The organism is Burkholderia sp. AU6039 (genome assembly GCF_002223365.1).
Classification (GTDB): Bacteria; Pseudomonadota; Gammaproteobacteria; order Burkholderiales; family Burkholderiaceae; genus Burkholderia.
In genome coordinates this window covers 1-113,055 of the sequence record NZ_NKFK01000005.1, presented here as the reverse complement: position 1 = coordinate 113,055, position 113,055 = coordinate 1, and the positions used below count along the sequence as shown (strand labels likewise).

General features: G+C 66.6%; 105 protein-coding genes and 2 pseudogenes (1 of these 107 only partly in view). 57 read left to right on the top strand and 50 right to left on the bottom strand.

Annotated features, from left to right (window positions below; all coding sequences use genetic code 11):
• The 4 genes from CFB39_RS18240 to CFB39_RS18225 form a co-directional block, all read right to left on the bottom strand.
• Nucleotides 1-430, bottom strand: partial view of a porin gene (locus CFB39_RS18240; RefSeq protein WP_089473888.1) — the beginning only. Its footprint begins 629 nt before the window's first position; only the first 430 of its 1,059 coding nucleotides appear in the window; the start codon lies at nt 428-430; the stop codon falls past the left edge of the window.
• Between the two features lie 155 nt (nt 431-585).
• Nucleotides 586-1,932: a PhoPQ-activated protein PqaA family protein gene (locus CFB39_RS18235; RefSeq protein ID WP_089473887.1), complete on the bottom strand. Its 1,347-nt coding sequence runs from the start codon at nt 1,930-1,932 to the stop codon at nt 586-588.
• Nucleotides 1,929-3,275 carry an MFS transporter gene (locus CFB39_RS18230; protein ID WP_089473886.1) on the bottom strand — a complete coding sequence of 449 codons (1,347 nt, stop codon included), beginning with the start codon at nt 3,273-3,275 and terminating at the stop codon, nt 1,929-1,931. Before CFB39_RS18230 ends, CFB39_RS18235 begins: the two co-directional genes overlap by 4 nt.
• Nucleotides 3,272-4,384 carry a CaiB/BaiF CoA-transferase family protein gene (locus CFB39_RS18225; RefSeq protein ID WP_089473885.1) on the bottom strand — a complete coding sequence of 371 codons (1,113 nt, stop codon included), beginning with the start codon at nt 4,382-4,384 and terminating at the stop codon, nt 3,272-3,274. Before CFB39_RS18225 ends, CFB39_RS18230 begins: the two co-directional genes overlap by 4 nt.
• Nucleotides 4,385-4,556: 172 nt before the next feature.
• Between CFB39_RS18225 and CFB39_RS18220 the strand changes: the two genes are divergently transcribed.
• Nucleotides 4,557-5,531 (top strand): LysR substrate-binding domain-containing protein, encoded by a 975-nt coding sequence (locus tag CFB39_RS18220; protein WP_089473884.1) that lies wholly within the window; start codon nt 4,557-4,559, stop codon nt 5,529-5,531.
• Nucleotides 5,532-5,631: 100 nt separating this feature from the next.
• Here the strand turns inward: CFB39_RS18220 and CFB39_RS18215 are convergent, their stop codons facing one another.
• The 6 genes from CFB39_RS18215 to CFB39_RS18190 form a co-directional block, all read right to left on the bottom strand.
• Entirely contained in the window at nt 5,632-6,537 is a 906-nt protein-coding gene (locus tag CFB39_RS18215) for a LysR family transcriptional regulator (protein ID WP_089473883.1), read from the bottom strand.
• Nucleotides 6,538-6,613: 76 nt separating this feature from the next.
• A complete protein-coding gene (locus CFB39_RS18210) occupies nt 6,614-7,858 on the bottom strand; it encodes an acyl-CoA dehydrogenase family protein (protein WP_089473882.1) in 1,245 nt (414 codons plus the stop codon).
• Nucleotides 7,859-7,891: 33 nt separating this feature from the next.
• Nucleotides 7,892-8,650 (bottom strand): SDR family NAD(P)-dependent oxidoreductase, encoded by a 759-nt coding sequence (locus CFB39_RS18205; RefSeq protein ID WP_089473881.1) that lies wholly within the window; start codon nt 8,648-8,650, stop codon nt 7,892-7,894.
• 7 nt (nt 8,651-8,657) lie between these two features.
• Nucleotides 8,658-9,422, bottom strand: a complete 765-nt coding sequence (locus CFB39_RS18200; protein ID WP_089475586.1) for an SDR family oxidoreductase — start codon at nt 9,420-9,422, stop codon at nt 8,658-8,660.
• Nucleotides 9,423-9,480: 58 nt separating this feature from the next.
• Nucleotides 9,481-10,512: a phosphotransferase gene (locus tag CFB39_RS18195; protein ID WP_089473880.1), complete on the bottom strand. Its 1,032-nt coding sequence runs from the start codon at nt 10,510-10,512 to the stop codon at nt 9,481-9,483.
• A gap of 19 nt (nt 10,513-10,531) precedes the next feature.
• Entirely contained in the window at nt 10,532-11,206 is a 675-nt protein-coding gene (locus CFB39_RS18190) for a histidine phosphatase family protein (protein WP_089473879.1), read from the bottom strand.
• A gap of 207 nt (nt 11,207-11,413) precedes the next feature.
• Between CFB39_RS18190 and CFB39_RS18185 the strand changes: the two genes are divergently transcribed.
• Nucleotides 11,414-11,569, top strand: a complete 156-nt coding sequence (locus CFB39_RS18185) for a DUF3309 family protein (RefSeq protein WP_089473878.1) — start codon at nt 11,414-11,416, stop codon at nt 11,567-11,569.
• A 159-nt stretch (nt 11,570-11,728) separates the two neighbouring features.
• Here CFB39_RS18185 and CFB39_RS18180 read toward each other — a convergent pair whose 3' ends face one another.
• The 3 genes from CFB39_RS18180 to CFB39_RS18170 all read right to left on the bottom strand — a co-directional run bounded on the left by CFB39_RS18180 (nt 11,729) and on the right by CFB39_RS18170 (nt 14,433).
• Nucleotides 11,729-12,145, bottom strand: coding sequence for a BON domain-containing protein (locus tag CFB39_RS18180; RefSeq protein ID WP_089473877.1), 417 nt, complete (start codon nt 12,143-12,145; stop codon nt 11,729-11,731).
• 59 nt (nt 12,146-12,204) lie between these two features.
• The gene (locus CFB39_RS18175; RefSeq protein WP_089473876.1) at nt 12,205-13,188 is read right to left on the bottom strand and encodes a LysR family transcriptional regulator; all 984 of its coding nucleotides are present in this window, start codon (nt 13,186-13,188) and stop codon (nt 12,205-12,207) included.
• Nucleotides 13,189-13,419: 231 nt separating this feature from the next.
• Nucleotides 13,420-14,433: an NAD(P)H-quinone oxidoreductase gene (locus CFB39_RS18170; protein ID WP_089475585.1), complete on the bottom strand. Its 1,014-nt coding sequence runs from the start codon at nt 14,431-14,433 to the stop codon at nt 13,420-13,422.
• A gap of 173 nt (nt 14,434-14,606) precedes the next feature.
• Here CFB39_RS18170 and CFB39_RS18165 point away from each other — a divergent pair, with 173 nt between their 5' ends.
• Complete coding sequence (locus CFB39_RS18165) at nt 14,607-15,500, top strand: LysR family transcriptional regulator (protein WP_256991416.1); 894 nt, start codon at nt 14,607-14,609, stop codon at nt 15,498-15,500.
• Between the two features lie 43 nt (nt 15,501-15,543).
• Here CFB39_RS18165 and CFB39_RS18160 read toward each other — a convergent pair whose 3' ends face one another.
• Complete coding sequence (locus CFB39_RS18160; RefSeq protein ID WP_089473874.1) at nt 15,544-18,312, bottom strand: LuxR C-terminal-related transcriptional regulator; 2,769 nt, start codon at nt 18,310-18,312, stop codon at nt 15,544-15,546.
• Between the two features lie 330 nt (nt 18,313-18,642).
• Here CFB39_RS18160 and CFB39_RS18155 point away from each other — a divergent pair, with 330 nt between their 5' ends.
• Nucleotides 18,643-19,062: a nuclear transport factor 2 family protein gene (locus CFB39_RS18155; protein WP_089473873.1), complete on the top strand. Its 420-nt coding sequence runs from the start codon at nt 18,643-18,645 to the stop codon at nt 19,060-19,062.
• Between the two features lie 24 nt (nt 19,063-19,086).
• Here CFB39_RS18155 and CFB39_RS18150 read toward each other — a convergent pair whose 3' ends face one another.
• Nucleotides 19,087-20,763 (bottom strand): fatty acid--CoA ligase, encoded by a 1,677-nt coding sequence (locus CFB39_RS18150; protein WP_089473872.1) that lies wholly within the window; start codon nt 20,761-20,763, stop codon nt 19,087-19,089.
• 446 nt (nt 20,764-21,209) lie between these two features.
• Between CFB39_RS18150 and hchA the strand changes: the two genes are divergently transcribed.
• From hchA to CFB39_RS18135, 3 genes are all read left to right on the top strand, one after another.
• Nucleotides 21,210-22,091: a glyoxalase III HchA gene (gene hchA, locus CFB39_RS18145; RefSeq protein WP_089473871.1), complete on the top strand. Its 882-nt coding sequence runs from the start codon at nt 21,210-21,212 to the stop codon at nt 22,089-22,091.
• Nucleotides 22,092-22,320: 229 nt separating this feature from the next.
• Nucleotides 22,321-23,058 (top strand): response regulator, encoded by a 738-nt coding sequence (locus tag CFB39_RS18140; RefSeq protein WP_089446841.1) that lies wholly within the window; start codon nt 22,321-22,323, stop codon nt 23,056-23,058.
• A gap of 1 nt (nt 23,059) precedes the next feature.
• Nucleotides 23,060-24,145: an ATP-binding protein gene (locus tag CFB39_RS18135; protein ID WP_089473870.1), complete on the top strand. Its 1,086-nt coding sequence runs from the start codon at nt 23,060-23,062 to the stop codon at nt 24,143-24,145.
• Nucleotides 24,146-24,184: 39 nt separating this feature from the next.
• On the opposite strand, the gene CFB39_RS18130 is transcribed toward CFB39_RS18135, so the two are convergent.
• On the bottom strand, nt 24,185-24,871 hold the full coding sequence (locus CFB39_RS18130) for a hypothetical protein (protein WP_089473869.1): 687 nt from the start codon (nt 24,869-24,871) through the stop codon (nt 24,185-24,187).
• Between the two features lie 193 nt (nt 24,872-25,064).
• Between CFB39_RS18130 and CFB39_RS18125 the strand changes: the two genes are divergently transcribed.
• The gene (locus tag CFB39_RS18125; protein WP_089473868.1) at nt 25,065-26,342 is read left to right on the top strand and encodes an MFS transporter; all 1,278 of its coding nucleotides are present in this window, start codon (nt 25,065-25,067) and stop codon (nt 26,340-26,342) included.
• Nucleotides 26,343-26,648: 306 nt separating this feature from the next.
• Here the strand turns inward: CFB39_RS18125 and CFB39_RS18120 are convergent, their stop codons facing one another.
• Nucleotides 26,649-27,596, bottom strand: a complete 948-nt coding sequence (locus tag CFB39_RS18120) for a LysR family transcriptional regulator (protein ID WP_089443634.1) — start codon at nt 27,594-27,596, stop codon at nt 26,649-26,651.
• 115 nt (nt 27,597-27,711) lie between these two features.
• Here CFB39_RS18120 and CFB39_RS18115 point away from each other — a divergent pair, with 115 nt between their 5' ends.
• From CFB39_RS18115 to CFB39_RS18090, 6 genes are all read left to right on the top strand, one after another.
• Nucleotides 27,712-28,767 (top strand): 4-hydroxythreonine-4-phosphate dehydrogenase PdxA, encoded by a 1,056-nt coding sequence (locus tag CFB39_RS18115; protein ID WP_089473867.1) that lies wholly within the window; start codon nt 27,712-27,714, stop codon nt 28,765-28,767.
• A gap of 67 nt (nt 28,768-28,834) precedes the next feature.
• Nucleotides 28,835-30,007 (top strand): L-rhamnonate dehydratase, encoded by a 1,173-nt coding sequence (locus CFB39_RS18110; RefSeq protein WP_069250476.1) that lies wholly within the window; start codon nt 28,835-28,837, stop codon nt 30,005-30,007.
• 8 nt (nt 30,008-30,015) lie between these two features.
• Complete coding sequence (locus CFB39_RS18105) at nt 30,016-30,933, top strand: dihydrodipicolinate synthase family protein (protein WP_089473866.1); 918 nt, start codon at nt 30,016-30,018, stop codon at nt 30,931-30,933.
• 122 nt (nt 30,934-31,055) lie between these two features.
• Entirely contained in the window at nt 31,056-32,348 is a 1,293-nt protein-coding gene (locus tag CFB39_RS18100) for an MFS transporter (RefSeq protein ID WP_039344369.1), read from the top strand.
• Between the two features lie 52 nt (nt 32,349-32,400).
• Nucleotides 32,401-33,348 carry a YncE family protein gene (locus tag CFB39_RS18095; RefSeq protein WP_089473865.1) on the top strand — a complete coding sequence of 316 codons (948 nt, stop codon included), beginning with the start codon at nt 32,401-32,403 and terminating at the stop codon, nt 33,346-33,348.
• 1 nt (nt 33,349) lies between these two features.
• The gene (locus CFB39_RS18090) at nt 33,350-34,309 is read left to right on the top strand and encodes an amidohydrolase (RefSeq protein ID WP_089473864.1); all 960 of its coding nucleotides are present in this window, start codon (nt 33,350-33,352) and stop codon (nt 34,307-34,309) included.
• Nucleotides 34,310-34,438: 129 nt separating this feature from the next.
• Here the strand turns inward: CFB39_RS18090 and CFB39_RS18085 are convergent, their stop codons facing one another.
• Together CFB39_RS18085 and CFB39_RS41265 are read right to left on the bottom strand one after the other, a co-directional pair.
• Nucleotides 34,439-34,804 (bottom strand): DUF1493 family protein, encoded by a 366-nt coding sequence (locus CFB39_RS18085; protein WP_089473863.1) that lies wholly within the window; start codon nt 34,802-34,804, stop codon nt 34,439-34,441.
• 3 nt (nt 34,805-34,807) lie between these two features.
• Nucleotides 34,808-34,906: pseudogene (locus CFB39_RS41265) on the bottom strand (STM2901 family protein); the annotation flags it as partial.
• A gap of 395 nt (nt 34,907-35,301) precedes the next feature.
• On the opposite strand from CFB39_RS41265, the gene CFB39_RS18080 reads away from it, so the two are divergent.
• The 10 genes from CFB39_RS18080 to CFB39_RS18035 all read left to right on the top strand — a co-directional run bounded on the left by CFB39_RS18080 (nt 35,302) and on the right by CFB39_RS18035 (nt 45,909).
• On the top strand, nt 35,302-36,567 hold the full coding sequence (locus CFB39_RS18080; RefSeq protein ID WP_373452745.1) for a sugar ABC transporter substrate-binding protein: 1,266 nt from the start codon (nt 35,302-35,304) through the stop codon (nt 36,565-36,567).
• On the top strand, nt 36,551-37,519 hold the full coding sequence (locus tag CFB39_RS18075) for a carbohydrate ABC transporter permease (protein WP_241025844.1): 969 nt from the start codon (nt 36,551-36,553) through the stop codon (nt 37,517-37,519). Before CFB39_RS18080 ends, CFB39_RS18075 begins: the two co-directional genes overlap by 17 nt.
• Entirely contained in the window at nt 37,507-38,346 is an 840-nt protein-coding gene (locus CFB39_RS18070; RefSeq protein ID WP_089473861.1) for a carbohydrate ABC transporter permease, read from the top strand. Before CFB39_RS18075 ends, CFB39_RS18070 begins: the two co-directional genes overlap by 13 nt.
• Before the next feature lie 10 nt (nt 38,347-38,356).
• Nucleotides 38,357-39,391, top strand: a complete 1,035-nt coding sequence (locus CFB39_RS18065) for an NAD(P)-dependent alcohol dehydrogenase (protein ID WP_089473860.1) — start codon at nt 38,357-38,359, stop codon at nt 39,389-39,391.
• A gap of 3 nt (nt 39,392-39,394) precedes the next feature.
• Entirely contained in the window at nt 39,395-40,588 is a 1,194-nt protein-coding gene (locus CFB39_RS18060; RefSeq protein ID WP_089473859.1) for an ABC transporter ATP-binding protein, read from the top strand.
• Between the two features lie 30 nt (nt 40,589-40,618).
• The gene (locus tag CFB39_RS18055; protein ID WP_089473858.1) at nt 40,619-41,554 is read left to right on the top strand and encodes an AraC family transcriptional regulator; all 936 of its coding nucleotides are present in this window, start codon (nt 40,619-40,621) and stop codon (nt 41,552-41,554) included.
• Nucleotides 41,551-43,017: a xylulokinase gene (gene xylB, locus CFB39_RS18050; protein ID WP_089473857.1), complete on the top strand. Its 1,467-nt coding sequence runs from the start codon at nt 41,551-41,553 to the stop codon at nt 43,015-43,017. Before CFB39_RS18055 ends, xylB begins: the two co-directional genes overlap by 4 nt.
• Before the next feature lie 471 nt (nt 43,018-43,488).
• Nucleotides 43,489-43,791 carry a DUF4031 domain-containing protein gene (locus CFB39_RS18045; RefSeq protein ID WP_089473856.1) on the top strand — a complete coding sequence of 101 codons (303 nt, stop codon included), beginning with the start codon at nt 43,489-43,491 and terminating at the stop codon, nt 43,789-43,791.
• A gap of 76 nt (nt 43,792-43,867) precedes the next feature.
• A complete protein-coding gene (locus CFB39_RS18040; RefSeq protein ID WP_089473855.1) occupies nt 43,868-44,932 on the top strand; it encodes a thymidylate synthase in 1,065 nt (354 codons plus the stop codon).
• Between the two features lie 35 nt (nt 44,933-44,967).
• Complete coding sequence (locus tag CFB39_RS18035) at nt 44,968-45,909, top strand: hypothetical protein (protein ID WP_089473854.1); 942 nt, start codon at nt 44,968-44,970, stop codon at nt 45,907-45,909.
• On the opposite strand, the gene CFB39_RS18030 is transcribed toward CFB39_RS18035, so the two are convergent.
• On the bottom strand, nt 45,906-47,006 hold the full coding sequence (locus CFB39_RS18030) for an ImmA/IrrE family metallo-endopeptidase (protein ID WP_089473853.1): 1,101 nt from the start codon (nt 47,004-47,006) through the stop codon (nt 45,906-45,908). The two genes, CFB39_RS18035 and CFB39_RS18030, sit on opposite strands and share 4 nt — an antisense overlap.
• Complete coding sequence (locus CFB39_RS18025; RefSeq protein WP_089473852.1) at nt 46,996-47,331, bottom strand: hypothetical protein; 336 nt, start codon at nt 47,329-47,331, stop codon at nt 46,996-46,998. The genes CFB39_RS18030 and CFB39_RS18025 overlap by 11 nt, the downstream gene beginning before the upstream one ends.
• Before the next feature lie 401 nt (nt 47,332-47,732).
• Here CFB39_RS18025 and CFB39_RS18020 point away from each other — a divergent pair, with 401 nt between their 5' ends.
• On the top strand, nt 47,733-48,758 hold the full coding sequence (locus CFB39_RS18020) for a MerR family transcriptional regulator (RefSeq protein ID WP_089473851.1): 1,026 nt from the start codon (nt 47,733-47,735) through the stop codon (nt 48,756-48,758).
• 524 nt (nt 48,759-49,282) lie between these two features.
• Here the strand turns inward: CFB39_RS18020 and CFB39_RS18015 are convergent.
• The 3 genes from CFB39_RS18015 to CFB39_RS18005 form a co-directional block, all read right to left on the bottom strand.
• The gene (locus CFB39_RS18015; RefSeq protein WP_089473850.1) at nt 49,283-49,588 is read right to left on the bottom strand and encodes a Txe/YoeB family addiction module toxin; all 306 of its coding nucleotides are present in this window, start codon (nt 49,586-49,588) and stop codon (nt 49,283-49,285) included.
• Nucleotides 49,533-49,835: a type II toxin-antitoxin system Phd/YefM family antitoxin gene (locus CFB39_RS18010; protein ID WP_089475584.1), complete on the bottom strand. Its 303-nt coding sequence runs from the start codon at nt 49,833-49,835 to the stop codon at nt 49,533-49,535. Before CFB39_RS18010 ends, CFB39_RS18015 begins: the two co-directional genes overlap by 56 nt.
• 386 nt (nt 49,836-50,221) lie before the next feature.
• The gene (locus CFB39_RS18005) at nt 50,222-51,634 is read right to left on the bottom strand and encodes a PLP-dependent aminotransferase family protein (protein WP_089473849.1); all 1,413 of its coding nucleotides are present in this window, start codon (nt 51,632-51,634) and stop codon (nt 50,222-50,224) included.
• 84 nt (nt 51,635-51,718) lie between these two features.
• Between CFB39_RS18005 and CFB39_RS18000 the strand changes: the two genes are divergently transcribed.
• On the top strand, nt 51,719-52,168 hold the full coding sequence (locus tag CFB39_RS18000) for a GNAT family N-acetyltransferase (RefSeq protein WP_089473848.1): 450 nt from the start codon (nt 51,719-51,721) through the stop codon (nt 52,166-52,168).
• Nucleotides 52,168-52,788, top strand: coding sequence for an FMN-dependent NADH-azoreductase (locus CFB39_RS17995; RefSeq protein WP_089473847.1), 621 nt, complete (start codon nt 52,168-52,170; stop codon nt 52,786-52,788). Before CFB39_RS18000 ends, CFB39_RS17995 begins: the two co-directional genes overlap by 1 nt.
• Before the next feature lie 85 nt (nt 52,789-52,873).
• Here the strand turns inward: CFB39_RS17995 and CFB39_RS17990 are convergent, their stop codons facing one another.
• The 3 genes from CFB39_RS17990 to CFB39_RS17980 all read right to left on the bottom strand — a co-directional run bounded on the left by CFB39_RS17990 (nt 52,874) and on the right by CFB39_RS17980 (nt 55,848).
• Nucleotides 52,874-53,689 carry a carboxylesterase gene (locus CFB39_RS17990; protein WP_089473846.1) on the bottom strand — a complete coding sequence of 272 codons (816 nt, stop codon included), beginning with the start codon at nt 53,687-53,689 and terminating at the stop codon, nt 52,874-52,876.
• 13 nt (nt 53,690-53,702) lie between these two features.
• Nucleotides 53,703-54,998, bottom strand: a complete 1,296-nt coding sequence (locus CFB39_RS17985) for an MASE1 domain-containing protein (RefSeq protein WP_089473845.1) — start codon at nt 54,996-54,998, stop codon at nt 53,703-53,705.
• 349 nt (nt 54,999-55,347) lie between these two features.
• Complete coding sequence (locus tag CFB39_RS17980; RefSeq protein WP_089473844.1) at nt 55,348-55,848, bottom strand: lipocalin-like domain-containing protein; 501 nt, start codon at nt 55,846-55,848, stop codon at nt 55,348-55,350.
• 163 nt (nt 55,849-56,011) lie between these two features.
• Here CFB39_RS17980 and CFB39_RS17975 point away from each other — a divergent pair, with 163 nt between their 5' ends.
• Nucleotides 56,012-56,917 carry a LysR substrate-binding domain-containing protein gene (locus CFB39_RS17975; RefSeq protein WP_089473843.1) on the top strand — a complete coding sequence of 302 codons (906 nt, stop codon included), beginning with the start codon at nt 56,012-56,014 and terminating at the stop codon, nt 56,915-56,917.
• 129 nt (nt 56,918-57,046) lie between these two features.
• Nucleotides 57,047-57,484, top strand: a complete 438-nt coding sequence (locus tag CFB39_RS17970; protein WP_089473842.1) for an N-acetyltransferase — start codon at nt 57,047-57,049, stop codon at nt 57,482-57,484.
• A gap of 33 nt (nt 57,485-57,517) precedes the next feature.
• Here CFB39_RS17970 and CFB39_RS17965 read toward each other — a convergent pair whose 3' ends face one another.
• The 3 genes from CFB39_RS17965 to CFB39_RS17955 form a co-directional block, all read right to left on the bottom strand.
• Complete coding sequence (locus tag CFB39_RS17965) at nt 57,518-58,366, bottom strand: peptidyl-prolyl cis-trans isomerase (RefSeq protein WP_089473841.1); 849 nt, start codon at nt 58,364-58,366, stop codon at nt 57,518-57,520.
• A 353-nt stretch (nt 58,367-58,719) separates the two neighbouring features.
• Entirely contained in the window at nt 58,720-60,654 is a 1,935-nt protein-coding gene (locus CFB39_RS17960; protein ID WP_089473840.1) for an SMP-30/gluconolactonase/LRE family protein, read from the bottom strand.
• 532 nt (nt 60,655-61,186) lie between these two features.
• Entirely contained in the window at nt 61,187-62,491 is a 1,305-nt protein-coding gene (locus tag CFB39_RS17955) for a dicarboxylate/amino acid:cation symporter (RefSeq protein WP_089428650.1), read from the bottom strand.
• Between the two features lie 607 nt (nt 62,492-63,098).
• Between CFB39_RS17955 and CFB39_RS17950 the strand changes: the two genes are divergently transcribed.
• Genes CFB39_RS17950 through CFB39_RS17940 form a run of 3 tightly spaced genes read left to right on the top strand, consistent with a single transcriptional unit; the run spans nt 63,099 to nt 65,568 of the window.
• Nucleotides 63,099-64,244 (top strand): glycosyltransferase, encoded by a 1,146-nt coding sequence (locus CFB39_RS17950; protein ID WP_089473839.1) that lies wholly within the window; start codon nt 63,099-63,101, stop codon nt 64,242-64,244.
• Nucleotides 64,244-64,810: a hypothetical protein gene (locus CFB39_RS17945; RefSeq protein ID WP_241025846.1), complete on the top strand. Its 567-nt coding sequence runs from the start codon at nt 64,244-64,246 to the stop codon at nt 64,808-64,810. Before CFB39_RS17950 ends, CFB39_RS17945 begins: the two co-directional genes overlap by 1 nt.
• A gap of 23 nt (nt 64,811-64,833) precedes the next feature.
• Complete coding sequence (locus CFB39_RS17940) at nt 64,834-65,568, top strand: polysaccharide deacetylase family protein (protein ID WP_089473838.1); 735 nt, start codon at nt 64,834-64,836, stop codon at nt 65,566-65,568.
• Nucleotides 65,569-65,655: 87 nt separating this feature from the next.
• Here the strand turns inward: CFB39_RS17940 and CFB39_RS17935 are convergent, their stop codons facing one another.
• A complete protein-coding gene (locus tag CFB39_RS17935; RefSeq protein ID WP_089473837.1) occupies nt 65,656-66,738 on the bottom strand; it encodes a porin in 1,083 nt (360 codons plus the stop codon).
• A 32-nt stretch (nt 66,739-66,770) separates the two neighbouring features.
• Here CFB39_RS17935 and CFB39_RS39470 point away from each other — a divergent pair, with 32 nt between their 5' ends.
• The 4 genes from CFB39_RS39470 (at nt 66,771) to CFB39_RS17915 (ending at nt 71,385) form a co-directional block, all read left to right on the top strand.
• Nucleotides 66,771-67,202 carry a hypothetical protein gene (locus CFB39_RS39470; protein WP_144030272.1) on the top strand — a complete coding sequence of 144 codons (432 nt, stop codon included), beginning with the start codon at nt 66,771-66,773 and terminating at the stop codon, nt 67,200-67,202.
• 17 nt (nt 67,203-67,219) lie between these two features.
• A complete protein-coding gene (locus CFB39_RS17930; protein ID WP_144030271.1) occupies nt 67,220-70,291 on the top strand; it encodes a LuxR C-terminal-related transcriptional regulator in 3,072 nt (1,023 codons plus the stop codon).
• Nucleotides 70,292-70,379: 88 nt separating this feature from the next.
• On the top strand, nt 70,380-70,601 hold the full coding sequence (locus CFB39_RS17925; RefSeq protein WP_179257689.1) for a hypothetical protein: 222 nt from the start codon (nt 70,380-70,382) through the stop codon (nt 70,599-70,601).
• 331 nt (nt 70,602-70,932) lie between these two features.
• Nucleotides 70,933-71,385: a glycine zipper domain-containing protein gene (locus tag CFB39_RS17915; RefSeq protein WP_089473834.1), complete on the top strand. Its 453-nt coding sequence runs from the start codon at nt 70,933-70,935 to the stop codon at nt 71,383-71,385.
• A gap of 1,402 nt (nt 71,386-72,787) precedes the next feature.
• On the opposite strand, the gene CFB39_RS17905 is transcribed toward CFB39_RS17915, so the two are convergent.
• On the bottom strand, nt 72,788-73,912 hold the full coding sequence (locus CFB39_RS17905) for a porin (protein WP_089431932.1): 1,125 nt from the start codon (nt 73,910-73,912) through the stop codon (nt 72,788-72,790).
• 590 nt (nt 73,913-74,502) lie between these two features.
• On the opposite strand from CFB39_RS17905, the gene CFB39_RS17900 reads away from it, so the two are divergent.
• On the top strand, nt 74,503-75,117 hold the full coding sequence (locus CFB39_RS17900) for a LysE family translocator (protein ID WP_089473832.1): 615 nt from the start codon (nt 74,503-74,505) through the stop codon (nt 75,115-75,117).
• A gap of 110 nt (nt 75,118-75,227) precedes the next feature.
• Entirely contained in the window at nt 75,228-75,476 is a 249-nt protein-coding gene (locus CFB39_RS17895) for a hypothetical protein (protein ID WP_046548863.1), read from the top strand.
• 60 nt (nt 75,477-75,536) lie between these two features.
• Here the strand turns inward: CFB39_RS17895 and CFB39_RS17890 are convergent, their stop codons facing one another.
• From CFB39_RS17890 to pobA, 7 genes are all read right to left on the bottom strand, one after another.
• Nucleotides 75,537-76,895, bottom strand: a complete 1,359-nt coding sequence (locus CFB39_RS17890; protein ID WP_089428669.1) for an MFS transporter — start codon at nt 76,893-76,895, stop codon at nt 75,537-75,539.
• Between the two features lie 226 nt (nt 76,896-77,121).
• Nucleotides 77,122-77,508, bottom strand: coding sequence for a 4-carboxymuconolactone decarboxylase (gene pcaC / locus CFB39_RS17885; RefSeq protein ID WP_034206288.1), 387 nt, complete (start codon nt 77,506-77,508; stop codon nt 77,122-77,124).
• Between the two features lie 10 nt (nt 77,509-77,518).
• Nucleotides 77,519-78,304 (bottom strand): 3-oxoadipate enol-lactonase, encoded by a 786-nt coding sequence (pcaD, locus tag CFB39_RS17880; RefSeq protein ID WP_039344475.1) that lies wholly within the window; start codon nt 78,302-78,304, stop codon nt 77,519-77,521.
• Entirely contained in the window at nt 78,304-79,677 is a 1,374-nt protein-coding gene (locus CFB39_RS17875) for a 3-carboxy-cis,cis-muconate cycloisomerase (RefSeq protein WP_089473831.1), read from the bottom strand. The genes pcaD and CFB39_RS17875 overlap by 1 nt, the downstream gene beginning before the upstream one ends.
• Nucleotides 79,678-79,765: 88 nt before the next feature.
• Nucleotides 79,766-80,422, bottom strand: a complete 657-nt coding sequence (locus CFB39_RS17870; RefSeq protein ID WP_089431929.1) for a CoA transferase subunit B — start codon at nt 80,420-80,422, stop codon at nt 79,766-79,768.
• A 10-nt stretch (nt 80,423-80,432) separates the two neighbouring features.
• Nucleotides 80,433-81,149 (bottom strand): 3-oxoacid CoA-transferase subunit A, encoded by a 717-nt coding sequence (locus CFB39_RS17865; RefSeq protein ID WP_069250401.1) that lies wholly within the window; start codon nt 81,147-81,149, stop codon nt 80,433-80,435.
• A 142-nt stretch (nt 81,150-81,291) separates the two neighbouring features.
• Nucleotides 81,292-82,524 (bottom strand): 4-hydroxybenzoate 3-monooxygenase, encoded by a 1,233-nt coding sequence (pobA, locus tag CFB39_RS17860; RefSeq protein ID WP_069250400.1) that lies wholly within the window; start codon nt 82,522-82,524, stop codon nt 81,292-81,294.
• Nucleotides 82,525-82,640: 116 nt separating this feature from the next.
• On the opposite strand from pobA, the gene CFB39_RS17855 reads away from it, so the two are divergent.
• The 3 genes from CFB39_RS17855 (at nt 82,641) to CFB39_RS17845 (ending at nt 85,100) form a co-directional block, all read left to right on the top strand.
• Entirely contained in the window at nt 82,641-83,567 is a 927-nt protein-coding gene (locus CFB39_RS17855; protein ID WP_069250399.1) for a LysR family transcriptional regulator, read from the top strand.
• Between the two features lie 97 nt (nt 83,568-83,664).
• A complete protein-coding gene (gene folE / locus CFB39_RS17850) occupies nt 83,665-84,297 on the top strand; it encodes a GTP cyclohydrolase I FolE (protein ID WP_089428673.1) in 633 nt (210 codons plus the stop codon).
• Nucleotides 84,297-85,100, top strand: a complete 804-nt coding sequence (locus CFB39_RS17845) for an SDR family oxidoreductase (protein ID WP_089473830.1) — start codon at nt 84,297-84,299, stop codon at nt 85,098-85,100. The genes folE and CFB39_RS17845 overlap by 1 nt, the downstream gene beginning before the upstream one ends.
• A 45-nt stretch (nt 85,101-85,145) precedes the next feature.
• Here the strand turns inward: CFB39_RS17845 and epsC are convergent, their stop codons facing one another.
• Nucleotides 85,146-86,066: a serine O-acetyltransferase EpsC gene (gene epsC, locus CFB39_RS17840; protein ID WP_046548857.1), complete on the bottom strand. Its 921-nt coding sequence runs from the start codon at nt 86,064-86,066 to the stop codon at nt 85,146-85,148.
• A gap of 137 nt (nt 86,067-86,203) precedes the next feature.
• Nucleotides 86,204-86,437, bottom strand: a complete 234-nt coding sequence (locus CFB39_RS17835; RefSeq protein WP_011356723.1) for a hypothetical protein — start codon at nt 86,435-86,437, stop codon at nt 86,204-86,206.
• 278 nt (nt 86,438-86,715) lie between these two features.
• Here CFB39_RS17835 and CFB39_RS17830 point away from each other — a divergent pair, with 278 nt between their 5' ends.
• From CFB39_RS17830 to fnr, 3 genes are all read left to right on the top strand, one after another.
• Nucleotides 86,716-87,126, top strand: a complete 411-nt coding sequence (locus CFB39_RS17830; protein ID WP_089473829.1) for a DUF3005 domain-containing protein — start codon at nt 86,716-86,718, stop codon at nt 87,124-87,126.
• A gap of 594 nt (nt 87,127-87,720) precedes the next feature.
• The gene (locus tag CFB39_RS17825; RefSeq protein WP_089473828.1) at nt 87,721-88,188 is read left to right on the top strand and encodes a universal stress protein; all 468 of its coding nucleotides are present in this window, start codon (nt 87,721-87,723) and stop codon (nt 88,186-88,188) included.
• Between the two features lie 103 nt (nt 88,189-88,291).
• Nucleotides 88,292-89,038 carry a fumarate/nitrate reduction transcriptional regulator Fnr gene (gene fnr, locus CFB39_RS17820; protein WP_085038217.1) on the top strand — a complete coding sequence of 249 codons (747 nt, stop codon included), beginning with the start codon at nt 88,292-88,294 and terminating at the stop codon, nt 89,036-89,038.
• A 51-nt stretch (nt 89,039-89,089) separates the two neighbouring features.
• Here the strand turns inward: fnr and CFB39_RS17815 are convergent, their stop codons facing one another.
• Nucleotides 89,090-89,983: a LysR family transcriptional regulator ArgP gene (locus CFB39_RS17815; protein WP_089473827.1), complete on the bottom strand. Its 894-nt coding sequence runs from the start codon at nt 89,981-89,983 to the stop codon at nt 89,090-89,092.
• Nucleotides 89,984-90,093: 110 nt separating this feature from the next.
• Here CFB39_RS17815 and CFB39_RS17810 point away from each other — a divergent pair, with 110 nt between their 5' ends.
• Nucleotides 90,094-90,714: a LysE/ArgO family amino acid transporter gene (locus CFB39_RS17810; RefSeq protein ID WP_089473826.1), complete on the top strand. Its 621-nt coding sequence runs from the start codon at nt 90,094-90,096 to the stop codon at nt 90,712-90,714.
• A 384-nt stretch (nt 90,715-91,098) separates the two neighbouring features.
• A complete protein-coding gene (locus tag CFB39_RS17805; RefSeq protein WP_089473825.1) occupies nt 91,099-92,046 on the top strand; it encodes an aldo/keto reductase in 948 nt (315 codons plus the stop codon).
• A gap of 2 nt (nt 92,047-92,048) precedes the next feature.
• Here the strand turns inward: CFB39_RS17805 and CFB39_RS41260 are convergent, their stop codons facing one another.
• Both CFB39_RS41260 and CFB39_RS17795 read right to left on the bottom strand, forming a co-directional pair.
• The gene (locus tag CFB39_RS41260) at nt 92,049-92,399 is read right to left on the bottom strand and encodes a hypothetical protein (protein ID WP_373452751.1); all 351 of its coding nucleotides are present in this window, start codon (nt 92,397-92,399) and stop codon (nt 92,049-92,051) included.
• Nucleotides 92,400-93,380 carry a helix-turn-helix domain-containing protein gene (locus CFB39_RS17795; protein WP_089473824.1) on the bottom strand — a complete coding sequence of 327 codons (981 nt, stop codon included), beginning with the start codon at nt 93,378-93,380 and terminating at the stop codon, nt 92,400-92,402.
• Between the two features lie 178 nt (nt 93,381-93,558).
• On the opposite strand from CFB39_RS17795, the gene CFB39_RS17790 reads away from it, so the two are divergent.
• The 5 genes from CFB39_RS17790 (at nt 93,559) to CFB39_RS17770 (ending at nt 98,504) form a co-directional block, all read left to right on the top strand.
• Nucleotides 93,559-94,092, top strand: coding sequence for a 2,4'-dihydroxyacetophenone dioxygenase family protein (locus tag CFB39_RS17790; RefSeq protein WP_043186175.1), 534 nt, complete (start codon nt 93,559-93,561; stop codon nt 94,090-94,092).
• 18 nt (nt 94,093-94,110) lie between these two features.
• The gene (locus tag CFB39_RS17785) at nt 94,111-95,415 is read left to right on the top strand and encodes an MFS transporter (RefSeq protein ID WP_089473823.1); all 1,305 of its coding nucleotides are present in this window, start codon (nt 94,111-94,113) and stop codon (nt 95,413-95,415) included.
• A 1-nt stretch (nt 95,416) separates the two neighbouring features.
• Nucleotides 95,417-96,538, top strand: a complete 1,122-nt coding sequence (locus CFB39_RS17780) for a 2,3-butanediol dehydrogenase (protein ID WP_089473822.1) — start codon at nt 95,417-95,419, stop codon at nt 96,536-96,538.
• Nucleotides 96,516-97,238, top strand: a complete 723-nt coding sequence (locus CFB39_RS17775; RefSeq protein ID WP_089473821.1) for an SDR family NAD(P)-dependent oxidoreductase — start codon at nt 96,516-96,518, stop codon at nt 97,236-97,238. Before CFB39_RS17780 ends, CFB39_RS17775 begins: the two co-directional genes overlap by 23 nt.
• Nucleotides 97,239-97,412: 174 nt before the next feature.
• Nucleotides 97,413-98,504, top strand: coding sequence for a porin (locus CFB39_RS17770; protein ID WP_089473820.1), 1,092 nt, complete (start codon nt 97,413-97,415; stop codon nt 98,502-98,504).
• 153 nt (nt 98,505-98,657) lie between these two features.
• Here CFB39_RS17770 and CFB39_RS17765 read toward each other — a convergent pair whose 3' ends face one another.
• A complete protein-coding gene (locus tag CFB39_RS17765; protein WP_256991415.1) occupies nt 98,658-99,632 on the bottom strand; it encodes a helix-turn-helix domain-containing protein in 975 nt (324 codons plus the stop codon).
• A gap of 360 nt (nt 99,633-99,992) precedes the next feature.
• On the opposite strand from CFB39_RS17765, the gene CFB39_RS17760 reads away from it, so the two are divergent.
• On the top strand, nt 99,993-100,880 hold the full coding sequence (locus CFB39_RS17760) for a transporter (RefSeq protein WP_089473818.1): 888 nt from the start codon (nt 99,993-99,995) through the stop codon (nt 100,878-100,880).
• Nucleotides 100,881-100,947: 67 nt separating this feature from the next.
• On the opposite strand, the gene CFB39_RS17755 is transcribed toward CFB39_RS17760, so the two are convergent.
• The 4 genes and pseudogenes from CFB39_RS17755 to CFB39_RS17740 all read right to left on the bottom strand — a co-directional run bounded on the left by CFB39_RS17755 (nt 100,948) and on the right by CFB39_RS17740 (nt 108,084).
• Complete coding sequence (locus tag CFB39_RS17755; RefSeq protein WP_089473817.1) at nt 100,948-102,561, bottom strand: GMC family oxidoreductase; 1,614 nt, start codon at nt 102,559-102,561, stop codon at nt 100,948-100,950.
• Nucleotides 102,562-102,638: 77 nt separating this feature from the next.
• Nucleotides 102,639-104,093, bottom strand: a complete 1,455-nt coding sequence (locus CFB39_RS17750; RefSeq protein ID WP_089473816.1) for an aldehyde dehydrogenase — start codon at nt 104,091-104,093, stop codon at nt 102,639-102,641.
• Nucleotides 104,094-104,224: 131 nt separating this feature from the next.
• Nucleotides 104,225-107,086 (bottom strand): annotated as a pseudogene (locus CFB39_RS17745) (TOMM system kinase/cyclase fusion protein); the annotation flags it as partial.
• A complete protein-coding gene (locus CFB39_RS17740; RefSeq protein WP_089473815.1) occupies nt 107,083-108,084 on the bottom strand; it encodes an FHA domain-containing protein in 1,002 nt (333 codons plus the stop codon). The gene CFB39_RS17740 and the pseudogene CFB39_RS17745, both read right to left, overlap by 4 nt.
• 815 nt (nt 108,085-108,899) lie before the next feature.
• On the opposite strand from CFB39_RS17740, the gene CFB39_RS17735 reads away from it, so the two are divergent.
• The 3 genes from CFB39_RS17735 to CFB39_RS17725 all read left to right on the top strand — a co-directional run bounded on the left by CFB39_RS17735 (nt 108,900) and on the right by CFB39_RS17725 (nt 110,867).
• On the top strand, nt 108,900-109,610 hold the full coding sequence (locus CFB39_RS17735) for a PadR family transcriptional regulator (RefSeq protein WP_089473814.1): 711 nt from the start codon (nt 108,900-108,902) through the stop codon (nt 109,608-109,610).
• Nucleotides 109,611-109,648: 38 nt separating this feature from the next.
• Nucleotides 109,649-110,470, top strand: a complete 822-nt coding sequence (locus CFB39_RS17730; RefSeq protein WP_089428704.1) for a siderophore-interacting protein — start codon at nt 109,649-109,651, stop codon at nt 110,468-110,470.
• Nucleotides 110,471-110,642: 172 nt separating this feature from the next.
• Complete coding sequence (locus CFB39_RS17725; protein ID WP_089473813.1) at nt 110,643-110,867, top strand: hypothetical protein; 225 nt, start codon at nt 110,643-110,645, stop codon at nt 110,865-110,867.
• Nucleotides 110,868-110,893: 26 nt separating this feature from the next.
• Here the strand turns inward: CFB39_RS17725 and CFB39_RS17720 are convergent, their stop codons facing one another.
• Entirely contained in the window at nt 110,894-111,475 is a 582-nt protein-coding gene (locus CFB39_RS17720; protein ID WP_089428706.1) for an undecaprenyl-diphosphatase, read from the bottom strand.
• 441 nt (nt 111,476-111,916) lie between these two features.
• Between CFB39_RS17720 and CFB39_RS17715 the strand changes: the two genes are divergently transcribed.
• Nucleotides 111,917-112,657, top strand: a complete 741-nt coding sequence (locus CFB39_RS17715; RefSeq protein ID WP_039344575.1) for an acetoacetate decarboxylase — start codon at nt 111,917-111,919, stop codon at nt 112,655-112,657.
• Nucleotides 112,658-112,709: 52 nt separating this feature from the next.
• On the top strand, nt 112,710-113,055 hold a 346-nt coding region (locus tag CFB39_RS17710), incomplete at its 3' end, for an SDR family NAD(P)-dependent oxidoreductase (protein ID WP_144030270.1).

Here is a 113,055-nt window from a genome sequence, read left to right as displayed (position 1 = left end):
CGCTCCACAGCACCCCGGGCTCGATGGCAAGCGACTGGCCGCGCCCGCCTGCCGGATCCACGACGATCCCGAAGTCGGTCGCCGCGTTGAACTGGCGCCCGAACGTCAGGCGCCCGAAGCCGCCCGTCACGCCCACGTACGCCGCCTGCGAAAACAGCGTGCCGGACGTCTTCAGTGCGCCGGTGCCGCTGCTGAACGAGCCATCGAGCACGAACAGCGCCTTGAACCCGCCGCCCAGGTTCTCCCTTCCCCGGATGCCGAAATCGTTGCCCGCGATCAGGTTGTTGTTGTACCCCACGGCGCTCCCGCCTTGCATGCCGTTGGTCCATCGAATCCCGCCGCCGATCTGCCCGTAGAGGGTCACGCTCGACTGCGCCATGCCGATGCCCGGCAATGCGCCGAGCAATGCCACCCATGCGAATGTTCTCATCCGTCTCCTCCTGCCAGTGCCTGGCTTTATGTGTTCGTCACCGCCTCACTTCATCATTCGCATACCGAAACGATTCACCGACAGCCACCGCGGGTTGCTACCGGTTACTGCCGGGATCGGCGTTCCGCGCGTTCGCCGATCCCCGTCCTCCTGGATTACTCGGCGAGCTGCCCGACGTTCTGCACGAGCGAGCTGACGTATCCCGGCCCGCCCGCGCCGTCGTGCTCGACCTCGACATACCACGCGAGGTTGTAGCCCGCCCGCAGGTTCAGCGCGGCGTGCCACGCGCCGTCGCGCGCCGCCATCGGCGTCGATTGCCACGTGGCGCTGCGCCAGTCCTGCGACACCGGATGAAACGCGTGGAACAGCCTGACACCCGACACCTGCTCCGGCTCGACGCGCGCGGCCACGTCCAGCCTGTCACCGGCAATCTCATGCCGGACCACCGGCGTGCCGGGAACGCGACGGCCGGCAAAGGTGCGGGCGAGCCACATCCGCCACGCCGCCAGATGCTTCGTGGAGACCCACGAATGACGCACGTTGTCGATGGCGAGATAGGCCTTGTCGCCCGCCATGTCGGTCATCATGCTGTTGGGCGCGCCGAGCGCGAAGAACTCGTCGTTCGTGCCGAGCGCGACGAGGTACGCAGCCTTGATCCGGTCACGCCACAGATACGGATCGAAATGCATCAGCATCTGAAAGCCGACCGGATTGTTGAGTGCACGCAGCATCGTCTCCGCCCCCTGGAAGCCAGGCCCGGCACGTGACTCCGACGGCCCGGCGACGTGCGGCCCGAACTCGGCGAACTTCGTCGCAAGGTGATACAGGTTGTTTCCGCCGTGGTAGCCGCACACCATCACGCCTGCCACCCGGTCCGGGTCCGCGCCCGACGCAATGGCCACGCCGACCCCGCGTTTCGAATGGCCGAGCAGGACGGCCCGCTTCGTCCCGATGCCCGCGAGCGAATGCAGCAGCGTGATGGCGCGCAGATATGCCTTGGCGATCGGGTAGTACCCGTTCCAGGTCAGGTCGCCGGTCTCCAGCATCTTCTTCAGCGCATAGCCGGTGAAATCCGATTCGTCGAGGCCGAACGGGCAATCGGCCGGATTCGCGAAGATCATGACCGGCATCCCGAAGTCGAGCGCGGTGCCTTCCGCGTATTCGCCCTCGGTATCGAGCGTCGAGCCGGGAATGACGCGCCGCGCCCATTCCCCGGGCTCGAAGGCCTGGCGTTCCGTGCCGATGATGCCGGCCGCGCCGTCGCCGTCGTAACCGTCGGGCACATAGATGCGGGCGGGATGCCGCCAGACGAGCCCATGCCATTGCTGGCTGGTGAAGGTCAGCTCGATGACGCGAACCCGGCGCCCGGCGCGATGCCGGCTCTCGCGCACGTCATCCGAAACGATCTCGGGCTGCAGCGTCGATTCGTCGAGCAATTCGGCTTGGTCGAAGAAGGGAGCCGGCCCCAGCACCGGCTTCGTGGCCGTGAAGGTCTGATTCATGAGCGTAGTTCCTGGTTGATGAGTGCCGCTTCGACGGCCTTGGGACGGATGACGCAGGCGAACAGCAGCACCACGGCGACGAGCGCGAGCGCGACGAGATAGAGCGCCGGGTCGAGGCTGCCTGCCCGCACGCGAATCGCGCCGAACAGCGCGGAACTCACGCCGGATGCGGCGCCCATGCTCGAGATCAGCGCGACGCCGGCGGCGGCGGCGTCGCGCGGCAACAGGCGTGTCGCGATCGCCCAGAGCACCGGATAGGCGGACGCGATGCCGCAGGTCGCGACGATGGCGCCGGCCATGACGCCGGACAGCGCACCGTGCGAGACGGCCATCGTGCACAGTCCGGCAATGCCCGCGCCGACCGCGACGATGAAATGCACGTGACGCTCGCGGCGCCGGTCCGAACGACGGCCGTACCAGACCATCGCGATCGTGCCGGTCAGGTTCGGGATCACGACATACAGGCCGACGTGCTGCAGGTTCGTGACGCCGGTCGCCTCGATGATGGACGGCAGCCAGAAAATCAGCAGGTTGGTCGCGCACCCGAGCGAGAACGTCGTGAAGCCCAGCAGATAGACGCACGGCTCCCGCAGCGCGGCGCGCAATGGATGGCCGGCGACATGCGGCCCCTCGGGCGCACCCAGTGCCTGCTGCACGATGCGGCGCTCGTCAGGCGACAGCCAGCGTGCCTGTTCGGGGCCTTCGGGCAGCACCCGGTACGCGATCACGCCGAGCACGACGCTCGGCACGCCTTCCAGCAGCATCAGCCATTGCCAGCCGCCGAGGCCGGCCACGCCACCCATCGAGTTCAATACCCAGCCCGATACCGGCCCGGTCACCAGCCCGGCCGCGGCGGCGGCCGTCATGAACAGCGCAATGACCTTCGCGCGGCGCTCGGCTGGAAACCAGAACGTGAGATACACCACGACGCCGGGGAAGAATCCCGCCTCGAACGCGCCGAGCAGGAAGCGCAGCGTGTAGAACTGGGCAGGCGTCCTGACGAACATCGTCGCGGCCGCGACCACGCCCCACAACACCATGATCCGCAGCAGGGTGCGACGCACGCCGACCCGCCGCAGCATCAGGTTGCTCGGCAGTTCGAACAGGAGGATCCCGACGAAGAACGCCGAGGCCGCGACACCGTATACCGCGTCGGTGAATCCGAGCGCGCCCTGCATCTGCAGCTTCGCGAGGCCGATGTTGTTGCGATTGACGAACGCGGCCAGGTAACACAGGAACAACAGCGGCACGAGATGCCTCGTGATGCGCGCGTACACCCGATCCGCCTCACTGCGCGCGGCCATGCCGCCGCCGTCCGTCGAGCATTCCGTTCCGGTGTTCATGCCGATGCCCCTCCGTCAGGACGCGATGCGTGCACGCGGTAGCCCAGGCCCGGCGACAGCACGCTGCAGTCGCCGTCGGACAACATGACGGATTCGAGCGCGTCGTGGTTCATCGCGTCGTCGACGAACTCGACGATCGTGCGCACCTTCGCGCAGGCAACGCCGACGCCGGCGCACGCTTCCTCGAGATCGGCCGCGCGCCATTCCCGGATCGCGGTGGCCAGTGCGGTGCGCAACGCCGCCGGGTCGCTGGCGCGCAGGAACGCGGCCGGCCCGCCGGCATCGAGCGGCGGATCGAAATAGCGGGGATCGCGTGCGATGTCGGCGCGCCCCAGTACGCCGAGCGCGGCAGCCAGTTGCCGTGGTGTGTTGGCGCCCAGCGCGACCCAGCCGTCCCGGGTGGCGAACAGATCCGCCGCCGGACTGCCCGAGTAGCCCTGGTTGCCGACCCGTGGCGGCGCCACGCGGCCCGTGAGCGCCTGGCAGGCGAACGGATACATCAACTGCAACGCGGCGCCGGTCATCGACACGTCGAGATAGCGCCCGAGACCGGTTGTATCCCGCTCGCGCAGTGCGGCCAGGATCGCCATCGCGGCAACGAGCCCCGTGCCGGCATCGACCACCGGAAAGCCCGTCTTGACCGGCGGCTCGCCTTCGCGGCCGGCCATCAACGTCATGCCTGTCGCCGCCTGGACGACGTGGTCGTAGGCGGGCCGGTTCCGCCACGCGCCGGCGTTGCCCCAGCCGCTGATCGCGCAATACACGAGCCCGGGATTCAGCGCGCGCAGCGGGCCATCGCCCAGACCGAAGCGATCGAGCACGCCCGGTCGCAGGCTGTCGACCAGCACGTCGGCTTCGCGTGCGAGTTCGAGCGCCTGGTCGCGGTCGCCTGCGTCGCTCAGGTCCAGTTCGATGGAGCGCTTGCCGGCGTTCAGCGCAACGAAGCCCATCCGGCCATTGCCGCGGCGCATCACGTCGCCGCCGTTGCGGTTCTCGACCTTGACGACCTCGGCGCCGAGTTGTGCCAGATGGAACGTCGCCAGCGGGCCCGCGATGACGTGCGTGAAATCCAGCACGCGAATCCCGGTGAGCGGTTTGAATGCCGTCATGTCCGCGCTCCCGCCGCCCCTTTCGCCCCTTTCGCTGCCGCCCGACGGCTCGGCGACCCGGCCGGCTGCCGTTGCCGGTCCCCTGCTTGCCCCAACCCCTTGCGCATGTCTCTCTCCATTAGGTCGAGTCGCTATTGTGGGCAGGTTGCGCTTTCATGAAAATTGAAGATTCATGAACCAGCCTTCCGAAAACATGAATCCCGACCTGATTTCCGGGCGACGCAATGCGGGCAATTTCCTGCGGCTGCGGCACTTGCGCATGCTTGAGTTGGTCGCAGACGGCGGCTCGCTCGCCGCGGCCGCCCGCACGCTGCACCTGTCCCAGCCGGCGATCACGAAAATGCTGCAGGAGATGGAAGCGGTGTTCGGCACGATGCTCGTGACGCGCGGCGCGCGCGGCGGACGGCTGACCGCCGACGGCGAAGCCGTCCTGCAGCGCCTGCGGATCGCACTCGCGCAGTTCGACGTCGCGCTGGCCGGCGACGGCAACGACGAAGGCCGGCCGCTGCTGCGCATCGGCATGCTGCCCGTGGTCAGCGTCGCGCTGTTGCCGCAGATCATGCGGCACCTGACACGGGACGCTCCGGCGCCCCGGCTCACGGTCATGGAATCGAACGTCTCTGGGCTGCTGGACGCGCTGTCCGCCGGGCGGATCGACTGCATCATCAGTCGCCCCGACGCGGAAGCGTTATCGAAGCTCGACGGGCTCGACGTGACGATCCTGCCCGTGTACGAAGAACCGCTGGCGATCGCGTGCCCGCTCGCGCATCCGTTCGCCGATGCGCGACGCATCTCGACGGAGCAGTTGCAGCGCGAAGCATGGATCATCCCGCATGCCGGCACCGATACGCGCCGCGCCTTCGACGCGCTGTTCGTCGATCACGGCCTGATGCCGCCGCGCCCGCTCGTTGAATCGATGTCGTTTCACACGAACCTGCAGATGGCCGACGCGCTCGGCGCATTGACCGTCGCGCCCCAGTCGGCCGTGCTGCACTACGCGCGCATGGGCGTGATCCGCAAGGTCATCGGTTTTCCGGTCATGCCGGTGGGGGAGATCGCGCTGATCCATCTCGCGACGATGGCCGGCCTGCCCGCGCTGCAGCGATTTCGCGACGCGGTCGAAGCGGCCGCGCAAGCGCGTCGTTGATGCGCGGTTATCGCGGGGCGGCTTGCATCCGCGTCATCGAGAAGGCCACTCGATGTGCAGTCGGCTCACGCCGAAGTTGCCAAGGGTCGCTGCACACGCATCACTGCGCGTCGCCGATCCCGCCCATCAGCGTCATCAGTTGCTCGCGCAGCCACCGGCTGCCCTGGTCCTGATCGGCGCTGCGATGCCAGTAGCAAAAGTATTCGAGGCCCGGCATCTCGAACGGCAGTTCGAGAATCCGCGCCGGATAGCGCTGCAGCAGCCGCAGCGGCGCCGTCAGCGCGAGATCGCCGCGCATCGCGATCAGCGGCGCGACCATGTAGTGCTGCACGCGCATCTGGATCGTGCGGCGCAGCCCGAGGCGCGTCAGCTCCGCGTCGACGTGCCCGCTGCCCTTGCGGCGGCTCGACACGTGGATGTGCCCCATCGCAAGGTAGTCGTCCATGGTGAGCGTGTCGCCCTTGAACGGGTGATCGTCGCGGATCATGCACGCATAGCGGTCGCGCACGAGCAGCGCCTGGTGCAGGTGCGGATCGCCGATCAGCGGCGCGTCGATCGCGAGGTCGACGGAGCCGTTCGCGAGCGCGGTCGCGACTTCGCGGCGGTCCATCGTGTAGCTGCGCACGTGCATGCCGGGCGCATGCGTCTGCAGCAGTTCACCGAGCGCGGGCAGCAGCAGCGCCTCGGTCAGGTCGCTCATGCTCATCCGGAACACGCGCGTCGACGACGCCGGATCGAACACGTCGCCTTCGTGCGCGCTCGAATCGAGCAGCTGCATCGCCTCGCGCACGCGGCCGACGATGTTCTCGGCCAGCGGCGTGGGCATCATCCCGGCCGGCGTGCTGACGAACAGCGGATCGTTCAGGGTCTTGCGCAGCCGTGCCAGCGCGTTGCTGACGGCCGGCTGCGTGAGGTTCAGCACCTCGGCCGCGCGCGTCAGGTTGCGCTTGGTGTAGATCGCGTCGAATACGACGAACAGGTTCAGGTCAATCTTCGAAAGGCGCATCGCCGGATCTCCTTGCCGGCATCTTACGGCGTGCGCCTCTCGTTCGTCCACGGCCCTGCGCATCGTGGCGCGATGCTCAGCCGCGCAGCGGCGGCGTCAGGTACGCGGCCGTCGAACCCGGCTCGCCGTCCTTGATTTCCATTCGCGCGATCGCCTGCAGGTGCACCTCGTCCGGGCCGTCGGCGAAGCGCAGCGCGCGGCCCCAGGTCCAGTGGTCGGCGAGCGGCGTATCGGGGCTCAACCCCGCCGCGCCGAACACCTGCATCGCGCGGTCGCACACGTCCGTATAGACGGTCGGCACCAGCGCCTTGATCATCGAGATTTCCTTGCGGGCAGCCTTCGCACCGACCTTGTCGATCATCCACGCGGCCTTCAGCACCAGCAAACGCGCCTGCTCGATCTCGATGCGCGAGCGCGCGATCCATTCGCCGACCGTGCCGTGCTTGTTCAACGGCTTGCCGAACGCGACGCGCGATTGCGCGCGGTCGACCATCAGCTCCAGCGCAAGCTCGGCCGCGCCGATCGAACGCATGCAGTGGTGGATGCGGCCCGGCCCGAGGCGGGCCTGCGCGAGCGCGAAGCCGCTGCCTTCCTCTCCGAGCAGGTTGCGCGCCGGCACACGCACGTTGTCGAACGTGATCTCGCAGTGCCCTTCCGGCGCGTAGTGATTGACCACCGTGATGTTGCGCACGATCGTCACGCCCGGCGTGTCGCGCGGCACGAGGATCATGCTCTGCTGCTGGTGCGACGCGGCCTCGGGATCGGTCTTGCCCATCACGATGAAGATCTTGCAGTTCGGATGCGCGGCGTTCGTGATGAACCACTTGCGGCCGTTGATCACGTACTCGTCGCCCACGCGCTCGATGCGCGTCGTGATGTTCGTCGCATCCGACGACGCCACGTCGGGCTCCGTCATCGCGAACGCCGAGCGGATCTCGCCGCGCAAGAGCGGCTTCAGCCACTGTTCGCGCTGCTCGGGCGTCGCGAACATGTGCAGCAGCTCCATGTTGCCGGTGTCCGGCGCGTTGCAGTTGAACACTTCCGACGCCCAGCCCACCCGCCCCATGATCTCGGCGAGCGGCGCGTATTCGAGGTTCGTCAGGCCCATGCCGGGCTCGTCGTCCTTCAGGTGCGGCAGGAACAGGTTCCACAGCCCTTCCGTCTTCGCGCGCGCTTTCAGCTCCTCCATGAACGACACGGGATACTGGCCCGCATGCACTTCCTCGTTCCACTGGCGAATGCGCGGCACGATGTGCGCGTCCATGAATGCGCGCACGCGGCTGCGCAGTTCTTCCACTTTCGGGGTGTAGCCAAAATCCATGATCGACTCCTCGATTCCGTTCGTCCGGTTCGGTCAGAAGGCCGAGACACCGCCGTCGACGGCGACGGCCTGCCCGGTCAGATAAGTGTTTTCCTTCGCGCACAGCGTCAGCATCGTCGCGACGATTTCCTCGGGCCGGCCGAGCCGCTTCATCGGCGAGCCCTGCGCGAGAAAATCCTGGCGGTCGCCGATATCGCTGTCGGTGACCATCGGCGTCGTGCTGTAGAACGGGCATACCGCATTCACGCGAATGCCGTGGCGCGCGTATTCGATCGCCGCCGTCTTCGTGAGCCCGACCACCGCATGCTTGGATGCCGCGTAGGCCGCCAGCTTCGGCGCGCCGCCGAGCCCGGCCATCGACGCGACGTTCAGGATCACGCCTGCGCGCTGCGCGAGCATCTGGCGGATCTGGTGCTTCATCCCGAAGAACACGCCCTTCGCGTTCACCGCGAAGCTCAGGTCGAGATCGGCTTCGTCGGTATCGATCAGCGCCTTCATCGGCGGTGCGATGCCCGCGTTGTTGATGCCGACGTCGAGCCGGCCGAACCGCTCGGCTGCCGCCTGCACCAGCGCGGCCACCTCCGCCTCGACGCGCACGTCACAGCGTTGCGCGATCACGTCGGCGCCGGCCGCGCGCAGCGGCGCGGCCACGCGTTCGAGCGCGTCGACGTTCAGGTCGCCGAGCGCGACGCGCGCGCCCATCGCGGCCAGCTCGCTCGCGAGCAACGCGCCGAAGCCGCTCGCGGCGCCGGTGATCATTACGGCTTGCCCGGCATAGCTGTCGATCTTCATCGCGCGCTCAGATCGTCAGGCCGCCGTCGACGACGATGCATTCGCCGTTGGTGTAGCTCGCCGCGTCCGACACGAGATACAGCACCGTGCCGGCCATTTCGCGCGGCTCCGCATGGCGGCGCAGCGGGATCTTCCCCATCCAGGTCTCGTAGATGTCCTTGTCGGCGAACAGCGCGCCCGCGAACTTCGTCTTCGTGAGACCCGGCAGCAACGCGTTCACGCGGATGCCGAGCGGCCCGCATTCCTTCGCGAACGCCTTCGTCATGTTGACGACCGCGGCCTTCGTGATCGAGTAGATGCCCTGCCGGTCGCCCGGCTGCAGCGCGTTCACCGACGCCGTGTTGACGATCGCACCGCCGCCGTGCGTCTTCATCAGCTTGCCGGCCTCGACCGACATGAAGAAGTAGCCGCGAATGTTCACGTCGACCGTCTTCTCGTACGCGGCGAGGTCGGTATCGAGGATGTGCCCGAAATACGGGTTCGCGGCCGCGTTGTTCACGAGGATGTCGAGACGGCCGTGCTTGCCGCGGATGTGCTCGAACGTCGCGGCGATGTCCTCGAGCCGCCCGACGTGGCAGGCCAGCGCCTCGGCGCGGCCGCCTGCCGCGACGATCTCGTCGGCCACGGTCTGGCAGTCGGCGAGCTTGCGGCTCGACACGATCACGTGCGCGCCCTGCTCCGCGAGCAGTTTCGCGATTTCCTCGCCGATGCCGCGGCTCGCGCCCGTCACCAGCGCGATCTTGCCCGTCAGGTCGAACAGATTCGTTGCCATGTTGCTGTGCTCCTCCATTGATGTGGTGTCCTGCCGCTGCCCGGTGAAACCGGCAATTTCAGCGATGCGCGTCGATCACGCCGACGGCCAGCTCGGCGAGCCGCCCGGCCATCGCGCCGACGCGCAGTGCCTGCTCGCTCGACGCATTGCCCTGCAGCGCGCGCGCCTTCACGCCCTGCGCGATCGACGCGAGCCGGAAGAAACTGAACGCGAGATAGAAGTGCCAGTCGCGGATCGGCTCGATGCCGCGCAGTTCGCAATAGCGCGCGACGATCGCCGCTTCGTCCGGCACGCCGAGTTCGGCGCGATCCTGGCCCGCGAGGCCGCGCACCTGCCCGCCGGACGGCAATCGCAGGCACATGCAGAGATACGCGAGATCGGCGAGCGGGTTGCCGAGCGTCGACAGTTCCCAGTCGAGCACGGCCTGCACGCGATAGCTGTCGCGCGCGAACATCAGGTTGTCGATCCGGAAGTCGCCATGCACCAGCGTCGGCCGGCCCGTGTCCTCCGGGCACGCTTTCGGCAGCCAGTCGATCAGCGTTTCCATCGCGTCGAGGCGCTCGGTTTCCGCCGCGCGGTACTGCTTCGTCCACACGCCGATCTGGCGCTCGAAGTAATTGCCGGGGCGGCCGTAGTCGGCAAGGCCCACTGCCTCGACATCGACGTCGTGCAACGCGGCCATCGTCTGCAGCAACGCGTCGTAGCAGGCCGCGCGATCGGCCTTCGGCAGCTCCGGCAATGCGGGATCCCAGAAGATCCGGCCGTCCTCGTAGCTCATCACGTAGAACAGGCTGCCGATCACGTCGCGGTCTTCGCAGAGGTGATACGGATGCGCGACCGGCACCGCGGTGCCCGACAGCGCGCTCAATACGCGGAATTCGCGGTCGACTGCATGGGCGGACTTCAGCAGTTCGCCCGGCGGCTGGCGGCGCAGCACGTAGCGGCCGCTCTTCGCGTGCAGCAGGAAAGTCGGATTCGACTGGCCGCCGGCAAACTTCTCCGTGTCGACCGGGCCTTCGAAGCCCGGCACGTGCGCTTCCAGATAGCGCGTGAGGCGGGCTACGTCGAGTTGCTGGGTAGGGTTCGTCATCGTCGCGATCGTTCGTGGGTCAGCCGTAGGTTCGCAGCGCGTGTCGTTCGGGATCCTCCAGATGCGGGATGCCGTTGAACGACGCGAGGTGGAACGCATCGGCGTTGAAGAAAAACTGCGAAAGGCTGCTGTTGCGGATCTGCAGGTTCAGCGCGATCGCGCTCGACGGCGGCGCGGCCAGCACCTGCTGCACGGTGACCGCGATCGGGCCGCCGGAGCTCACCGCCAGCACGCGCTGGCCGCCGCCGTGGCGGATCGCCGCGCGGGCCTCGGCCACGCGCTGCTGGAAGTGCGCCCAGGTCTCGGGGGCCGACTCGCCGAGCTTGTCTTCCGACCAGAGCTGCAGCACCTGCCGGAGCGCGCGGAAATGCTCCTTCATCGAGCCGGCCGCGAGGCGGGCGATGTCGGGGTAGTCGTGCGCGGCGGCCGCGAACAGGCCATGGAAGTCGTATTCGTTCAGGCCCGGGTGGCGGTCGACCGGCGCGCCTTCGCGGCCCATCCCGCGCAGGATCGCGTCGACCGTCTGCGCGTGGCGGTTCAGCGTGCCGCAGATCACGCGGTCGAATGTGAGCGCTTGCCGCGCGAAGTATTCGCCGAGCCAGACGCCCTGCTGCTCGCCCGCCGCGGACAACCGGTCGTAGTCGTCCGTGCCGAAGGACGCCTGCCCATGCCGTACCAGAAATAGTTCAGCCATCGCATGCCCGCCAGATCAGAAGGATTCAGCATAGGGGGCGGGGACGCATTTTTAAACTTTATTTTCTGAATCCGGGGGTATTCATTTTGTGAATCCGCCCTGCTTCGGACCTTGCCGCTGTTCGGCGCGCGCCGTCGCGGCACGCGCATTGCTCCCCTCTCCTAGGCGGAAGAACCGCGATGTCCAATCCGTTCCAGGAGGGGTGCGATGCTCGGTACGATCCTTATCATCATTCTGATTCTCCTACTCATCGGTGCATTTCCTGCATGGCCCCACAGCCGCAGTTGGGGCTACTGGCCCTCGGGCACCGTCGGGCTGGTCGTCGTCATCGTCGTGATACTGGTGCTGATGGGCCAGATCTGACGCAGCCACGCGCCAGCCGGCCGGGCAGAGGCCCGTTTGAAACAATCGCTGCCGGCCCGGCCGGAACGTGCGCATACCCGCACCGGGAGGGCCGGCAGTCGATTCACGGGCATGACGCGCGAATACCCCGGACGTCGCCGCCCGGGGGGCACGTGCCCGTTACTGCGCGCCTTCCAGACGCAACTGCAACCGGCTTTTCACGGACGTGACACCCGGCACCTGGCGGGCCGCCTCCACCGCGACCTGATCCTGCGACGGGTCCGTGATCTGGCCGGCCAACGTCACGTCGCCCGTCTTCGCCTTCGCAAACACGGTGACATGCGCGTCGCCGATGCCGGGCGCCTTCGCGATCGCCTGGCGGACCTTCTTCGCGAACGCGCGATCGGCCGCGCGATCGGCCTTCTTCGCCGACCGTGCCGCCGCCGCGGGTGACGGCGACGCAACGGCGGACGCGGCCGCCGACGTGGCGACCCGTTGCGGGCCGGACACGTCCGCATTGGGTGCGCCCGACTGCGCATGGCCCAGGATCGGCGACAGCGCAACACAACCTGCAATGACGGCAAGACGAATCTTCATCGAAAAATCTCCTCAAGGAACGATGGATAACTGCGGGGGGAAACGGCGGGGGAAGGCGGTCAGGCCGCCGCACCGGACATCGCACGGCTTAGCGCACGGCCGCGCGGCGCGGCGATCGATTCGAGTGCGTGTTCGTCGGCCGCCAGCGCGGGCGACAGCGTCGCGCGCAGGTGGTCGAGAAAGGTGCGGATCTTCGCGTCCACGAAGCGGCGGGACGCGAACATCGCGTAGACGTCGAGCATCGTCAGCCGGTAATCGGGCAGCACGCGGACGAGCCGTCCGCTGCGCAGATCGTCGATGACCGAATAGATCGCGAGCGAGCCGATGCCCAGCCCCGCACGCAGCGCGATCGACAAAGCTTCCGGCGCATTCGCGTGGAACGGCGCGGCGAGCACGGCATGCGTCGCAACGCAGCCGTCGCCGCCGTGCAACTGCCATTCGCCATTCGCGTCGGCAGGCGTATCGAGGCGCAGGCACGTATGGTCCGCCAGTTCCGCCGGGTTGTGCGGCGTGCCATGCCGCGCGAGATAGGCGGGCGACGCGACCAGCACGCTGTAGCTCCGCCCGCACGAGTGCGCGATGTAGCCGGAATCGGGCAGGCTCGACGCGGTGACGACCGACACGTCGTACCCCTCTTCGACGAGATTCGGCAGCCGCTGCGAGTACGTCATTTCGACGGACACCTCGGGAAAGATCGCCTGATACGCGACAGCCGACGCGGTCACGTGGCTCTGCCCGAGCCCCGGCATCGTATGCACGCGCAGCCGCCCGTACGGACGGACCAGCGCATTGCGCGCTTCGGCGTTGGCCTGGTCGACATCGCCGAGGATCGCCAGCAGGCGCTCGAAATAGCGCCGCCCGCTGTCGGTCAGCGCGATCTTGCGGGTCGTCCGGTTCAGCAGCCGGATCTGCGCGTAGTCCTCCAGGCTGGCGACGGCCCGCGACACCTGCGCGGTGGCCATGTCGCCCTGCCTCGCGACGGCGGTGAAGCTGCCGGCCTGCACGACACGCACGAACGTCCGCATGTTTTCAAGCATGTCCATTTCGATTCATCGTCCATCGCGGCCGGCGCGCCATCCGCCACGCGCGCACGACCGGGCCGTCCCGCGCCCGGCCGCGCACCGCGGCCTCGGTTTCGAACCGCGGCCCGCGAAGCGTCGACGTGCCGCTGGGCCATCGATCGCGTCGCGCGCCGTCATGTTCAGTGGTACCGATTGTCGCCATTCGCCGCGCAGCCTTCAGCCCCCCGTCCGGGGGGCTGAAGCGCGGGCCGATCATGTGGAATGCTTGCCGTCTGCGACGGAAGCCGGCGTGCGCAGCACGATCTTGCCGATGTGGCGGCCGGAATCCATCAGCGCGTGCGCCGCACTCGCGTCGCGAAGGTCGAAGGTCTGGTAGACCTGCGGCTTCACCTTGCCCTGCCGGATCAGCGGCCACACGGCTTCCTCCAGCTCGCGGATGAGCTGCGCCTTCTCCGCGTAGGTGCGCGAGCGCAGCGTCGAGCCGATGTGCGTGAGGCGCTTGGTGAGCATCGGGAACAGGTCGAGCTCCTTCGCGGGCCCGTTGATCACGCCGATCTGGACGATGCGGCCGTTCATCGCGGCCGCCGCGAAATTGCGCGCGACGTAGTCGCCGGCGATGATGTCGACGATCACGTCGACGCCCTTGCCGTCGGTGAAGCGCTTGACCGCGTCGACGAAATCCTCGTTGCGGTATTCGATCGCGAGATCCGCGCCGAGCCGCAGGCTCGCGTCGCGCTGCGCGTCCGAGCCCACCGTCGTGATGAGGGTCGACGCGCCGAACGCCTTCGCCAGCATCGTCGCGGTCGTGCCGATGCCCGACGCGCCGCCGTGAATCAGCACGCTGTCGCCGGCCGCGAAGCCGCCGCGCTGGAACAGGTTCAGCCAGACCGTCATGAAGGTTTCGGGCATCGCCGCCGCTTCCGTCATGTCGAGGCCGTCGGGAATCGCGAGCGTATTGCTTTCGTTTGCCACCGCGTATTCCGCGTAGCCGCCGCCCGGAATCAGCGCGCAGACTTCGTCGCCGAGCGCGAAGCGCGTGACGTCGCGGCCGACCGCGACGACTTCGCCGGCAACCTCGAGACCGGGAATGTCGGACGCGCCGGGCGGCGGATCGTACAGCCCCTTGCGCTGGAACACGTCGGGGCCGTTCACGCCGGCCGCATGAATGCGGATCAGCACTTCGTCGTGGCCCGGCGACGGCACGGGACGCATGGTCGACACGAGCACGTCGGGGCCGCCGGGACGCACGATTTCGATCGCCGTCATGTTGGCGGGCAGGGGTTTCACGTCATCAGTCACGATATGATCCTCAACGTTCGTCGATGCGCGGCCGATTCGCGGATCATCCTCGAATCGCGGCATCGCAATGGGTGTGAAGACAGTCTAGGGACGGTGCCGCGCGCGGGCACGCAGTGAATTGCCGAACGAGGAATGCAAAAATGCATCAGTCAGCACAAGCGATGAACTGGGACGACGCACGCGTGTTCCTCGCGATTCATCGCGAACGCACGTTGCGCCGCGCGGCGCAAACGCTCGGGGTCGACCAGGCGACGGTCGGGCGCCGGCTCGCGCAGCTCGAGCACATGCTCGGCGCCACGCTGTTCCTGCGCTCGTCGAAGGGCTACCTGACCACGCCGGTCGGCGAGCTGGCGCTGCGCGCCGCCGAGGCGATGGAGCAGCATGCGCACGAGCTCGTCCGCGTGACGCAGGGCGTCGACCGGCGGCTCGCCGGCGAGGTCAAGATCACGACGACCGATGCGCTCGCGCTCGAATTCGTGATGCCGTCGATCGCGCGGCTGCACGCGAAGCACCCCGACGTATGCGTGTCGCTGAACACGGCGACGCAAATCCTGAACCTGGCGAAACGGGAAGCCGACATCGCGGTGCGCACCGTGCGGCCCGACAACCCCGATCTCGTCGCGCGCCGCCTCGCCTGCTGGGACATGGGCCTGTTCGCTTCGCACGACTATCTGCAACGGCATGGCGAACCCGTGCGCGGCAGCGCGTTCGCGGGGCACGACCTGGTCGTCTACCAGCCGTATGTCGACGCGAGCCGGAAGCCGGCGATCGCCGGCGAGCCGATCGACGCAGGACGCATCGTCGGGCGGATGAATTCGAGCCTGATGATGCGCGCCGCGCTGCGCGCGGGCCTCGGCATCGGCGAAGTGCCGGTGCATATGGGCGAACGCGACGGCCTCGCCCGCATCTGGCCCGCGCAGACGCGGGACGCGCCGTACGAGGTCTGGCTCGTCACGCATCGCGACCTGCGCCACACCGCGCGCATCCGCGCGACGATCGACGAGATCGTGTCCGCGTTCGACGCGCATCGCTGAGCCCGTCGCACCGTGGCAACGCCACCGCACCGCCCGCCACCGCCTATTCGTCGCCGACGCGCGTGCGGGACGACGCATCGAGCGCCAGCCCGCTGCGCACGGCCTGGATGCGCGACGTGACGTTGAGCTTCTCGAAGATGTTCTTCAGGTGCCACTTGATCGTCTCCGGCGCAACGCGCAGCGCGCGGGCGATCTCCTTGTTCGACAGGCCGCGCGCGACGTAATCGAGGATCTCGACCTCGCGCGCGCTCAGGTTGCCGGCCGTGCCGGGCCGCGCGGCCGGCGCGGCATTCGACGCGCGGTCCGCCTCGAACGCCCGCGCGAGTTCGCGCAGATACCACGTGCCGACCGCCGGAAACCGGTCGGCCCGCTTCAGCACGCGCGCCGTCAGACGCTCGGCCACGGCGCCTTCGTCGACGAACGTGCGCACGAGCCCGTTGCCTTGCCCGTATTCGAGCGCCGGGGCGAGCACGGCCAGGGCGTCGTCTTCCTGCCCGGCCTGTTCGAGCGCGACCGCACGCAGCACGGCGGCCTGCGCGGCGAACCAGTCGAAGCCGCGCGCGGCCAGCACGTCGTGCACCGTGGCCATGATCTGCGCAGCTTCTTCCGCGCGGGCATCGGCAAGCAGCAGCCGCGCCCGCGTGCACTGCGCCATCTGCCACGTCTCGACGTAGCTCGACGCGGCTTCCGGCGCGGCAGCCGGCACCAGCGCCGCCAGCGCCCGCCCGACACGATGGGCCTGGGTCAGCTTCCCCGCGCTCACGTGCAGCCGAACGCCGGTCGCCATGCAGGCGACGCGCAACCGCAGCCATTGCCGGCTGCAGGCGATGTGGTCGACCTCGTCGAGGATCTCGTGCGCACGGGCCTCGTTGCCGGACCGGAACTGCAGCACCGCGGCCGTCTGCATGAACCGCAGCAGCGGCCCGAGCGAGCACGCCTGCATCGCGATGTCGAACCGGTCGCGCTGCGCGTCGCGCACCTTCGGCCAGTCGTTCCATTCGTAGTAGATCGCGGACAGGTAGCCGGCCGACAGCGCCGTTGCCGCCGACAGCCGCCCCGCCGAGTGTTCCGCGCCGCGCAGCGCGGTCTCGAAGGTCTTCGACGCATCGTGCAGGCGGCCCGCGACGAATTCGGCGAGGCCGGACATGTTCTGCCGGTAGACATGCGCGAACAGCGGCTCCTGGCCCGACGCCGCGCGTTCCGCGCGCGCGCGCAGGTCGAGCACGTCGTCGAGACGGCCCGCGTAGCCGAGCCCGAAGATCAGCGTCGTCTGCCCGATCTGCTCGACCCACGAGCCGGCCGGCGGGCCGGCCGCCAGCACGCGCTCGCCGAGCGCGAGCGACTCGACGCTCCGGTCCGACAGCCCCGCGATGAGCGAGCGGACGCCGAGCAGTTCGGTCGCGGTGATCGCGTCCGTGCCGAGCCGCCGTTCGTCGATATCGGCTTCGATCGCCTCCAGCGCGCGGCGCGCGTCGACCATCTGCATCGACAACGCCAATGCCCACACGTGGGCGATCCGCAGCCGCAGGCGGCCCGCCAGCGCCTGCTCCGGCAGGCGGGACACCCAGTCGAGCACGGTGCGGACGTCGCTCGCGGCGATCAGCTTCATCGCGCACGCCTCGACCCAGCCGGCGGCCGCGTCGAAATCGCCGGCGGCGAGCGCATGCCTGACCGCATCAGGCCATTGCCGCTCGGCCGCGTACCACGCGCTCGCGCGGCGATGCAGCGCGCCGACCTCGTCCGGCCGGCGCAACGCCAGCTCCTCGCGCAGGTATTGCAGGAACAGCGCGTGATAGCGGTAGCTCCGGCGGCCGCCGTCGACCGACCGGATGAACAGGTTGTGCGTGCTCAGCCACTCCAGGCACGCGACGGCATCGTCGCGGCCCGTCAGCGCATCGCACAGCGCGGGCGTCATGCGGTCCAGCACGGCCGTGCAGAGCAGGAAGTGACGGATCGCATCCGGCACCTGCGTCATCACGTTCTCGTTCAGGTACGCGGCAATGCCGGCGCGCGCATGGCTGACCTGCTCGGCGACGCGCGCCGCATCGGTGTCGTCGCGCAACGCGAGCGCCGCGAGTTGCAGGCCAGACACCCAGCCTTCGGTGGCCGCGCGCAGCCGCCCGACGTTTTCCGCACTGAGCGGCTTGCCGGCGACGCGCTCGAAGAACGCGCGCGTCTCCGCTTCGTCGAAGCGCAGGTCGTCCTCGTCGACCCGGACGAGCTCGTCGCGCGATTCGAAATAGCTGAGCGGCAACGCGGGCGCCGAGCGGCACGACAGCACCACGTGCAGGGTCGATGGCGCATAGCGCAGCAGCTCGAACATCGCGTCGTGGATGACGGGCGACGCAAGGCGGTCGTAGTCGTCGAGCATCAGGACCAGCTCGACGCCCGCCCCCTCCAGCTCGTTGAGCAGTTCGTCGAACACGATCTTCAGCGGAATCAGCGCGCGGTCGCGCAGCAGCCGCTGCGCGCGGCCGCCGACCCCGCCCGTCGCGTCGACGATCGCCGCCACCACGTACGACGAGAAGATCGACGCGTTGTCGTCGTCCTGGTCGAGGCTCACCCAGGCGACCTTCACGTTCGTCGCGACGAGTGCATGGCGCCACTCCGCCAGCACGGTCGTCTTGCCGTACCCGGCCGGCGCGCACACGAGCGTCAGCCGCCGATCGAGGCCGCGCGCGAGCCGGCCGAACCGCGCGATGCGCGACACGATTCCACGGGCCGATGCCGGTGCGAGCTTGGTGCGCACCAGCACTTCGATCCCGTCGGCGTCCGCAGGCCCTGCTGCTTGTCTGCTGTCGCTGGACGTCATGCTGTTCCTGTTCTCCTTGCGCTGCGCGCGTGCGTCCGCCTGGAAGGCCGGACCGCCGTGCGGCCCGGTGCGCGGCGCGGCGCCGCCCCGCGCCGGAACAGCATAGCGACACGGCGACGGCCGTCAAAAGTAGGTGATATCCGTACCGCGGCGTGCGCCGGTCGAACGGAAGGACTCGCATTGTTCTCGATCGGGCCGGTGCTGTTCAGCCCCCCATTCGGGGGGCTACCGCGCCGGGAAAGTCACTCCATCCTGACCGGAAGGTGTCCTGCACAGCCGGCTCGCGCCGCGCGTCGGGACCGTCGCCCAGCCGTTCCACGAGGAGTCCGCATGAACCGTCGCGACGTCGTCGCCGCCTTTTTCGACCGGTATCGCCAGCATGACGTCGAAGGCATGCTCGCGCTCTTTTCCCCCGCCGCCGTGCTCGACTACGTGCCGGCCGGCGCGGCGGCTCCGGTCGCCACGCACGGCAGGATGACCTGGGGCACGCTGCTCGATGCGTTCCCGGACCTGTCGAACCGGATCGACGCCATTCATGCGGATGGTGCCGGCCGCCACGCCACCGCCGAGGTCACGATCCGCGGCACGCAGGCGCGGGACTTCCTCGGTATCCGGAATCGCGGCCGGTCGTTCACGCTGCGGCACGCGTTCGTGTTCGAGTTCGACGCCGACGGCCGCATCACGCGGCTGGCTGCCTACTGGGACAACGTCCGGCTCTTCGAGGATCTCGGCAAGACGACGCTCGGATGAGCCGGCGCTTGGCCGGCCGCGCCGTCACGCGGGCTGGTAGCGATCCCGCAGCGCCCGCTTGTTGATCTTCCCGACGCTCGTCTTCTCGATCGCGTCGACGATCAGCAGCCGCTCCGGCACCGCGTACCGCGAAATCAGCCCGCGATCGGCGACCTGCTTCACGTGCGCCTGCAACTCGGCCGGACTGACGCGCCCCACCTGGTCGTCGGCCAGCACGACGAGCGCGAGCGGCCGCTCGCCCCAGCGCGCGTCCCTCACGCCGATCACGGCCGATTCGCGCACGGCGGGATGGCGCGACAGGATGTCCTCGAGCTCCAGCGACGACACCCATTCGCCGCCCGTCTTGATCACGTCCTTGATCCGGTCGGTGATCTGCAGCCGGCCGTCCGGATCGATCACGCCGATGTCGTTCGTATGGAGATAGCCGCCGGCCCACAACGACGCCGTTGCCGGCGCGTCGCCGAGATAGCCGGCCGTCGCCCACGGCATGCGAACGACGACCTCGCCGGCCGCACGGCCGTCATGCGGCACGTCGCGAAACTGCGCATCGACGATGCGCAGGTCGACGAGCGGCAGCGGCAGCCCCGCCCTGGTCCGGCGCGCGAGCGCGTCGTCGGCCGTGCCGTTCGCCGTCGGCGACGCATCGACCTGGGCGATCGTCATCAGCGGGCAGGTTTCCGACATCCCGTAACCGGTGTACACGTCGATGCCGCGCGCGAGCGCTGCCCGCGCGAGCCCTTCCGGCAACGGCGAGCCGCCGACCACCACCTTCCACGACGAGAGATCGACCGATGCCGATGCGGGGCAGTCGAGGATCATGCCGAGCAGCGTCGGCACGCAGTGCGAGAACGTCACCGATTCGCGCGCGATCAGCGCCAGCAGCCCGTCGGGCGAGTAGCGCCCCGGATAGACCTGCTTGAGCCCGAGCGCGGTCGCGATGTAGGGCAGCCCCCACGCGTGCACGTGGAACATCGGCGTGATCGGCATGTAGACATCGTCGCGATGCAGGCGCCCGCGCTCGCGCGCGCTCGACAGCGCGGCCATCCCCGCCAGCGTGTGCAGCACGAGCTGGCGGTGGCTGAACGCGACGCCTTTCGGCAGCCCGGTCGTGCCGGTCGTATAGAACGTCGTCGCGCGGGTGTTCTCGTCGAAATCGCCGAACATGAAATCGGGCGAACTGGCCGCGACGAGCCGTTCGTATTCGTCGGCGAAACCGTCGGGCAGCCCGGTCTCGGCGCCGTCCGCGATCAGCACGAAGCGCTGCGCGGCCACGAGCCGGTCACGGATGCCGTCCAGCAACGGCAGGAAATCGCGATGCACCAGCACGACCCGCGCGCCGCAATGGTTCAGCGTGTGGAGGAGCTGATCGGGCGACAGCCTGACGTTCGCGGTCATCAGCACCGCGCCCATCATCGGGATCGCGTAATAACACTCCAGGTAGCGGTGGCTGTCCCAGTCCATCACGGCGACCGTATCGCCCGCGCCGACGCCGAGCGACGTCAGCCCGCTCGCGAGTTGCCCGATGCGATGCCGGAACGTCCAGTAGTCGTGCCGGACCTGGTCGCCGTACACGATCTCCTGCTCGGGCCGCGTCGCGAGCGGCGTGTGAAGCAGCTGCTTGATCAGCAGCGGATACGCATGCGCGGACGGGGCCGGCGCATCGTGCAAATGCGGCTGTGACGGATTCATGAAGGGCTCCATAAGCGACCGGTCAGACACGATGCCGGCCGGGCAAAGCTGCGCGCCCGCGGGCGGCACGGCCCGTGCATCCGCCGGGGCCGGTCTTCGCGAGTGGGGCCACGATACCCGACGCGCCGGCTTGGGCGCCCCCCCCTGTCAGGGGGAGTCGGCGCTGGCGCGCCGGCCCGGCGGACATCCGCGCGTCACGTGCCGGGCGTATCCACGACGAGGGGCGCACGGTGCGCGGTGCGGTGCCACGACCCACCTGATCGGGGGGGCGTGGCGCACCGGGTGCCGAGGTACGATTCATGACGGCGCGCAACCCGTTGTTCGGGACGCGCATCCCCTCGCCCCGGGCATGAACGGAGGCCCACGCCGCCGATTCGCAACCGTGCATGTGCAATGCACGCGTTGTGTGCCGTTTTGCATGCCGAATCCTCAATCCATCCCCCGAGAAAGGAGCAGCCATGACTTCCGAACAGCCGCAGATGGACAGAACGCCCACGCCCGATCCGGCCGAAAACAACGCGTACTTTCCGTCCCCGTATTCGCTGTCGCAGTACACGTCGTCGAAGACCGATTTCACCGGCGCGGATTACCCGAATCCGTACACGGGGGGCAAGTGGAAGGTGCTGATGATCGCGACCGACGAGCGCTACATCCTGATGACGAACGGCAAGATGTTCTCGACCGGCAATCATCCGGTCGAAATGCTGCTGCCGATGCATCACATGGACCACGCCGGCTTCGAGATCGACATCGCGACACTGTCGGGGAACCCCGCGAAACTCGAACTCTGGGCGATGCCGGGCGACGACGAGGCGGTGCAGGGCACGTACCGGAAGTACCTGCCGAAGCTCAAGGCGCCGCTGAAGCTGTCCGATGTGCTCGACGCCAACCTCGGGCCCGAATCGCCGTACATCGCCGTGTTCATCCCGGGTGGCCATGGCGTGCTCGCCGCCATTCCGTACAGCAAGGAGGTGAAGCGCGCGCTGCACTGGGCGCTCGACAACGACCGCCACATCATCACGCTGTGCCACGGGCCCGCGAGCCTGTTGTCCGCTGCCGTGGACGAAGATCCGCGGGACTACCCGTTCAAGGGCTACGAGATGTGCGTGTTCCCGGATGCGCTCGACACCGGCCCGAATCTCGAGATCGGCTACATGCCGGGCCCGCTGCCGTGGCTCGTCGCGCAAAGCCTGGACAAGCTCGGCGCGAAGGTGCTCAACAAGGACATGACCGGCCGCTGCCATCAGGACCGCAAGCTGATCACCGGCGACAGCCCGCTCGCATCGAACGGGATCGGCAAGCTCGCGGCCGCCGCGCTGCTGAAGGAAGTCGGCCACTGACACGGCCCGCGCCGCACGTCGCGCCCCTTCACGTTGCAGACGGGCGTCCCGCCCGCGGTGCCGGCCGACCGCGGGCGCGGCCCGGCCCCGTCGAACCGGGCCATCGTCGTCACATCGTTCGCCAACACGCCGTCCCGCGCCGGCGCGCACCGCCGCCCGACCTCTGCTCGACGGCGTTTCCCATGCGGTAGTATGGCGACTCGATGGAACCCCCGATGGACTCACACGAATGGCCCTGCCTGATCTCCCGCCCCCTTCCAGCGCCGGCCAGGACGCCCAGGCGCTCGTCCTCATCGCCGAAGACGAACCCGAGATCGCCGAGATCCTGACCGCCTATCTCGCACGCGGCGGCCTGCGCACCGTGCACGCGGCCGACGGCCGCCGCGCGCTGGAACTGCACCTGCAGCTCAAGCCCGACCTCGTGCTGCTCGACGTGCAGATGCCGCACGTCGACGGCTGGAAGGTGCTCGCCGAAATCCGCCATCGCGGCGACACGCCCGTGATCATGCTGACCGCGCTCGACCAGGACATCGACAAGCTCACCGGCCTGCGCATCGGCGCCGACGACTACGTGGTGAAGCCGTTCAATCCCGCCGAAGTCGTCGCGCGTGCGCAGGCGGTGCTGCGCCGTTCGATGGCCGGCTCCCGCCAGGAAGAGCAGCGCGTGCTGCGGGTCGCGCCGTTCGAGATCGATCTCGAACGCCACGAAGCCACGCTCGAAGTGGGCAGCGAACGGCACACGCTCGTGCTGACGCTCACCGAGTTCAAGCTGCTCGCGCAGCTCGCGCGCGCGCCGCGGCGTGTGTTCAGCCGCGCCGAGCTGATGGCCACCTGCCTGCCGGAAGGCGACGCGCTGGAACGCACGGTGGACAGCCACGTCAGCAAGCTGCGCAAGAAGCTGGACGACCTCGGCGTGCAGGGCGTGCCGGTCAGCGTGCGCGGCGTCGGCTACAAGCTCTGGAGTTGACGTGAAGCTCGATGGCCTGAGCCGGCAGATCGCGCTGACGATGGCCGGGATGGTGTTCGGCGTGACGCTGCTGATGGTGCTCACCGCCACCCTCTTCTACTACGTCGCGTTCAACTACTGGCCCGCGCATTTCAACACGAAGAACCTGCTGCCGAGCGCGCCGGAATGGCTGTGGCTGATCGCGACCACGTCGGTCGGCCTCGTGCTGTCGGTCGCGGTCGCCGTCAATCTCGCGCGCCGCATCCTCGTGCCGCTCAATTCGGTCACGGACAGCATTCGCCGCGTCGCGCGCGGCGATCTCGACGCGCGTGCCGTGGCAGGCGACCGCTCGCTGCATGAAGCCGCGCTGCTCGCCGACCACTTCAACGCGCTCGCCGACGAGCTGAAGCGCGTGACCAACGAACAGGCGATCTGGAATGCCGCGATCGCGCACGAGCTGCGCACGCCCGTCACGGTGCTGCGCGGGCGCCTGCAGGGGCTCGCCGAAGGCGTGTTCAAGCCCGACGAAGCACAGTTCCGCAGCCTGCTCACGCAGGTCGAAGGGCTGACGCGGCTGATCGAGGATCTGCGCGTGGTCAGCCTCGCGGATGGCGGCCACTTGAGCATCGAGATCCGCGACGCCGACCTTGCCGCCGACGTGCGCGCCGTGGTCGACGTGTTCGCCCATGCGCTGCAGGCCGCCGGCCAGCATCCGGTGCTCGATCTCGACCCGCGGCGCATGCGCTGCGACCCGGTGCGGATTCGTCAGGCATTGCTCGCGCTGCTGGAAAACGCACGCCGCCACGCGGTGCCAGGCACGATCCGGATCCAGACGCGCATCGAAGATGGGATATGCCGGCTGCGCGTCGAGGACGACGGCCCCGGCATCCCGGCCGATTTCGCGCCGCTCGTGTTCAAGGCGTTTCGGCGCATCGACGAGTCGCAGCCCGGCGGCAGCGGCCTCGGGCTCGCCGTCGTCGCGGCGATCGCCCATGCGCACCACGGCGAAGCCGTCTGCATGCCGACCGGCGCGGGCGGCACGCGGTTCGAAGTGCAGTGGCCCGACAACCTCGTGCCGGCGCCGGACAACGCGCGCTTTCCGGCTTGAGACGCCGGCTTCACGTCGCCTTTACGTCCGCTTCAACCGTCACGCGCCCGGTTCGCGCCCGACCTGTTCGAGCGGCGGATTGAACCCGAGCACCGTGTACTCCCGCACGGACACGGTTCCTTTCCCCGCCGCGCCCTGCACGACGACCGCGCGCACCGCACCGGCCCGGTCGAATGTCAGGCGGGTGCCGAGGGTCGCGTTGCGCAGCGCCTCCAGTTCCTCGATCCGCGCGATCGCCAGCTTGCGCACCGCGCCGGACACGTACACCGGCAGGAACACCAGCGCGATGAAGATCGACACCGCGTCCTTCCAGGCGGTGTCCAGCACCGGCTGACCCGACAGCACGAGCGACAGCGAGGTTGCCGCGACGAAGATCGCGAGCACGGTCGCGCCCACGCCGAGCGACGAGAACCGTTCGGACGCCTTCTTCATGCGCGCCTTCACGAGTGCACGCGTGGTCGCGGCGGGCACCAGCCACTCGCGCTGCGCGCCGTGGTACCCGGCGAAGCCGAGGAACAGCGTCGCGACGGCGCTGATGCCGATGGCGGTGTACAGCGCGTCGAACAGCATGCAGATGAATTCGAGCACGAACACGATCACCGGCGGCCACAGCAGCAGACGGAACGAATAGCCGTCGCGGCCGTGCCCGCGGATCCACCATTTCACCGGCGGCAAGTCCCAGAAGCGGCTCTCGCGGCGGAGTGAAAGTTCTTCGTCGTCGGTCAATTCTTCACCTGTGGTGCTCCATTGCGTCGGGTACGACCGATGCTGATGATGCCGCTGAAACGGGAATGAATACCTGGGGTTATCGATTGATCCCAAAGATTCATTAGACAGTGTCTCCGCCGCCGCGCGATGCTGGCCCGGCCAGTGAACGCGGCGTCATTGACACGCCGCGCACGAGAATGGAGTGAGACACATGCCTAACGACCCCCGTCAACGGCGCCAAACGCTGTGGCTGCTGTGCGCGCTTTCTTTCATCCTCTACGTCGACCGCGTCAACCTCGCGACCGCAGCCGGCGCGATCAAGGCCGAACTCGGCCTGTCGAATACCGAACTTGGCGTCGCATTCTCCGCGTTCGCGTATTCGTATGCAATCTGCCAGATTGGCGGCGGCTGGATCGCCGACCGGTTCGGCGCCCGCATCACGCTGATCGGCTGCGGGCTGATCTGGGTCGTGTCGACCTTCGCCACCGGGCTCGTGCACAGCCTCGGGCTGCTGTTCGCCGCGCGGCTGCTGCTCGGCATCGGCGAAGGCGCGACGCTGCCCGCCCAGGCCCGCGCGATCACCCACTGGTTCCCGCGCGAACGGCGCGGCGTCGTGCAGGGTTTCACGCATTCGTTTTCGCGGCTCGGCAACGCGGTCACGCCGCCGATCGTCGCCGCGCTGATGACCTGGCTGTCATGGCGCGCGGCGTTCTTCGTGATCGGCGCGGTCACGCTGGTGTGGCTCGCGTGGTGGATCGTCGGCTTCCGCGAACATCCGCTCGGCGACGAAACCGGCCACGGCCGCACGCGCACCGCCCGCCCCGCGCCGCTCGCCGGCCCGACGCCGTGGGGGCCGCTGTTCCGCCGGATGGCGCCGACCATCTTCGTCTACTTCTGCTACGGCTGGACCGCGTGGCTGTTCTTCACGTGGCTGCCGACGTTCTTCCTGAACGGCCAGGGCCTGAACCTGAAGTCGACCGCGCTGTTCGCATCCGGCGTGTTCTTCGCGGGCGTGGTGGGCGACACGCTCGGCGGCTGGCTGTGCGACCGCATCTACCGGAAGACCGGCAACCTCGCGCTGTCGCGCCAGAGCGTGATCGTCGCGAGCTTCGTCGGCGCGCTCGTGTGCCTGCTACCGCTCGCGGTCGTGCATTCGACGGCCGGCGTCGCGCTGTGCCTGTCGGGGTCGTTCCTGTGCCTCGAACTGACGATCGGGCCGATCTGGGCCGTGCCGAGCGACATCGCGCCGACCCACGCCGGCATCGCGAGCGGGATGATGAACGCGGGCTCCGCGATCTCGGGGATCCTGTCGCCGATCCTGTTCGGCTATCTCGTCGATCGCACGGGGAGCTGGACCGTGCCGTTCATCGGCTCGGTCGCGATGCTGCTGATCGGCATCGTCGCCGCGCTGCGGATTCGCCCGGATCGTTCGTTGGCGGAATCGATGTCGGTGCTCGCTGACGCGCCTGCGGCGCCGTCGGTGCACTGAGGGGGGCGTCGCGGTTTCGCCTGCGTCGGCTGTCTCGCCGCGATGGTGGTGCATGACCGACTCGGCTTGCGCGGTTGGCTTGGTTGGCTCGGTTAGCTCCGCTGATCCGGCTGGCTCGGCTGGCTCGGCTGGCTCGGCTGGCTCGGCTGGTTCGGCTGGTTCGGCTGGCCGGGGTAGCGCGGCTGGCCAGGTTGACTCGGCCGGCTCGGCTGGTTCGGCCGGCTGGGCTGATTCGGCCACCGCGGCTGATTCGGCCACCTCGGCCGCCGCGGCTGGCTCGGCCGCCTCGGCTGGCAAACCGCCCCATCAAGCGCCGCCATCATCTCCGCCCCCTTCGCGGTGAAACAGCGCAAGAAACTGCTGCGCGGGAATGCTCAGCGGCCGGTCGCGCCGCACGAGGCTGCCGTACGACGGCAGCTTCTGTTCGAGCGTGTAATCGACGATCGCGACGAGCCCGTGCTCCGCATTGCGCTGCGCCACCGTCAGCGGAATCACGCCGAGCATCGTCGAACGGTCGACGAGGTTCATCGTGGTCAGGATCGACCCCGTTTCGACCAGCCCGCGCGGCATCGGCTGATGCCGCGCGTTGAACTCGCGCTCGACGACCTCGCGCGCCGGGCTGCCGGCCGGCTGCAGGATCCACGTGTAATCGAGCAGCGCGTCGAACGCCACGGGCCCCGCCCCCGCGAGCGGATGGTCGCGGCCCGCGATGATCGCGAGCGCCTCGTCATCCACCACGCGGAAATCGCAATCGGTCCCGACGTGCCGCCCGATCACCACTTCGAGCACGCCTTCGCGCAGCTGCGGCATCAGCCGGTCGCTCGTATCCACCGCGATGTCGATCGCCAGCAGCGGGTAACGCGCCTTCAACTGCACCAGCGCCTCGGTGAGCCGCCCCGGCGACGCCGCCATGATGCTGCCGATCGCCAGCCGCCCCGCGCTGCCGAGCTGCAGTTCGCCGAGCTCGCGGTTCAGCGCCTCGACACTGCCGCGGATCCCGCGGAAATAGCCGAGCACGCGCTCGCCGGCCGGGTTCAGCACGAGCCCGCGCCCGACGCGATCGAACAGCCGCTGGCCGAGCGCGCTCTCCAGCTCGGCCAGCATCTTCGTCGCGGCCGGCTGCGTGAGGCCCATCTGGTCGGCCGCCGCGCGCAGCGTCGAGCATTCGTCCACGGCCAGCAGCAGCGCGATCTGCCGCATGCGCAGCCGGTTCAGCAGCTGCGGCGTCGAGTCTCGTCGGTCGATCGAGCCCATCTTTGATTACTCCAGGTTATCGATTCATCAAGAGTTTTCAATTTACCGACTCATTCCGTCTACCTAGCATGAACCCGATAGACAAACGGCCAAGCGCCGCCACCGGAGACACCGCATGAACACCCCCTCGCCCGCCGCCGCCCTGCCCGTCGTCGCGCTGACGCTCGGCGACCCCGCCGGCATCGGCGCCGAACTGATCGCGAAACTGCTCGCCCGTCCCGACGCCACCGCCCGCGCAAATCTCGTGCTGATCGGCGATCGCTGGCTGTGGGAAGCCGGCCAGCGCGTCGCGGGCGTGACGGTCGACGTCGAACCGGTCGCGTCGCTCGCCGCCGCGCGCGGCCGGCCCTCGACCGAACGCGCCGCGTTCGTCGCCGTCGACACGATCGATCCGGCCGACGTCACCGTCGGCCAGCCCGGCGCGGCCGGCGGCCGCTCGACGCTGACCGTGCTCGACCTGTGCCTCGACGCGGCACTCGCCGGCGACATCGACGCGATCTGCTTCGCGCCGCTGAACAAGTACGCGATGAAGCTCGGCGGGCTGAAGCACGAGGACGAGCTGCACCACTTCGCCGAAGCGCTCGGCGTGACCGGCTACTTCTGCGAATTCAACACGCTCGGCGAGCTGTGGACCGCCCGCATCTCGTCGCACATTCCGCTGAAGGATGCGCCGGGCTACCTGAGCATCGAGCGAATCGAACAGGCGTCCGAACTGATCTACCGGTCGCTGCTCGCGAACGGTGTCGCCGCGCCGAAAGTGGCGATCGCCGCGTTCAACCCGCACGGCGGCGACGGCGGCAGCTGCGGCCGCGAGGAAGTCGACATCATCGAGCCGGCCGTGCGCCAGCTGCAGTCGCGCGACTGGCCGACCGACGCGCCGTTCCACGGCCCGTTCCCCGCCGACACGATCTTCCTGAAGGCGCAGGCCGGCGACTACCAGGCGATCGTCACGATGTACCACGACCAGGGGCAGATCGCGATCAAGCTGCTCGGCTTCTCGCGCGGCGTGACCGTGCAGGGCGGGCTGCCCGTGCCGATCACGACGCCCGCGCACGGCACCGCGTACGACATCGCGGGCCGCGGCACGGCCGACGTCGGCGCGACCTGGCAGGCGCTGCAGATCGCGTGCCGGATGGGCGCCGCGCGCCGCGCACAGCCCGTTTCCGCCTGACCCGACGGCCCCGCCGGCCGACCGCTTTTCAACACGACAACATCACACCGAACTCCGGAGACACCCGATGAAGATCCGATCCGTGCGCGCCCGCGTATTCCAGTGGAAAGGCAAGACCGTGCCGCCCCAGGGCAACTTCTGCTCGAACGCGATGGACCTGCTGTACGCGCCGCAGGAAACGATGAGCACGTTCCGCTTCCATGCGTGGACGGTCGTCGAAGTCGAGACCGACGACGGCATCGTCGGCCTCGGCAACGTCGCGCTCGCGCCGCACGTCGCGAAGGTGATCATCGACCAGTACCTCGCGCCGCTCGTGATCGGCCAGGACCCGTGGGACTACGAATACCTGAACCAGCGGATGTATCGCGCGACCCACGCATGGGGCCGCAAGGGCATCGGCATGGCGGCGATCTCGGCGGTCGACATCGCGATCTGGGACATCCTCGGCAAGAGCGTCGGCAAGCCCGTGTTCAAGCTGCTCGGCGGCCGCACCAAGGAAAAGATCCCCTGCTACTACTCGAAGCTCTACCGCACCGACCTGAAGGAGATGCAGGACGAGGCGCAGCGCTACCTGAAGGAAGGCTTCCGCGCGTTCAAGATGCGCTTCGGCTACGGGCCCGCGCACGGGCAGCAGGGCGTGACAGAGAACCTGAAGTCGGTCGCGGCGATCCGCGAGGTGATCGGCTACGACAACGACCTGATGCTCGAGTGCTACATGGGCTGGAACCTCGAATACGCGAAGCGCATCCTGCCGAAGCTCGAGAAATACCAGCCGCGCTGGCTGGAAGAACCGGTGATCGCCGACGACATCGACGGCTACGCGGAGCTGAACCAGCTCACGCGCATCCCGATCTCCGGCGGCGAGCACGAGTTCTCGCTGTACGGCTTCAAGCAGCTGCTCGATCGCAAGGCCGTGTCGGTCGTCCAGTACGACACGAACCGCGTCGGCGGCATCACGATGGCGCACAAGATCAACGCGCTGTGCGAGGCGTACAGCGTGCCGGTGATCCCGCATGCGGGCCAGATGCACAACTATCACCTGACGATGAGCACGCTCGCGTCGCCGATGAGCGAGTACTTCCCGATGTTCGACGTCGAGGTCGGCAACGAGCTGTTCTATTACATCTTCGACGGCGAGCCGGTGGCCGAGAACGGCTTCGTGCAACTGCGCGACGACGTGCCGGGCCTCGGCCTCACGCTGAAGACCGAATTCCTCGACCAGTTCGACATCGTCGAGTGAGGCCCGCCATGAACGCACGCTACCAGGGCGTCTTTCCGGTGGTGCCGACGATCTTCGACGCGACCGGCGCGCTCGATCTCGACGGCCAGCGCCGCTGCCTCGAATTCATGATCGACGCCGGCTCGCACGGCCTCTGCATCCACGCGAACTACTCCGAGCAATTCGCGCTCGGCGACGAAGAACGCGACCTGATCACGCGCGCCACGCTCGAGCACGTCGCGGGCCGCGTGCCGGTGATCGTCACGACGTCGCACTTCAGCGCGCGGATCTGCGCGGAACGTAACCGGCGCGCGCAGGCGCTCGGCGCGGCGATGGTGATGGTGATGCCGCCGTATCACGGCGCGACGTTCCGCGTGCCGGAGGCGCAGGTGCGCGCGTTCTTCCGCGAAGCCGCCGACGGCCTCGACATTCCGCTGATGATCCAGGATGCGCCCGCGAGCGGCGTCGCGCTGTCCGCGCCGTTCCTCGCGTCGCTCGCCCGCGAGATCGACGCGGTGTCGTACTTCAAGATCGAGACGGCCGGCGCCGCGTCGAAGCTGCGCGAGCTGATCGCGCTCGGCGGCGATGCGATCGAGGGGCCGTGGGACGGCGAGGAAGGCATCACGCTGCTCGCCGATCTCGATGCCGGCGCAACCGGCGCAATGACGGGCGGCGGCTATCCGGACGGGATTCGCCACATCACCGACGCGTATTTCGCCGGCCGTCGCGACGAAGCCGTCGCGCAGTACGCGCGCTGGCTGCCGCTGATCAACTACGAGAACCGTCAGTCGGGATTCCTGACCGCGAAGGCGCTGATGCGAGAAGGCGGCGTGATCGCGTGCGACGCACCGCGCGCACCGTGGCCCGAGCTGCCTCCCCCGGTGCGCGCCGGCTTGCTCGACGCGGCGCGGCGGCTCGATCCGCTCGTGCTGCGCTGGGGGCGCTAGGCGCGAGGCCCCCGGCATCGGTTCACCCGTGCAACGCCGCAGGGCGTTGCGCACCGGCGCGTCACGGCGTGACAGCGGTCCATCAGAAGACCGCCGCCGCCCTCACCAAGATTGGAGACACCATGACCCTGTTGAACCCGGCCACCCCGGCCTATGAAGCCGGCGAAGCCATTCCGCGCCGCCGCTGGCTGCGCGTGATTCCGCCGCTGCTGCTCGCCTGCATCATTTCGTACATGGATCGCGTAAACATCGCGTTCGCGATGCCCGGCGGGATGAACGCCGATCTCGGCATGGACGCGACGATGGCCGGCCTCGCCGGCGGCATCTTCTTCTTCGGCTACCTGTTCCTGCAGATTCCCGGCGGCCGGCGCGCGGCGCTCGGCAGCGGCAAGACCTTCATCGCATGGTCGCTCGTGAGCTGGGCCGTGCTGTCGGTGCTGACCGGGCTCGTCACGCATACCTGGCAACTGCTGACGCTGCGCTTCCTGCTCGGCGTGGCCGAGGGCGGGATGCTGCCCGTCGTGCTGACGATGGTCAGCCACTGGTTTCCCGACCGCGAACGCGGCCGCGCGAATGCGATGGTCATCATGTTCGTGCCGCTCGCCGGCATGATCACCGCGCCGCTGTCCGGCTTCATCCTCGCCGCGTACGACTGGCATCACCTGTTCTTCAGTGCGGGCGCGTTGTCGCTGCTGTGTCTCGTCGTGTGGCTGATGTTCGCCGACGACGGCCCGGAGACCGCGCGCTGGGTGTCGCCGCGCGAGAAGGCCTACATCCTCGACGCGCTGCGCGAAGAGCAGGAACGCAAGCGCGCGGCCGGCACGCCGGCGGCCGCGTCGTTCGGCGAGCTGCTGCGCAACCCGACGATCTGGCTGCTGATCGCCATCAACTTCTGCTATCAGGTGGGCATCTACGGCTATACGATGTGGTTGCCCACCCTGCTGAAAAACCTCACGCACACCGGGATGGGCAAGATCGGCCTGCTCGCGATGCTCCCGTATGTCGCGATGGTGATCGGCATGTTCGTCACGTCGTATTTGTCTGACCGAACCGGCAAGCGCCGCCTGTTCGTGCTGCTGCCGCTCGTCGGCTTCGCCGCGTGCCTGGCGCTGTCGGTGCTCACGCATGCGTCGATGGCCGTATCGTTCGCGTTCCTGATCGGTTGCGGCTTCTTCCTGCAGGCGGCCGCCGGCGTGTTCTGGGCGATTCCGCCGAAGCTCTGCAGCGTCGAGACGGCCGGCAGCGCGCGCGGCCTGATCAACGCGCTCGGCAATCTCGGCGGCTTCTGCGGCCCGTATGCGGTCGGCGTGCTGACCCAGCACGTGAGCGCGGCGGCCGGCGTGTACAGCCTCGCGATCACGCTCGCGGTGGCCGGCCTGCTCGCGCTGACGCTGCCGAAACGCTGCGAGGACTGAAACCGGATACACGAATACGCAGGCTTGCTGACGAATCGACGGAGACCCCACCATGAACGACATCCTGTTGCTGGTGCAGAAATGCGCCCACACCTTCAGCTTCTACGACCTCGACACCAAGGCCGCGCTCAAGCACGTCGTGCTGCCAAACTTCCCGCACGAGTTCACCGTCGACGTGAACGAGCGTTTTGCGTACGTCGGCATCTTCGGGATCGAGACCGCGTGGTCGCGCGGCCATGACGGCGATCATCGGATCGCGGAGATCGATCTCGTCGAACGCACGCATACGCGCATGCTCGACCTGTGGCCGTACTACCGGCCACACGGGATGGCGAGCGACCGAGACGGCCGGCTGTACGCGATGAGCGAGGCGCACGACATGCTGCTCGTGTTCGACGAGCCGACCCGACAGCCCGTGCCGAACATGGCCGTGCCGTCCGGCGGCGTGAAGACGCACCTCGTCACGCTCACGCGCGATGCGAGCCGCGCATACGGCGTGCACCTGCTGTCGAATACGGTCACGCAATTCCATCCGCGCGACGCGACGGTCACGCCGCGCGCGGTGATGCCCGGCCCGCGCCCCGAAGGCAATGCGCTGTCGAGCGACGAACGCACGCTGTTCGTCGCGAATCGCGGCGACGATACGCTGGTCGAGATCGACACCGACATGATGACCTGCGGCCGCCGCGTGAAGACGCGCAGCGATCCGAACCGCATCTACCGCACGTGCGCGCCCGACGGCCGCGACCTGCTGCTGCTGACCAATTCGGGCGAGCAGTCGATCTCCGTGTTCGATGCGCGGCAGCTCGAGGAGATCGAACGCATCGCGCTGCCGGCGAACCCGACCGCGCTGTCGTTTCATCCGTCGCGGCGCGTCGCGTACGTGTCGTTCCAGGACGACTACGTGCGCGAGCTCGATCTCGATACGTGGCGTTTCGTCGGCGCATTGGCGACGCTGCGCGAGCCCGATGCGTCGTACGTGCTCGCCGGGGCACGCTGACATGCGCGACGCGTCACCGCTTGACGGCATGCCGGATGCGCTCGTCGACGCGCATCACCACCTGTGGCGGCTCGATGCCGGTGCGCACTATCCGTGGCTGCAGGCGGACTACGATCCGGCGCGCTTCATGTTCGGCGACTACGCGGCGCTGTGCCGCGATTTCGGGGTGGACGCGCTCCGGCACGCGGCGCAGGGCGCACCGATCGTCGCGAGCGTGCACGTCGAGGCCGAACGTGCGCGTGATGAGGCGCTGGCGGAAACGCGCTGGCTGCATGAAGTCGCGGCGTCGCGTGGGCTGCCGTCGGCGGTCGTCGCGTGGGTCGACCTGCTCGCGGGTGACGCGGATGAGCGGCTCGCCGAGCAGGCCGCGTGGCCGCGCGTGCGTGGCGTGCGCTTCAAGCCGCGCACCTCGGCCGCGCCGGATGCGTCGGTCGACGGGCCGGGCACGCTGCGCGATCGGCGCTGGCCGGCTTCGCTCGCGCGCCTCGCCCCGCATGGGCTGTGCTGGGATCTGCGCGTACCGTTCTGGCATCTCGAGGAAGCGGCTTCGATGCTCGCCGATGCACCGGATGTCGACGTCGTGCTCGAACATGCAGGACTGCCGTGGGATCGCTCGGACGCGGGCCTCGCGCGATGGCAACGCGGCATGGAGGCGCTTGCCGCGTCGCCGCGCGTCACCGTGAAGATCTCCGAACTCGGCCTGCGCGACGCGGTGTGGAACGAAGCGGACAACGCACGGATCATCCGCGACACGATCGCGATCTTCGGCGCGCAGCGCTGCCTGTTCGCCAGCAACTTTCCGGTGGCCGGGCTGCGTGTGTCGTATCCGGCGCTGCTGCGCACGTTTGTTCGTGCGATGACACACCTCGATGACGCGTCACGCCGCGCGATCTGGCATGACAACGCGCTGCGGGTGTACCGGATCGCGCTCGACACGCCGCACGGGCCGGCGCGCGGATGAAGCCGCGCGCGACAAATGCACCAGCTCAAGCGCAATAAACAGCTAGGTAGAGAATTTTCGCGTGGCGTAATTGTGTTTCCGCCAGCGAAAAGGGCCGGTCAGTACATCGACCGGCCCTGCCATATACGATCACTGCCCCGCTGCAGCCTCGATCGCGTCCGTGTCCCACTTCCCACGTCGCGTTGCCTCGGCCAGCATCCCTAAGGTCAGCGGCCGCCGCTCCGGGTGCCGGAGGCGCTTGACGAACAACCCGATAAGTGACGACAGCAGTTCCTGACCTTCGGGGCCAAAATAGCGCCGGTACGGGAATCCTTGGGCGTCGACGCCGAACGTCTCTGCCCACCTGTCGATGAACTCCACCCCATCGAGGCCCGTGACGCCGAGATCCTGCTCAAGCCGGGATTCCGGCTGCAGGTTCAGCCTGCCGCCGAGCAGCGGCCGACCGAGTTCTTCGCGTGTGAAGGCTTCCAGACGTTCCCAGGTATCGTCTTTCATGGTTCAGAGCACCCGGTCCTCGGGCTTTACGAATCGGTTGTAGGTCGACACGGTGTTGCGCATGATCAGATAGGCGTCGCGAGCCAGGAACACCTCGCCCACCTCAGCGGGTGCCCCCACGACGGCGACACTTTACCGCATCGCCTGGATCAGCCCGACCGGCGCAGGTGCGCATGGCAGCCGCCACCTGCTCGTACTCTCCGAACGGGAAAGCAACGCCGTAGCCCCCGGCCCGCCAGTCACTCGAATCGCGGCAGAAAAGCGTGTGCGGCCGGTCGTAGCGACTGATGCAGTCACGCCACGTCACGCGGATATCACGCACTGTCCCGCCTCCCCCCACCACCACATTTTGTGCATCGCACGACCAACCCTGAGCAAAAAGTATCGGTTGGCGTTTTCTTTTGATGTGGTGCCCGCATCGCCCCCGTCACACCATTGTTCCTGCCGTCATCGACGGCATTCGAACAAGCAGAATCAAGGAGACACGGGTGAACAAGATGCGAATCGTCGCAGCCGGCCTGCTGCTCGGCGCCTGTCTGCCGGGCGTCGCGGCCGCGCAGGTCTGCAAGGTGCCGACCCTTCGAGTGCTCGCGCAGAAGAGCCTCGGCCTGTCGGTCATGGAGAAATCGCTGGCCGACTACGAGAAGAAGAGCGGCACCAAGGTCGAGATCAGCTATTTCGGTGAAAACGACCGCCGCGCGAAATCGCGGCTCGACGCGTCGACCGGCGCGGGTTCCTACCAGATCTACTACGTCGACGAGGCGAACGTCGCCGAATTCGCGTCGGCCAACTGGATCGTGCCGCTCCTCAAGTACTACCCGAAGGAATACGACTACGACGACTTCCTGCCCGGCCGCCGCGCGGTCGCGAGCTACAACGGCGTCGCGTACTTCGCGCCGCTGATCGGCGGCGGCGACTTCCTGTTCTACCGCCGCGACCTGCTCGACGCCGCGCACATCCCGGTGCCGAAGACGCTCGACCAGCTCGTCGCCGCGATCAAGAAGCTCAACGCGCCGCCGAAGCTGTATGGCTGGGTCGCGCGCGGCCAGCGCGGCTCCGGAATGAACGTGTGGCGCTGGTCGCCGTTCATGCTCGGGATGGGCGGCGCGTGGACCGACAAGGGCGGCCAGCCCGCGTTCAACTCGCCGGCCGCCGTGAAGGCCACGCAGCTCTACAGCGACCTGTTCAAGTACGCGCCGCCGGGCGCCGCGACCTACGACTGGAGCAACGCGCTCGAAGCGTTCCGCTCGGGCAAGGTCGCGTTCATGATCGAGTCGACGCCGTTCGCGGACTGGATGGAGGATGCGAGCAAGTCGAGCGTGGCCGGCAAGGTCGGCTACACGCGCCCGCCCGCACCGCTGCCGTCGGCCGCCTATGGCCACGGCTTCGCGATCTCGGCGGTCGGCGCGAAGGACGACTGCACGCGGATGGCCGCTGGCCGCTTCATCGCGTGGGCGACCAGCAAGGACCAGGAGCAGGCGCGGCTGCGCAACGGCGTGTTCAGCGACTACAACCGGTCGAGCACGATCGCGAGCCCGTACTTCAAGCAACACGTCGCGCCGCAGATCCAGGCCGGGCTGAACGACACCAACCCGGTCACGCAGGTGACGATCTGGCGCACGCCGCAGTGGCCGGATATCGGCGACAACCTCGGCATCGCGCTCGAGCAGGTGTTCACCGGCACGCAGACGGACGTGCGCGGCACGCTCGACGACGCAGACCAGTACGCGAAGGACGCGCTCGAACATGGCGCTCGCAAATGACGGCGCCGACGGACGCGCGCTCGGCGTCCGTCCGGCCCCTGCCCCGCCTTCCGCACCGTCCGCCCGGCACGGCCGCGCACGCCGCGACCGCACGAGCCTGCCGTGGGTGTTCCTCGCGCCGACGCTCGCGCTGCTCGCGGTCCTGAGCCTCGTCCCGACGGTCGCCGCGATCAATCTCGCGCTGCGCAACCGCGTGCTGCGCTATCCGGACAGCGAATACGTCGGCCTGCGCAACTTCATCCGGCTCGCGTCCGACCGGCGCTTCCTGAACGCGATCGAAGTGTCGGTGCTGTGGGAAGTCGTCACGGTGGCCGGCGCGGTGCTGGTCGGGATCGCGCTGGCCGTGTTCCTGTTCGAGCGCGTGCACGGCCGCTGGCGCCGCCTCGCGTCGCTGGTGCTGATCATGCCGGTGCTGCTGCCGCGCGTGTCGGCCGCGTTCATCTGGAAGTTCATGTACGCGCCGCTCACCGGCATCCTGAGCTGGCTGCTCGGCACGATCGGGATCGAGAACACCGCGTTCCTCGCCGATCCGCATCTCGCGCTGTACGCGGTCGCGCTGGTCGACGTGTGGCAATGGGGGCTGTTCTTCGCGGTCGTGATCCTGAAGCTGCTGGAGACGCTGCCGCCCGAACCGCTCGAAGCCGCGCGGCTCGACTACGCGACGACATGGCAAGTGCATGCATACATCACGTTGCCGATGCTGAAGGCGCCGCTCGTGAGCCTCGTGTTCATCAAGATGGTCGAATCGCTGCGCTCGTTCGACCTGATCTACGTGATGACCAAGGGCGGCCCCGGCATCGCGACCGAAACGCTCGACCTGTACGCGTACCAGCAGGGCATCGGCCTCGCCGGCAAGGTGTCCTATGCGTCGGGCATGGCCGTGCTGATGATGGTCGCGACCACGCTCGTCTTCACGCTCATCTGGAAGAGGGTCAACAAATGGGACGACTGATGGCCCGCCGCGGCACCGCCGCGACCGTTTCGACCGCAACGACTGTCGCGATCGCCGGCGCGATCCTGCTCGTCGCCGCGTTCCCGTTGTTCTGGGCCGTGCTCAATTCGCTCAAGCACCTGCTCGACATCGTCACGCCCGTGCCGCGCTTCATCTTCACGCCGACGCTCGCGAACTACGAGCAGGTGCTGTCGAGCCCCGAGGTGCTGATCGGCCTCGGCAACAGCATCGCGATCGTCGGCGCGGCCGTGCTGATCGGCGCGGTGCTCGGCGTGCCGGCCGCGTATGCGATCGCGCGTTACCCGATACGCGGCAAGCGCGACATCCAGTTCTTCCTGCTGTCGCTGCGCTTCCTGCCGCCGGTCGCGGTCGCGTTGCCGCTGATCGCGATCTGGGTCGATCTCGGGCTGTACGACACGAAGCTGTCGATGATCGTCACGTACCTGCTCGTCACGCTGTCGACCATCACGTGGCTGTCGATCCCCGTGTTCCGCCGGCTGCCGCGCGAAATCGAGGAAGCCGCCGCGCTCGACGGCTACGGCCCGTACGCGGTGTTCTGGCACATCGCGCTGCCGGTGTGCGCGAGCACGCTGCTCGGCGGCATCGTGTTCAGCTTCGTGCTGGTGTGGAACGAACTGATGATCGCGCTCGCGCTGACGTCGTCGCGCAGCGCGACGCTGCCGGTGGTCGCATCCGCGTTCACGTCGCTCGGCCAGGAAGTGCCTTGGGGCGTGATCAACGCGTCGACGGTGCTGCTCGCGCTGCCGCCGCTCGTGTTCGTCGGCATGCTGAGCCGTCTGCTCAATTCGATCGTCAAGGGAAAATAAGGAGGATGTGTTGAAAGCACTCGTACTCGAACGCACGCGTGAACTCGCGCTGCGCGACATCGACCTGCCGCAGGCAGTCGGCCCTGGCGACGTCCGGATCAAGGTGCATACGGTCGGCGTGTGCGGCAGCGACGTGCATTACTACGTGCACGGCGGCATCGGCCCGTTTCGCGTCGACGCGCCGATGGTGCTCGGCCACGAGGCGTCCGGCACCGTCGTCGAGACCGGCGCCGGCGTCACGCACCTGCGCGTCGGCGACCGCGTGTGCATGGAGCCCGGCGTGCCGCGCCTCGATTCGCCCGCGACGCTGCGCGGGCTCTACAACCTCGATCCCGACGTGCGCTTCTGGGCGACGCCGCCCATCCACGGCTGCCTGACGCCGTACGTCGTGCATCCGGCCGCGTTCACGTACCGGCTGCCCGACAACGTCTCGTTCGCCGAAGGCGCGATCGTCGAGCCGCTGTCGATCGGCCTGCAGGCCGCGAAGAAGGCGGCGATGAAGCCGGGCGACCTCGCGGTCGTGATCGGCGCCGGCACGATCGGCGCGATGACGGCGCTTGCCGCGCTCGCCGGCGGCGCCGCGCGCGTGATCCTCGCCGACGTCGTGCCCGACAAGCTGGCGCTGTTCGCCGGCAACCGTGCCGTCACGACCGTCGACGTACGCACGCAGCCGCTCGCCGACGTGGTGGCCGAAGCCACCGACGGCTGGGGCGCGGACGTCGTGTTCGAGGCCAGCGGCAGCGCAAACGCGTATGCGGGCCTCGTCGACCTGATGTGCCCGGGCGGCTGCGCGGTGCTGATCGGGATGCCGGTCGCCCCGGTGCCGCTCGACGTGGTCGCGCTGCAGGCGAAGGAAGGCCGCATCGAATCGGTGTTCCGCTACGCGAACATCTTTCCGCGCGCGCTCGCGCTGATCGCGTCCGGCGCGATCGACGTGAAGCCGTTCATCTCGCGCACGTTCCCGTTTTCCGAAGGCGTGCGCGCGTTCGAGGAAGCGGCGAGCGGCCACCCGCGCGACGTCAAGATTCAGATCGAAATGGATTGAGCCATGGCCCAGATCACCTGCAAAGGTTTGTCGAAGCACTATGACGGCGGCCCCGCCGTGCTGCACCCGCTCGACCTCGAGATCGCCGACGGCGAATTCATCGTGCTGCTCGGCCCGTCCGGCTGCGGCAAGTCGACGATGCTGCGGATGATCGCGGGCCTCGAGGCGATCACCGGCGGCGAGCTCGTGATCGGCGACGCGGTCGTCAACGACCTGCCGTCGCGCGAGCGCAATGTCGCGATGGTGTTCCAGAACTACGCGCTGTACCCGCACATGACGGTGTACGACAACATCGCGTTCGGCCTGCGGCGCCTGAAGGTGCCGGCCGACGAGATCGACCGCCGCGTGCGCGACGTCGCGCGCATCCTGAGCCTCGACGCGCTGCTCGACCGCCGCCCGCGCGCGATGTCGGGCGGCCAGCAGCAGCGTGCGGCGATCGCGCGCGCGATGATCAAGACGCCGGCCGTGTTCCTGTTCGACGAGCCGTTGTCGAACCTCGACGCGAAGCTGCGCACGCAGTTGCGCGGCGACATCAAGCGGCTGCATCGGCGGCTGAAGACGACCACGCTGTACGTCACGCACGACCAGCTGGAGGCGATGACGCTGGCCGATCGCGTCGTGCTGATGCGCGGCGGCCACATCGAGCAGATCGGCACGCCGGCCGAGCTGTACGGGCAGCCGCACACGATGTTCGCCGCCGGCTTCGTCGGCACCCCGGCGATGAACTTCGCGGCGGGCACGATCGAGCGCCTCGGCGCGAACGTGCTGCTCGACTGCAACGGCGCGCGCTGGCCGCTCGCGTCGCCGCGCTTCGCCCCGCTGCACGACGGCCAGCAGGTGAAGGCCGCGATCCGCCCGAACCACCTGCGGCTCGTCACCGAACCGGATCCGACCCCGGGCACGCTCGCGCTGACCGGCACGGTCGAGCTCGTCGAGCTGCTCGGCGCCGAGGCGCTCGTCACGCTGGACTGGCACGGCCAGCCGTGCGCGGCCCTCGTGCCGGCCCCGATGGCCCCGGCGCCGGGGGCCGTGGTAGCGTTCCGCTTCGACGAAGAAGCCCTGCATCTGTTCGACGCCGGCACCGAGCGCAACGTCACGCTGCCGGACGCGAACCCGATCGCGCACGCAGCGCCGCCGGCGGCCGCGACGCGCACCACGCCGCCCGCCGCGACGGGCTGGTCGATGTCCCGTCCGTAGCACGCCGGCACGCCCCCGACGGAGCACACGATGAACCCGGATCTCGAGATCGTTCCTACCCACCGCGACGAATCGTTCCGCGCGTGGGTCCACGACTATCCGCACTCAGTCGCGAAGTGGCACTTTCATCCCGAGTACGAGATTCATCTGATCCAGTCGTCGCACGGCAAGATGTTCGTCGGCGATCACATCGGCGATTTCGGCCCCGGCAACCTGATCGTCACCGGGCCGAACCTGCCGCACAACTGGGTCAGCGAACTCCCCGACGGCGAACGCGTGTCGTCGCGCGACGTCGTGCTGCAGTTCTCGCGCGACGCGATCGAGAAGATGGTCGGCGCGTTCAGCGAGCTGCAGCCGGTGATCGAGCTGATCGACGACGCGGCGCGCGGCGTGCAGTTTCCCGACCGCGTCGGCCGCGACGTCGCGCCGCTGATGCTCGAACTCGCGAATGCGCACGGCTGCCGGCGCGTCGAGATCCTGATGTCGCTGTTCGACCGGCTGTCGTCGTGCCGCGAACGGCGCGTGCTCGCCGGCCCCGGCTACCGCAGCGACGCGCAGCACTACATGTCGTCGACCATCAACCAGGTACTGTCGTACCTGCAGCAGAACCTGCCCGGCATGCTGCGCGAGACCGACGTCGCCGCGTTCGCCGGGATGAGCGTCAGCACCTTCACGCGGTTTTTCCGCCGCCATACCGGCTCGTCGTTCGTGCGCTACCTGAACCGGCTGCGCATCAACGAGGCCTGCGAGCTGCTGATGTTTTCCGACCTGACGGTGACCGACATCTGCTACCGGGTTGGCTTCAACAACCTGTCGAATTTCAACCGTCAGTTTCTCGCGATGAAGCAGGTGCCGCCGTCGAGGTTCCGCGCGCTGCACCGGCTCAACGAACCGCACGGCCGCGACGACGCGCCGCCCCCGCGACGCACGCCGCCGCGCGCCCCAGACAGGATGCTTCACACGTGACATTTCTCGGCATCGATCTCGGCACGTCCGAGGTCAAGGTACTCCTCACCGATTCCCGTTCGGCCCCGCTCGCGACCGGCTCGGCCGCGCTGTCGATCAGCCGCCCGCATCCGCACTGGTCGGAACAGAGCCCGCAGGCGTGGTGGCACGCGATGCTCGATGCGATCGCGGCGGTGCGCGCCGCACACCCGGCCGGCTTCGCCGCGCTGCGCGGCATCTCGCTCTCGGGGCAGATGCACGGCGCGACGCTGATCGATCGCGCGGACCAGGTGCTGCGCCCCGCGATCCTGTGGAACGACACGCGCGCCGGCACCGAGTGCGTCGAACTCGAGGCGCTGGTGCCGGAATCGCGCGCGATCACCGGCAACATGGCGATGCCCGGCTTCACCGCGCCGAAGCTGCTGTGGCTCGCGAAATACGAGCCCGCCGTGTTCCGCGCGGTGCACAAGGTGCTGCTGCCGAAGGACTACCTGATCTGGCGCCTGTCCGGCGAATTCGTGTCCGACATGTCGGATGCATCAGGCACGCTGTGGCTCGACTGCGCGCGCCGCGACTGGTCCGACCGGATGCTCGCCGCGACCGAGCTGACGCGCGCGCAGATGCCGCGCCTCGTCGAAGGCAACGCGCCCGCCGCGCAGCTGCGCGACACGCTGCGGCGCGAATGGGGCATCGCGGGGCCCGTGACGATCGCCGGCGGCGCCGGCGACAACGCGGCGTCGGCCATCGGCATGGGCGTGACGGGTGCCGGCAGCGGCTTCCTGTCGCTCGGCACGTCGGGCGTGCTGTTCGCCGGCAACGACCGCTTCGCGCCGAACCCGGATGCGGCCGTGCACGCGTTCTGCCACTGCGTCGAAGGGCGCTGGCACCAGATGAGCGTGATCCTGTCGGCCGCCGCGAGCCTCGACTGGCTCGCGCGCGCGCACGCCACCACCGCCGGCGTGCTCGCCGCGCGCGCCGAACGTGCAGAGCCGGCGCGTGCGCCGCTGTTCCTGCCGTATCTCGGTGGCGAGCGCACGCCGCACAACGACGCACACGCACGCGGCGTGTTCTTCGGGCTGTCCAACGAGCACGATGCATACGACCTCGCGTACGCGGTGATGGAAGGCGTCGCGTTCGCGATGGCCGACGGCTACGACGCGCTGCGTGCGGCCGGCACGACGCTCGACGCGGTGTCGTTCATCGGCGGCGGGTCGAAGAGTGCGTTCTGGGCGCGGCTGTGCGCGAATGCGACCGGGCTCGGGATGCAACGCCACGCGGACGGCGCGGTCGGTGCGGCACTCGGCGCGGCGCGGCTGGCGCGCCTGGCCGCGACCGATGACACGCTCGCGGAAGTCTGCGTCGCGCCGCCCGTCACGGAGACGGTCGCGCCCGATGCCGCCATTGTCGATCTGCTGGCGGGGCGGCTGGCGCGGTATCGGCGGCTGTATCACGCGCTGCGCGAGGAGTTCAAATCCGTCAACTGATCGGAAGCACCGTCATGCATACGCACGTGTCCGAGTTTGACCAGCCCTTGGGATCGTCACTATTCTGATCGCAACAAGTACAACAGAGAGGGACAGTAGATAAGCAGCGTCCGCAATGAGCTTGGAAGCACCAGTGTGTCTCCATCGTTGCGCTGCGTGCGCTCGGATTTAGTCTTGCGCAGGTTACGCACGTGCTCAATGGAGACGCGCGCAGTCCGAACGGAGCCCCACTTCTAGCTCGTCGCATTAGCCTGCATTGAACACTGGCTGCAGACGTGTCCCGTCCGGCGCCCTCATAAAACGTCGCCCTCACTAGAGTTTGCGCCCAAAATGCAAAGAATCCGCAGGACCGAACACACGCTGCGCGCCACACCGGCACGCTAAAGACATGAGAGACAACACCTCTGTGATTTCGAGTATCATCTTCGAGGAGTAGGGTAAAAGTAAAAGATCATTTGTGAGGGAAAGACCTTGGCGGTCTATGTAGACAACGCTCGGATAGTCTGGCGCGGCCGCCAATGGTGCCATTTGGTTGCCGATTCGCTTGACGAACTGCACGGATTCGCGAAGTCTCTGGGATTGAAGCGGGGCTGGTTCCAGGCTCAAGCGTCGTTACCGCATTACGACGTCACTGTCGAAGTTCGCGACGTAGCATTGAGTCGGGGCGCGATGCGGGCCGACCGACGCACACTCGTCATGCGTGGCCGCCAATTGAAACTCGAACTCCAAGAATCGCTCGCAAGACCGGAATCTCAGCTTCGACTGTTTGACTGAGCTTCGGGTTTTTGCGTCGCCTATAACTTTCACGGTTCCGCCGGCGACAGACCACGCTTGGCGCGCCGTTCTTGTTATGTATCTGACCGCAGAAACAATTGACGACCTGCTCCGCAAAGTCTACGGTCGCCTGCTGCGAAAGCGCGGCTCGGGCGAGATCAATCCGACAAAAGGTCCAGCGACCGAGATTAATGGCGCGCTACTCCTTCTAAAAAATCCCAGAGCCCGACTTAGCCAAAGCGAGCGGAAAAATACTCTATTCAGCTGCTTAGGCGAATTCCTCTGGTATCTCGCCGGTAGCGATAAGCTAGATTTCATCCAATACTACATTAGTCGGTACAAGGATTTTTCCGATGATGGGAAGACCGTCTTCGGAGCCTATGGCCCACGCCTGTTCGGTCCGACCAGCGGCACCGACCAAGTACAGAACGTCATACGGACACTCCGCGCAAGTGAACCTTCGCGCCGGGCGGTCATCCAGCTCTTCCACGGCGACGACCTCGCCGCGAACCTCGTGAGTCGACGCGAAGACCTACCCTGCACGTGCACACTGCAATTCACAATCCGCAACCATCAGCTGCACGCGATGGTCATGATGCGTTCGAACGATGCATTCATGGGATTACCGCACGATATTTTCGCGTTCACCATGTTGCAGGAGCTCATCGCCCGGTCGTTGGGAGTCGAAATTGGCCAGTACAAACACGCAGTGGGTAGTCTCCACCTTTACGCCAACAACACTCAAGCAGTCCACGACTATCTTGCCGAGGGTTTTCAAGAAAGTATTTCGATGCCTCCAATGCCGACAGGTGACCCATGGTCTGCAGTCGCGAAACTGCTGAAGGCAGAGCGCATCATCCGGCGAGGAAAGCAGGCAACATTGGGTGACCTCGCTCCCTATTGGGCGGACCTTGTGAGGCTTTTGCAGGTATTTCGCTACTCTCGCACCGGTGCACGTCAGGCACAGCGGGACAAGGTCGACGGCATCAAGGAGCAAATGACTACGGGCGTCTATGACGTTCACATCCTAAAGCGCCAACTCCGCGCTCCGGCGACAGTACCTACGATAGAGCAACTGCTGTTCGACACCACAGAGCTCGATGCCCAACAACCGACACGCGGCGACTCAAATCTGCGGTAAGCAAGCACAAGCATCCAGACCAAGGACCGTTAAATATGAAAAACCCTCTGCGCTCAAATCCAGTACTCGCGACAGAACTGGACAGAAAGCTCAAAGCCTATCGCCTCAATGGCGCCCCCCTTCTAGGCCTTCCCTCAGCCGATGAGCGCGCCGCCTTGGTTGCGCAGATGGTAGATAGCGTCGCCCGAATTAACTACGTGAAGGTCATTACGACACGCCCCATCTCGCCGAGGCGTATTGACCCTAAAGATGCAGAAATGTTCGACCCCCTGCGAGCGGCCATCTATTACATGCGCAACAACAACGAAGATGAGGCATTTTGGTTAGTTTTCCTTTTCGTTCTCTGCGGCAAGCATCTCAAGAAAGGATACGGCCTGTTGCGAATGATATATGGTGCGTATAACGACAAATTCGTCTGGACTTGGAAAAAATTCACCAGCAATCCGAATCAATTCTCGATATGGTTTCATCAACATATCGATGCTATCGAAAAGCAAAAGGCCGATTTTCCTTTTGGCAATCACCGCAAATTTGAAAGTCGGAGGAAGCTCGATATCGTACTCGAGAGCTATGCCGCATGGATTGGTGCGCATGGGTCACACCGAGCGTTCATGGCCGCCGCGACGGCCAAGGCGGGAAACGATCCCAAGATTCTGTTCGACCATCTTTACAAAAGCATGAACGCTGTCAAGCAATTCGGCCGAACAGGCAAGTTTGACTATCTCACAATGATTGGGAAAATTGGGCTACTGGACATCACGCCACCCTCTGCGTACATGGTAGACGCTACGGGGCCTGAGACAGGTGCCCGTCTACTATTCAGCGGATCGATTGAAGACAAGACCTTTTCGAAAAGGACGCTTGATCAGCTCTCAATCGACCTCGAGAAGACCTTGGGGGTGGGTATGCAAGTCATCGAGGATGCACTCTGCAACTGGCAAAAAAACCCTATCAAATACGAACCGTTCCGCGGTTAATCTTGGTTCCACTTATATCGGTTTTTCAATTTGTTATAGTTTTTTTGACTGACCAGACCACGGAACTGCATTTGTCCAACGACGATGCCATACGATACCCCGGCTTCGCGAGCAAGCCTCATGATGCCCTTGAGTGACTTCGAAGCCGCGGGTAAGCGTGCCTGAAGATGGGGCGGAATAAGCTGCTCCGTCGCGAACTTGTTTGCCTCATCCTCTTGGGGGGACATGGGTCCATCTGACGTTTCGAGAATCAGCAAATCAGCATCCCAATGCAGGACTAAGTGCCCCGCTTCGTGGAAAAAAGAAAACCAAAATTGGTCATCGCTCAAATAGCGAACAGATAGAAGCAACACCGCCTTATCCGGGTGGCCAAAGAACGTGGCGCCACTCGCGCGGCATCCCTTTGGGGCTTTCACGATGACGACCGCTACGCCAGCTTCGGCACACAGTTGCTGAAGCTTCGGCATAAACTCCGACGGGTGAGGTATGTCCGTCAATGCCCGAATCTTTGGGAGCTGCTCCTCAAACAGAGCGGGATTCCACTTCCCGCACTTAATCTTCTCTGCCTCCAACTCACCCCGCCGGAGCCATGCCGTAGTTGCTACGGCATCCTCTGCGAACGTGTTGCTTGTACGAAAGGCAGCCGCACCCTTCACATCGGAATACGTCCGACGCCACGCGTCCAAGTTCGGCACATCGAAGAATGCAAGACACCGACGGAGTTTCTCTCGCTTGTCCTTAGTCGGTTCGAGCCAGCCGAGTTCTTGCATCTGCTTCAGCGGAAGGCTTTTGAGCCATGCCTGATACTCATCGTTGTCTGGGTCAACCCCATCGGTCAGTTCGGCGAGTTGCTCCCGATATTGTTCCTCACGGCGCAACCAGAAGCTGGCAGAGGCACCAAGCTCAGCCTCAAGACGTGCGGCAATGGGCGCAGTGAGAGCACGCTTACCCTGCAGAAGATTATCGAAGTCATCTTCAGACATATCGAATGAGTTCGCCAAATGCGTCGAGGCGATACCCCGCGACTTCATCAAATCGCTGATGGTCCTACCAGGCGGAATCGCCCACATGGGCGCGAATTCGGCTTCAGCTCTCATTGGCACGCTCGATAGATAAGATTTTCACGCGCGTCACCTGCGCCCAGTCCAGCGCTCCCGGCTCGCCAGGAGGTGGGCGATTGTTGGCCACTGCGACCATACGGTACCCGCCATCGATGGGGATGACAATCCGGTCATGCGCCGTCTCGTCGAACTTGGCAAAGCCCCATTCGACAAATTTGAGCGGAGAATCCGCTGCGCGCAAGTCCGCCAGTCGGTTATGAATCGCCGACCCACCGACCTCCCCGTACTTCCGCTTTGCCGAAACAGGGCTCTCGCACACTGTTCGGAGCTTCTCGTCTTGAAACGCCAGTTTTATAGGCATCGTATGAACTATGCCGGCGGCCGAGAAGCTGGCCAGCCTACGGAACGCTCACATGGAGGTGCCGTCGTCTTTATGGATTGCGTGAGCCTCTACGGGGCTGCAAGCCATTGGCCCGAACCCCTGATGCACGCTTCAAGCATGAGATTTTATCAACAAATAGGCAGACAACAGGCTTTCGCTAAGCAGGCTAGGAGCGACGCGAAGTCAAGCCCTACTCTTCGATGAAATTTTATCGATAACATTAAGCGCTCGACAGATCCTTCCCTGGCTTCCGGTCGGCCGTCGTCACGATGCCCGGTTCCTTCAACGCAGCCGGCCAAAACCTGCAGGAACTCACTTGACCCGGCCCTTGGGATCGCCTTTATGCTCGTCGTCACGAATCGACGACCCGGAGGTGACCCATGAGCGATGCCACGCGCGGCCTGAGCGCATCGGAAGCCGCGATGCGGCTCGGCGTATCGGTCAAGGCGCTGCGGCTGTACGAGCGGCAAGGACTGGTCACGCCCGGGCGAACGGCAGCCGGATACCGCGCCTACGGCCCGGACGATCTCGCGCGTGCGGCCGAAGTCGCGGCTCTTCGCGCGCTCGGCTTGAGCCTGGCCCAGGTCGCGAACGTGCTGGGCGGCGACGCCCGCAGCCTGAGCGATGCCCTGGCGACGCATGAAGCGGCGCTCGGGCGCGGCATTCAGGATCTGGTCGGCAAGGTCGACAAGGTTCGCGCGATCCGCGCCGATCTTGCCCGCGGCCGCATGCCCGACGACGGCGAACTGACGCGCCTGCTCGCGCCGGCCGCCACCGGGGTGGCGTTCAGCCTCCCTTGGCCGTGGGACGGCGAATGGTTCGAATTTCGCGATATCCGTCCGCTGAACTACATCATCGGTTCGCTCGGCAGCGGCAAGACCCGTCTCGCGCATCGGCTGGCCGATGCATTGCCCGGCGCCGCGTTCATCGGGCTGGACCGGCTGGAAGACGGCGGCGCGGCTGCCTTCGCCGCGTTACGGGCCGATCCGGCGCTGAAGGCGCGCGTCGAACGCACGTCGGCATGGCTCGCGGACGAAGGCGCCACGGCGTCTGCGGCGCTGACCGTGCTGCTCGCCGGCCTCGAGGCGGACGGCGCCGGCGCTTTCGTCGTGGACATGATCGAACAGGATCTCGACCAGCCGACGCAGGCGGCGCTGATTGCGTGCCTTCGCCAGCGTGCCAGAGCCGGGGGCTTGCGGCCGCTGTTCATGCTGACCCGCTCGTCGGCGATCCTGGACCTGTCGGCCGTCGGCCCCGACGAAGCGATCATTCTGTGTCCCGCGAACCATAGCCCGCCGGCCCGCGTCGCGCCGTACCCCGGCGCGCCGGGCTATGAAGCCGTGGCCACCTGTCTTGCGTCGCCGGCCACCCGTGCGCGGGTCGCGCGGCGGCCGGAGGCGGGGTAGCGGTATCGCTGCGGATTGACATCACGGTCGACGATGGCCGGCGTGTGCGGCCCGGGCTGCTGGTGCGGTAGGGCGCAGGAGTATCGGCAACGGTGTGCGCAGAAAATAAGCGACTTGCGTCCAATCGCGACACTGGTGCCCGGGCGGAGGCGCGCGTCGGAGTTCGCGCAATTGGTCCACTGCGGCGCCAAAGTAGGGGCATTTCGTATCGCCCGGTTGACTGCAGCCGACCCGAAGCGGACATACGCTTTCAGATTCCACGGTGACTGTTCACCGGCGTTGAGCGGACTTCACCATGCTCAGCGGGTGTGGTGCACGAAAGCGCGATCGCTTCATGGTTTCAAACAGGGCGAGGAGATATGCCTGCATCGCTTTCTTACATCCCAAGAAATCCAGGCGGTTCAGTCGATTAAACCAACTAAGATCGATGCCATGCCGGAAAACATGGGGCAGCAATCAAAGCCGCCCGCTCGAAAACTACCTAAGCCATAAAAAGAGCACCGTCTCCGGTGCTCTTGGTCAGGTTAATAGTGGTAGCGGCATTGCATCACGTGGATCACACCCGCTTGAACCAAGTACACCAAGCGGTCGCCTTTGGTGATCCGGCGAGACCAGAAGCCAGTGAGACTTCCTTTTAGGGGCTCGGGTTTGCCGGTCCCTCGAAACGGATCGCGCGAGATTTCTTCGAGCAAACCATTAATCTCGCGGACGATTGCCATGTCGGTTTTTTGCCAGAACAGGTAGTCATCCCATGCATGGTCAGACCACGCAACCTTAACTCCGCTTACGGCCTCGGCTTTGTTCCGGGCCTTCTTTTTCTGCTGGTTCATTAATCAAACCTCGAATGGAGGTCTTGCCAGCATTGAATTGGGCGATGGACTCGCTGAGCCGTTTCGCATTGGCAGGAGACTCAAGCAACCGCAAGGTCTCCTGCATGCTGTTGAAGTCGTCAAGCGACATCAGTACCACATGCTCTCCGCGCTGCCGAGTGATCACAGCAGGCTCGTGATCCCGGCAAACGTCGTCCATCGCCTGCTTCAGGCCGGCTCGCGCCTCGCTGAAAGTCAGGATGTTCATCAAGAGCTCCAAGGGATCCTGTCCGATCCCGGCAAATATTCATCAGTTAGATAGATAGGTAAATTAGCGCCAGAAGTATCAGTATCGAGGTCAGTAGTCGTTTAGCTGTGACAGTATCAGTTCAATTTTCAGTGAGCGGCGTCAGGATCAGTTTCAGGTATTAGATCATTGTCAGGCCGGAGGCTCGTAACAGCGGACACTCTCCGGACAGGGAGAGATGCTGTGTCTGCTGCACAGTACAACAGGAATCATTGTACCACATTCTGTACATTCATCAATGCCCGCGTGTCCCTAGACTGGGGCACGCGCTCTGGCTTCTAACACCCCGCCAAACGCTCTGAGGAGCACTCCGGCACCCCACGGGCGCGTGATCCGCCACACGCGGTTCACGCGCGCATGAGCCGATACAGGCGCCGCACCAGCGTCAACGCCTGCTGCGCCGACGTCAGGTTCGTGAAGCCGAGCAGCATGCCCGACGGCATCCGGCCGCCCGGGCTCCAGTCGTTCAGCGGCTGGACGGAAAAGCCCTGCAGGTCGGCCATGCGTGCGACGGCGCGATCGTCGACCGCCGTGCGCCAATAGGCCACCACATGCAGGCCGCCCGCGAGGGGCGGAATGTGCAGCGTATCGCCGAAGACCTTAACCAGCGCATCGATCAGCCACGCACGGCGGGACGCATATAGCGCCCGCATTTTCTTCAGATGACGCGCAAAGTGCCCTTGCTCCATGAAATCGGCGACGACCGATTGCATCAGCATCTGGCCGCTGCCGCCGAGCCAGCCGGCGGTGTCGCGAAAGGCGGCGACCTGCTCGTCGGGAACGACGAGATACCCCAGCCGCAAGCCCGGATACAGCACCTTGCTGAACGATCCGGTGTAAAGCACGCGCTCGTGGCGATCCAGGCTCTTGAGCGCGGGCAGCGGGCGACCGTGGTAGCGGAACTCGCTGTCGTAATCGTCCTCGACGATCCAGGCCCGCTGCTGGCGGGCCCAGTCGAGCAAGGCCAGACGCCTCGGCAGCGACAGCGCGACACCGAGCGGGCTTTGATGGGTCGGCGTCACCACGGCAAAACGCGCATCGGCCGCCCGCCGCAGCCCCACTTCCACGCACAGGCCATCGTCGTCGACCGGCACGGACACGAGCCGCATCCCCGCATGCTCGAGCACGCGGCGTGCGTGGATATACCCGGGATCCTCGAACCAGCCGGCGTCGCCGGGACGCAGCAAGGTCCGGCAGATCAGGTCCAGCGCACCGCGATACCCCGCGGTGATGAAAATCTGCCCGGCCGAACAGTCGATGCCGCGCGACACGCCGAGGTACGCGGACAGCGCACGCCTGAGCCCGTCATGCCCTTGCGGCGGCGCATAGTCCAGCGACGGGGTCGCCATCGCCCGCACATGACGGCCGGTGAGCCGTATCCACGGCATGCGCGGAAACGCATCGAGCGCGGGAATGCCGATCTGGAACGGCTTCGGCCCGCTCGCCGCCGAATCGCCGCGCGGCGGTTCGTCCAGCCGGGGCGGCGCGGCGCGCGGCTGCCGGCCATCGGGCAACTGGGGCGACACGACGGTGCCGGCCGGCCCGCGTGCGACCAGGTACCCTTCGCCGATGAGGATCTGATAGGCCGCTTCGACGGTGCCGCGTGCCAGATTGAGTTCGCTGGCCAGGCTCCGTACCGACGGCACGCGCTTGCCCGGCGCCAGCTTGCCCGTCTCGATCGCCTCGCGGAAGCGCCGAACCAGTTGCCGATAGACCGGCATGTCGAGATGACGGTCCGGCATCAGATCGTCGAATTTCATGTCCCAGTCAAATAGTCACTTTTTGGACCTTCAGGATACGCCATCCGATTCGTACAGTAACGACGTTACCGTGGAGCAATCGTGATGCCAGAGATCCATTTGAAACGCGCCGTGACGGACGCGGATTACCGGTCGACGTTCGACGTGATGCGTGAACTACGCCCGCACCTGACCGATGTCGATGCGTTCGTGCGGCAGATGCACCGCCAGGCCGAACAAGGCTATGTGCTGCTGACCGCACGGCACGGCAGCCCGGACGGCGCGGTCGTCGCGCTGGCGGGATACCGTCACCTCGAAAACACGCTGTACGGGCGCTTCGTCTATGTCGACGACCTGGTCGCGACCGAACACGCGCGCAGTCAACGGCTGGGCGAGCGGCTGCTCGACGCGGTGCGCGACGACGCGCGGCAACACGGCTGCCGGCACCTGGTACTCGATACCGGGCTCTCCAACGCGCTCGCGCAGCGTTTCTATTTCCGCCAGGGGCTGCTGTCCCGCGGCGTGCATTTCAGTCAGTCACTACGGGCGCTCTGATGAACAACCTTCTTTTTGTCGATGCCAGTCCGCATGGCAGTCATTCGCTGGGCGCACGCATTGCGCACGAAGCCATCGCGCAATGGCGGGAGGCCCGCCCCGATGCGCGGGTCGTGTCGCGCAGCCTCGGTCAACCCGGCTTGCCTTCGCTATCGGCCGACTATGCGCATGCGGTGGTCGCGAGGCAGCCGGATTCCGATCCCGCACTGGCGTACTCCGAACAACTGATCGCGGAAGTGGAAGCCAGCGACGGCGTGTTGATCAGCACACCGATGCATAACTTCACGGTACCTGCCGCGCTGAAGCTGTGGATCGATTTCGTGCTGCGTATCGGCCGCACGTTCACGGCCACGCCGGAAGGCAAGTTCGGCCTGCTCGCCGATCGCCCCGTGCTCGTGCTGGTACGCTCGGGCGGCATCTGCACCGGCGCAGCGGCACGGCAGCCCGATTTCCTGACCCCGTACCTGAAGCAGGTGCTGGCCGTCATCGGCCTGTCGACGGTCGATTTCATCTATCTCGAAGGCATTGCGCCGAGCGACGCCGCCATCGATGCGGTACGCGCCCAGTTGGCCACATCGACCCTGCTGGCGCGACGCGCGACGGAAACGGAAACGGCATGAATGCGCCACGCCCCGGTACGCATGCGTGACCCGATGCGTACCGGGGGCAGCGAATATCGGGCATCCCGGGCCGCGCACGTCGCCGTCAGGATGCCAGCCGTCCCATCCGGCGCGCCATCGCCGGGCTCACCGCATGCACCGGATCGAACCCGAAGAAGTCGAGTACGTGGCGCGCGACGTCGTCGCGATCGTTGTCCGCGCAGATCATGTGATAGCTGTTCTCGAGCACGATCCCGCGCGCATCGGGCATTGTCTCGAGCAGGAAATCGGCCGAGCGCAGGCTCGTCAGTTCGTCCTCGCGCGCATGCAGCACGAGCGTCGGGCTCGGCGTGCCGGCCGCGGCCTCGAGCGCCCAGTCGCGCATCCGGTCGACCTGCCGCACGCATGCGAGCGGCACCCACGCGTAGTGGAAACTGTCCTCGCGCTCGAACTTCTTCTTCACGATCGCGCGGATCGTCGCGTTCTTGATGCCGAACGGCTCGCCTTCTTCCACACGCATCCGCTCCGCCACACCCGGCACGCGGTACAGCACGTGCCGCAGCGCGCGGTACCACGGCGTCGACCAGCCGTCGATGAACACCGGCGTGGCCAGCAACGCGAGCCGGCCGCGCGCATGCTGCACGCGATGGCACAGCAGCAGCGCGACCAGCGCGCCCATGCACATGCCCGCGACATGCAGCGTGTCGTACTCGTTTTCCAGCGCACGATACTGTTCGGTCACCGCGTCGAGCCACGTCTCCGCGCGCACGCCGACCAGATCCTCGGGGCGCGTGCCGTGCCCCGGCAGCGTGATCATGTGCGTGTCGGCGCCCGCGCGCCGCATCGCCTTGTGCAACGAACCGAGATCGTATTGCGTGCCGCCGAGCCCGTGGATCAGCAGGACGCCCGTGCGGCCCGTCATGACGTGCGTCCGCTCATTCGTCCGCCGCCGGCCACACGCGCTCGAGTTGCCAGACCCCCGCCACCACCGTCACGTCGACATTCGAATCGAGCAGCGGCGCGCCGTGATCGGTGATCGTCTGCGTGCCGCCGTCACGCTGCACGATGCGCAGCGACAGCGACGCGCGATCCTCGCCCGCGATCTCCGCATCCCAGTAGTCGCGCAGCGCATCGCGGTCGCCCGGCTGCACGCGTTCGAGCACGAGCGGCACGCTCGCGATCTGCGATGCATCCACGCCGACGCCGAACACGCGTTCGACGTCGCCGCTCCACTCGATCCGCCCCGATTCCGGGTCGAGCACGTACGCGATCTGGCCGGCGCTCGCGAGCGCGAGCTCCATGTTGTTCTGCAGGACGGCCGCATGTTCGTGCACGCGTTCGCGCGTCGTCTTCAGCGTGCTCGCCGTCAGCACCAGCAGCGACGCGACCGCCAGATAAAGCTGCGCCTCGAGCAGCGCACTGCCGTAATGCTCGTGAAACGACGCGAACGGGCCGTCGCCCTGCGCGGTCTGCTCGATCACGATCAGCGCGAGCACCAGCACCGACGACGAGCCCGCGCGGCCGCCGAGCAGCAGCGTCACCGCGACGGTGAGGAACAACGGGATATACGTCAGCGCGAAGCCCGCGCCGGTGCCGAATTTCCGCGACGTGTCGCCGTCGAAGATCACGAGCGCGACGCCCACGACCAGCACGAACGAGACCATGCCGAGCACGAGGTCGAAGCGCTCGTGATCGCCCGAGCGGTGCGCGCGAAAGCGCGACCATGACGCGAGCACCGGCGTGACCAGCAGCACGCCGACGAAATCGGACGCGGCCCACACGGACCACACGTCGAAGAACGGCGCGCCCTTGACCACCGTGTACCAGGCCGCGCCGCCGATCGCGCCGACCACGCCCGCGATCAGGCCGGCGAGGATCACCGAGCGCAGGAAATACAGCCCTTCGAGCGAGAAGCGCACGCGCTGGACGAGCCACACCGCGAGCGCGGCCGCGCCGACCTCGTCGACCGTGAACAGCACCGCGTTGACCAGGCTGGCCTGTTCGATGGAGCTCAGCGCGAGTTGCCCGACCAGGAACGCGCCGGCCAGCATCAGCCATTCGCGCATCGGCCGCAGCATGAACGCGCCGACCGTCACGCCGGCCGGCAGCCAGATGTAGCCCGTCAGCCGGACGGGGCCGTTGAACTGGTGCGAGATGTAGCCGGTCGCGAGATACAGCGTCGCCCAGAGCAGCGCGGCGACGAGGCCCGGCCGCGATCGTTTGGTGTCCATCGAGAATCCCTGTGTGCTGCGCCCGCGGTCGGCAGGCGCGCGATGTGCGAATGATATGCGGACGGGGCGGGCCGGGGAATACCGGGGCCGGAACCGCGTGAGGGGCGCCGGGGCGCCCGCGCGCTGGCGGTTGTGACCGGGAAGTTATCGCAAAAGTTCGGTGTGTGCCGGGTTCGGCTGGGACACGTCAGAACGTCGTCTTGGCCGGACGGCCAAAATCGTCAATGTCCGCATGCAGCAGTGGCAAACCTCGGACGGCGCAAAAACCGAATACGAAGTGACGAATGTCCTCGAACATCGCCCGGCCGGCCTGCAGATTCAGCTGCCGGGGCTTTGACGCCCTTCCACCTCAATCCACTCGCCGCCACACCGAGATCGGTATGTCGCCGTTGGCACGCGGCGGCACGCGGTAGCTCAGCTCGCCGTCCTTCAATTGATAGCTTCGCGTCTGCGTTTGCCCGATCCAGTTCGGGTACGACGAATTGACGATGTGAAACGCGAGCTTGTGTTTCGCGGGATCGACGGTCAGCGTGCCGTAGTGGGTGCTCGAGCCGAGCACGGCGTCACGGAATTCGTCCGGCGTGCCGGTCGCCTTGTCGTTCGACGCGAAGCGCGGGCGCTCCGACTTGAAGATCTGCAGCGAGTAGTTTCCGTGCACGTCGATCAGCAGCAGCCCCTTCGGATCGGCGCCATAGTCGCGGCCAACCGTGCCGTCGGGATGCTGTACGTCCGCCGCGACCAGCGTCCATGTCCCCGCGAGCGACGGCGCGGCCGATGCGTCGCCGGGAATCATCGATGCGGCCAGCAGCATGCCGGGAAAGCCTTGGCGGAATATCGAGCGGATGTTCATTCACTGTCCTCGTGAGAAAGAAGGGAAGCAACCTCACGGGGCATCCGCAGCCGCGTACGGCGTGCATCCCCGTGAACCGGAACGACCGGTTCACTTGATGGTAGCGACGGGAATATGCAATAAATACGATAATTCGAAATCGATTTATAAGAAAAACCGAATCATGACGCTCCCGAATCTCGACATGGATGCGCTGCGCACGCTGATCGCCGCGGATCGGCTCGGCAGCCTCAACCGCGCCGCCGACCGGATCGGCCGCTCGCAGTCGGCGGTCAGCCAGCAGATGCGCAAGCTCGAAACGCAGATCGGCCAGCCGCTGTTTCGCCGCCAGGGGCGCGGCCTCGTGCCGACCGAGGCCGGCGAACTGATGCTGTCCTATGCGCGCCGCATTCTCGAACTGAACGACGAGGCGGTCGGCGCGATCCGCGGCGCGGCGATCGAGGGGGCCGTGCGCTTCGGGCTGCCCGGCGACTTCGCCGAATCGTGGCTGCCCGTCGCGCTCGGCCAGTTCAAGCGCACGCATCCGGGCGTGCGCGTCGACATCGTCGTCGACGGCAACGGTGCGTTGCTCGACCGGCTCGATGGCGGCGAACTTGACATCGTGCTCGCGATGGGCCGCGGGCATCGGGCCGACGCCGAACATCTGGTCACGCTGCCGATGGCGTGGATCGGGCCGCAAGGCATCGACGTGCGTCCGCGCGCCGGCGTGCCGCTGGATCTTGCGCTGTACAAGCCTCCGTGCCTGTTTCGCAAGGCCGGCACCGATGCGCTCGACAAGGCCGGGATCCCGTGGCGGCTCGCTTACACGACCGGCAGCCTGCAAAGCCTGTGGGCAGGTGTTGCGGGCGGACTCGGCATTACGGCGCGGACGATGGTGGGTGTGCCGCCAGCATTGCGGCAACTCGGCGAGCGCGACGGCCTGCCGCCGCTGCCGTCAGTCGACGTGTGCCTTCATGCGGGCGAAGGCGATGCGCCTTCCGCGCTCGCAAGCCTGAAACGCGTGGTGGTCGACACGCTGATCGCCAATCTCGCGGACACGCAAAAGATATCCGGCCGGCACGCCGCATGATCGGCCACGCATGCGCACCGGCGTCGGCGCTGCACCCTTTGACCGGCTGCCCGCCATCGGGAATGATGCGCTGCGGGGTTCAACCTTCCCGTCGACGATCCCGCATTCCCGAACGAACGAGCCCGCACGATGACACACGCAATCCGCCTGCGCCCGGCGTCTGCCGCCGACCTGCCGTTCCTGTTGAACCTGCGCCGGCTCACGATGACGGAGCACCTGCAACGCGTTGGCGCGCCGACCGATGACGACGCGCACCACCAGCGCATCCGCGCGCATTTCGACGATGCAATGATCGTCTGCGAAGGCGATGACGCCATCGGCTTGCTGAAGGTGACACGCGCCGCCGACGAGTGGCACGTGCACCAGATCCAGATCCTCCCCGTGCACCAGGGCCGGGGCATCGGCGAAGCCGTGCTGAACGCAATACTGACCGACGCGGCACGCGCGCACGTGCCGGTATCGCTCAGCGTGCTGCACGGCAACCCGGCACGGCGGCTCTACGAACGGCTCGGCTTCCGCAACGAATCGGAAACCGACACGAGCGCGAGCATGATCTGGCGCGCGTGACGTCCGGCGTTTCAACGCCGCCGCGTGACTGCATTACTGCGTGATCTTCGCGTCCTTCAGCAAGTTGCCGATCATCTGCGCACTCGCCTTCTCCACCGCAGCCGCCTGCAGTTGCTGCTGAAGCCCCGGCTTCGCGGTCGCGAAGCCCGGCACCTGCGTCGGCCGCTTCGCATCCAGCTTCACGATCGCCCGCACGCCATCGACCGGAATCGAATCGCTCGTCGCGGCGCCGACCTTCAGTTTCTCGAGCGCCTGCGCGACCGGCAGCGGCAGGCCGGACGTCTTGCCTTCCGTCGCCGGCGTGTGGAAGCTCACCCACGGCAGCTCGCCGCCGGTATCGCGGCTCGGCGCCATGCTGTACTGACGCGCCAGCCCTTCGAACGACTTGCCCGCCTTCAGCTCGCTGAGCACCGTCGCGGCCGTCACCGGATCCTGAACGATGATCAGGCGCGGCTTGTACTCGTTCTTGCCGAGCGCGGCCACGAGTTCGTCGTAGCGCGCCTTGACCTGTTCTTCGGTCACCGGCTCGGGCTTCACGTTGTCGCGCAGGTAAAGCTGCACTTCGGCGTTCGTTTTCGCCTGCTGCACCGCCGCCTTGACCTCGGGCTTGTCGGCATAGTTCGCCTTCTCGGCAGCCTGCTGAACCAGCACGCGCGTGATCAGCTGATTCTTGATCGCCTGGCGGATCTGCGGCGAGTCCGGTTGCCCGGACGCGCGCAGCAGCGTATCGACGTCGGCCTGGGTGATCGGCGTACCGTTGACCGTCGCAACGGTCGCGACGGTCGCGGCGGCCGGCGCCGTCTCTGCGTGGGCAGTCCCGCTCAGCGCGCCGGCCAGCACGGCGATCAGCAACAGGCGGTTCGGGGTGGTTTTCGTCTTCATCTTTTCGTCACTTCGGCTCAAAAAACGCGGCAGCGGTTGCCGCGCACATGCACCGGTGCAGCAATGCGCCGGTGCAACCCGTCAGTCGATTCGGTTCATCGTCGTGGGCACGCGCAGTGCCGCCGGCGCCGCTGTCATTGTGCCCTTATCGGGTTTTCCGTGTCGGGAGGTTCAGGACAGCCGCCCGGCGGGCGGTGAGGCGCGCGTTGCGCACGCCGGTCATTACGAACGCGCGATGTGGAAATTCCGTGGAAGCGGCATGGAAATCCCGCGAAACCGCGATGAATCACATCATGGCGTCGCGAGCCCGGCCGCCGACCGAAGTCGAGGCGGCCGCGCATGCCTCATCAAAGTCAGGGCGTCCAGCGATACACGGTGATGCTGTTCCCTTTCACGTTGTTCTTCATCACCACGTACTCGCCGTTCGATCGGCGGTATGCGCGGATGCTGTACATCGCATCGATCGCGCTGCTGGTATCGACGGTCGCGGGGCTTGCGTTGACCAGCGTGGTATCGAGCTTGCCGGTGGTGAGGTTGAACGCGTCGACGTTCGGCCACAGCGGCCCGCTGCTGCTGAACCAGTAGCCGACGAACAGATGGTTGCCCACCGCGTCGATCGATTTCGCGCCGCTGTGCGGCAGCGTGATCACCGGGTCGGGCTTCGTCGTGTTGCCCGCGCTCCAGCCGTGATACACCTCGATGCGCGTGCCGATCGACGTCCAGTCGTTGCTCCCGATGGCGCCCTGCGCAAGCACCATCGTGTCGCTGTCCGCGAGATAGACGATGCGCGTGAGCGGCTGGATGCTGTCGGGCACGCGGGTCGCGACGCCCGGCCCCCACGACGGCTTGCCGCTCGCGTCGAAACCGGTCAGCGGGTAGTGGGTAATCGCGCCGGTCTTGTCGAGGCCGGCCCACACGCCGCCCTTGCTGTCGATGCTGAAGCCGCTCGTCACGCGCCGCGTGGTGTTGAACGCGGGGCCCGGAATCGAGCCGTCCGGAATCGCGATATAGCCGTTCGCCGCGTTGAAGTGGAAGAAATAGAAGATCGGCGGGTTCTGGCCGGCCGCGACGAGAATCCGGTTCGCGCCCACCGACGTGAGCAGCCCGAAATGCTCGTCGCGCTGCGTGTCGCTCATGTTGATGCGCGGATCGGCCGGATACGTGAACGGATCGACCGTATTCGCGACGAACGTGCCGCCCGCGCCGCCGCTGTACATATGCGTGCCGCCGTAGAACAGCGCGCCGTCCGTGACCGGGTCCGGCGCGGCGATCCCCTCGAAGTTCAGCGACTGCAGCGTCCACCGCAGGCTGCCGGTGCTGCTGTACGCGTGAATGTCGGTCGCGCCGTTGCGGCCGAGATCCCAGCTGCCGCCCCATGGATTGTTGAGCACATAGAGATTGCCGCCGGTGTCCTTGCCGAGCCCGACGATGCGCGTGAAGCGCTGCGCGCCGACCTGCCCCTTGATGCCCGTCGTCGTGTCGAGATAGCCGCCGCGCACGCCGAAACTGCCGGCCAGCGCGGGCCGGCCCGACACCGTATAGCGCTTGATGTTCTGGTCGGGGCCTTCGTCGCCCACCAGCAACTGGCCGGCCGCCGCATCGAAAACCAGTGCCGACGGCTGCGACCCGGCCGGCATCCGGATCGTGTTCAGCAGCGCACCGGCCGGGCTGAAGCCGGCGATCGCGCCCGCGCTCTTCTGCGCGACCCACACGTTGCCCGCGCCATCCACCGCGAGCGCACCCGGTGCTGACACGCTGATGTCCCGCTGCCACACGCCGTCGGTGGTGAATACACGCACGCGATTGCCGTAGAAGTCGCTCGCGTAGAGCAGCGAGCCGGCCGTCGCGAGCCCGGTGACGACGTCGATGCGCGGCTGGTTGGTCGCCGCGCTGACCTGGATGACAAGGTCGCGATACTTCGTCGCGCGGTTGTAGCGCCCCACCGCGCCGCTGCCGTACGTCTTGCCGGGCTGCAGCGCGACGAACAGCGACGTCGCGTTACCGGTGATCGCGCTGCCCTGGAACTCAGAGTGCGTGCCGATCGAGCCGACGCTCTTGCCGTTCTGGTAGATCGCGACACCGCCCTCGTCCTCGTCCCACATCGACGCCGTATAGATCACGCCTTCGGGCGCGACCCACATCGCGCGCGCGACGTTGCCGACGTGGGCCGCGAGCGTGCCGTACGTATTCGCCAGCCAGTCGGTGGTGTTGCCTGCGTAAACGGCGGGAGTAATCGCGGCGATCGCTGCGGCGAGAAGCGCAGCCTGAAACCGTTGTCTGGCGACCATGACGGATGCTCTCCTGAATGGTGCGAACATTCACATGAAGGGCCGGCCGGATGGCTTGAAAACCGTAATGCGTAAATTCTTACCCTGAATCATCCGGCGCAGTCGGTATTACGTGCAGCATGCGTTCGATAATGCGCAGCGCGAGAATAGCGTTATATAAATCGAAAAAAATTGCGAATCGCTCGCGTCATTGCGGTTTTCAAGGAATCGGCTTTGACGGCATTGCCGTTGACACCCAGGCGCGCCGACGGCGAGCGTGACTGCGCGACAGTGAATGATCACTTACACGTCGAATCAGGGATCGGGAAAATCAGGCGCGGGGAATATCGCCGTGTGTTCAACGACGACGGATTGAAATGGCGAGCGCCAGGTATCAATCAGCGAATCAGTGAAAACGACCGCATTCAAGACGGAATCGTCGTCCCAAAAACAAATCGCCGGCCTGGATCCATTTCGAATCCAGGCCGGCGATTATCCACTACCGGGAAGCAGGCAGCGCACCCCTATCGCTGCGCTGCTGCACTGCCGCACATCATGCCGATGCCGAGGTCTCCGGCGCCTTCACCTGCATCGCGCGTCCATTGCCCGGATCGTTGTCGTCGCGCGGGTCGTCGAGCTGCCCTTCCCACTTCGCGACCACGGCCGCCGCGATCGAGTTGCCGACCGCGTTGGTGGCCGAGCGCCCCATGTCGAGGAACATGTCGACGCCCATGATCAGCAGCAACCCGGCTTCGGGCAGGTTGAACTGGTTGAGCGTCGCCGCGATCACGACCAGCGACGCGCGCGGCACTCCCGCCATCCCCTTCGACGTGACCATCAGCATCAGCAGCATCGTGATCTGCGTGCCCAGCGGCAGATGAATGCCGTACACCTGCGCGATGAACAGCACCGCGAACGTGCAGTACATCATCGAGCCGTCGAGGTTGAACGAATAGCCGATCGGCAGCACGAAGCTCGAGATCTTGCGGTTCACGCCGAAGCGGTCGAGCGCGTCCAGCAGCTTCGGATACGCGGCCTCGGAGCTCGCCGTCGCGAACGACAGCAGGAACGGCTCGCGGATCAGCCGGATCAGCGTGAACGCGCGCTTGCCGAGGAACGTCACGCCGGCGAGCGTCAGCACGCCCCACAGCAGCGCCAGTGCCAGATAGAAGCTCGCCATGAACTTCGCGAACGTGAGCAGGATGCCGAGCCCCTGGGTGGTGATCGTCGACGCCAGCGCCGCGAACACCGCGACCGGCGCGAACCACATCACCGCGCCCGTCACCTTCAGCATCACCTGCGCGAGATCGTCGATCACGCCGGTCAGGCGCTTGCCCGACTCGCCGAGCGCCGACAGCGCGGTGCCGAAGAAGATCGAGAACACGACGATCTGCAGGATTTCGTTGTTCGCCATCGCTTCCGCGATCGACTTCGGCACCAGGTGGACCACGAAGTCCTTCAGCGTGAAGGCGCCCGTCTTCAGCCCGAGGGACGCATCGGACGCCGGCAGCGGCAGGCTCAGATGGCTGCCCGGTTGCAGGATCGTGGCGGTCAGCAGGCCGAGCAGCAACGACGTGAACGACGCGATGAAAAACCAGCCGAACGCCTTGACGCCGACGCGGCCCACGGCACTGCCGTCGCCCATCTGCGCAATGCCGACGGTCAGCGTCGCGAATACCAGCGGCGCGATGATCATCTTGATCAGGCGCAGGAATATGTCGGACAGCAACGACACGTAGCCGGCAACCTCCTTCGCCATGTTCGGGTCGGGAAACGCGCTATGACAGGCGTAACCCACTGCGATTCCAAGAATCATCGCGACAACGATGTACTTGGTGATGTTGTGCTTCTTCTTCATTAGTAATCCAAATCACAAAGCGTATGTTGCTAACGGCTGGCACATCTTCCGCGCCCGGCTACGAATCGAAACCCACGTCTCTCTGGGTGCGACGAGTCCGCCATCGGCAGTCGCCATGGCGGACAAGGGGGGGCATTCTAACGCAAATGGCCGCCCGGCTTTCGAATCTGAAAGTCGAGGGGGTTGATCTGCGTCCGGATGCCGTCGAAAAGTCGGGTTTTGTCGCGATCCAGCCCGCATCCAGCCCCCGCCGACGAGGGTAATCGGGCCGCATCACCGGTCGCACACCGGGCTCGCCGCGCTCCACGCACCGGCGACAGGAACCCTGTCGCCGGACTCCCCTCCTCCCCGGCGGCATCGCACCGCGTGACGACACGGTGAACGATCGCGACACATGTTCACAAAGATGCGCAGACCTTGACACTACGGTACGTAATGCTTCTGTAATATTTGGAAACGATTCGCGGTGACGCCCCGCCCGGGCGTCGATGCGCGATCCCGCATCGACAACGCGGGACCAGGTTCGAGTCATTGCTTTCAACAGGCGGACACGCTCATTTTCTCAGCAGTCCTGCCCAATGAATGATCGGGGAAAGGCGGCATCGTGATGAACATTCTGTATACCAACTTCCACGGCGACTACGGCGGCGGCCAGGACACCTACGTCCGTGATCTCGCCGCCGCGATGAGCCGGCATCATCGCGTGACCGTCGCGTCACCGGAGGGCAGCCGCCTGTCGCGACTGTTGAAGGACAGCCCCGACGTGGCCATCTTCGACATGGAATTCAAACCGCGCTGGAACCGGCTGTGCCAGGAAATCCTCCGGCTGCGCCAGCGGATCGCAGCCGAGCGCTTCGACGTCATCCATGTGAACGGCTCCGCCGATCACCGGCAGGTGATGCTCGCGCTGCTCGGCTGCCGGTATCGGCCCGCCGTCGTCCTCACCAAGCACAACACCTACCGCGCCGACAGCTTCGGCAACGTGCTGCGCGCACGCCTCGCCACCGACCACACCATCGCGGTCAGCGACTATGTCGCGGGCATGCTCGCGCTCCGGTCGCCGTACGGGAACGTCACCGTCGTCAAGCACGGCGTGCGCCGGCAGGCCGCCGAACGACTGGCCAGCGACGAAATCCGTCGCCGCAAGATCGCGCTGTTCGGGCCGTCCGGCGCGGACGCGATCGTGCTGGGCAGCAGCGCCGGCACCGCGCCGGAGAAAGGCTGGATGGACCTGATCGCGGCGCTGGGCCGCCTGCCCGAACACGAGCGCGAGCGGTTTCGCGTGCTGCTGGTCGGCGCGGAGCCGACCGCCGAGCAACGCGAACAGATCGCGCTGCACCGCATGGCCGCGCGCACCGTTTTCACCGGCCGGCTCGACGACGTGCGGACACCGTTCTCGATCATCGACGTGTCGTTCGTGCTGTCGTACCACGAGAGCCTGTCGTATGCGTGCCGCGAAGCGATGTCGCTCGGCTGCCCCGCGATCGTCACGCGCGTGGGCGGGCTACCGGAGAACGTCGAGCCGGGCGTGGACGGCTGGGTCGTCCCGCCGCGCGAACCCGAAGCGATCGAGGCCATCCTGCGCGCGATCGTGCGCGAGCCCGATTGCGTGCGCGCGATGGGGCGCAGCGCGCGGCTGAAGGGCAAGCGTGAATTCTCGTTCGAACGATTCATCGACGCGACGCTGTCCGTCTATCAGAAATCGATTCGTCACAACCCGTATCGTCGGGTGACATCCATGAGGTCCGTTTAATGGCAATGAATATCTGGAAGAAGTACTGGGACCTGCGCACGCAGGAGTGCCCGTGTGACGTGCACTTCGTCGAATGGCTGGAAACCGCGCGCCTCAACGGCATCCGCATCTATCACTTCGGCACCGGCGGCCATCATCATGTCGGCGTGGAATGCGCGCGGCCGCACCTGAACAACACCGTCTTCGGCGTGACGGCGTCGCCGAAGGAATACAAGTCGTACGTCGATCTCGTCACGCGGCAACCCGAGGTGAGCAAGACCTATCTGGCCTATTTCGGCGACATCTATACGAGCAATTCGGATCTGCTGCCGGCGTTCGACGTCGTCACGCTGTTCCATCTGTGCGAATTCCGCGACGAGACGAACAGCCGCTACGGCGCGAAGACCGACGCCGAAGTGCTCGACCTGTTCGCACGACACACCGCGCGCGACGGCCACCTGCTGTTCTACAAGGGCTCGTCGGCGTACCGGAAGGCCGAGCCGATCATCGAGCAATGGGCGGCGAATGCCGATTTCGTCGAAATCGGCGACTTCAAGACCCTGCGAATTTTCCGCAAGGCCGCGTAATTCCCCGTTCCCGCGACCCGCTCATGCTGCTGCCCGCCACGCGCTACCCGATCCTGATGTATCACCAGGTCCGCACGCCGCCGCCACCGCCCGACCGGCTGCGCAGCCTGAGCGTCGCCCCCGACGCGTTCCGCCGCCAGATGACGCTGTTCAGGCGACTCGGCTACCGCGGCCTGAGCGTGCGCGAACTACAGCCGTACCTGCGCGGCGAGCGCAGCGGGAAGGTCTTCGGCATCACGTTCGACGACGGCTTTCTCAACGTGCTCACGCATGCGATGCCCGTGCTCGATGCGCTCGGCTTCACCGCGACCTGCTACTTCGTCGCCGGCCGGTTCGGCGGCGAGAACGACTGGGATGCGGCCGCCGATACCGCACGCTCGCCGCTGATGACGCACGCGGACATGCTCGCTTGGCGCGATCACGGCCATGAAATCGGCTCGCATACGCTCGATCACGTCGCGCTGTCGCACGTGCCGGCGCATGTGTCGGAGGTTCAGATCGTCGAATCGAAGCAGCGGCTCGAAGCGTTGAGCGGCCAGACGGTCGAATCGTTCTGCTACCCGTACGGCGATCTGGACCCGCGCGTGCGCGACCAGGTCGCCGCCGCGGGTTACCACAACGCGACGACGACCCGGCGCGGCTGCGCCGATGTGCGCGACGATCGGTTCCTGTTGCCGCGGATCACGGTCGCGGGCGGCGTCGGTGCGATGCGGCTGTGGTTCAAGTGTGCGAAGGCGCGGGTTCAGCGGCGCAGGTAGCCCTGGAACCGTCCTGGGCACACCTTACGCGTCCTGCCAGCACGCCGCCGGGTACCCCGTCGGCACCGCGACGGCGCAGGCTCCCGCCTAGAACGTATGGCGAAGGCCGACCACCGTCCCGACGGTCGTTCCGCGCCCCTCGTGCAGCGCGCCGTTGATCGCGAGCCCGGTATTCATCAGGCCGTGGTTGTGGACCACCCCGACCTGCCCGTACACCGTCGTCGCTTTCGACAGGAAGTACCTCAACCCGATCGCCGTCAGCACCGAACGGTTGCCGGTATCGTTGCCGTCGCTCGTCAGCCATGCGCCCGCGTCGGCTTCGACCGCGGGCGTGAACAAATAACTTGCCCCGGCGCCGTACACGCGGCTGTCGAACCCGCCGCTCACTTTGTAGAGCGCGTAGGAACCCTTGACGGTCAGGTTGCCGACACTGTATGCCGCACCGATGGTCCGGCCGGTAAACGGGACGGTGCTGGGAATCGGCGTCCCCGGCGTGCCGCCCGCGTTGCCGTTGTAGAGCGCCGCCGTGACGAGGAAGCCGCCTCGCTGGTACTTGAGGCTCGCCGAATACTGCCGCCCCGCCTGGAAATCGCCCGCCTTCCCGCCCAGTCCGAACATCGCGCTACCCTGGAAGCCGGCGATGTCCGGGCTCGTGTAGGACACGGCGTTCTGGTTGAACAGCCCCGTCACCAGCACGCTGTCGACATAGATGACGGCGCCGCTGCCGAAATAGGCCACGTCGCGCGGGTCGGTTCCGATCAGCGACAGCACGAACGGCGAGTATTGCAGGCCGGCCTTGACCGCCCCTAAATCGCCGCTCAACCCGATCCACGCTTGGCGGCCGAACAGGTTGCCGTTTGAATTGCCCAACGCGCCGCTCGGGACGTCGATGCCGCTCTCGAGGACGAACGTCGCCTTCATCCCGCCGCCCAGATCCTCCACGCCCCGCAAGCCGAATCGCGATGCCGCCGCGGCACCGTCGACCATCGCGAACTTGTGGCCGTCGTTCGCGCCGGTCCTCGTATTCAGCGACTTGTTCGTGTAGAGCACGGCGGCATCGAGCACCCCGTAGAGCGTGACGCTGCTCTGGGCATGCACCATGCCGGACGTCGCGCCCAGCGACGCAGCAATGGCCAGGCCGAGCGTTCCCTGACGCCAAGTCGATTTCATGTCTATCCTCCAAACCCAGATCGTTATTTTCAATGTCGCGTCACGGCAAAGTGCCGATCGGCGCTTTCGCTACACGTCACAACCTGTCCGTCACGGCCGGTGCTCGCGCCGAGCGGAGACTTCCCAATCCGGACGCGCCGCGTCCGGCAGAAACCGAGCGCGCGTCGATGCGGTCGACGACGCGTATCGCCTTCATCGACGGCATTGAATGTCGAGTGACAATCAATCGCCACACGCCATCCGGCATTCACCATGAGGCGATCGAACCGTCACGGCTCACGATGACCCGCGCGGGCCAACGATGTGGCTGCGGCGGGCCGATCCCGGCACATGGAGGGAATGGCGTACGCGAATCGCATCGACCAGCGGCAACGCTCGCGAATGCGCATGTGCGTCAGGCGGCGAACCTCGTCGGCTCCCCGGGTGTGGTTCGCGGCAGGCAGGTACAGGTCGAGGACGTCTGACCGACCGGCGATGCGGCGTGCACGCAGGACTCCTTGACGAATTTCCGGTAGAGCGCGATTCGACGAAGCACGTCGTTCACGACGTCATGCGAAACGATGATGACCGTATCGCAGCGTCTGACCGACGTGGACCGAATGCAAGACTAAGAGCAGGCCGGGGGGATTTACCCCCCTCCAAAGGGGAGGCAGAAGTCTGGCGACGGGGGGGTGCCATGCGATCGCCCCCCTACCGTGGGAAAACCCCCATCGTCGTGGGGGCGACTATCATTAACATGATGTGGTGCATTCCGGACTTTCCCCCCATGAACTCGCCGTCCGAATCCGATGAGCCCCTTTGGAATCTCTCGCTGATACAGACGAAAATGGCGCCACCGCGCCCGCCCCGGTTCCGAGTCGCGCGGCGGACGCTGTCGAAGAAGCTGGCCGCGACGGCCGAACACGCAGTCACGCTGGTCATCGCGCCGGCCGGGTTCGGCAAGACGACGACGCTGTCCGAATGGTGCGAAGTGCTCCGCACCCGCCATCAGCTCGTCGCGTGGCTGAGCCTGGACCATGACGACGACCATCCCGATCAGCTCGGCGCCTACCTCGTTGCTTCGTTGAACCATGGCACGGGCGGCGTCGGTCGGCAGGCAGAAAAGCTGCTGCGCCACGATCCGATGACGCCCGGCAAGACGGTCATCTCCGTGCTGCTCAACGAGATCGCCGCGTGCGGCAAACCGGTCTTTCTGATCCTCGACGATTTCGACCGGCTCACGTCGCCCCCGGTATGTGCGGTGGTGTCGCGCCTGTTGCGCTACGCGCCGGCGAATTTCCACGTCCTGCTCGGCGCGCGGGGCGAGCCGAGGCTGGCGCTGGCCCAGCTCCGCACGCAGGGCCAGCTTCTGCGGATCGACGAATCGGATCTGCGCTTCTCCGCCGACGATGCACAGGCGTTCTTCGCGCGCACCGGCACCGCGCCGCTTGATCGCGGCGCCGTCGAGATGCTGAATGAAGCGACCGAAGGATGGATCACGGGCCTGCAACTCGCGTCGCTGTCGCTGAAGGAAGAAACGGACGCCGCCAAGGTCGCGCGCGATCTCGCCGGCAATCGATTCGGCATCGACACCTATCTCGACGACGCCGTTCTGTCACATCTGCCGCGCCCGGTGTATCAGTTCCTGCTGCGGACCTCGATCGTCGATCACCTGAGCCCCGACCTCTGCGACGCCATCATGGGCGCCGGCGCACGCAGCTGGGAAAAGCTCGACTGGCTCGAGCGTCACAACCTGTTCATCCGCGCGCTCGACGACGAGCGTCAATGGTTCCGCTATCACGCATTGCTGTCCGACGCGCTGAGGCGGCGGGCCGCCCGGCAACTGGCCGATGAATTGCCGCGGCTTCACCAACGCGCCGGCCAGTGGTTCGCGAATGCGCGGCAATGGCCGGACGCCGTGCGTCACGCGCTCGCCGCCGGTGACACACTGCAGGCCGCGATCTGGGTCGAGAACTGCGCAGCGGCGTTGATGGATCGCAGCGACGTGAACACGCTGCTGAGCCTGATCGGCAAGCTGCCGCGCCAACTGGTGAAGTCGCGGCTGCGCTTGCGACTGGCGAATGCATGGGCGCTCGCGTTCCTGATGCGCATGCCGGAAGCCGGCGAGGTGCTGCGACACGCGCAATCCGACTTTGCGCGCCATCACGCCGATCGCACGCGGACAGAAGGCGAACCCGACGCGGCGCTGCCGATCGAGATGATCGCGGTGGATGCGGCGATTTCCGGCTTCGACGACGACAGCTACCGGTCACTCGAACTGGGACGCGAAGTCGTCCTCTCGCCGTTGCCCGCGTCCGCGTGGGTCAGGCGGCTCGGCGAAACGGCGCACATCTTCGGCCTGATCTACGACAGCCGCTTCGACGAGGTCGAGCGCCTCAGGCACGGCGCAGCCGCCGTCCCGGCCGACGATCACGACTTCATCTACGCCAACGTCTACCGCGAATGCATGTTCGGGTTGAACCTGCTGGTGAGCGGCCGCCTGCCGGAAGCGATGGTGCTGATGGAGTCGGCGATCGCGCATGCGGAAGCGAACGTGTTCCGCCAGTCGGCGGCAGCGGCGGTTCCGGCGGGCTACCTGGCGGCACTCTGCTATGAGCAGAATGACGTGTCCCGTGCGCGGCAGCTGATCAACGATCGCTCGGCCATCACGGCGGAAGCGTGCCCGCTCGGCTCCCTGTCGAGCTACTGCCGCACCGCGGCGCGGCTCCACGCGCGAAACGACGACATCGCATCCGCGCTGCTGTGCCTGCAGCAGGCCAGCGAAATCGCAGCGTCCCGACACTGGTTGCGCATGCGTGCATCGTGTGACGCGGAAATCGTACGGCTGTGCCTGCAGCAGGGCTGGGTCGATCGCGCAAGGGAAACCGCCGACGCACTGGACGCGCTGATGCCCGAGCAGGTCCCGACGCCGATGGGCAGCTTCATCGAGACGTGGGCCAGCTGGTGCGAGATCAAGGCACGCCTCGACATCGCGACAGGCCGGCCGGATCGGGCCGCCGAACGGCTGCGCGAGTTGAGGACCACGCTCTCCCGTGCCGGGATGACCTACCTGGAAGCACGGATGTCGCTGCTGTACGCCATGGCGCTCCAACAGGAACACGCGCATGAAGCGGCGTCGGCCGCGCTGACGGACGCGCTGCGCTATGCGCAGCCGAACGGCATGATCGGCAGTTTCGTCGACGAAGGCGAACCGATGCTGCGCCTGCTGACTCAGTTGCGCCGCGAAGCGTCCGGATGCGATGCCGTTCAACCGGCCTTCGTCGACCAACTGCTCGCCGCGTTCGATCCGCGTCGCACACCGACGGACGACGGCGACGTGCGCGACGCGCGAAACCTGCTCAGCGCGCGTGAGATCGAGATCCTCAATCACATTGCCCGCGGCATGTCGAACAAGGAAATCGGGCGGGCGCTGCGGGTCGCGCCCGAGACCATCAAGTGGCATCTGAAGAACATCTTCGAGAAGCTCAAGGTCGGCTCGCGCTACGAGGCCGTCCAGAGCGCGCTCGGCGTGACACCGGCCGAGCGCGGCAAGGTTAGGGAAGCCAATTCCTGACACACATGCGACGCATCGTATTTATGACGATCGGAAACCCGTCTCCAACGCTGTCCCATCCGGACGACACCCGTCGAAAATCAGCTGCATGACCGCAATGGACCCCGATATTCAGAACATGCTCCGCCGCTATCGCGAACGAGAGATCGACCTGCATCAGTTGCGCGTGTGGCTCGACGGAGAAAGAACGCGTGTGGACGCACACATTCCCCACGGTGAATGGCTGAAACCGAGTCGAGGCAGTGAAGCGCAAAGCAACGGTCCGATCGCGCATCTGCTTCCGGCGTGCAATCTGGGCGCTTTCCAATGACGAGCGCACCCGCGGCCTCGCGCTGCTGTGCTGCTCGAAGGCCCGGTGCGATCTCGAAATCGACGTGCGTGAAATCTCCGGCGTCCCGCGAGAGCCTGGCGTCGATGGACGTCTTTGTGCGGTTTGATGGAGAAACAATGGAGTCGGAATAAAAAAAGTAGCGATGCCGAAGGGGCTTTCCAGGTGCACACAATCTGTTACGACAATGGCGACCCTTCTTTTGATCGGAGTGCTATCTTTCGCCGGCCTTTCGTTGAAATGACTCGTTGAAACGAATCGGCAGCAACGCAAGAAACAGGACTTCAGATTGAGCACAAGGAAGAGCATTCGCATGTTGAAGAAGATCGCCTCCGCATTCATCGTCACCGCGGCCGCGGTGATTTCACTGCCGGCCGTGGCAGACAACTGGGACAACGCGCTCGGCGGTGCGCTGGGCGGTGTCGCCGGCGCAACCGTCGGCGACGCACTGGGCGGCCGCACCGGCGCGGTGGTGGGTGGCGCCATCGGCGGTGGCGCCGGCGGCGCGATCGCGGCGAACCGCGACGAGCGCGACGGCGCAATCATTGGCGGCGCACTCGGCGGCGGCGCGGGCACCGCGGCCGGCCATGCGATGGGCGGCCGCAACGGCGGGCTCCTCGGCGCGGCGCTCGGCGGTGGCGGCGGCGCGGCGTTGGGGGGCAACCTCAGCCGCAACGCACGGGAGCGCGACGACGCACGGGACCGCGACAACATGCGCAGGATGCGTCGCAACAAGCATCGCTACGACGACGCGTACTACGACTAAAGCGCTTACCGAACCGTTCATTGACGCGTGGCGAACGCGCATGCGATGAATTGAAATGCGCGTTCCGCCTGTCACGTCACACGGTGCAATTTCGCTGTCGGCGCGCCCACCGAGTTCGCGCGGACCGCATCATCATTCATGTCGTGTCTTGCACGGGGGAGATGAGCATTGTGCAAGGGAACCGTCTGGTCGACGTGGCCGCACTTCGCGGTAGCGGTGGGCTGTGCGGGATCTGTACTATTGCCAGATACGCATGTCCTGAAGCTTTAAGGCCGGTATCGCGCTCAATTGTCTCTACGGCGAGTGCGGTTAGTAATCGCACATTGCGGGCACCATGTTCCCGCACTGATATTGATCGGCCGAGACTCCCAGACGTGGCCGCGATGGCATTGCCAAGTCAATTTGGTCCGCCGCCCCTGATACTCCGTCGACAAACACAGTCCACCACGAGCGGTTGCAAGCGCTCGCATGTCATCAATTGTCTGACGCAATTTGAGGCCCGCACATTGCCGACACCAGTGTCCGAGCCAAATTCGGCTCGCTATCGCCATCCATTCATGGCCCACCGCGCAACGAAAAGGATATTTTTCGGCTGAACCTACATAGGCATCTGCCAAACAAACGCCTCCCTTTTCCCGGGCGGCCGCCTGCAGACGTGCCAAGCCATTGGGATCAACCTGCCTGGAGGACGTTAATTTTGCGCAACGACCACACCAGGTTCCCCGGAAGATATCGTTTGCCCTCGCCTCCCAACGATGCCCCTTTGCACATTCGAATCGATATAGACGACTCTCGATCGTATAGTGAGCCGAAAGACATTTCCCGTCTCTCTCTTGTGCTTTAGCGTGAAGCCGGGCCAAACCATCCGCACAGCAGCTTCTCCGCGTCGCGTCACCATGCGCGCAGCTCGGACACCAACGCCCCTCACTGATCTTCCTTCCCTCCACGCTCCACTCGTGCCCCGCTGCGCAACGAATTTGGTAACGCGCGAATAATCCAATGAATGGGCCATTCAGAAGCGTCCCTCCTCGCTCTGCCAATTTCGCCAACCATCTATCACGAATATCTTCCTGCTGACAGGATATGCAGACCGGTGTACCGCCATTTCGATAGAGCAGGGTCAATGCCACGCGCTCGAAAACGTGCCCACGAGCGCAAGCGAACGGATGACGTGAATTGACACCCAGCCACTCGCTCGCCAAACATTGCCAACCATATTGGGCAACGCACTGTCGCAACCTCTCAAGCATGCTCCCTCACTCCGCCGTCACATTCCCGCCAAAATCGAAATCGACAATTCTCCATCGCTTCGCAATACTGATGATTTTCCAGAATCCAGTTCAGACATCAAAAAAAAGCGCCCGAAGGCGCTTTTTCGGAACTGACTAGCCAGCCGTCACGCTTAGAAGCGGTGACGCAGGCCAACCGTTGCGGCGGTTTGGCTGACCTTCGAGCTCGGGAACGCGTTGATGTCGCCGTTGTAGATCGATGCGCCCAAACCGGCACCCTTCGTACCACGCTGGTACACCGCCTGAGCGTAGACGTCCGTACGCTTCGACAGGAAGTAATCAGCTTGCACGCCGAACTGATTCCAGTGCGTGCTGTTGCCGTTCTGCTTCGCGTTCGTGTACGTATAGGCAGCGCCCAGGCCGAGAGCCGGCGTCAGGTTGTACTTCGCGTTGACTTCGTAGTTGTCCGCGCGCAGCGTACCCAGGCCGTTCGTCTGGTTGTCGAGACGCGATTGCGTCCATGCCGCGCCGACTTGAGCCGGACCGAATGCATAGGCTGCGGCAATACCATACGTCCGCGTGCGGCCCTGAATGCCGAATGCGTTGCCGCTCGTGTCGACGGACGGGTTCACCGCGCCCGACGTGGACAGGCCAGCGTTGTTCGCTTGCGAGTACGCCGCACCCAGCTTCAGGCCTTCAAACTGGTACGACACGCCAGCGCTGTATGCACGGTTGTTCGCAAAGTTCGTGCTGTTCGAGAACGAGTACGTGCCGCCGAATTGCAGGCCGGCATAGTTCACGCTCGTGTACTTGATCGTGTTGTTCAGCGCGACGTCGCCGTTCGTGCTCAGGCGGTCATTGTTCAGCGGGTGCGCGAAGTACGTGCCGCCCCACGAGCCCGTTGCCGTCAGCGGTGCCAGGTAGTCTTGCGTCGCGTCGTATTGCTTACCCAGCGTGACCGTGCCGTACTGGCTCGACAGGCCGACGAATGCCTGGCGGTTGAACATGCCGCCGTTGCCGTTCGCGAACTTGCCGTTACCGATATTGAAGCCGCTTTCCAACGTGAAGATCGCCTTCAGGCCACCACCGAGATCTTCCGAGCCACGCAGGCCGAAACGGCTCTGGTCAATGCCCGAACCCATCGAGAAGCGCGACTTGCCTTGGCCCGATGCGGTCTGGACGTTGCTTTGGTAGGTGATGCCTGCGTCCAGCACGCCGTACAGCGTCACGCTGCTTTGCGCGTGAGCGACGGTAGCGAACGATGCCGCAGCTGCTGCAACGATCAGGGTCTTGTTCATTCGTGGTGCTCCCTTCTAAAAAGAGGCAGGTCTCGCGACCTTGTTCATAAACGGTCTGCAACCGCCCGGGGACCTTGTTCTGTTGGTCATGCCCGGATAGATGCCCGTTTGGGAGTCGCGAGTGTAAGAGCGGTGAAAGCAACGAGCCCCACGAAGAAATAGAAATTGTGTATTTCTTTTTTCACAACAGCAAACTCATACAAATACGCAAGCCGATGTTTATTAAATGATTTTTTCGTGCCGCCGTGAATATTCACACGGTATCTTTGACGCGATTTTTCTTATACGACGGCCTTGACAGTAGCCAAAAAACTACGCCACACAATCTCAACAATTCTCGGGGGCACCGGGTCGCTTGGACGCGCCCGGCTTGATCGGCTTCATCCCGACGCACTCACTCGGCAACGGTTGATTCATGGTCTCGATAGTCCTGATCGCCTCGGCGGGATTGGGAACGCGAGCGAGTGCCCGCACTCCCATTCACCCCCATCCCCGTACCGGCATTCGTCAAACCAACTGTACCGGTACTGTACAGAAAACCGTCGCTAAACTGACCTCCATCCCAGTCCAGAACCGAAGGAGAATCCGCGATGGAATTCCTCACCCTCAGCGCGTTGCCCGCCGGCATGCTGTTCGCGCTCGTCACGTCGATCACGCCCGGCCCGAACAACACGATGCTGCTCGCCTCCGGCGTCAATTTCGGTTTCCGCCGCACCATGCCGCACCTGTTCGGCATCAGCATCGGCGTCGCGATCCTGATGCTCTGCGTCGGCTTCGGCCTCGGCGAAGCGTTCAAGCGCATGCCGCTGCTGTACACGATCCTCGAGGCCGCGAGCGTCGCGTACCTGCTGTACCTCGCGTGGCGCATCGGCACGTCGGGTGAAGTGAAGGCGCACGGCGGCAAGCCGCGCCCGATGACGTTCATCGAAGCCGCCGCGTTCCAGTGGATCAACCCGAAGGCCTGGATGATGGTGCTGACCGCCGCGACGACGGTCCGCCTGTCCGCCGACTACGGGATGAACGCCGCCTGGATGGCCGTCGTGTTCATCCTGATCGGTTTCCCGTGCATCTGCCTGTGGGCCGCTTTCGGCCTCGGCCTGCGCCGCTTCCTGTCAAACCCCCGCGCGCTGCGCATGTTCAACATGACGATGGCCGTGCTGCTGATCCTGTCGCTGTATCCGCTGATCGCGCACCTGCTGGCGTAGTGAGCGCTCACCGCGCACCCGTTGAGATTCACCCGATGCAGGCGTACCCTTTTGTTACGGGCGCGCGCAGCCGTTTCGCCGGTTGCGCCGCTGCTGCCGGGAGAGTGCCGATGAAGCCATTGCTGAGGGCGGGCGAACACATCGAGGGGATGCACTGGATCGCCGAGTATCACCCGCTCACGCACGAGATTCGCGTGCTGCGCGAGGACATCGAGATCGGTATCTACAGCGCGCCGCCGACGATGTTCGGTGAAGAGGAAGACATGGGCGCCGCGAACCTCGCCGATCATCGCGGCCGGGAGGCCGCGCTGCGCGCGTATCTGCGCAACTTCGTGCGGGAACACGACACGGAAGAATAGCCGGCGGCCCGCCGGCCGCCGTATCAGGGGGCCGGCGCATCGCACCGGCCCGCGCGTCGCTCAATGCCCGAGCGATTCGATCTTGCCTGCCGGCTGCGTCACGCCATGCGGCCGCGCCATCTGCTTGATCAGCAGCGCGACACATGCGAGCAAACCCGCGACGGCGATCGTCGCGAACACGCCCGCGAACGAGAAATGCCGGCGCGTCAGCTCGGCGACGAGGAACGATCCCGCAATCCCGCCGAAGCGGCCGACGCCGAGCATCCACGCGACACCCGTGCCGCGCCCTTCGGTCGGATAGAACGCGGCGGCGAGCGCCGGCATCGACGATTGCGCGGTATTCATCAGCACGCCGGCCACGAACACGACCAGCACGAGCAGCCCGACGTTGCCGGCCGCCTGCCCGATCGCGTAGACGCTCACCGCCGTCAGCGCGTAGCACACGGCAATCACACGGTTCGCGTTGAAGCGGTCCATCAGCACGCCGCACAGCACCGCGCCGACGCCGCCGAGCGGGAACAGCGCCGAGATCAGCGTCGCGCTCTTCGGCGTCAGGCCGGCATCCTTCAGCAGGATCGGCATCCAGTTGATCGACGCGTAGAAGATCACGAGCCCCATGAAGTACGCGAGCCACAGCATCACCGAGCCGACGATGTACGAGCGCGACAGCACGACGCCGAGGCCCTTGCTGCCGGTCTGCGGCGCGGCTTCGGTCAGCGCGAACGAGCCGGCGTTCAGCGCATCGCGCGAGATGCGCGCGAGCGTCGCGCGAACCTTGTCGACGGCGTGGTTGTTGGCGACCATGAAGCGCACCGATTCCGGCATCTTCAGCAGCAACAGCACGCCGAGCAGCAGCGGCGTCACGCCGCCGAGGATCAGTACGCTGCGCCAGCCGAAATGCGGGATCATCCATGCGGCGAGGAAGCCGCCAAACGCGGCGCCGAGCGGGAAGCCGCAAAACATCAGGTTGATCACGGTCGCACGGCGCTTGTCCGGGCAGAACTCGCCCATCATCGTGACCGCGTTCGGCATCGCCGCGCCGAGCCCGACGCCGGTGATGAAACGCAGGATCGTCAGGTGTCCGATCGTCGTCGAGAAAGCGGACATCAGGCATGCGACGCCGAACAGGAACACCGAGCCGAGCAGCAGCGAGCGGCGCCCGAGCTTGTCGGACAGCGGGCCCGACACGAGCGCGCCGCACGCGAGGCCGAACAGCGCGGCGCTCAGCACCGGTGCGAGATCAGGTTTGGTGAGGTTCCATTCTCCGAGCAGCGACGGCGCGATGAAGCCGATCGCAGCCGTATCGAAGCCGTCGAGCAGCACGATCACGAAACACATGAGGAATACGAGCCATTGAAAGCCGCCGAACGGCTGCTCGTTGATGAAGGTCTGGACATCGACCACGGGTGCGCGATTCATCGCTAGTCTCCTGTGTCGATCCAAGTTAGCGCTTTAGCGCTTACTTGGATCCCATGCAAAGCCAATATGTTTATAAGCGACGCGGCCTCGGAACCACGTCTCGCCTTTGTTCGCGCACCGGCCATCCGGTGCGCCGCGCGCCGATGCTCTGCCGGCACGTTCATTCATCGCCGAAGCCTGCGAACCATCCGCAGGCCTCGACTCAACATCGGACTACACCCGGTACTTAACCGGCCGCATCCTGCTCCTTGAAGATCTTGTCCGCGAGATGGAACGCGGAATTCGCAGCCGGCACGCCGCAATAGATCGCGGTCTGCAGCAGCACTTCCTTGATCTCGTCACGCGTCACGCCGTTGTTGCGCGCGGCGCGCAGGTGCAGCGCCAGTTCCTCGCCGCGGTTCAGCGCCACCATCATCGCGATGGTCAGCAGGCTGCGCGTATGGCGCGGCAGGCCGTCGCGCGTCCAGATCTCGCCCCACGCATAGCGCGTGATCAGGTTCTGGAACTCGTCGGTCACCTCCGTGCGGTTCTCGAGCGAACGGTCGACGTGCGCGTCGCCGAGCACCGCGCGACGCACCTTCATCCCTGCTTCATAACGTTCCTGGTCATCCATCGCCGGTGCCTCACGCAGTCAGGAAATCGAGCAGCGCGCGGTTGAAGCCGTCGGTGCACTCGATGTTCGAAATATGCGCGGCGTCGAATTCGACGTGCTGCGCACCCGGAATCGCGGCGGCCAGCGCGCGGCCCTGGTCGGGCGGCGTCGACATGTCCTTCGCGCCGGTCACGACGAGCACCGGCAGCGCGATGCCCTTCACCTCTTCGCGCAGGTCGGCTGCGTTCAGCGCGTCGCAGTTCGCCGCATAGCCGTCCTTGTCGGTATGCACGAAGGTGTCGCGGATCGCATCGAACAGGCGCGGCTCGCGTTCCACGAACGCGTCGGTGAACCAGCGCGGCAGCACGGCGTCGGCGAGCGCGGCCATCCCTTCGGCACGCGCCTTCTGCGCCCGCGGCGCCCATACTTCCGGCGAACCGATCTTCGCGGCGGTGTTCGACAGCACCGCGCGAACGATGCGCGACGGGAAGCGTGCGGCGAGCGCTGCACCCGTCAGGCCGCCCATCGAGATCCCGCAGAAATGCGCGCGGGCGATGCCGACGTGGTCGAGCAGGCCGATCACGTCGCCGGCGAGCTGCTCGATCGTGTACGAACCGGCCGGCGCGTCGGAATGGCCGTGGCCGCGCGTGTCGTAGCGCAGGATGTTGAAGTGCTGCGTGAGCGGGCGGATCTGCGGCGCCCACATCTGCAGGTCGGCGCCGAGCGAGTTCGAGAAGACGAGCCACGGCGCGTCGTCGCGCGCCGCACGGTCGATCCGGTAATGCAGTTTCACGCCGTTGACAGTGGCGAAAGGCATCAATGTTCTCCTGGTGATTGCGCGCCCGCATGCAGCGCGAGCACGGCGTCGACGTAGGCCTGCGCCTCGCCGACGTAATGAGCGGGATCGAGCAGCCGCGCGAGCGCGTCGCGCGACAGGTGGGCCGACACGGTCGCATCGGCGGCGAGCACGTCGAACAGCGTCGCGCCCGTGCGCACGGCTTCCTTCGACGCATGTTCGACGACGTGATGCGCGTCGAGCCGGCCGATCTTGTCGCCGAGCGCGAGCATCACCGCTTCGCCGAGAATCAGCCCGCGCGTCAGGTCGAGGTTCGCGGCCAGGCGTTCGGTGTTCACGTCGAGGCCCGCGACGATCTGCGCGATCTGCGCCAGCGCGCCGCCGGTCAGGCGCGCGAGATCGGGTAAGGCATCCCATTCGGCCTGCCAGCCGCCGAGCGCGCGCTCGTGCTCCTGCACCATCCCCGCGAACACCGTCGCGACGAGGTTCGGCGCACGCACGGCAGCCGTCAGCACCGCTGCGCAGCCGACCGGGTTGCGCTTGTGCGGCATCGTCGACGAGCCGCCCTTGCCGGCGGCGGCCGGCTCGCCGAGCTCGCCGACTTCGGTCTGCATCTGCAGCGACACGTCGCGCGCGATCTTGCCGAGCGTGCCCGTCAGCATCCCGAAGCAGGACGCGGCTTCCGCGATGCGGTCGCGCTGCGTGTGCCACGGCACGGCCGGCGCCGCGAGCTTCAGGTCGCCCGCCAGCGCGGCCGTGACGCCGGCCGCGTGCTCGCGCAGGCTCGCGAGCGTGCCGGCCGCGCCGCCGAACTGCAGCACGAGCGCACGTTCGCGCAATTCGGCGAAGCGCGCGCGATGGCGCAGCAGCGCATCGAGCCATTGCGCGAATTTCAGGCCGAGCGTGATCGGCAGCGCCTGCTGCAGCCACGTGCGGCCGATCATCGGCGTCGCGCGATGCGTGCGCGCGAGCGCCGCGAGCGATGCGCATGCTTCGTCGAGCATCGGTTCGAGCACGTCGAGCGTGTCGCGCAACTGCAGCACGGTGGCGGTATCGATGATGTCCTGGCTCGTCGCGCCCCAGTGCACGAACTTCGCGGCCTCGGGGTCGTCGGCCTTCACCTGCGCGGTGAGCTGCTTGACGAGCGGAATCGCGAGATTGCCGCCGAGCGCCGCGCCGTGCGCGAGCGCGTCGGCGTCGAGCCGGCTGGCCTCGCATGCGCGTTCGATCGGCGCGACCGCGGCGGCGGGAATCACCTGCTGCGCGGCGAGCGCACGCGCGAGCGCGGCCTCGACGTCGAGCATCCGCTGGATCGTCGCGCGGGGCGACCAGATCCGGTTGAGCGGCTCGGTGCCGCAGATGAGGGAGGTCAGGCGGGCGCTGTCTTCGAGCATGGCATCAGATTGGGGAAACGGCGTGCGCCTATTGTCCACCCAAGCGTGCCGGCCTGCGCGCAAGCGCACGCGCCGGCACGCTCGGGGTTCAGGCAGCGGCCTTTTGCGTCGCGTCGATCAGCGGCACGCCGGTCAGCTTCTGCAGTTCGTCGAACGACAGGTCGGTGAAGATCTCGCTCACGGCGAGGCCATCGGCCGTCACGTCGAGCACGGCGAGATCCGTATAGATGCGGCTCACGCATTGCACGCCGGTGACCGGATACGAGCATTGCGCGACGATCTTGCTCTCGCCCTGCTTCGTCAGGTGCTCCATCATCACGAACACCTGCTTCGCGCCGATCGCGAGGTCCATCGCGCCGCCGACCGCCGGAATCGCATCGGGCGCACCCGTATGCCAGTTCGCGAGGTCGCCGTTCGCCGACACCTGGAACGCGCCGAGCACGCAGTAGTCGAGGTGGCCGCCGCGCATCATCGCGAACGAATCCGCGTGGTGGAAATACGCGCCGCCGGTGAGCAGCGTCACGTGCTGCTTGCCGGCGTTGATCAGTTCGTCGTCTTCCTCGCCGGGCGCGGGCGCGGGGCCCATGCCGAGCAGCCCGTTCTCGCTGTGGAGGAAGATTTCCTTGCTCGGGTCGAGGTGGTTCGCCACCAGCGTCGGCACGCCGATGCCGAGGTTCACGTACGCGCCTTCGGGGATGTCCTGGGCGACGCGCTTGGCCATTTCATCGCGGGTCAGTCGTTTCATGTCGGTTTCCTCAGGCGGCTTGGGACGTGGCGTGTTCGGCGGCCAGCTCGGCCGCGTGCGCGGCCTGCGGCACCTCGACGACGCGCTGGACGAAAATGCCCGGCGTCACGATGTGTTCCGGGTTCAGCGCGCCGAGCGGCACGACTTCCGACACCTGCACGATCGCGACCTTCGCGGCGCTGGCCATGATCGGCCCGAAGTTGCGCGCCGTCTTGCGATAGACGAGATTGCCCCAGCGGTCGCCCTTGTACGCCTTCACGAGCGCGAAATCGGCGTGGATCGGCGTCTCGAACACATACGGCTTGCCGTCGATCACGCGCGTTTCCTTGCCTTCCGCGAGCTTGGTGCCGTAGCCGGTCGGCGTGAAGAAGCCGCCGATGCCGGCGCCCGCCGCGCGGATGCGCTCCGCGAGGTTGCCCTGCGGCACGAGTTCCAGCTCGATCTCGCCGGCGCGGTACAGCCCGTCGAATATCTGCGAGTCGCTCTGGCGCGGGAACGAACAGATGATCTTGCGCACCTGCTTCGCCTTCAGCAGCGCCGCGAGGCCCGTCTCGCCGTTACCCGCGTTGTTGTTAACGATCGTCAGGTCGCGCGCGCCCTGTTCGATCAGCGCGTCGATCAGCTCGGACGGCATGCCTGCCGTGCCGAAGCCGCCGATCATGATTGTCGCGCCGTCGTGGATGTCGGCCACCGCCGACTGAAGCGATTCGAAAATCTTGTTGACCATGTCTCTTCCTGATACGAACCCGCGGCTCGATGCGCGGCCTGTCGAGGGGACACGCGCGTGCCGCGTGCCGCGCCGGGGCCGATGTCGATCCCGGTTTTGTTCGCTATTCGAACCTAGATTCGATTAGCGAACGATGGGCCGATCATAGAGTCGCGCACAGCGCGTTGTCAAGGCGGGTTGCCTCGGGGGCCGCTGCGTCGTCGAACGGCAAGCCGACGTAGTTTTCGGCGAGCGCCTGCGCGGCGGCCCGCGAGCGCGTCACGTATTTCAGCTCGGCAAACTTCAGGCGATTGACGAACGGCGAGTCTTCCGGCGACGAATGCAGCATGTTCGTCATGAAGTACGAGAAGTGCTCGGCGCGCCACACGCGCTCGAGGCAGGTCGCGGAATACGTGTCGAGCAGCGTCGCGTCGCCGTTGCGGTAGCGCGCGCCGAGCGCGCGGGACAGCGCGCGGACGTCGGCCACCGCCAGGTTCATCCCCTTCGCGCCGGTCGGCGGCACGATGTGCGCCGCGTCACCGGCAAGGAACAGGCGCCCATGCTGCATCGTCTCGGACACGAAGCTGCGCATCGGCGTCACGCTCTTCTGCGTGATCCGGCCCTCGGTCGGCGTCCAGCCCGTGTCGTTCGAGAAACGCGTGTGCAATTCGTCCCAGATCCGCGTGTCCGACCATTCGGTGAGGTCTTCGTCGGGCTTGCATTGCAGGTACAGGCGCGTGACCGTCGGCGAGCGCATCGAGAACAGCGCGAAACCATTGTCGTGATGCGCGTAGACGAGCTCGTCGAGCGACGGTGCCGCGTCGGCGAGGATGCCGAGCCACGCGAACGGATAGACGCGCTCGAACGTGTTCAGCCGTTCGGCCGGAATCGTCTGGCGCGCGATGCCGTGGAAGCCGTCGCAGCCGGCGATGTAGTCGCAGTCGATGCGATCTTCGCGGCCGTCGGCATGCTTGAACGTGACGAACGGGTGCTCGCCCTCGACGTCGTGCAGTGCGACGTCGCTTACCTCGAAGTGCATCGCGTGCCCATGCTCGACACCGGCCGCGATCAGGTCGCGCACCACTTCGTGCTGGCTGTAGACGGTGATCGCGCGCCCGCCGGTCAGCTCGGAGAGGTCGATGCGGTGGCGCTGGCCCGAGAACAGCAGTTCGATACCGTGGTGTTCGAGCCCTTCGCGGCGCATCCGGTCGCCGAGGCCGGCTTCGTTCAGCGTGTCGACCGTGCCCTGCTCCAGCACGCCGGCGCGGATGCGGTTCTCGCAGTATTCGCGTGAACGCGCTTCGACGAGGATGGAATCGACGCCTTGCAGGCGCAGCAGATGGGAAAGCAGAAGGCCGGACGGGCCGGCGCCGATGATCGCGACTTGGGTGCGCATTGTTCGTCTCCAGAACTTTGGTTCGAGTAATGGAACCCATTTGAGCGCTTTCCCGACTATGCGGCAATGCGATTCAGGAGATATGTTGTATACGTTTTGACGATACTGGCCCGGCGATGGATGCGCTCGATCTGAACCTCATTCCTTACCTCGTCGCGCTCGACGACACGCGCAACGTGAGCCGCGCGGGCGACCTGCTCGGCGTCAGCCAGCCGCGCGTGAGCACGGCGCTCGGCCGCCTGCGCGAGTATTTCGGCGATCCGCTGTTCGTGCGCACGTCGCGCGGGATGGAGCCGACGCCGCGTGCGCTCGCGCTACTGCCGGCCGCCCGCGACGCGCTCGCGCAGATCGAGCGCGGCCTCGTCGCGCCGCACGACTTCGACCCGGCCGCGAGCACGCATACGTTCTCGATCGCGCTGTCGGACGTCGGCGAGATCGTGTTCCTGCCGAAGCTGCTGCAGGCGTTCGCGACGCGCGCGCCGCACGCGAACCTGCGCTCGGTCTCGCTCGCGCACGACGAGGTCGGGCGTGGGCTCGAAGCCGGTTCGATCGATCTCGCGGTGGGCTACTTCCCGGATCTCGACGGCAACAACTTCTTCCAGCAGCGCCTGTTCACGCACCGGTTCGTGTGCCTGATGCGGCGCGGCCATCCGTTCGAGCAGGCGCCGCCGTTCACGGTCGAGCAATTCCTCACGTGCGGGCACGCGGTGGTGCGCGCCGAAGGACGCAGCCAGGAAGTGCTCGAGAAATATCTCGCGAAGCAGCGCATGCAGCGCCGCGCGGTGCTCGAGACACCGCACTTCATGAGCCTGCCGTTCATCCTGAGCCGCACCGACCTGATCGCGACGGTGCCGCATGCGATCGGCTATGCGTACGCGGCCGAGCACGCGTTCATCGTGCCGGTCGAGCCGCCGCTGGCGCTGCCGCGCTTCGACCTGAAGCAGCACTGGCATCGCAAGTATCACAACGATCCGCGCACCGCGTGGCTGCGCGGCGTCGTCGCGTCGCTGTTCAACGACGAGCAGGACGAATGGCCGAAGTGAGTGCTCGGGCCCCAGGCCGCACACGCGCCCCGCGAAAGCATGAAACAATGCCCGGATCCCGCGCCGCCCCGGCGGCGGCATTCGATGGAGCAAATAGATGGCTAAAAAGAAGTCCGCGCGGCCAGAGCCGGCCGCATCCCGACCGAGCCGCGAAGAAGCGGAAGACGCGGTTCGCGTGCTGTTGCGCTGGGCCGGCGACGATCCCGCGCGCGAAGGCCTGATCGACACGCCCGCACGCGTCGTGCGCGCCTATGAGCAATTCTTCGCCGGCTATGCGGTGGAGCCGCGCGACATCCTCGCGCGCACGTTCAGCGAAGTCGACGGCTACGACGAAATGATCGTGCTGAAGGACATCCGCTTCGAGAGCTACTGCGAGCACCACATGGTGCCGATCATCGGCCGCGCGCACGTCGCGTATCTGCCGAACCACCGCGTGGTCGGCATCTCGAAGCTCGCGCGCCTCGTCGACGCGTTCGCGAAGCGCCTGCAGATCCAGGAAAAGATGACCGTGCAGATCGCCGACACGCTGTTCGACGTGCTGCAGCCGAAGGGCGTCGGCGTGATCCTCGAGGCCGCGCACCAGTGCATCTCGACGCGCGGCGTGCACAAGCCGGGCGTCGAGATGGTCACGTCGCGCATGCTCGGCTCATTCCGCACCGATCCGTCGACGCGGCGCGAATTCCTGTCGATCGTCGCGAATCCTTCTTCCGTGAATCTGACGAATACGTAATGGAGCAGACGAAGCAAGCGACGCACGCGCCCGTCGTGCTCGTGACCGGCGCCGCGCGCCGGGCCGGGCGCGCGTTCGCCGAGTATTTCGCCGCGCACGGCTATCGCACCGCGGTGCATTACGACCGTTCGGCCGATGCCGCGCAGGCGGCGGCCCGTGCGATCGCCGAGCGCGGACACGATTCGGTCGCGCTGCAGGCCGACCTGTCGGATGCCGCGCAGATCACCGCGCTGATCGACCAGGTGTATGCGCGCTTCGGGCGCCTCGACGTGCTCGTCAACAACGCGTCGGTGTTCTGGCAGGACCATTTCCCGAGCTTCGACCTCGCGGCATTCGACCAGGCGTGGGCCGTCAACTGCCGCGCGCCGATCCTGCTCACGCGCGCGTTCTACGAACGGGCCCGCGCGGCCGGTGCGCAGGGTGTCGTCGTGAATGTGGTCGACCAGAAGATCAAGGAAAACTTTCACCGCGACCATTTCAGCTATACGGTCGCGAAGGCCGCGCTCGGCAACCTCACGCAGATGCTCGCGCTGTCGTCCGCGCCGGTGCTGCGCGTGAATGCGGTGTTCCCCGGGCTGATGCTGCCGAGCGACGACCAGACGCAGGCCGACTTCGAGCACGCGAGCCGCGCATCGACGCCGCTCGCGCGTATCGCCGGCCCCGACGACGTCGCGAGCGCGATCCTGATGCTGACGGGCAACGCGTACAACGGCGTGGATTTCGTCGTCGATGCGGGGCAGAACCTGATCCGCGTCGACCAGGACGTGCTGTACAAGCACCGCGCGCCCGACCGCAAGCACTGACCGGTGCGCGCGTCGACGGCAGGCAGCCGTCGGCCGCGCGCCGCGTTACGGCTTGTCGGCGCTCCCGCCTTCTCGAACCTTGCCCTGCGCGACGCTCGTGCCGGGCGGCACGCTGTGCGTGAGCCACACGTTGCCGCCGATCACCGAGCCCCGCCCGATCGTCACACGGCCGAGAATCGTCGCGCCCGCGTAGATCACCACGTCGTCCTCGACGATCGGGTGCCGCGCATTGCCCTTGACCAGCGCGCCTTCGCCATCGGCCGGGAAGCTCTTCGCGCCGAGCGTGACGGCCTGGTACACGCGCACGCGCTCGCCGATGATCGCCGTCTCGCCGATCACGACGCCCGTGCCGTGGTCGATGAAGAAGCTCGGGCCGATCTGCGCGCCCGGGTGGATGTCGATGCCGGTCGCCGAGTGGGCAATTTCATTGATGAATCGCGCCAGCAGCGGCACGCCCAGCTGGTGCAGCGCATGCGCGAGCCGGTGATGCATCATCGCCAGCACGCCGGGGTAGCACAGCAGGATCTCGGTGATGTGCTGCGCGGCCGGATCGCCCGCATAGGCCGCCTGGATATCGCTGACGAGCAGCGCGCGGACCGCCGGCAACTGCCGGCCGAATTCGCGCGCAATTTCGAACGCGCGTTCGTCGAGCTCCGCGAACGGCGTATCGGCATGCTCGGGCAGGAACGGCAGCGCACGGCGGATCTGTTCGGACAGAATGCGCAGCGTGCTTTCGAGCGTGTGGCCGACGTAGAAGTCGACGCTTTCGTCGGTCAGATCCGGTGCGCCGTAGTGCGTCGGAAACATCGACGCGCGCAGGCCGGTCACAATCTTGCAGATTGCATCGCGCGACGGCAGTTCGCGAATGCCGCGCGGATGGCGCGTGCGATGGAGTTCCTCGCGCGACTCGCGCAAGCCGGCAACGATTTCTTCAAGGCCCCACTGACGGGCGGGTGATGTCGACATATGCCAATGCAGGCGGCCGCGCTCGGTCGCACGGCCGCTAATAAAGTGACGGGTTCCGCAAGATTACCGCGTTTTCCGTCCGGGAGCGGCACGCCGGGGATCGGCCGGACGGCCGATGGCACGGGATCGCGACGGCGTCAGATCGTGATGCTGCTCGCGTCGATCCATCGCACGGCCCAGTCGCGCGCGTGCGCGATCGCGTCGCCTTCGTCGTTGAACTGGAGCTCGATCGGGAAAAATCGGTTCGCAACGAGTTCCCCGTCGCTCGATCGGGAGATCACGACGTAGGGTTTGAACGAACCGTCACTGGCGCGCGCGGGCGCGCAGTTCAACAGATAACCGCGGTGCGTGAAGGCAGTAGTCGCTTGCATGAATCCGCCACCTCTAGTCCCTTGCTTTGTTGTTCACTACCCGTCTTTAAGGGTGCTGCGGCCCCCCGGCGCGGGCAGAGGCGGCGCGACTGAATCCCCTGTCGCCGCTTCGCAGGAAAAGAATCATACTCTGTAGAAAACGGGTCTTCTAGCTGAAATAAATCATGACAAATCAGTGCGCGTCGCGCGACCGCGGCGATCGCCCGCGCGCCTTTTCCCGTCATGCCCGGAACGGGATTTGCTTCGATCCGGAACGCTTCGCCGCGAGGAGAGCCGCGATGGAATCATCCGGTCAAACCGATCGTTCGCGTCCGCGCAGCATCGAGCTCGACAACGACGACACGCACGACAGCACGGTCGACACCGACGGCAAGAACCGCGAGGCGGCGCGCCTTGCCGGCGGCGGCCCGATCTCGCCCGACGAAATCACGCGCAGCAACGCGTCGCTCGTCAATGCGATGCCGGAAGCCGGCGACGGCTTCGCCGGTTTCGACAGCCGCCCCGGCGGCAATCATCCGGCGTTCGCGCTGCGTGCCGGCTACATGGTGATCGAGAAGGGCTTCGACGCGCCGCCGCCCCTGAGCGACGCGCTGTTCGGCCCCGTCCACCGGATGTACGGCAGCACGTACTGGCCCGGTCACCAGCGTCGGCCGGAGCGCGTCTTCGAGCTGACGCCCGTGCCGAGATAGCCGGCGCGGCGTTTGAATCGATCGTTCGTTTGCGAACCGGTATCGGCCAACTAGCCGATGGCTGGGATCGGCGTACGCCACTGCCGTGCGCCGATCGTGCACCGGACATCGCGCGATGCACGATGCACGAACGAATGATTCCGCGCAGCAGCGCGGGCGGCGTCATGCACACCGTGAATTGCACCGACGCACATGCGTTGATCGAGGTCATGTCGAAACGGCGCAGTTGCGATTGAATGGCGATGCGGGCGATGCATCCGCGTGATCGTCGTGCCGTGTCGATGCGATCGGCGTGCGCGGCAAGGCGTATGCGTGCGCCACACGCGACACCGATGCGCGCGCATGTCTTCCCGCCGACCATGCAGACAACACGGGCCACCACGTCGCACGACACGTGTCGCGTGTCGCGTGTCACAGCATACGTAGGTGCCTGGCCGTGCGCCGCGGAAACGGAAGCGGCGCCGCCGCGCGGCACGACCGGCACCTCACTGCAAAGTCCCTGCCGTTGGTTTACTCTGCCTCGCAGCATTGCGCATTGCCCAGCCCGATCGGCCATCCGGCCGACTTCGTTTCAACCCGCCACTCGGAGACACTATGTACAAGCGTATTCTGGTTGCCGTCGACGGCAGCGACACGTCCCGCCATGCGTTCGATGCCGCGCTGGCGCTCGCGAAATCGCACGGCGCCGAGCTGCAACCGTTCTACGTCGTCGAGAACGCCGCGATCTACTACAACGTGCCCGGCTACGATCCGTCCGTGCTGCGCGATCAGCTCGTCGCGCAGGGCAACGCACTCGCGAAGGATTTCACTGCGCTGATGCAGGCAGCGGGCGTAAAGGGCGAGACGAAGCTGGGCGAAGCGACGTCGCTCAACGACGTGTCGTCGCTGATCCTCGAGGGCGCGAAAGCGTTCGATGCCGATCTCATCGTACTCGGCACGCACGGCCGCCGCGGGTTCCGCCGTCTCGTGCTCGGCAGCATCGCCGAGCAGTGCGTGCGCCACGCGACGCTGCCCGTGCTGCTGATTCCGGCGGCCGCCAACGTCGACGAAACAGTTGCGTGAGCAGCGTTCGGCATGCGCGGGCAGTCGCGACGTTTTGTCACCCGACAGCGGCAAGTTGCGGTGGGACAATGATTCCGTCGATTCAACGCCGGAGTAAACGATCATGCTGACGCCCGTCGCCACACGTCCCGCCGCCACGCCTCATGCCGGCAGCTGGGCCCCTCGCCAGGCCGCGCACTGCTCGTCGTGCGCCATGCGGCACCTGTGCATGCCGCAGGGCCTGGCGCCCGAAGCGCTCAGTCGCCTCGAGTCGGTCATCTGCGCGGCGCGCCCCGTCAAGCGCGGCGAAGCGCTGTTCCGCGAAGGCGACGCATTCGACAACCTGTACGCCGTGCGCTCGGGCTCGTTGAAAACCGTCGCGACGCGCCACGACGGCCGCGAGCAGGTCACCGGCCTGCATCTCGCCGGCGAAGCGCTCGGCCTCGACGGCATCTGCGACGACACGCATCCGCGCACCGCGGTCGCGCTGGAAGACAGCTCGGTCTGCGTGATTCCGTACAGCGCGCTCAAGACGCTGTGCTCGGAAGCCGGTTCGATGCAGTTGCGCATGCACAAGCTGATGAGCGAACAGATCGTGCGCGAAACGTCGCAAACGATGCTGCTCGGTTCGCTGAATGCCGAAGAACGCGTTGCCGCTTTCCTGCTCGACGTCTCGTCGCGCTACCTGAAGCGCGGGTACTCGCCGTCGGAATTCAACCTGCGGATGACGCGCGAAGACATCGGCAGCTACCTCGGCATGACGCTCGAAACGGTCAGTCGCACGCTGTCGAAATTCCAGAAGCGCGGCCTGATCGAAATGCAGGGCCGCCACGTCCAGATCGTCGATTTCGACGGTTTGCATCACGTCTGATGTGATGCCGCACGGCGCGCACCTCTCGCGCCGCCTGCGTCACGCGATCGGTCAATCGAGAAACAGCGCGGCGCGCGCCTTCAGCGCCGCGCTGAAATCGTCGAGCCAGCCGATCGACAAACGCCAGCTCTGCCAGTAAAGGTCGATGTCGATCGTTCGCCCGCGCGACATGTCGACCAGTTCACCCGCCGCCAGTTGGCGGTCGACCATCCGGTCCGGACACATCCCCCATCCCAATCCCGTTTCGCACGCACGCAGGTAGCCCGCGACGTGCGGTATCCAGTGCTGCGGCGGATCGAGATCCGCGCGCGTCACGCGCCGGATGAAACGCGCCTGCAGCCCGTCCTTCGGATTGAACATCACGCACGGCGCGCGGCGCAGCGCATCGCGCGTGATGCCCGCGTTGAAGTAGCGCTCGTAAAACGCCGGCGAGCACACCGCGCGGTAGCGGATGCGCCCGAGCCGCTCCGACCGGCACCCCTGGATCGGCTCCGCCTGCGCGGTCACGGCGCCCTGCACGCTGCCGTCGCGAATGCGCGATGCGGTGTAGTCCTGGTCGTCGATCACGAGGTCGAGCAACGTTTCGCGCTCCGTGCAGAACGGCCCGACCGCGTCGATGAACCACGTCGCGACGCTGTCGTCGTTGACGGCCACGCGCAACGTCGGCCACGTGCTCGCGATCTGACCCGGCAATGCGGGCATCCGGCCGCCCAGCTCGGCCTCGAGCAGTTGCACGCGCTCGGTATGCCGGCACAGCAGCGCACCCGACGTCGTCGCGACACATGGCTGCCCGCGCTTGACGAGCACGCTGCCGACCCGCTCCTCCAGCAGTTTCACGCGCTGCGACACGGCCGACGCCGTGACGTTCAGCTCCTTGGCCGCCCGCTCGAACGAGCCGTGCCGGATCACGGCCGCGAGGGCATCGAGCAACGCGTAGTCGAGCATTAGATTTCCTTAATCAGCATTAGGTGATTTAGCTTCTCTTATTTTCAGGCTGACCGCAGACTAGCGCTACCCGATTCATTCGTCTACTGCTTCCACTGCTGTCACCCATCATGAACTGGCTCGCTTTTTCCCACGGCGCCGCGCTCTGCGGTTCACTTATCGTCACCATCGGCGCGCAGAACGCATTCGTGCTGCGGCAGGGCATCATGCGCTCGCACGTCGGCAAGATCGTGCTGCTGTGCGCGCTGTCCGACATGATCCTGATCGGCGCGGGCGTCGGCGGCGCGTCGGCGCTCGTCGAACGCTATCCGACCTTCGTCCACGCGGTGCTGTACGTCGGCCTCGCGTATCTCGCGTGGTTCGGCATCAATGCGCTGCGCCGCGCGTTCAAGCCCGGCCACGAAACGCTCGACGTGCGCGGCGACGCGGTCGCGCCGCCGCCGCAGAGCGGCCTCGCGATCGTGCTGATGACGCTCGCGTTCACGTGGCTCAACCCGCACGTGTATCTCGACACGTTCCTGCTGATCGGCACGGCCGGCGCACGCGAGCCGGAAGGCGCGCGGCTCGCGTTCGCGATCGGCGCGATGGCGGTCAGCGTCGTGTGGTTCCTCGGGCTCGGCTACGGTGCGCGGCTGCTGGCGCCGTGGTTCCGCAAGGCCATGGCGTGGCGCGTGCTGGATGGCGCAATCGGCAGCATGGTGCTGTTTCTCGCGGCGGTGCAGTTGCGCTGACCGGCTCACCGTCGCACGGGCGGCCGCCTACCGCCCGTCGTCCCGCCCGCTTCGGCGCAATGCCGGAGCATCCACGTTCCCGCCCTCCCGCCTGCTTCCGCCCACGCGCCGTTCCGCGTCAAGTCGCGCCAGCCGCGACAAAAATCGGTTCCTGATCGAACGCAGCCACACGAAGTACCCACGCAACGGACGGAGCGTCCGTCATCCGCGTCAGGCCGTCCGTCATCGCGACGGCGCGCCGCCTGCACGATTCGAAGCGATCGGCGAGAATGTCCGGCGTCCCGCGACAACGGCGTGACCGCACCACGTACCCGTCGTCTCGCCGCGATCGTCCCGGCCCATCCCGCAGTTCCATTCCGTCACCCGCAGATATCGGAGCAGAACATGGCACTACGCACCCTCGGCACGTCCAACATCCAGGTTTCGCCGCTCGCGTTCGGCGGCAACGTCTTCGGCTGGACCGTCGACGAGAACACGTCGTTTGCGCTGCTCGACGCGCTCGCCGACACCGGCATCAACTTCATCGACACGGCCGACGTCTACTCGGCGTGGGTCCCCGGCAACCACGGCGGCGAATCGGAAACGATCATCGGCAAGTGGCTCAAGCGCTCCGGCAAGCGCGAGCAGGTCGTGATCGCGACCAAGGTCGGCCTGCTGGGCGCGCGCGCGGGGTTGTCGAAAGACAACATCCTGAAGGCGGCAGACGACTCGCTGCGTCGCCTGCAGACCGACTACATCGACCTGTATTTCTCGCATCGCGACCTCGCCGATACGGCCCCGCTCGAAGAAACGCTCGGCGCCTATCAAACGCTGATCGACGCAGGCAAGGTGCGGATCATCGGCGCATCGAACTACTGCGGCGCACGGCTGCGCGAAGCTGCCGCGATCAGCGCGCGCGACGGGCTGCCCGCCTACCAGGTCATCCAGCCCGAATACAACCTGCTCGACCGCGCCGATTACGAACGCGATCTCGAACCGGTCGTGCGCGACCTGAAGCTCGGTGTCGTCAACTACTACGCGCTCGCGAGCGGCTTCCTGTCGGGGAAGTACCGCAGCGAGGCCGACCTGAAGAAGAGCGTGCGCGGCGATCGCGTCGCCGGGTATCTCAATGAACGCGGGCTGCGTATCCTCGCCGCGCTCGATGCGGTAGCCGAGAAGCACGGCACGCAGCCGGCCGCCATCGCGCTCGCCTGGCAGATCGCGCGGCCGACGATCACCGCGCCGATCGCCAGCGCGACGTCGCTGGCGCAGCTGGCATCGCTCGGCGAAGCGATCCGCGTTCAGCTCGATCAGGACGACATTCGCCGGATCGACGAAGCCAGCGCGGCCTGAAGTCAGCTGTAGCAGGCCGGTCGATCGGATCGCGCAGTCCGCGCGGTTCCGCGACCGGCCGGTGTCATGTGCGCGCGCTTGTCGCGGCATTCGCGGGGGCGGGTCATTCGTGAGTGGCGGGTGAATACAATGGCGCGGGTCCGGGCGGCCCGCCGCACAATCTGCGATGCGTCGGTGATGCCGCGCATCGTGTCCGGCAATACGAACGCGCCGACGATCATGATGGCGGAGCGCTGCGCCGAATTCATGCTCGCGGAGTAACGCAACGCGGCGCGCGGGCGTTTTCGTTCACGACAATCAAAAGACCGCGCGTGAGACACGCGCCGCCGCTTCATCTGCATCACCTGCTGCAATCACCCCCCGTCCGTCCGCACCGCCTCGCGCAGCGCCATCGGCGATGCACCGTAGCGCTCGCGAATCGCACGGCTGAAATGAGCCTGGCTCGAAAAGCCCCAGCGAAACGCGATTTCGCCGACGCTCGTCTTGCGCAGTCGCGCATCGGTCAGCTCGCGATGCGCATGCGACAGCCGCTCCGACCAGATGTGCTGCGTGATCGACTCGCCTTCGGCCGCGAAGAGCCGGCTCAGATGCCGCAGCGACAGCCCGACCGCGTCGGCGACGGCCTGCGGCCCGAGCTCCGGATCGCCGAGATGCGTCGCGACGTACTGCTTCGCGGTCAGCAGATACGACAGCGACGCACGCGACGCGCCCGCGCCATTCACCTCCGCATCGATGAGTTCCGCGACCAGCGTGCACGTGTGTTCGGCGAACTGCGCGGCGTCACGCTCGACCGGATCCTTCATGAAGCGCTCGACGCTCGCGCGCAACGTCGCGCCGAGCATCGCGCCCGCGCCCGGTTTCGGCGCGATCCGCAGCGGCAGCGCCGCCAGTTCCGCATCGAGCCGGTCGTCGAACGTCGTGATCGGGATATCGATCAGCAGCTGCCGCATCGGCGTCAGGAATCCGAACAGATAGGGCACGCGCGTGTCGTAGACGACGACATCGCCGGCGTCCGCGAGCAGGCAACGGTCCCGCTGGATGAAATACGCGCGCCCGCTCAGGATCTGGCACGCAAACAGCGACTCCTTCGGCAACTGGCGCACCAGCGCGGGGCTGCGCTCGATCACGTGATCCTGGCCGCTGATGTCCGCGATGCCGAGGCCCGGCAGCGCGATATCGGTCTTCTCGACCTCGAGCCCGGCCGGCGACAGCGACGAACAGCGCAGCCCGACCAGCGTCGCCGCATTGAACGCATCCCAGTACGCCATCCTGTCGCGCGCCGGCACGTCGGCCGTCGAGCCTCGCGTGCGGGAAAAAACGGTCGTATTCGTCACGTCGCCTCCTGCGGGCGCCTGTCGTGCGGAGCGGCACGGATTGGGGGATGGTTCGTCTGGATTGTGTTGCGATGCAATGTCCGGCGCGGTCAAGCAATGCGTCCAGCCCAGTCAAGAGCGGCGCGCACCGGCTGGCTAAAGTCGAGCCCACGACAACTGATACCCAAGGAGACAAACCGTGGTCGACAAAGCCGTAGCCGAATTCTGGCAAAACATCCCGCCGATTGCCAATCCGTTCAAGCCCGATGCGCTGCCCGAAGCGTACATCGCGAACGCGGCCACCGACGACGAACGCTATTACGTTCCGTTCACCGAAACGGTTTCGTCACGGCCGCTGTGGATCTCGCCGTCGCAAAACAAATGGTGCGACATCCTGATGGCGAAGGAAGCCGGGCTCGTGAACCGGCACTATCACCCGCACGAGGTGTTCGCTTACACGCTGTCGGGAAAGTGGGGTTATCTGGAGCACGAATGGACCGCGACGCGCGGCGATTTCGTGTACGAAACGCCGGGCGAAGGCCACACGCTCGTCGCGTTCGATCACCCGGAGCCGATGCGCGCGTTCTTCATCGTGAAGGGGCCGCTGATCTGGCTCGACGAAGCAGGCAATCCAGACGGCTACTTCGACGTGCATTCGTACATCGCGATGTGCAAAGCGCATTACGAGAAGGTCGGCCTCGGCGCGCAAGCGATCGAGAAGCTGTTCCGCTGACGCGCGGCAAGGCTCACCATGACATCCCCTTCCGCCTCCCGATCCGCGTGGACGTATGAGAACCGGCTGCTGCTGATCCTGTTCATGACGTTCGGCTTCGTGTTCTTCGACCGCCTCGCGCTGTCGTTCCTGTTCCCGTTCATGTCGGCCGAGCTGCATCTGACGAACACGCAGCTCGGCATGGTGTCGTCCGCACTCGCGCTCACGTGGGCATTGTCCGGCGCCGCGACCGGCGCGTGGTCCGACGCCCGCGGCACGCGCAAGCCGCTGCTGGTCGCGGCCGTGCTCGGCTTTTCCGTGTGCTCGGCGCTGTCGGGGCTCGTCGGCGGCTTCGCGAGCCTGATCGCGTTCCGCGCGCTGATGGGCATCGCCGAAGGCCCCGTGCTGCCGCTGTCGCAATCGCTGATGGTCGAAAGCTCGACGCCGAGCCGCCGCGGGCTGAACATGGGCCTGCTGCAGGGCTCCGCCGCCGGCCTGCTCGGCGCGATGATCGGCCCGCCGGTGGTCATCGGCATCGCGACCACGTACGGCTGGCGCGAGGCGTTCTACGTGTCGTGCATTCCGGGCTTCCTGATCGCGTTCTGCATCTGGCGCTGGGTGCGCGAAGCGCCACCCGGCGGCGTGCGGCACGCGCAGGCCGAACCCGGCGGCGCATCGGCCGCGAGCGGCGCGGCAGTCAGCCGATGGGCGCTGCTGAAGGAGCGCAACATCCTGCTCTGCGTGCTGATCAGCGGCTTCTTTCTCACGTGGTTCGTCGTGATCATCTCGTTCGCGCCGGTGTTCCTCGTGGAAAGCCGCCATCTGTCGCCGTCCGACATGGGCGTCGTGATGACCTGCCTCGGCGCCGCGTGGGTGTTCTGGGGCTTCGCGGTGCCGGCGATCTCCGACCGGATCGGCCGCAAGCCGACGATGATCGTGTTTGCGCTGATCGCGGCCGTGTGCCCGGTCGTGATGATCCATGCCGGTTCGCTGTGGGCGCTCGGCGCGCTCGTGTTCGCCACGTACACGGGCCTCGGCTGCTTCACGCTGTTCATGGCGACGATCCCGGCCGAAACGGTGCCGCCGCGCGCGATCGCCAGCGCGCTCGGCCTGATCATGGGCGCCGGTGAGCTGATCGGCGGCTTCGTTGCACCGACCGTCGCCGGCTTCGCGGCGGACCAGTACGGCCTGCAGTTCGCGATGTGGACGTCGGCTGCCGGCGCGATCCTCGCGTGCGTGCTGTCGTTCGGCCTCGTCGAGACCGCGCCCGCTGTGCTGCGCAAGCGCGCACTCGCCGGCTCGGCCGCGAACCATCTCGATCCACAAAACCTCGGAGGCCACTGACATGCGGGCACTTCAATGGCATGGCCCGCGCGACGTCCGTCTCGTGGAAATCGACACGCCGCGCGTCAGCCCCGGTGAAGTGCGCATCGCGATCGCGTACTGCGGGATCTGCGGCAGCGACCTGCACGAATATGCGGACGGCCCGCACGCGATTCCGGTCGACACGCCGCATCCGCTGTCGCGCCGCACCGCGCCGCTGACGCTCGGCCACGAGTTCTGCGGCACCGTCGTCGAAGTCGGCGACGGCGTGACGGCGCTGCGCGCGGGCGATCGCGTCGCGGTCGAGCCCGAGTATCGCTGCAGCCGGTGCGCGTATTGCCGCGCGGGGTCGTACAACCTGTGCGTATCGATGGGCTTCGCCGGGCTGATGGGCGACGGCGGCATGGCCGACTTCGCGGTCGTGCCGGCGTACATGCTGCATCGCCTGCCTGACGGCGTGAGTCTCGAGCAGGCCGCGGTGATGGAGCCGGCGGCCGTCGCGCTGCACGCGTTGCGGCGTGGCGAACTGCGGCTCGGCGAAACCTGTGCGGTGTTCGGCCTCGGCCCGATCGGCCTGCTGCTCATCATGCTCGCGAAACTGCAGGGGGCGACCACGATCGTCGCCGTCGACGTCTCACCCGAACGGCTCGCGGCGGCCGCGCGCTTCGGCGCGACGCATACGTTCGACGCACGCGCACTCGGTGCATCCGCGCTGCAAGACGCGATCCACGCGGCCACGGGCGGGCTCGGCGTCGACGCGAGTTTCGAAGCGGCCGGGCTGCCGGCCACGTTCGAATCGGCGATGCAGGCACTGCGCAAGGGCGGCCGCGTCGTGATGGTCGGCCTGATGCCGCATGCCGGCTTCGACGCGTTCCGTGCGGTCAACGACGAGCTGACCTTCACGGCGAGCGTCGGCTACCGGCATGCGTACGAAGACCTGCTGCGCATCGTCGCGTCGGGCGCGCTCGACCTCACGTCGATCGTCACGCGCACCGTGTCGCTCGAAGACGCCGTCGCCGACGGCTTCGACGCGCTGCTCGCCGACCGCGCGCAAATCAAGATCCTCGTTTCACCCGCGCAACGGCCCGACCGTCGCGCGCCCACCATCGGGAGCGTCGAGCATGAGTCGTCAGTGGGCGTTTGAGGGGCAGTCCGTCGTCGTGACGGGCGGCACGTCGGGCATCGGTGCGCGCACGGCGATGCGGTTCGCGGAAGCCGGCGCGTCGGTCGTCGCGCTCGGGCTCAATGCGGCCGGCCCGCATGCGCCCGTGCATGCGGGCGTTCGCTGCGTGGAACTCGACGTGACCGACAGCGATGCGCTGACGCGCACGATCGCGGCCCTGCCGGGGCTCGACGTGCTCGTCAACGGCGTCGGCATCAGCCGGCACGCGGACGAATACCGGATGGACCAGTTCGAGCTCGTGCTGAACGTGAACCTGACGTCGGTGATGCGTGCCTCCGACGCCGCACGGCCGGCGCTGTCGGCACACGGCGGCAGCATCGTCAATGTGGCGTCGATGTACACGTACTTCGGCAGCAAGGACCGGCCCGCGTACAGCGCGAGCAAGGGCGGCATCGCGCAGCTCACGCGCTCGCTCGCGCAGGCGTGGGCCGATCGCGGCATTCGCGTGAATGCGGTCGCGCCCGGCTGGATCGATACGCCGCTCAGCAGCGGCCTGATGGCCGACATGCAGGCGTCGCGGCGCATCCTCGAGCGCACGCCGCTCGGGCGCTGGGGCACGGCCGACGAAGTCGCGGACGTGATCCTGTTCCTGTGCTCGCCCAGCGCATCGTTCGTGACCGGCGCGGTCGTGCCGGTCGATGGCGGGTATTCGACGGTCTAGCACGCTGCCGAGTGGGCATCGGCACGCCCGCGATTGCTGCCGATGCCCGTCACACATCGATTTCCTTCGGTTGTCACTGAGCCGGGATCATCCGGTTCAGCTTTGCTCATATCAATCAGTAGTCCAATCAAAAATATCCGACTCGATCGGAAACATGTGAGGAGCACATTGGAGATGACGAAAAAGACCGTTCTGGCGCTCGCTGCATGCGCCATTCCCGCCGTGTCGTTCGCGCAGAGCAGCGTGACGATGTTCGGGCTGATGGACGCCGGCATCAGCTACGTCAGCAATCAAGGCGGCCACGGCGCCGCGAAGTTCGACGACAACATCTTCTTCCCGAACCTGCTCGGTTTCGAAGGCAAGGAGGATCTCGGCGCGGGCACGCGCGCGATCTTCCGGCTCGTCAACCAGTATTCGCTCGGCAACGGCTCGATCATCGGCGGCGGGCTGTTCGCGCGCACGGCCTACGTCGGGCTGCAGAACGACCGGTACGGCACGCTGACGCTCGGCAACCAGTACGAGTTAATGGTCGACGCGCTGGCCGCGAGCGGCAACGAGATCGCGCAGGATCTCGTCGGCCTGTACGGCTTTCGCAACGGGCCGTTCGACAAGCTCGCGTTGCCGAACAACCCGACCGGCGCCTTCGACTGGGATCGCGTCGCGGGCAGCAATCGCGTCGCGAATTCGGTCAAGTACACGAGCCCGTCGCTGTCGGGACTGACCTTCGGCGCGCTGTACGGCTTCGGGAACGTCGCGGGGTCGGTCGGCGCGAACAACACGGTCAGCGTCGGCGCAAGCTACGACAACGGCACGTTCGGCGCGGGCGCGGCCTATACGAACCAGAAGTATGGCGCGACGGACGTGCTGCCGCCGACCAGCGTGCGCAACTGGGGCGCGGGCGTGCACTACACGCTCGGCACGGTCACCGGGAAAGCGCTCTTCACGACGGTACGCAACGCGCAGAACGGCGCGGGTGCGTGGTCGGCGGAAGCCGGTGCCGCATGGCGGCCGTCGCCGGCATGGGTGATCGGCGCGAGCTACACGTACATGAAGGGCAACGACACGCTCGACAACGCGCACGCGCACCAGCTCCTGGCCGCCGTCCAGTACTGGCTGTCGAAACGCACGATGGTGTACGTGGCGGGCGTGCACCAGCGCGCGAACCACGGCAGCAACGCGCAGATCAACGGCGTGATGGATGCGAACGGCGCGTCGGGCGGCGCGCTGCAGTCGATCGCGCGGCTCGGGTTCAGTACGCGGTTCTAGGCCGCCGCCCCGGCGGATTCTGGCGACGCCCCTGTGTCCGGATCGCCTGACGACGCAGGCGCGGTGCCGGCCCGCGCTGCCGCGTTCGTCGTCACACGCTGCCGGCCATCCTCCGATCGAGTCGGTTCGAATCGCAACGAATGCACGCCGCGACTAACCCGACGATCCCGCACCGCCCCCGTCCTGCATCGCCGCATCCCGACACTGCGACGGCGTGACGCCGAAGCGCCGGCGAAACAGGCGCGCGAAATACGCCGGATCGGAAAACCCCGACTGCAGCGCGAGGCGCGTAATGCTCGCCCCGTCGGCACCGGTCTGCGACAGCACTTCATGGCACTTCTCGAGCCGAAGGCGCTGGATCATCGCCTGCGGCCGCTCGCCGATCGATTCGAATGCCTGGTAAAGCGTGCGGCGGCACACCTTCAATGCGGCGGCAATACGATCGGGCGACAGTTCGCCGTCGTCCAGATGCCGATGGATGTATTGCTGCGCGTCGCGCAACAACGTCTCGCGGATCTTGCGCCGCGAAGCGGGCGCCGTGCCGTCCGCGAAATCGATGGTCTCGGCGAGCAACGTCGCCACCAGTTCCAGCACGCCGAAGCGGCTGCGCGGATTCATGCGCCGGCCCTCGGCGATCATCGCCTGCAGGCTCGCGAGCGCCACGGCCGCGCCGCCCGTCGTCGGCATCGCGCGGCCGATCGCTTGCCGGGCCAGCGCCAGCAGCGCGTCGTGGTCGGCCACTTCGCACAGCATCGTGACGAATTCGCCGTGTGCGTCGTTTTGAATCCAGTATGGGCTGCTCGCCTCGTACAGCGTGAAATGCCCGGGCGGCACGATCACGTCGCTGGCACCCTGCTCGAGCCTCGCCACGCCGCTCAGTTGCCAGATCACCTTGACGTAGCGGTGCTTCAGCGTCTTGCAGGCATCGCGCCCGATGGAGGCGCTGTGCGCGCTGGCCGCAATGCGCGCCACGCGGCAGCGCGCATGATCGAACACGTCGACGCTCGCGTCGAATTCGCCGGACGCGCCGGCGTTCAGCTCCAGCGGAAAGAACCGATGCCGGATCTGCTCCGACCAGCACGACACGCCGCCCGCCTGCAGCGGCGGATGCGCTTCCGAATCGATCATGACGTTCGCCTCCAGAAAAATCCGGCTTTCAGGTACATCCGTTGCGTGGCCGCCTGCGTACGCATGCAGCGAGCGCGACGATCGACTCGCCCGACTTCCGGTCATGTGTGACGACACGCGCCCGGCCAGCACCGATAAGAGGGGATCGGCTCGTAGCGTACGGCGCATCGATGCGAAAGAACATTCGCACAACTCCCATGCGTGGCCGGAACGCTACCTGACGTTGTAAAGATTTCCCCTAGATGCACCGTACTCCTGACGGCTTTGCACGCAAACACATGCGAGCGAAAAACTGGCGCGGCACCCTGCTGACGGGCGGAAAGACGACTTCCGGCCGTGCGCCGTAGGAGGAGACAAACGATGAAACGACTTTCCCTTTCCGTGATGCTGTCCGCGCTCGTCGTCGCGCACGGCGCTCACGCAACCGAAGGCGGCGGCTCCGTCTACCCGACCGGGGCGGAAGGCTACCTGTGCTGCGCACTGCCGCCGCCGGGGCTCTATGCACTGATCTACGCGGAGCGCTACCGCGCCGGCGAACTGCGCAACAACGACGGCCGCAACGTCGCGCCGCCAGACTTCAGCATCACTGCCTATTCGGTGACGCCACGGATCGTGTGGGTCACACCCTACACATTTGCCGGCGCGTCGCTGGCCATGCATGCGCTGCTTCCGCTCGTCACGCTCGACGTGCACGCGGGCGGGCAATCGCAGCGGCGGACCGGTGTCGGCGACATGACGTTCGGGCCGGCGCTCGGCTGGCACGTCACGCCGACGCTCCACACGCTGCTCGCCGTCGATTTCTTCGCGCCTACGGGCCGGTACGACAAAAGCGACCTGGCCAACATCGGCCGACACGTCTGGGCGATCCAGCCGATCGCGGGGATCTCGTATGGCGGCCGTACCGGGCCGGTGTTCGATGCAAAGCTGATGTGGACCTTCAACCAGCGCAACCACGCGACGGACTACCGATCCGGCCAGGAATTCATCGTCGACTATTCGGCGGGCTGGGGTTTCGGCAACGGGCTGACGGTCGGCGCGGGCGGCTATGTCTACCGGCAGATGACGGACGACTCACAGGCCGGGCAAACCATCGCCGGCAATCGCGGCCGTGCGTTCGCGATCGGCCCGTCGATCAAGTACGACAGCGGGAAGGGCTGGTTCGTGACCGCCAAATACCAGATGGAAACCGATGTGCGAAACCGCCCGGAAGGTGCGGCGTTCTGGCTCAAGGCCGTGTTTCCGCTCTGATTCGAACGAAACCGCGTCGGCATCGCCCGACGCGAAGTCAGCGCAGGTCAGCCCTGCGCCGCCTCATTCACCGACCGAGCAGCAGGTCAGCGCCGCGTTCGCCGATCATGATTGCCGGCGCGTTGGTGTTGCCGCTCGGCACCTGCGGGCAGATCGAGCAATCGATCACGCGCAGATTGGAGAAGCCGTGAACGCGCAGCGTCTTCTGGTCGACCACCGACGTCCGCGGGTCCGTACCCATCCTGCAGGTGCCGGCCGGGTGATAGACGGTCTTGATGTCCTGCCGCACGAATCGCTCGATTGCCGGCAGATCGTCCGGATCGACACGGGCAGGCGCGACGATTTCCTTCACGTGCGCCTGCAGCGCCTTCGCCGACAGGATCCTGAGCCCGGCCTGAACGGCCCGGATCTGGCCGTCGAGGTCGGCCGGGTCGCTCAGGAAGTTCGCATCGATCCTCGGAAGATCCGACGGATCCTTGCTGCGCAACGCCACCTGCCCGCGCGATTTCGGTTGCAGATGGCCGACCTTGACCGACATGCCGTGCTCGCTCGCCGGTGGCTTCTCTCCCGGCGTATTGTCGAAATTGTCGAGCAGCGGCAGGAAATGGAACTGTACGTCCGGCCGCCCGGTGCCCAGCGTGTCGATGAATGCGCCGCCTTCGAGGATGTTGCTGGTCAGCAGCCCGCTCCTGAAGCACTTCCATTGCAGGAAATGGCGCATCGCCCGGAGCCCGGTGTTCTCGCCGTAGAGGCTCGCCGGTGTGCGAATCGACGCCTGCACCGACATGTGCAGATGATCGTGGAAATTCCGGCCGACCGGCAATGCGGCAACCGTATCGATCCCGAGCGCGGCAAGATGCTCCGCCGGCCCGATGCCGGACAGCATCAGCACCTTCGGACTCCCGATCGCCCCCGCGCTCACGACGACCTCGTTGCGCACGCGCACCGACACGGGCGCGTGACCGCCTTCGCTGAATTCGACCGCGACCGCACGCCCCGCATCGGTCCGGATCCGGTGCACGAGCGCGCCGGTCACCACCTTCAGCTTCGCGTCGTCGCGCACCGACGCCAGATAGGTCTGTGCCGTGCTTGCGCGTTCGCCGTTGCGCGTCGTCGTCTGGTAATAGCCGATGCCCTGCTGCACTTCGCCGTTGAAATCGTTGACGTAGCGCAGCCCCATCTCCTGCCCGGCCCGGATGAACGCAGCCGTCAACGGATGGCGATAACGGTTCTCGCTGACGGGCAGCGGACCCGTCTGGCCGTGATACGCAGGCCCCAGGCTTTCGTTCGCTTCCGCCTTCATGAAATACGGCAGCACGTCGTCGTAGCGCCAGTCCGTGCATCCCCACTGCGTCGCCCAGTCGTCGTAGTCGTCGCGCTGCCCGCGGATGTAGATCATCCCGTTGACCGAACTGCCGCCGCCCAGCACCTTGCCCTGCGCGATGATCATGCTGCGACCGTTCGCGTTCGGCTGCGGTTCGGTCATGTACGGCCACGATTTCTTCTGGAACACCTGCATCACGCCGCCCGGAATCCGGTGAAACGGATTGTCGTCGCGCGTGCCGGCTTCCAGCAGCAGCACCGAACCGGCGTTCTGCTGGATCAACCGCGCGGCCACGACGCAACCGGCGGAACCCGCGCCGATGACGACGTAATCGAAGGTCAGGTCTTGAGTAGTCATGTGTCTGTCGAATGGGATAGGCGGGCGAGCAATGCTCGCGATCTTGTTGTTGTGTCTCCGAGCCGGCACGTGCGCGGCTACATCGCGATCGTGACGACCTTCTCCTCCAGGTACGCATCGAGCCCGCTCTGCGACAGGTCGCGCCCGACGCCGCTCTCCTTGAAGCCGCCCCACGGCAGCCGTGCGTCGAGCGGGCTCCACGCGTTCACCGCGACCGCGCCGACCCGCAGACGGGCGGCAGTACGGTGCGCGGTCGCGAGATCGCGGGTCCACAGCGTGGCGGACAACGCGTAGACGGTGTCGTTCGCCAGCGCGACGGCCTCGTCTTCCGTATCGAACGGCATGATCGTGCCGACCGGCCCGAACACTTCGTCGCGCGCGATGCGCATCGCCGGATCGACATTCGCGAACACCGTCGGCCGCACGAAGAAGCCTTGCGACGGCACCGGTTCGTCGCCCGCGACCATCGTCGCGCCGTCGTGAAGCGCCACGGCGATATGCGTCTTCACGCGGTCGGCATGGCGGGCGCTGATCAGCGCGCCCATCTGCGTCGCCGGGTCGAACGGCGTGCCGACCCTGACCGACCGCGCCGCATGCGCTAGCGCGCCGACGACGTCGTCGTAGTGACGGCGCTGCACCAGCACGCGCGTGCCGGCCGCGCACGTCTGCCCCTGGTTGACGAACAGCCCCATCGCGACGCCGGCGATCGCCTGCTCGAGATTCGCGTCGTCGAAGATGATCTGCGGCGCCTTGCCGCCGAGTTCCAGCGTCAGCCGCTTGAACTGTGCGCCGGCTTCGCGCGCGATCGTGCGGCCGACCTCGGTGCTGCCGGTGAAGCTGATCTTGTCGACGCCCGGGTGATTGACCAGCGCGGCCCCGACCGACGCACCGATGCCGTGCACGAGATTCACGACACCTGGCGGAAAACCAGCCTGCGCCGCCAGGTCCACCAGCGCCCCGACCGCGAGCGGCGCGTCCTCCGACGGCTTGATCACGACCGTGCAGCCGGCCGCGAGCGCGGGCGCCAGCTTCCAGCACGCGATCATCAGCGGCGCATTCCACGGCACGATCAGGCCGGCGACGCCGACTGCTTCGCGCACCGTGTAGTTGACGGTCGGGCGCCCCATGAAGCCGCCGGTCGGAATCTGGCGGCCTTCGAGCTTGTCCGCCCATCCGGCGAAGTAGCGCAGTGTGTCGATCGACATCGGCAGGTCCATCATGCGCACTTCCATCGCGGGGCGCCCCTGTTCACGCGCCAGCAACTCGACGAAGCGTTCCGCGTCATGCTCGAGCAGGTCGGCCAGCCGGTTCAGCAGCTTCGCCCGCGCCGCGCCGGGCAAGCGGCGCCAGGATCCGCCGTCGAATTCCGCGCGGGCCGCGCGCACGGCCCGGTCGACGTCGGCGCCGGTGCCGGCCGCCACGCGCGCAAGCAGGTGCCCGGTGCACGGTTCGAATTTCTCGAACCACTCGCCCCGCGCGGCGTCACACGCGTCGCCCGCGATCCGGTGTTGAAGGGTGTAGTCGGCTGTCATGGGGTTGTCTCCAGATTGTCGAAAGCCGATCCGGCGCTGAAAGCCGTATCGGCCTATCTGGCCCACTGTAGGACGCGGGTAGCAGCACCGCTGGGACATCCGTGCATCGAGTGCAGGATTCAGATGCACAAGCGCGTGGCGTGTTCGTCGACGCCGTCCGCATGCGCGCCGGCTCCGTGATCGGCTTGCGCGGCCAGCGCCTGGCTGACTCGCGCATGGTTGGCGCACCGCACGGCCGGCGGCATCGACGCGTACGCCGCGTCGCGAATCAACGCATGGCGGAACGAATAGAACACGCGATCGCGCCGATGTTGCGCATACATGATCCGCTCTTCGAGCAGCAGCTGCAGGTGCGCGTCGAGCGTGACGCGATCATGCGGCGATGCCGCGGCCAGCAGTTGCGCATCCACCTCGAGCCCGATCGTCGCGGCGAGCTGCGCGGTGCCGCGCGCATCGTCGATCCGGTCGAACGCGCGACCGAGCATTCCGCCGAGACTGAGCGGAAGCGGGCACGGGTCCATCGTCCGCAGCGCCGTGAGCGAGCCGTCCGCGCCGCACATCGTCAGCTCGCGCGCAACGGCCTCGATGAACAACGGAATGCCCGCCGTACGATGGATGAGCGGGTCGAGCCAGGCCGGATCGAGCGCGCCCTGGCCCAGGTGCGCCGACATCAGGCGCCGCGCGTCGTCGCGCGGCAGCCGGCGCAGTACCAGGCGCTCGGTCACGCCGCGCCAGCGCGCGAGCCTGACGGGTCGCGACGTGAGCACGATGCAAAGCGCCGCCGCGCGCGGCGAGCGCTGCAGGTACGCCAGAAAATCCTCGGTCGAGCGGTCGATCCACTGGACATCCTCGACGACGAGCAACACCGGCGCGCCATTGCCGAGCGACACGATCAATTGCTCGAGCACATCGAACAGCGCGTCCTGTTCGCGCGCGCCCGGCCACCTCGCCGCCTTCGCATCGCAGGGCAGCCCCAGCCAGGTCGCAAGCGCGACACGGGCCGCCGCACGATCGCATTCGAGCGCCGCGAGCATCGCGTCGATCGCCGCGTGCGTGATGTCGGCCGGACTGTCGGCGTCGAGTTGCCAATGCGCGCCGATGAACCGCAGGATCGGAAACAGCGCATGATTCTCCCGCTCCGGCTGGCATCCGCAATGCGCGAACGCGTGGCCCTGTGCCCGCACGGTCTCGCACAGCCCGTGTACGAGGCGCGACTTGCCGATTCCCGCGTCGCCGACGACGAGCCGCGGCGGCACATCGTGCATTACGCGACGATGCCGTGCAAGCGTCTCCTGCCACGCGCGCAGCAGCGCATCGAGTTCGCGCGTACGGCCGATCATCGGTGCCCGCATGCCGCCGTCGAGCGAATCGAACGGCGTATCGGCCCGACGCTCGCCGAGCAGTTCATGCACCGGCTGCGGGGCGAGGCCCGCCCGCGCCAGCCGCAACCCGGTCGGCCGGAAGTCGGCATGCCGTTCGAGCGCGAGCCGCGCATCGTCGCTGATCAGGATCTGCCCGGGCCCGGCCAGCCGCAACAACCGCGACGCGGCGGCCGGCGTCGATCCGCCCGCCCACTGCGCCGCATGCGCGAGAACCTGCCCGACGTGAATCGCGGCGGCCAATTCGACGCGCCAGCCTTCGCCGCTGTCCGTACAGCCGGCTTCGGCCGGCACCGGCAGCCGCGCGCGCCCGGCCACCCGCACCATGTCGAGTGCCGCACGTGCCGCCCGGCGCGCGGGCCGATCGATATCGCCTTGCAGGCCGAAATGGAACAGCAGCGTGTCGCCGAGCCGCTCGTCGACCTGCGCGCCATAGCCGACGGCGATATCCGCGCACTTCGTCAGCCACTGCGCCTCGTAGCGGTCGAGCAGGGCGCCGTGATCGGTTCCCGCATGGCGTTGCCGGCCGTCTCCGGCGATCGTCACGCAACAGCACAGCGTGGTGACCTGCCGGTATTCGCCCGCCGTTGCAACCGCGTCGCTGCGCGGCGCGAACGGATGCGGCCGCATGCGGCGGCTTGCGCGGCCGGCATCGAACGGACCGACGAGCGCGGCGAAATTGAGCGCACGAAACTGCGCCGCGAGTTCGTCGGCCGAGGCGGCACGCTGCGCCGGATGCTTGCTCAACGCATGCCGCAGCACCGAGCCGAGCGGATGCGACGCGATCGACGGGGGAAGCGCGACATCCACCGGACTGAGTTGCCGATAAAGAATGTCGGCGACGCTTGCGCCCTGCATCACGACTTCGCCCGTCAGGCATTCGATCACGACCAGGCCCCACGCATACAGGTCGCTTCCGGGCGTCGGCGGTTCGTTGCGCAGTTGCTCGGGCGCGCAGTACGACGGCGAGCCGAGCACCTCGGCCGCGAGCGTCGCGGCCTGGGGCGCGATCTCGGTCGCGCCGGGCAACAGCGCGCCGATCCCGAAATCGAGGAGCTTCGCGTGCGGCCCGTCGTCGGCCATCACGAGCACGATGTTTTGCGGCTTCAGATCCCGGTGCACGATGCCGCGGCGATGTGCAGCCGCGAGCGCATCGAGCACCTCCGTCATCAGCCGTCCGGTGTCGACGGCAGACAGCGGCCCCTCCATCGCGAGCCGGTCGTGCAGGGTCTGGCCCTGCACGCGCTCGAATACGGCGAACAGCCGCCCGTCGGGCGCTTCCCCCTGGTCCAGCAGCGCCACGATGTTCGGGTGCCGCAGCGCCTCGCACAGGCTCGTCTCGCGCCGGAAGCGCATGCGCTGGCGCGCGCGCTCGGCTTCGGTCCATGCGACATCGTCCCGCATCAGCTTGATCGCGACGTCCTGACCCGTCTCGCCGCAAGTCGCGCGAAACACCACGCCGCTGCCGCCTTCGCCGAGCAACGCACCGAGCTGGTAATGCCGCTTGCCGGTCAACGTCGCGAAAGGCGCGGCGGGCCGCTGCGATTCATGCGCGTGCGGCACGACGCGAGCGCGTGCCGCGGTCGGCAACCCGGATGGTCGTTCCGCGTTCACGAGCAATGGACGACCGGGTCCGGCGCCGGACGATGCATGCCGATGCGCGCCTCAACGCCCGGCACCGACTGGCATTCGAGGCGCTCGCCGCGCATGACGCGGAACGGGAAATCGCCGAAGCGGACGCTGCCGCGCCGCCGCTCGACCAGCTGACTCGCGTCCAGCCCCGGCAGCGCCGCGAACTGGCTACGGGCGCGATGAATCTGCACGTTGAGATGGGACGTATCGATACCGAGCATGCGCGCCAGCCGGTCGAGTTCGATCCAGCCTTGCGTGGCGGCGTCGTAGCCGGCCTGCATGTCGGCCGAACGTGCGCGGGCGAGCGTGACGAGGCTGTAGTGATGCGCGCGCTCGCCGAGGTCGACCACGCCGCCGCGAACATGCAGCAGCGCACGCGCATGCTCTTCGTCCCGGCTGACGAAGAATTCGAGCAATCGGGCCGGCACGGCCGGATCGGCCGGCGCGCGCAGCGTCATCGTCGAGCCATGGCGCACGAGCGCCACGCGCCACGTGACGTCGCCCGTCGACACTTCATCGCCGTCATGGAGCGCGCGCGGCGGCAACGTGTCGTCGCACAGCCAATCGCCGGCCGGCGACCGGACGATCGTGACCGGCTGCGCGGCGTGGGCAGCCAGGATCTGGCGCGGCGTGAGCACGATCGGGTGCACGGCGCCCCGTACCGGCCATAGCGTATCGGCCGGATCGTCGAGCGACTCGACGCGCCAGGGCGCGACACCCGCCCTGCCGAACCGGATCACGTCGCCGCGCTGCAGCACCGCGTGCTCGCCGTCGCGCAACGGCACGCCCGATACCGACGTGCCGTTGCTGCTGTGGTCGTGGAGCTCCCATCGGCCGCCGACCCAGCGGATATGGGCGTGGACCCGGGACACCGACGCGTCGCGGATGACCGTATCGCAGCGCGCGGCGTCGCGGCCGAACACGTGATACGCGCGGAGCAGGCACGCTTGCCCGGAAGAATCGTTCTTGAGTATCGCCATGGCTGCCCCGTATCGGATTCGCCCGGATCGCTCGAGTGACGCGTCGACGCCCGGGATCGCGATTGATTCAGTGATCGCGAACGGTGTCGACCGTTCGCCGCCTCGTTACCAGTTTCTTCGTCAACTTCCGTTCGGATCGTTGCTCATCCGGTGTGTGTTATTTCGACTGATTGAATGGTCGGTTGTTTTGTTGTTTTAAATTCGAGCAACTTGATGAAAATCCTGCCAAATAAAATCACGCTTCACAATCGAAATACCCAAATCCCGCCTTAATATTGCAATGCTTTACATTTACAACGAATCTTCAGCTCGCATATAAAGGGTCGAAAATCTTCACCACCCTGCAGGCCATGACAGGCTTGCAATCGACAGAGTCACCACATTGAATGACGGGGTCGATTTAAATACCTTTGCCGGCGCGGAAAATTTGTTTGATCGAAAGAAAATAAATTAAACAGTTTCAGAGATTCAAATAATTATCGTCGGCGTTTTATCAAATCTCATTACGTGAATTAACTGTGGGGTTCAGCTGCGTCGCAGCCGATGTCTCGCGGTGCCATCGGCGAGCGGATACGTGCCGGCACGCCGCCGCGTCACGATCAATCGCTGTCAATGGCCGCAGAGGCCGGCAAGGCGCGAACGGTCCGATCGTCGTGATCGACACGCCAACGAGCTTGATGCACCGCATCGACGGCCATCTCCGCCCCGAGCCGCCAGCCTATCCTCGCGCGCTATCCAGCCCCAATAAATCCCCTTGACGACCTATCTTTCGATATATATCTTTAGATATGTTTTACGACATATAGGACTCGATCATGCGACACAACCCTTCCCGCGGCCATGCCCGATGCGACGGTCATGGTGCGCATGCCCGCCCTGACGGGTTCGCCGGTCTCTGGTACGCAATCGGCCGCCATCGCCGCGGCCACGATCCGCTCGGCGGTGGCGGCCCGTTCGGTGGCCGTGGCGGGCGCGGCTTTGGCGATTTCGGCGACGACGGCATGCCGCGCGGCCGCCAGTTCAGCTCCGACGATCTCCAGCTGCTGCTGCTTGCGCTGGTCGCCGAGCAACCGAGCCACGGCTACGAGCTGATCAAGGCGCTCGACACGCGTTCGAACGGCTTCTACAGCCCGAGCCCCGGCATGGTGTATCCGGCCCTCACGTATCTCGAAGAAGTCGGCTTCGTCGCGTCGCAGGCGGAAGGCAACCGCAAGCGCTATGCGCTGACCGACGCCGGCCGCGCGCATCTCGACGCGCAACGCGAACGCGTCGACACACTGTTCGCACGCCTCACGCACCTCGCGCGCAAGATGGAGTTCATGCGCCGCGCGTTCGCAGGAGAATCGGCGGGCAACGAAACGCCGGACGAAGCGCAAGCAGGCTGGCTGCCGGAGTTCGTCGAGGCACGCCTCGCACTCAAGCGCGCGCTGCTGCACAAGAGCGCCGCCGACGCCGACGAACAGCGCCGCATCGCCGCCATCATGCGCCGCGCGACGGCTGAAATCGAAGGCGGCAGCGGTGCGTAATCCGCGCCGCCCCTTCCAACCCTAAGGAGAACGGATTGATGCAGAACACATCCGACCGCACCGTGACCCGCGTGCGCCACACCCTCAAGTTCCGCTTGCTGCAAGTCCTACGCGTGCACACCGTCACGCCGCACCTGCTGCGCGTCACGCTTGGCGGCCCCGATCTCGCGGATTTCGAATCCGCGTCGTTCGACGATCACGTGAAGGTATTTTTCCCGCCGCCCGGCGCTGAACGGCCCGTGCTGCCGACGCTCGGCGCGAACGGTCCCGAGTTTCCGGAAGGCGAACCGAAGCCGGTCGCGCGCGACTTCACGCCGCGCCGCTTCGACCGCGCCGCCGGCGAACTCGATCTGGAATTCGTGCTGAACCACCCGGGCCCCGCGTCGCAGTGGGCCGCGCAGGCACGTGTCGGCCAATGGCTCGGCATCGGCGGCCCGCGCGGTTCGTTCGTCGTCCCGACCGGTTTCGACTGGCACCTGCTGATCGGCGACGATACGGCGCTGCCGGCGATCGCGCGGCGTCTCGAGGAATTGCCGGCCGGCGCGCGTGTAGCCGTCGTGATGGAAGTCGCGGATCGCACCGCGCAGATCGCGTTCGACACGCGCGCCGACGTGCATGAAATCTGGCGCTTCCGCGCCGAAGCCGACGCGGCGGACGGCGACGTGCTGCTGAATGCCGTGCGCGACCTGCCGCTGCCGCCGTCCGGCGACGGCTATGTGTGGGCGGCGGGCGAAGCGCTGTCGATGCGCGCGGTACGCCAGCACCTGACCGGCGAGCGCGGCGTCGACAAGTCGCGCATCCGTGCGGCGGCCTACTGGAAACGCGGCGCGGCGGCCGTGCACGAAACGCTGGAAGACTGATGGATGCGGGTGCCCGGCAAACGGGTACCGCTTGAGGTTGGCCGGCCGATGACACGATCGTGGCGTCGGCGCACCAGCGGGCTTGGCACCGCTATCGCGACTGGTATATATCTGTGGGTGCGACGCCGCTGTCGGGCGACAGCCGCCGCAGCCCGCCCAGGAGCGCCCGGTCATGACAAAAGAAAGCCACGCTTCGCCGTTCCTTCGCAACCTGAAGATCGCCGGCTATTGCGGCCTAGCCGCGGTGGTACTCGCGCTGTTCGTCGCGATGTGCGCGATCCTGAAGGAAAGCGCACTCGACCGCGACGCCGCGCAACACCCTGCCGATACCGCTGAACTGCACGATGCGGGCGCTGGCCCGTCCACATCGGCCGAATCGGCCAAGACACCCGGCTGACCGCGTTCGGCCCTTTCTCCTGCCGCTTACGGCGCGTGCCGGCGGCCCATCACGGCGGCATGCACCGAATCGCCGAGCCGTTCGAGCAGCGCGGTCACGCGTTGCCCGTACAGGTGCGCGGCCAGCGCGCCAGCCGTGCCGACCAGCACGCCGCCTGCCATGTCGAACGGCCAGTGCACGCCCACATAGATACGTCCCCATGCAATCGCCGCGGCCATCGCGACCATCACGAACCCGGTGAACCGGGTCGTGCCGCCGAGCATCAACCCGACCGCCATGCTCCACGCGAACGTCATGTGATCGCTCGGAAACGAGCTGTCCGGCGCGTGCGGAATCAGCTGCGTGCCGACGCCCGCCATGAACGGGCGCGGCGAGAACCAGAAATGTCCGATGACTTGCGCGAGCGCGAGCGCCACGCACACGCCGACGCCGGCTTCGATCGCCTGGCGCCGCGTCGGGCGCGCGCCGAAGATCCAGGTCAGCAGCAGCATCGCGGGCAACGCATAGACGAGCCAGTCGGCGGCGAAGATGGCGAGGCGGGCCACGCCCGGCTGCGGCGCAACCCCGGCGTTGATGGCGGAAAAGAGGGTGAGATTGAGGGTCTGCATGAATCCGGTTGCGTGGGGCGTAAAAAATCGGCCGGTTGCCCGGCCTGCTACGAACGATGCTAAGGCGCACCCGCTTAAGTGATGCTTAATAAGACGACCGCGCGACGAAGCCCGCCGCCGCGAACGCGCTTAGAGCCTGCACCGCAACACAAGTTCACACATTTGTCATATTCCCGCGCGACCGTCTCCCGAAAAGGCTCACCTGGCATCCCGTAAAGACTCACCTTTTTCACATCGTGGCGTCATCGACGCGTGCAAACATCGGGACGCCGGGTGCCATCCAGACCGTTTGCGTCATTCATCTCAATATTTACGCTGCAAATGCTTCGAAATCGGCAACAATTAATTCCATATGCGGCATCGCACAACGGTAACGCACAGGCATAGGATTACGAGCTTACGAGCACTCATCCACGAAGCGATCAACAACAAGGAGTCCGCATGAAACCCAGCGATGTCCGATCGAAAGCGTTTGCGATGCCGTTGACCAGCCCCGCCTTCCCGATGGGCCCTTACCGTTTCGTCGATCGTGAGTTCCTGATCATCACGTATCGCACCGATCCGGACCGTCTCCGCGAAATCGTCCCCGAGCCGCTGCAGGTCACCGAGCCACTCGTGCATTACGAATTCATCCGCATGGCCGATTCGACCGGCTTCGGCGACTACACCGAAAGCGGTCAGGTGATTCCCGTCGAATACAACGGCCAGCCGGGCGGCTATACGCTCGCGATGTATCTCGACGATCACCCGCCGATCGCCGGCGGCCGCGAGTTGTGGGGCTTCCCGAAGAAGCTCGCGTCGCCCACGCTGCACGTGAACACCGACCACCTCCTCGGCACGCTCGACTACGGCAAGGTGCGCGTCGCCACCGGCACGATGGGCTACAAGCACAAGGAGCTCGACATCGACGAGCAGACCAGGCGTCTCGCCGGCCCCAATTTCCTGCTGAAGATCATCCCGCACGTCGACGGCACCGCGCGCGTCTGCGAACTGGTGCGCTACTACATGCAGGACATCAAGATGAAGGGCGCGTGGACGGGCCCCGCATCGCTCGAGCTGGCGCCGCATGCGCTCGCGCCCGTGGCCGACCTGCCCGTGCTCGAAATCGTCGAAGCCCGCCACATCGTCGCAGATTTGACACTGGGCCTTGGCGAAGTCGTCTACGATTACCTGGCTCAGTAACACGTCCGCAGTCCTTTCTCCCTGTCAATCCTTTCACCACGGGAATTCGAACATGAGCAACCTGAATGGCAAGACCGCAGTCGTCACGGGCGCCGCGAGCGGCATCGGCAAGGAAATCGCACTCGAGCTCGCGAAAGCGGGCGCGGCCGTCGCGATCGCCGACCTGAACCAGGACGGCGCGAACGCGGTCGCCGACGAGATCGTCAAGGCGGGCGGCAAGGCAATCGGCGTCGCGATGGACGTGACGAACGAGGAAGCCGTGAACAGCGGCATCGACAAGGTGGCCGAAACGTTCGGCTCGGTCGACATCCTCGTGTCGAACGCGGGCATCCAGATCGTCAACCCGATCGAGAACTATTCGTTCGCCGACTGGAAGAAGATGCAGGCGATCCACGTCG

What these genes read in the sequence shown, in the direction of transcription:
- CFB39_RS18080 (WP_373452745.1), top strand. Translation starts at nt 35,302, where the DNA reads ATGCGAATCGTCGCAGCCGGCCTGCTGCTCGGCGCCTGTCTGCCGGGC.
- CFB39_RS17740 (WP_089473815.1), bottom strand. Translation starts at nt 108,084, where the DNA reads ATGGCGATACTCAAGAACGATTCTTCCGGGCAAGCGTGCCTGCTCCGC.
- CFB39_RS17980 (WP_089473844.1), bottom strand. Translation starts at nt 55,848, where the DNA reads ATGAACATCCGCTCGATATTCCGCCAAGGCTTTCCCGGCATGCTGCTG.
- CFB39_RS17730 (WP_089428704.1), top strand. Translation starts at nt 109,649, where the DNA reads ATGCAGAACACATCCGACCGCACCGTGACCCGCGTGCGCCACACCCTC.
- CFB39_RS18115 (WP_089473867.1), top strand. Translation starts at nt 27,712, where the DNA reads ATGAACACCCCCTCGCCCGCCGCCGCCCTGCCCGTCGTCGCGCTGACG.
- CFB39_RS18225 (WP_089473885.1), bottom strand. Translation starts at nt 4,384, where the DNA reads ATGACGGCATTCAAACCGCTCACCGGGATTCGCGTGCTGGATTTCACG.
- CFB39_RS18095 (WP_089473865.1), top strand. Translation starts at nt 32,401, where the DNA reads ATGAACGACATCCTGTTGCTGGTGCAGAAATGCGCCCACACCTTCAGC.
- CFB39_RS17960 (WP_089473840.1), bottom strand. Translation starts at nt 60,654, where the DNA reads ATGGTCGCCAGACAACGGTTTCAGGCTGCGCTTCTCGCCGCAGCGATC.
- CFB39_RS17900 (WP_089473832.1), top strand. Translation starts at nt 74,503, where the DNA reads ATGGAATTCCTCACCCTCAGCGCGTTGCCCGCCGGCATGCTGTTCGCG.
- CFB39_RS17855 (WP_069250399.1), top strand. Translation starts at nt 82,641, where the DNA reads ATGGATGCGCTCGATCTGAACCTCATTCCTTACCTCGTCGCGCTCGAC.
- CFB39_RS17785 (WP_089473823.1), top strand. Translation starts at nt 94,111, where the DNA reads ATGACATCCCCTTCCGCCTCCCGATCCGCGTGGACGTATGAGAACCGG.
- CFB39_RS18105 (WP_089473866.1), top strand. Translation starts at nt 30,016, where the DNA reads ATGAACGCACGCTACCAGGGCGTCTTTCCGGTGGTGCCGACGATCTTC.
- CFB39_RS18235 (WP_089473887.1), bottom strand. Translation starts at nt 1,932, where the DNA reads ATGAATCAGACCTTCACGGCCACGAAGCCGGTGCTGGGGCCGGCTCCC.
- CFB39_RS17780 (WP_089473822.1), top strand. Translation starts at nt 95,417, where the DNA reads ATGCGGGCACTTCAATGGCATGGCCCGCGCGACGTCCGTCTCGTGGAA.
- CFB39_RS18230 (WP_089473886.1), bottom strand. Translation starts at nt 3,275, where the DNA reads ATGAACACCGGAACGGAATGCTCGACGGACGGCGGCGGCATGGCCGCG.
- CFB39_RS17750 (WP_089473816.1), bottom strand. Translation starts at nt 104,093, where the DNA reads ATGACAGCCGACTACACCCTTCAACACCGGATCGCGGGCGACGCGTGT.
- CFB39_RS18090 (WP_089473864.1), top strand. Translation starts at nt 33,350, where the DNA reads ATGCGCGACGCGTCACCGCTTGACGGCATGCCGGATGCGCTCGTCGAC.
- CFB39_RS17865 (WP_069250401.1), bottom strand. Translation starts at nt 81,149, where the DNA reads ATGGTCAACAAGATTTTCGAATCGCTTCAGTCGGCGGTGGCCGACATC.
- CFB39_RS18140 (WP_089446841.1), top strand. Translation starts at nt 22,321, where the DNA reads ATGGCCCTGCCTGATCTCCCGCCCCCTTCCAGCGCCGGCCAGGACGCC.
- CFB39_RS18185 (WP_089473878.1), top strand. Translation starts at nt 11,414, where the DNA reads ATGCTCGGTACGATCCTTATCATCATTCTGATTCTCCTACTCATCGGT.
- CFB39_RS18220 (WP_089473884.1), top strand. Translation starts at nt 4,557, where the DNA reads ATGAACCAGCCTTCCGAAAACATGAATCCCGACCTGATTTCCGGGCGA.
- CFB39_RS18210 (WP_089473882.1), bottom strand. Translation starts at nt 7,858, where the DNA reads ATGGATTTTGGCTACACCCCGAAAGTGGAAGAACTGCGCAGCCGCGTG.
- CFB39_RS17875 (WP_089473831.1), bottom strand. Translation starts at nt 79,677, where the DNA reads ATGCTCGAAGACAGCGCCCGCCTGACCTCCCTCATCTGCGGCACCGAG.
- CFB39_RS18005 (WP_089473849.1), bottom strand. Translation starts at nt 51,634, where the DNA reads ATGAAATTCGACGATCTGATGCCGGACCGTCATCTCGACATGCCGGTC.
- CFB39_RS17810 (WP_089473826.1), top strand. Translation starts at nt 90,094, where the DNA reads ATGAACTGGCTCGCTTTTTCCCACGGCGCCGCGCTCTGCGGTTCACTT.
- CFB39_RS17735 (WP_089473814.1), top strand. Translation starts at nt 108,900, where the DNA reads ATGCGACACAACCCTTCCCGCGGCCATGCCCGATGCGACGGTCATGGT.
- CFB39_RS18165 (WP_256991416.1), top strand. Translation starts at nt 14,607, where the DNA reads ATGCATCAGTCAGCACAAGCGATGAACTGGGACGACGCACGCGTGTTC.
- CFB39_RS17955 (WP_089428650.1), bottom strand. Translation starts at nt 62,491, where the DNA reads ATGAAGAAGAAGCACAACATCACCAAGTACATCGTTGTCGCGATGATT.
- CFB39_RS17715 (WP_039344575.1), top strand. Translation starts at nt 111,917, where the DNA reads ATGAAACCCAGCGATGTCCGATCGAAAGCGTTTGCGATGCCGTTGACC.
- CFB39_RS17725 (WP_089473813.1), top strand. Translation starts at nt 110,643, where the DNA reads ATGACAAAAGAAAGCCACGCTTCGCCGTTCCTTCGCAACCTGAAGATC.
- pcaD (WP_039344475.1), bottom strand. Translation starts at nt 78,304, where the DNA reads ATGCCTTTCGCCACTGTCAACGGCGTGAAACTGCATTACCGGATCGAC.
- hchA (WP_089473871.1), top strand. Translation starts at nt 21,210, where the DNA reads ATGACTTCCGAACAGCCGCAGATGGACAGAACGCCCACGCCCGATCCG.
- pobA (WP_069250400.1), bottom strand. Translation starts at nt 82,524, where the DNA reads ATGCGCACCCAAGTCGCGATCATCGGCGCCGGCCCGTCCGGCCTTCTG.
- CFB39_RS18020 (WP_089473851.1), top strand. Translation starts at nt 47,733, where the DNA reads ATGAGCGATGCCACGCGCGGCCTGAGCGCATCGGAAGCCGCGATGCGG.
- CFB39_RS18035 (WP_089473854.1), top strand. Translation starts at nt 44,968, where the DNA reads ATGAAAAACCCTCTGCGCTCAAATCCAGTACTCGCGACAGAACTGGAC.
- CFB39_RS17845 (WP_089473830.1), top strand. Translation starts at nt 84,297, where the DNA reads ATGGAGCAGACGAAGCAAGCGACGCACGCGCCCGTCGTGCTCGTGACC.
- CFB39_RS17755 (WP_089473817.1), bottom strand. Translation starts at nt 102,561, where the DNA reads ATGACTACTCAAGACCTGACCTTCGATTACGTCGTCATCGGCGCGGGT.
- CFB39_RS17870 (WP_089431929.1), bottom strand. Translation starts at nt 80,422, where the DNA reads ATGAAACGACTGACCCGCGATGAAATGGCCAAGCGCGTCGCCCAGGAC.
- CFB39_RS17925 (WP_179257689.1), top strand. Translation starts at nt 70,380, where the DNA reads ATGACCGCAATGGACCCCGATATTCAGAACATGCTCCGCCGCTATCGC.
- CFB39_RS18110 (WP_069250476.1), top strand. Translation starts at nt 28,835, where the DNA reads ATGAAGATCCGATCCGTGCGCGCCCGCGTATTCCAGTGGAAAGGCAAG.
- CFB39_RS17830 (WP_089473829.1), top strand. Translation starts at nt 86,716, where the DNA reads ATGGAATCATCCGGTCAAACCGATCGTTCGCGTCCGCGCAGCATCGAG.
- fnr (WP_085038217.1), top strand. Translation starts at nt 88,292, where the DNA reads ATGCTGACGCCCGTCGCCACACGTCCCGCCGCCACGCCTCATGCCGGC.
- CFB39_RS17775 (WP_089473821.1), top strand. Translation starts at nt 96,516, where the DNA reads ATGAGTCGTCAGTGGGCGTTTGAGGGGCAGTCCGTCGTCGTGACGGGC.
- CFB39_RS18055 (WP_089473858.1), top strand. Translation starts at nt 40,619, where the DNA reads ATGAACCCGGATCTCGAGATCGTTCCTACCCACCGCGACGAATCGTTC.
- CFB39_RS17890 (WP_089428669.1), bottom strand. Translation starts at nt 76,895, where the DNA reads ATGAATCGCGCACCCGTGGTCGATGTCCAGACCTTCATCAACGAGCAG.
- CFB39_RS18125 (WP_089473868.1), top strand. Translation starts at nt 25,065, where the DNA reads ATGCCTAACGACCCCCGTCAACGGCGCCAAACGCTGTGGCTGCTGTGC.
- CFB39_RS17990 (WP_089473846.1), bottom strand. Translation starts at nt 53,689, where the DNA reads ATGACGGGCCGCACGGGCGTCCTGCTGATCCACGGGCTCGGCGGCACG.
- CFB39_RS18150 (WP_089473872.1), bottom strand. Translation starts at nt 20,763, where the DNA reads ATGGAGCCCTTCATGAATCCGTCACAGCCGCATTTGCACGATGCGCCG.
- CFB39_RS17815 (WP_089473827.1), bottom strand. Translation starts at nt 89,983, where the DNA reads ATGCTCGACTACGCGTTGCTCGATGCCCTCGCGGCCGTGATCCGGCAC.
- CFB39_RS17835 (WP_011356723.1), bottom strand. Translation starts at nt 86,437, where the DNA reads ATGCAAGCGACTACTGCCTTCACGCACCGCGGTTATCTGTTGAACTGC.
- CFB39_RS18070 (WP_089473861.1), top strand. Translation starts at nt 37,507, where the DNA reads ATGGGACGACTGATGGCCCGCCGCGGCACCGCCGCGACCGTTTCGACC.
- CFB39_RS17975 (WP_089473843.1), top strand. Translation starts at nt 56,012, where the DNA reads ATGACGCTCCCGAATCTCGACATGGATGCGCTGCGCACGCTGATCGCC.
- CFB39_RS17805 (WP_089473825.1), top strand. Translation starts at nt 91,099, where the DNA reads ATGGCACTACGCACCCTCGGCACGTCCAACATCCAGGTTTCGCCGCTC.
- CFB39_RS18175 (WP_089473876.1), bottom strand. Translation starts at nt 13,188, where the DNA reads ATGGACATGCTTGAAAACATGCGGACGTTCGTGCGTGTCGTGCAGGCC.
- CFB39_RS18025 (WP_089473852.1), bottom strand. Translation starts at nt 47,331, where the DNA reads ATGCCTATAAAACTGGCGTTTCAAGACGAGAAGCTCCGAACAGTGTGC.
- CFB39_RS17895 (WP_046548863.1), top strand. Translation starts at nt 75,228, where the DNA reads ATGAAGCCATTGCTGAGGGCGGGCGAACACATCGAGGGGATGCACTGG.
- CFB39_RS17825 (WP_089473828.1), top strand. Translation starts at nt 87,721, where the DNA reads ATGTACAAGCGTATTCTGGTTGCCGTCGACGGCAGCGACACGTCCCGC.
- CFB39_RS17765 (WP_256991415.1), bottom strand. Translation starts at nt 99,632, where the DNA reads ATGATCGATTCGGAAGCGCATCCGCCGCTGCAGGCGGGCGGCGTGTCG.
- CFB39_RS18180 (WP_089473877.1), bottom strand. Translation starts at nt 12,145, where the DNA reads ATGAAGATTCGTCTTGCCGTCATTGCAGGTTGTGTTGCGCTGTCGCCG.
- CFB39_RS18190 (WP_089473879.1), bottom strand. Translation starts at nt 11,206, where the DNA reads ATGGCTGAACTATTTCTGGTACGGCATGGGCAGGCGTCCTTCGGCACG.
- CFB39_RS18000 (WP_089473848.1), top strand. Translation starts at nt 51,719, where the DNA reads ATGCCAGAGATCCATTTGAAACGCGCCGTGACGGACGCGGATTACCGG.
- CFB39_RS17970 (WP_089473842.1), top strand. Translation starts at nt 57,047, where the DNA reads ATGACACACGCAATCCGCCTGCGCCCGGCGTCTGCCGCCGACCTGCCG.
- CFB39_RS18010 (WP_089475584.1), bottom strand. Translation starts at nt 49,835, where the DNA reads ATGAACATCCTGACTTTCAGCGAGGCGCGAGCCGGCCTGAAGCAGGCG.
- epsC (WP_046548857.1), bottom strand. Translation starts at nt 86,066, where the DNA reads ATGTCGACATCACCCGCCCGTCAGTGGGGCCTTGAAGAAATCGTTGCC.
- CFB39_RS18155 (WP_089473873.1), top strand. Translation starts at nt 18,643, where the DNA reads ATGAACCGTCGCGACGTCGTCGCCGCCTTTTTCGACCGGTATCGCCAG.
- CFB39_RS17995 (WP_089473847.1), top strand. Translation starts at nt 52,168, where the DNA reads ATGAACAACCTTCTTTTTGTCGATGCCAGTCCGCATGGCAGTCATTCG.
- CFB39_RS17945 (WP_241025846.1), top strand. Translation starts at nt 64,244, where the DNA reads ATGGCAATGAATATCTGGAAGAAGTACTGGGACCTGCGCACGCAGGAG.
- CFB39_RS18160 (WP_089473874.1), bottom strand. Translation starts at nt 18,312, where the DNA reads ATGACGTCCAGCGACAGCAGACAAGCAGCAGGGCCTGCGGACGCCGAC.
- CFB39_RS18060 (WP_089473859.1), top strand. Translation starts at nt 39,395, where the DNA reads ATGGCCCAGATCACCTGCAAAGGTTTGTCGAAGCACTATGACGGCGGC.
- CFB39_RS17935 (WP_089473837.1), bottom strand. Translation starts at nt 66,738, where the DNA reads ATGAAATCGACTTGGCGTCAGGGAACGCTCGGCCTGGCCATTGCTGCG.
- CFB39_RS18200 (WP_089475586.1), bottom strand. Translation starts at nt 9,422, where the DNA reads ATGGCAACGAATCTGTTCGACCTGACGGGCAAGATCGCGCTGGTGACG.
- CFB39_RS17915 (WP_089473834.1), top strand. Translation starts at nt 70,933, where the DNA reads ATGTTGAAGAAGATCGCCTCCGCATTCATCGTCACCGCGGCCGCGGTG.
- CFB39_RS17720 (WP_089428706.1), bottom strand. Translation starts at nt 111,475, where the DNA reads ATGCAGACCCTCAATCTCACCCTCTTTTCCGCCATCAACGCCGGGGTT.
- CFB39_RS18015 (WP_089473850.1), bottom strand. Translation starts at nt 49,588, where the DNA reads ATGAACCAGCAGAAAAAGAAGGCCCGGAACAAAGCCGAGGCCGTAAGC.
- CFB39_RS17940 (WP_089473838.1), top strand. Translation starts at nt 64,834, where the DNA reads ATGCTGCTGCCCGCCACGCGCTACCCGATCCTGATGTATCACCAGGTC.
- CFB39_RS18170 (WP_089475585.1), bottom strand. Translation starts at nt 14,433, where the DNA reads ATGACGGCGATCGAAATCGTGCGTCCCGGCGGCCCCGACGTGCTCGTG.
- CFB39_RS18205 (WP_089473881.1), bottom strand. Translation starts at nt 8,650, where the DNA reads ATGAAGATCGACAGCTATGCCGGGCAAGCCGTAATGATCACCGGCGCC.
- CFB39_RS17905 (WP_089431932.1), bottom strand. Translation starts at nt 73,912, where the DNA reads ATGAACAAGACCCTGATCGTTGCAGCAGCTGCGGCATCGTTCGCTACC.
- CFB39_RS18120 (WP_089443634.1), bottom strand. Translation starts at nt 27,596, where the DNA reads ATGGGCTCGATCGACCGACGAGACTCGACGCCGCAGCTGCTGAACCGG.
- CFB39_RS18195 (WP_089473880.1), bottom strand. Translation starts at nt 10,512, where the DNA reads ATGACGAACCCTACCCAGCAACTCGACGTAGCCCGCCTCACGCGCTAT.
- CFB39_RS17965 (WP_089473841.1), bottom strand. Translation starts at nt 58,366, where the DNA reads ATGAAGACGAAAACCACCCCGAACCGCCTGTTGCTGATCGCCGTGCTG.
- CFB39_RS17950 (WP_089473839.1), top strand. Translation starts at nt 63,099, where the DNA reads ATGAACATTCTGTATACCAACTTCCACGGCGACTACGGCGGCGGCCAG.
- CFB39_RS18215 (WP_089473883.1), bottom strand. Translation starts at nt 6,537, where the DNA reads ATGCGCCTTTCGAAGATTGACCTGAACCTGTTCGTCGTATTCGACGCG.
- CFB39_RS18030 (WP_089473853.1), bottom strand. Translation starts at nt 47,006, where the DNA reads ATGAGAGCTGAAGCCGAATTCGCGCCCATGTGGGCGATTCCGCCTGGT.
- CFB39_RS18085 (WP_089473863.1), bottom strand. Translation starts at nt 34,804, where the DNA reads ATGAAAGACGATACCTGGGAACGTCTGGAAGCCTTCACACGCGAAGAA.
- folE (WP_089428673.1), top strand. Translation starts at nt 83,665, where the DNA reads ATGGCTAAAAAGAAGTCCGCGCGGCCAGAGCCGGCCGCATCCCGACCG.
- CFB39_RS17760 (WP_089473818.1), top strand. Translation starts at nt 99,993, where the DNA reads ATGAAACGACTTTCCCTTTCCGTGATGCTGTCCGCGCTCGTCGTCGCG.
- CFB39_RS17985 (WP_089473845.1), bottom strand. Translation starts at nt 54,998, where the DNA reads ATGGACACCAAACGATCGCGGCCGGGCCTCGTCGCCGCGCTGCTCTGG.
- CFB39_RS18100 (WP_039344369.1), top strand. Translation starts at nt 31,056, where the DNA reads ATGACCCTGTTGAACCCGGCCACCCCGGCCTATGAAGCCGGCGAAGCC.
- CFB39_RS18075 (WP_241025844.1), top strand. Translation starts at nt 36,551, where the DNA reads ATGGCGCTCGCAAATGACGGCGCCGACGGACGCGCGCTCGGCGTCCGT.
- pcaC (WP_034206288.1), bottom strand. Translation starts at nt 77,508, where the DNA reads ATGGATGACCAGGAACGTTATGAAGCAGGGATGAAGGTGCGTCGCGCG.
- CFB39_RS39470 (WP_144030272.1), top strand. Translation starts at nt 66,771, where the DNA reads ATGTCGCGTCACGGCAAAGTGCCGATCGGCGCTTTCGCTACACGTCAC.
- CFB39_RS18040 (WP_089473855.1), top strand. Translation starts at nt 43,868, where the DNA reads ATGTATCTGACCGCAGAAACAATTGACGACCTGCTCCGCAAAGTCTAC.
- CFB39_RS17770 (WP_089473820.1), top strand. Translation starts at nt 97,413, where the DNA reads ATGACGAAAAAGACCGTTCTGGCGCTCGCTGCATGCGCCATTCCCGCC.